This window comes from Ruegeria sp. E5 (assembly GCF_056534105.1).
This window is the reverse complement of sequence record NZ_JBQFPA010000001.1, coordinates 785,040-897,895: the sequence shown is the minus strand read 5'-3', so window position 1 is coordinate 897,895 and position 112,856 is coordinate 785,040. Positions and strand designations below refer to the sequence as shown.

General features: G+C 57.9%; 110 protein-coding genes (1 of these 110 only partly in view). 66 read left to right on the top strand and 44 right to left on the bottom strand.

Features of this window, described 5'->3' with window-relative positions; translation table 11 throughout:
- Positions 1-278 precede the first annotated feature (278 nt).
- Both ACR0BI_RS04545 and ACR0BI_RS04540 read left to right on the top strand, forming a co-directional pair.
- On the top strand, positions 279-1,166 hold the full coding sequence (locus ACR0BI_RS04545; protein WP_480561348.1) for a DMT family transporter: 888 nt from the start codon (positions 279-281) through the stop codon (positions 1,164-1,166).
- 433 nt (positions 1,167-1,599) lie between these two features.
- The gene (locus tag ACR0BI_RS04540) at positions 1,600-2,970 is read left to right on the top strand and encodes a DNA-packaging protein (RefSeq protein ID WP_480561831.1); all 1,371 of its coding nucleotides are present in this window, start codon (positions 1,600-1,602) and stop codon (positions 2,968-2,970) included.
- A 73-nt stretch (positions 2,971-3,043) separates the two neighbouring features.
- Here ACR0BI_RS04540 and ACR0BI_RS04535 read toward each other — a convergent pair whose 3' ends face one another.
- Positions 3,044-3,298: a hypothetical protein gene (locus tag ACR0BI_RS04535; RefSeq protein ID WP_170422230.1), complete on the bottom strand. Its 255-nt coding sequence runs from the start codon at positions 3,296-3,298 to the stop codon at positions 3,044-3,046.
- Positions 3,299-3,606: 308 nt separating this feature from the next.
- The gene (locus ACR0BI_RS04530) at positions 3,607-3,939 is read right to left on the bottom strand and encodes a hypothetical protein (RefSeq protein WP_480561349.1); all 333 of its coding nucleotides are present in this window, start codon (positions 3,937-3,939) and stop codon (positions 3,607-3,609) included.
- A gap of 247 nt (positions 3,940-4,186) precedes the next feature.
- On the opposite strand from ACR0BI_RS04530, the gene ACR0BI_RS04525 reads away from it, so the two are divergent.
- From ACR0BI_RS04525 to ACR0BI_RS04450, 16 genes are all read left to right on the top strand, one after another.
- The gene (locus tag ACR0BI_RS04525) at positions 4,187-5,347 is read left to right on the top strand and encodes a phage portal protein (RefSeq protein ID WP_480561350.1); all 1,161 of its coding nucleotides are present in this window, start codon (positions 4,187-4,189) and stop codon (positions 5,345-5,347) included.
- Entirely contained in the window at positions 5,340-5,558 is a 219-nt protein-coding gene (locus ACR0BI_RS04520) for a GTA head formation protein, RCAP_rcc01685 family (protein WP_010442100.1), read from the top strand. Before ACR0BI_RS04525 ends, ACR0BI_RS04520 begins: the two co-directional genes overlap by 8 nt.
- Positions 5,559-5,584: 26 nt before the next feature.
- Positions 5,585-6,130, top strand: coding sequence for an HK97 family phage prohead protease (locus tag ACR0BI_RS04515; protein ID WP_480561351.1), 546 nt, complete (start codon positions 5,585-5,587; stop codon positions 6,128-6,130).
- 30 nt (positions 6,131-6,160) lie between these two features.
- Positions 6,161-7,339, top strand: a complete 1,179-nt coding sequence (locus ACR0BI_RS04510) for a phage major capsid protein (RefSeq protein WP_170396482.1) — start codon at positions 6,161-6,163, stop codon at positions 7,337-7,339.
- A 172-nt stretch (positions 7,340-7,511) separates the two neighbouring features.
- On the top strand, positions 7,512-8,111 hold the full coding sequence (locus ACR0BI_RS04505) for a head-tail connector protein (protein WP_480561352.1): 600 nt from the start codon (positions 7,512-7,514) through the stop codon (positions 8,109-8,111).
- A complete protein-coding gene (locus tag ACR0BI_RS04500) occupies positions 8,108-8,446 on the top strand; it encodes a phage head closure protein (RefSeq protein WP_170565931.1) in 339 nt (112 codons plus the stop codon). The genes ACR0BI_RS04505 and ACR0BI_RS04500 overlap by 4 nt, the downstream gene beginning before the upstream one ends.
- Complete coding sequence (locus ACR0BI_RS04495) at positions 8,443-8,856, top strand: DUF3168 domain-containing protein (RefSeq protein WP_170635226.1); 414 nt, start codon at positions 8,443-8,445, stop codon at positions 8,854-8,856. The genes ACR0BI_RS04500 and ACR0BI_RS04495 overlap by 4 nt, the downstream gene beginning before the upstream one ends.
- 20 nt (positions 8,857-8,876) lie before the next feature.
- Positions 8,877-9,290 (top strand): phage major tail protein, TP901-1 family, encoded by a 414-nt coding sequence (locus ACR0BI_RS04490; protein ID WP_039536206.1) that lies wholly within the window; start codon positions 8,877-8,879, stop codon positions 9,288-9,290.
- Positions 9,290-9,604 carry a gene transfer agent family protein gene (locus ACR0BI_RS04485; protein WP_170422217.1) on the top strand — a complete coding sequence of 105 codons (315 nt, stop codon included), beginning with the start codon at positions 9,290-9,292 and terminating at the stop codon, positions 9,602-9,604. Before ACR0BI_RS04490 ends, ACR0BI_RS04485 begins: the two co-directional genes overlap by 1 nt.
- The gene (locus ACR0BI_RS04480) at positions 9,601-9,810 is read left to right on the top strand and encodes a rcc01693 family protein (RefSeq protein WP_480561353.1); all 210 of its coding nucleotides are present in this window, start codon (positions 9,601-9,603) and stop codon (positions 9,808-9,810) included. Before ACR0BI_RS04485 ends, ACR0BI_RS04480 begins: the two co-directional genes overlap by 4 nt.
- Positions 9,797-10,459 (top strand): phage tail tape measure protein, encoded by a 663-nt coding sequence (locus tag ACR0BI_RS04475; protein WP_480561354.1) that lies wholly within the window; start codon positions 9,797-9,799, stop codon positions 10,457-10,459. Before ACR0BI_RS04480 ends, ACR0BI_RS04475 begins: the two co-directional genes overlap by 14 nt.
- Before the next feature lie 12 nt (positions 10,460-10,471).
- Positions 10,472-11,104 carry a DUF2460 domain-containing protein gene (locus ACR0BI_RS04470; protein WP_170565943.1) on the top strand — a complete coding sequence of 211 codons (633 nt, stop codon included), beginning with the start codon at positions 10,472-10,474 and terminating at the stop codon, positions 11,102-11,104.
- The gene (locus ACR0BI_RS04465; protein ID WP_480561355.1) at positions 11,104-11,988 is read left to right on the top strand and encodes a DUF2163 domain-containing protein; all 885 of its coding nucleotides are present in this window, start codon (positions 11,104-11,106) and stop codon (positions 11,986-11,988) included. Before ACR0BI_RS04470 ends, ACR0BI_RS04465 begins: the two co-directional genes overlap by 1 nt.
- Positions 11,988-12,428 carry an NlpC/P60 family protein gene (locus tag ACR0BI_RS04460; protein WP_170422474.1) on the top strand — a complete coding sequence of 147 codons (441 nt, stop codon included), beginning with the start codon at positions 11,988-11,990 and terminating at the stop codon, positions 12,426-12,428. The genes ACR0BI_RS04465 and ACR0BI_RS04460 overlap by 1 nt, the downstream gene beginning before the upstream one ends.
- The gene (locus ACR0BI_RS04455) at positions 12,428-16,408 is read left to right on the top strand and encodes a baseplate multidomain protein megatron (RefSeq protein ID WP_480561356.1); all 3,981 of its coding nucleotides are present in this window, start codon (positions 12,428-12,430) and stop codon (positions 16,406-16,408) included. Before ACR0BI_RS04460 ends, ACR0BI_RS04455 begins: the two co-directional genes overlap by 1 nt.
- Before the next feature lie 2 nt (positions 16,409-16,410).
- Positions 16,411-16,707 (top strand): DUF7742 family protein, encoded by a 297-nt coding sequence (locus ACR0BI_RS04450; RefSeq protein WP_480561357.1) that lies wholly within the window; start codon positions 16,411-16,413, stop codon positions 16,705-16,707.
- Here the strand turns inward: ACR0BI_RS04450 and ACR0BI_RS04445 are convergent.
- On the bottom strand, positions 16,688-17,026 hold the full coding sequence (locus tag ACR0BI_RS04445; RefSeq protein WP_170396506.1) for a TraR/DksA C4-type zinc finger protein: 339 nt from the start codon (positions 17,024-17,026) through the stop codon (positions 16,688-16,690). The two genes, ACR0BI_RS04450 and ACR0BI_RS04445, sit on opposite strands and share 20 nt — an antisense overlap.
- Before the next feature lie 86 nt (positions 17,027-17,112).
- Here ACR0BI_RS04445 and cysE point away from each other — a divergent pair, with 86 nt between their 5' ends.
- Positions 17,113-17,922: a serine O-acetyltransferase gene (gene cysE / locus ACR0BI_RS04440; RefSeq protein WP_170396508.1), complete on the top strand. Its 810-nt coding sequence runs from the start codon at positions 17,113-17,115 to the stop codon at positions 17,920-17,922.
- 73 nt (positions 17,923-17,995) lie between these two features.
- Here the strand turns inward: cysE and ACR0BI_RS04435 are convergent, their stop codons facing one another.
- From ACR0BI_RS04435 to ACR0BI_RS04410, 6 genes are all read right to left on the bottom strand, one after another.
- On the bottom strand, positions 17,996-19,297 hold the full coding sequence (locus ACR0BI_RS04435) for a pyruvate dehydrogenase complex dihydrolipoamide acetyltransferase (RefSeq protein ID WP_480561358.1): 1,302 nt from the start codon (positions 19,295-19,297) through the stop codon (positions 17,996-17,998).
- Between the two features lies 1 nt (position 19,298).
- Entirely contained in the window at positions 19,299-19,559 is a 261-nt protein-coding gene (locus ACR0BI_RS04430; RefSeq protein WP_170396512.1) for a hypothetical protein, read from the bottom strand.
- On the bottom strand, positions 19,559-20,932 hold the full coding sequence (locus tag ACR0BI_RS04425) for a pyruvate dehydrogenase complex E1 component subunit beta (RefSeq protein ID WP_170396514.1): 1,374 nt from the start codon (positions 20,930-20,932) through the stop codon (positions 19,559-19,561). Before ACR0BI_RS04425 ends, ACR0BI_RS04430 begins: the two co-directional genes overlap by 1 nt.
- A 15-nt stretch (positions 20,933-20,947) precedes the next feature.
- A complete protein-coding gene (pdhA, locus tag ACR0BI_RS04420; protein WP_170396516.1) occupies positions 20,948-21,937 on the bottom strand; it encodes a pyruvate dehydrogenase (acetyl-transferring) E1 component subunit alpha in 990 nt (329 codons plus the stop codon).
- Between the two features lie 172 nt (positions 21,938-22,109).
- Positions 22,110-22,409, bottom strand: a complete 300-nt coding sequence (locus ACR0BI_RS04415; protein WP_170396518.1) for a septum formation initiator family protein — start codon at positions 22,407-22,409, stop codon at positions 22,110-22,112.
- 130 nt (positions 22,410-22,539) lie between these two features.
- The gene (locus ACR0BI_RS04410; RefSeq protein WP_480561359.1) at positions 22,540-23,730 is read right to left on the bottom strand and encodes a phosphoglycerate kinase; all 1,191 of its coding nucleotides are present in this window, start codon (positions 23,728-23,730) and stop codon (positions 22,540-22,542) included.
- Between the two features lie 135 nt (positions 23,731-23,865).
- Between ACR0BI_RS04410 and ACR0BI_RS04405 the strand changes: the two genes are divergently transcribed.
- Both ACR0BI_RS04405 and ACR0BI_RS04400 read left to right on the top strand, forming a co-directional pair.
- Positions 23,866-24,372 (top strand): peptidylprolyl isomerase, encoded by a 507-nt coding sequence (locus ACR0BI_RS04405; RefSeq protein ID WP_170396522.1) that lies wholly within the window; start codon positions 23,866-23,868, stop codon positions 24,370-24,372.
- Positions 24,365-24,913 (top strand): peptidylprolyl isomerase, encoded by a 549-nt coding sequence (locus tag ACR0BI_RS04400; protein WP_480561360.1) that lies wholly within the window; start codon positions 24,365-24,367, stop codon positions 24,911-24,913. The genes ACR0BI_RS04405 and ACR0BI_RS04400 overlap by 8 nt, the downstream gene beginning before the upstream one ends.
- A 51-nt stretch (positions 24,914-24,964) precedes the next feature.
- On the opposite strand, the gene aqpZ is transcribed toward ACR0BI_RS04400, so the two are convergent.
- Complete coding sequence (gene aqpZ / locus ACR0BI_RS04395) at positions 24,965-25,654, bottom strand: aquaporin Z (RefSeq protein ID WP_480561361.1); 690 nt, start codon at positions 25,652-25,654, stop codon at positions 24,965-24,967.
- Positions 25,655-25,893: 239 nt separating this feature from the next.
- Here aqpZ and ACR0BI_RS04390 point away from each other — a divergent pair, with 239 nt between their 5' ends.
- Positions 25,894-26,259, top strand: a complete 366-nt coding sequence (locus ACR0BI_RS04390; RefSeq protein ID WP_170403066.1) for a cupin domain-containing protein — start codon at positions 25,894-25,896, stop codon at positions 26,257-26,259.
- Positions 26,260-26,436: 177 nt separating this feature from the next.
- Here the strand turns inward: ACR0BI_RS04390 and ACR0BI_RS04385 are convergent, their stop codons facing one another.
- The 4 genes from ACR0BI_RS04385 to ACR0BI_RS04370 form a co-directional block, all read right to left on the bottom strand.
- Positions 26,437-26,937 carry a bactofilin family protein gene (locus ACR0BI_RS04385; protein WP_170396528.1) on the bottom strand — a complete coding sequence of 167 codons (501 nt, stop codon included), beginning with the start codon at positions 26,935-26,937 and terminating at the stop codon, positions 26,437-26,439.
- The gene (locus tag ACR0BI_RS04380) at positions 26,927-28,252 is read right to left on the bottom strand and encodes a DUF5930 domain-containing protein (protein ID WP_170403063.1); all 1,326 of its coding nucleotides are present in this window, start codon (positions 28,250-28,252) and stop codon (positions 26,927-26,929) included. The genes ACR0BI_RS04385 and ACR0BI_RS04380 overlap by 11 nt, the downstream gene beginning before the upstream one ends.
- 178 nt (positions 28,253-28,430) lie before the next feature.
- On the bottom strand, positions 28,431-29,249 hold the full coding sequence (locus ACR0BI_RS04375) for a ferritin-like domain-containing protein (protein ID WP_170422471.1): 819 nt from the start codon (positions 29,247-29,249) through the stop codon (positions 28,431-28,433).
- 85 nt (positions 29,250-29,334) lie between these two features.
- Positions 29,335-29,796: a peroxiredoxin family protein gene (locus ACR0BI_RS04370; protein ID WP_170396533.1), complete on the bottom strand. Its 462-nt coding sequence runs from the start codon at positions 29,794-29,796 to the stop codon at positions 29,335-29,337.
- A gap of 68 nt (positions 29,797-29,864) precedes the next feature.
- Here ACR0BI_RS04370 and ACR0BI_RS04365 point away from each other — a divergent pair, with 68 nt between their 5' ends.
- From ACR0BI_RS04365 to ACR0BI_RS04350, 4 genes are all read left to right on the top strand, one after another.
- On the top strand, positions 29,865-33,248 hold the full coding sequence (locus ACR0BI_RS04365) for a YhdP family protein (RefSeq protein ID WP_480561362.1): 3,384 nt from the start codon (positions 29,865-29,867) through the stop codon (positions 33,246-33,248).
- 44 nt (positions 33,249-33,292) lie between these two features.
- Complete coding sequence (gene queA / locus ACR0BI_RS04360; RefSeq protein WP_480561833.1) at positions 33,293-34,339, top strand: tRNA preQ1(34) S-adenosylmethionine ribosyltransferase-isomerase QueA; 1,047 nt, start codon at positions 33,293-33,295, stop codon at positions 34,337-34,339.
- 106 nt (positions 34,340-34,445) lie between these two features.
- Complete coding sequence (locus tag ACR0BI_RS04355) at positions 34,446-35,717, top strand: MFS transporter (RefSeq protein ID WP_170512959.1); 1,272 nt, start codon at positions 34,446-34,448, stop codon at positions 35,715-35,717.
- A 107-nt stretch (positions 35,718-35,824) separates the two neighbouring features.
- Complete coding sequence (locus ACR0BI_RS04350; protein ID WP_170396541.1) at positions 35,825-36,403, top strand: DUF924 family protein; 579 nt, start codon at positions 35,825-35,827, stop codon at positions 36,401-36,403.
- Here ACR0BI_RS04350 and ACR0BI_RS04345 read toward each other — a convergent pair.
- Entirely contained in the window at positions 36,400-36,834 is a 435-nt protein-coding gene (locus ACR0BI_RS04345; protein WP_170565982.1) for a hypothetical protein, read from the bottom strand. The genes ACR0BI_RS04350 and ACR0BI_RS04345 overlap by 4 nt on opposite strands.
- 212 nt (positions 36,835-37,046) lie before the next feature.
- On the opposite strand from ACR0BI_RS04345, the gene lpdA reads away from it, so the two are divergent.
- Positions 37,047-38,441, top strand: coding sequence for a dihydrolipoyl dehydrogenase (lpdA, locus tag ACR0BI_RS04340; RefSeq protein WP_170396544.1), 1,395 nt, complete (start codon positions 37,047-37,049; stop codon positions 38,439-38,441).
- Positions 38,442-38,575: 134 nt separating this feature from the next.
- Here lpdA and ACR0BI_RS04335 read toward each other — a convergent pair whose 3' ends face one another.
- Positions 38,576-39,961, bottom strand: coding sequence for a dipeptidase (locus tag ACR0BI_RS04335; RefSeq protein ID WP_480561363.1), 1,386 nt, complete (start codon positions 39,959-39,961; stop codon positions 38,576-38,578).
- A gap of 302 nt (positions 39,962-40,263) precedes the next feature.
- Between ACR0BI_RS04335 and hemA the strand changes: the two genes are divergently transcribed.
- The 3 genes from hemA (at position 40,264) to ispG (ending at position 44,024) form a co-directional block, all read left to right on the top strand.
- The gene (hemA, locus tag ACR0BI_RS04330) at positions 40,264-41,487 is read left to right on the top strand and encodes a 5-aminolevulinate synthase (protein WP_170646341.1); all 1,224 of its coding nucleotides are present in this window, start codon (positions 40,264-40,266) and stop codon (positions 41,485-41,487) included.
- A gap of 130 nt (positions 41,488-41,617) precedes the next feature.
- On the top strand, positions 41,618-42,832 hold the full coding sequence (locus ACR0BI_RS04325; RefSeq protein ID WP_480561364.1) for a helix-turn-helix domain-containing protein: 1,215 nt from the start codon (positions 41,618-41,620) through the stop codon (positions 42,830-42,832).
- A gap of 70 nt (positions 42,833-42,902) precedes the next feature.
- Entirely contained in the window at positions 42,903-44,024 is a 1,122-nt protein-coding gene (gene ispG / locus ACR0BI_RS04320; protein ID WP_170396552.1) for a flavodoxin-dependent (E)-4-hydroxy-3-methylbut-2-enyl-diphosphate synthase, read from the top strand.
- 6 nt (positions 44,025-44,030) lie between these two features.
- Here ispG and ACR0BI_RS04315 read toward each other — a convergent pair whose 3' ends face one another.
- From ACR0BI_RS04315 to ACR0BI_RS04305, 3 genes are all read right to left on the bottom strand, one after another.
- Positions 44,031-45,056: an agmatine deiminase family protein gene (locus ACR0BI_RS04315; RefSeq protein WP_480888625.1), complete on the bottom strand. Its 1,026-nt coding sequence runs from the start codon at positions 45,054-45,056 to the stop codon at positions 44,031-44,033.
- 67 nt (positions 45,057-45,123) lie between these two features.
- Complete coding sequence (locus ACR0BI_RS04310) at positions 45,124-45,882, bottom strand: DsbA family protein (protein ID WP_480561366.1); 759 nt, start codon at positions 45,880-45,882, stop codon at positions 45,124-45,126.
- Positions 45,879-47,264, bottom strand: a complete 1,386-nt coding sequence (locus ACR0BI_RS04305; RefSeq protein ID WP_480561367.1) for a M48 family metalloprotease — start codon at positions 47,262-47,264, stop codon at positions 45,879-45,881. Before ACR0BI_RS04305 ends, ACR0BI_RS04310 begins: the two co-directional genes overlap by 4 nt.
- Here ACR0BI_RS04305 and ACR0BI_RS04300 point away from each other — a divergent pair.
- The 7 genes from ACR0BI_RS04300 to ACR0BI_RS04270 all read left to right on the top strand — a co-directional run bounded on the left by ACR0BI_RS04300 (position 47,263) and on the right by ACR0BI_RS04270 (position 56,562).
- A complete protein-coding gene (locus ACR0BI_RS04300; RefSeq protein WP_480561368.1) occupies positions 47,263-48,426 on the top strand; it encodes a pyridoxal phosphate-dependent aminotransferase in 1,164 nt (387 codons plus the stop codon). The genes ACR0BI_RS04305 and ACR0BI_RS04300 overlap by 2 nt on opposite strands.
- Positions 48,427-48,492: 66 nt before the next feature.
- Positions 48,493-49,713 carry an N-acetylmuramoyl-L-alanine amidase gene (locus tag ACR0BI_RS04295; RefSeq protein WP_480561369.1) on the top strand — a complete coding sequence of 407 codons (1,221 nt, stop codon included), beginning with the start codon at positions 48,493-48,495 and terminating at the stop codon, positions 49,711-49,713.
- A 95-nt stretch (positions 49,714-49,808) separates the two neighbouring features.
- Entirely contained in the window at positions 49,809-52,295 is a 2,487-nt protein-coding gene (locus ACR0BI_RS04290; RefSeq protein WP_480561370.1) for a penicillin-binding protein 1A, read from the top strand.
- 89 nt (positions 52,296-52,384) lie between these two features.
- Positions 52,385-53,512 (top strand): peptide chain release factor 2, encoded by a 1,128-nt coding sequence (gene prfB, locus ACR0BI_RS04285; RefSeq protein WP_170566005.1) that lies wholly within the window; start codon positions 52,385-52,387, stop codon positions 53,510-53,512.
- Positions 53,513-54,220, top strand: a complete 708-nt coding sequence (locus ACR0BI_RS04280) for a M50 family metallopeptidase (protein WP_223117911.1) — start codon at positions 53,513-53,515, stop codon at positions 54,218-54,220.
- A 118-nt stretch (positions 54,221-54,338) separates the two neighbouring features.
- A complete protein-coding gene (locus ACR0BI_RS04275; RefSeq protein WP_480561371.1) occupies positions 54,339-55,736 on the top strand; it encodes an amidase in 1,398 nt (465 codons plus the stop codon).
- A 28-nt stretch (positions 55,737-55,764) separates the two neighbouring features.
- Positions 55,765-56,562 carry a DUF2189 domain-containing protein gene (locus ACR0BI_RS04270; RefSeq protein ID WP_170396570.1) on the top strand — a complete coding sequence of 266 codons (798 nt, stop codon included), beginning with the start codon at positions 55,765-55,767 and terminating at the stop codon, positions 56,560-56,562.
- On the opposite strand, the gene ACR0BI_RS04265 is transcribed toward ACR0BI_RS04270, so the two are convergent.
- The 4 genes from ACR0BI_RS04265 to ACR0BI_RS04250 form a co-directional block, all read right to left on the bottom strand.
- Positions 56,559-57,254 (bottom strand): helix-turn-helix domain-containing protein, encoded by a 696-nt coding sequence (locus ACR0BI_RS04265; RefSeq protein ID WP_223118269.1) that lies wholly within the window; start codon positions 57,252-57,254, stop codon positions 56,559-56,561. The two genes, ACR0BI_RS04270 and ACR0BI_RS04265, sit on opposite strands and share 4 nt — an antisense overlap.
- Before the next feature lie 340 nt (positions 57,255-57,594).
- Positions 57,595-58,155: an acetolactate synthase small subunit gene (ilvN, locus tag ACR0BI_RS04260; RefSeq protein WP_170396580.1), complete on the bottom strand. Its 561-nt coding sequence runs from the start codon at positions 58,153-58,155 to the stop codon at positions 57,595-57,597.
- Entirely contained in the window at positions 58,152-59,423 is a 1,272-nt protein-coding gene (locus ACR0BI_RS04255) for a glycosyltransferase family 87 protein (protein WP_480561372.1), read from the bottom strand. The genes ilvN and ACR0BI_RS04255 overlap by 4 nt, the downstream gene beginning before the upstream one ends.
- 73 nt (positions 59,424-59,496) lie before the next feature.
- A complete protein-coding gene (locus ACR0BI_RS04250) occupies positions 59,497-61,248 on the bottom strand; it encodes an acetolactate synthase 3 large subunit (protein ID WP_480561373.1) in 1,752 nt (583 codons plus the stop codon).
- 425 nt (positions 61,249-61,673) lie between these two features.
- Between ACR0BI_RS04250 and ACR0BI_RS04245 the strand changes: the two genes are divergently transcribed.
- Positions 61,674-62,519: a HalD/BesD family halogenase gene (locus tag ACR0BI_RS04245; protein WP_170396586.1), complete on the top strand. Its 846-nt coding sequence runs from the start codon at positions 61,674-61,676 to the stop codon at positions 62,517-62,519.
- A gap of 43 nt (positions 62,520-62,562) precedes the next feature.
- The gene (locus tag ACR0BI_RS04240) at positions 62,563-62,949 is read left to right on the top strand and encodes a bleomycin resistance protein (RefSeq protein WP_480561374.1); all 387 of its coding nucleotides are present in this window, start codon (positions 62,563-62,565) and stop codon (positions 62,947-62,949) included.
- A 74-nt stretch (positions 62,950-63,023) separates the two neighbouring features.
- Here the strand turns inward: ACR0BI_RS04240 and ACR0BI_RS04235 are convergent, their stop codons facing one another.
- Complete coding sequence (locus tag ACR0BI_RS04235; protein WP_170396590.1) at positions 63,024-63,671, bottom strand: response regulator transcription factor; 648 nt, start codon at positions 63,669-63,671, stop codon at positions 63,024-63,026.
- Positions 63,671-65,104: a cache domain-containing protein gene (locus ACR0BI_RS04230; RefSeq protein ID WP_170396592.1), complete on the bottom strand. Its 1,434-nt coding sequence runs from the start codon at positions 65,102-65,104 to the stop codon at positions 63,671-63,673. The genes ACR0BI_RS04235 and ACR0BI_RS04230 overlap by 1 nt, the downstream gene beginning before the upstream one ends.
- 246 nt (positions 65,105-65,350) lie before the next feature.
- Here ACR0BI_RS04230 and ACR0BI_RS04225 point away from each other — a divergent pair, with 246 nt between their 5' ends.
- The 3 genes from ACR0BI_RS04225 (at position 65,351) to ACR0BI_RS04215 (ending at position 69,849) form a co-directional block, all read left to right on the top strand.
- Positions 65,351-66,433 (top strand): TRAP transporter substrate-binding protein, encoded by a 1,083-nt coding sequence (locus ACR0BI_RS04225; protein ID WP_170396967.1) that lies wholly within the window; start codon positions 65,351-65,353, stop codon positions 66,431-66,433.
- Positions 66,434-66,550: 117 nt separating this feature from the next.
- Positions 66,551-67,477, top strand: coding sequence for a TRAP transporter small permease subunit (locus ACR0BI_RS04220; RefSeq protein WP_170396594.1), 927 nt, complete (start codon positions 66,551-66,553; stop codon positions 67,475-67,477).
- A gap of 17 nt (positions 67,478-67,494) precedes the next feature.
- Positions 67,495-69,849, top strand: coding sequence for a TRAP transporter large permease subunit (locus tag ACR0BI_RS04215; protein WP_170396596.1), 2,355 nt, complete (start codon positions 67,495-67,497; stop codon positions 69,847-69,849).
- 53 nt (positions 69,850-69,902) lie between these two features.
- On the opposite strand, the gene ACR0BI_RS04210 is transcribed toward ACR0BI_RS04215, so the two are convergent.
- From ACR0BI_RS04210 to ACR0BI_RS04190, 5 genes are all read right to left on the bottom strand, one after another.
- Positions 69,903-71,261: a dicarboxylate/amino acid:cation symporter gene (locus tag ACR0BI_RS04210; RefSeq protein ID WP_170512093.1), complete on the bottom strand. Its 1,359-nt coding sequence runs from the start codon at positions 71,259-71,261 to the stop codon at positions 69,903-69,905.
- A gap of 244 nt (positions 71,262-71,505) precedes the next feature.
- On the bottom strand, positions 71,506-71,913 hold the full coding sequence (locus ACR0BI_RS04205; RefSeq protein ID WP_480561375.1) for a VOC family protein: 408 nt from the start codon (positions 71,911-71,913) through the stop codon (positions 71,506-71,508).
- 6 nt (positions 71,914-71,919) lie between these two features.
- The gene (locus ACR0BI_RS04200) at positions 71,920-72,744 is read right to left on the bottom strand and encodes an arginyltransferase (RefSeq protein WP_170396602.1); all 825 of its coding nucleotides are present in this window, start codon (positions 72,742-72,744) and stop codon (positions 71,920-71,922) included.
- 74 nt (positions 72,745-72,818) lie between these two features.
- Positions 72,819-73,250, bottom strand: a complete 432-nt coding sequence (locus ACR0BI_RS04195; RefSeq protein ID WP_170402989.1) for an RDD family protein — start codon at positions 73,248-73,250, stop codon at positions 72,819-72,821.
- 65 nt (positions 73,251-73,315) lie between these two features.
- Positions 73,316-73,738: a DUF2852 domain-containing protein gene (locus tag ACR0BI_RS04190; protein ID WP_480561376.1), complete on the bottom strand. Its 423-nt coding sequence runs from the start codon at positions 73,736-73,738 to the stop codon at positions 73,316-73,318.
- 263 nt (positions 73,739-74,001) lie between these two features.
- Here ACR0BI_RS04190 and ACR0BI_RS04185 point away from each other — a divergent pair, with 263 nt between their 5' ends.
- Positions 74,002-74,679 carry an aspartate/glutamate racemase family protein gene (locus ACR0BI_RS04185; RefSeq protein WP_480561377.1) on the top strand — a complete coding sequence of 226 codons (678 nt, stop codon included), beginning with the start codon at positions 74,002-74,004 and terminating at the stop codon, positions 74,677-74,679.
- 785 nt (positions 74,680-75,464) lie between these two features.
- Here ACR0BI_RS04185 and ACR0BI_RS04180 read toward each other — a convergent pair.
- On the bottom strand, positions 75,465-76,100 hold the full coding sequence (locus ACR0BI_RS04180) for a LuxR C-terminal-related transcriptional regulator (RefSeq protein ID WP_480561378.1): 636 nt from the start codon (positions 76,098-76,100) through the stop codon (positions 75,465-75,467).
- Positions 76,101-76,315: 215 nt separating this feature from the next.
- On the opposite strand from ACR0BI_RS04180, the gene ACR0BI_RS04175 reads away from it, so the two are divergent.
- From ACR0BI_RS04175 to ACR0BI_RS04145, 7 genes are all read left to right on the top strand, one after another.
- A complete protein-coding gene (locus ACR0BI_RS04175; protein WP_480561379.1) occupies positions 76,316-77,557 on the top strand; it encodes a pyridoxal-phosphate-dependent aminotransferase family protein in 1,242 nt (413 codons plus the stop codon).
- Positions 77,558-77,572: 15 nt separating this feature from the next.
- Positions 77,573-78,769, top strand: a complete 1,197-nt coding sequence (locus tag ACR0BI_RS04170) for a malate--CoA ligase subunit beta (protein ID WP_170396612.1) — start codon at positions 77,573-77,575, stop codon at positions 78,767-78,769.
- Positions 78,769-79,659: a succinate--CoA ligase subunit alpha gene (gene sucD, locus ACR0BI_RS04165; protein WP_170613799.1), complete on the top strand. Its 891-nt coding sequence runs from the start codon at positions 78,769-78,771 to the stop codon at positions 79,657-79,659. The genes ACR0BI_RS04170 and sucD overlap by 1 nt, the downstream gene beginning before the upstream one ends.
- Positions 79,659-80,630: a 2-hydroxyacid dehydrogenase gene (locus tag ACR0BI_RS04160; protein ID WP_170637475.1), complete on the top strand. Its 972-nt coding sequence runs from the start codon at positions 79,659-79,661 to the stop codon at positions 80,628-80,630. Before sucD ends, ACR0BI_RS04160 begins: the two co-directional genes overlap by 1 nt.
- Positions 80,631-80,658: 28 nt before the next feature.
- Positions 80,659-81,636, top strand: coding sequence for an HpcH/HpaI aldolase/citrate lyase family protein (locus ACR0BI_RS04155; RefSeq protein ID WP_480561380.1), 978 nt, complete (start codon positions 80,659-80,661; stop codon positions 81,634-81,636).
- Between the two features lie 914 nt (positions 81,637-82,550).
- Positions 82,551-82,838, top strand: coding sequence for a Gfo/Idh/MocA family protein (locus ACR0BI_RS04150; RefSeq protein ID WP_480459296.1), 288 nt, complete (start codon positions 82,551-82,553; stop codon positions 82,836-82,838).
- Complete coding sequence (locus ACR0BI_RS04145; protein WP_480459297.1) at positions 82,814-83,248, top strand: Gfo/Idh/MocA family oxidoreductase; 435 nt, start codon at positions 82,814-82,816, stop codon at positions 83,246-83,248. The genes ACR0BI_RS04150 and ACR0BI_RS04145 overlap by 25 nt, the downstream gene beginning before the upstream one ends.
- Positions 83,249-83,590: 342 nt before the next feature.
- Here ACR0BI_RS04145 and ACR0BI_RS04140 read toward each other — a convergent pair whose 3' ends face one another.
- The 3 genes from ACR0BI_RS04140 to ACR0BI_RS04130 all read right to left on the bottom strand — a co-directional run bounded on the left by ACR0BI_RS04140 (position 83,591) and on the right by ACR0BI_RS04130 (position 87,310).
- Positions 83,591-85,270 carry a BCCT family transporter gene (locus ACR0BI_RS04140; RefSeq protein WP_170598141.1) on the bottom strand — a complete coding sequence of 560 codons (1,680 nt, stop codon included), beginning with the start codon at positions 85,268-85,270 and terminating at the stop codon, positions 83,591-83,593.
- 27 nt (positions 85,271-85,297) lie between these two features.
- Complete coding sequence (locus ACR0BI_RS04135) at positions 85,298-86,356, bottom strand: hybrid-cluster NAD(P)-dependent oxidoreductase (RefSeq protein WP_170626693.1); 1,059 nt, start codon at positions 86,354-86,356, stop codon at positions 85,298-85,300.
- Between the two features lie 78 nt (positions 86,357-86,434).
- On the bottom strand, positions 86,435-87,310 hold the full coding sequence (locus ACR0BI_RS04130) for a LysR family transcriptional regulator (RefSeq protein WP_170396625.1): 876 nt from the start codon (positions 87,308-87,310) through the stop codon (positions 86,435-86,437).
- 125 nt (positions 87,311-87,435) lie between these two features.
- On the opposite strand from ACR0BI_RS04130, the gene ACR0BI_RS04125 reads away from it, so the two are divergent.
- The 8 genes from ACR0BI_RS04125 (at position 87,436) to ACR0BI_RS04090 (ending at position 95,838) form a co-directional block, all read left to right on the top strand.
- Positions 87,436-88,518: an amidohydrolase family protein gene (locus ACR0BI_RS04125; RefSeq protein WP_223117916.1), complete on the top strand. Its 1,083-nt coding sequence runs from the start codon at positions 87,436-87,438 to the stop codon at positions 88,516-88,518.
- A gap of 17 nt (positions 88,519-88,535) precedes the next feature.
- Positions 88,536-88,889 carry a Rieske (2Fe-2S) protein gene (locus ACR0BI_RS04120; RefSeq protein ID WP_170396629.1) on the top strand — a complete coding sequence of 118 codons (354 nt, stop codon included), beginning with the start codon at positions 88,536-88,538 and terminating at the stop codon, positions 88,887-88,889.
- Positions 88,890-89,512: 623 nt separating this feature from the next.
- Positions 89,513-90,505 carry a hypothetical protein gene (locus ACR0BI_RS04115; protein WP_480561381.1) on the top strand — a complete coding sequence of 331 codons (993 nt, stop codon included), beginning with the start codon at positions 89,513-89,515 and terminating at the stop codon, positions 90,503-90,505.
- A gap of 112 nt (positions 90,506-90,617) precedes the next feature.
- Positions 90,618-91,007: a nuclear transport factor 2 family protein gene (locus tag ACR0BI_RS04110; protein WP_170663655.1), complete on the top strand. Its 390-nt coding sequence runs from the start codon at positions 90,618-90,620 to the stop codon at positions 91,005-91,007.
- Positions 91,004-93,796, top strand: a complete 2,793-nt coding sequence (locus tag ACR0BI_RS04105) for a [protein-PII] uridylyltransferase family protein (RefSeq protein WP_480561382.1) — start codon at positions 91,004-91,006, stop codon at positions 93,794-93,796. The genes ACR0BI_RS04110 and ACR0BI_RS04105 overlap by 4 nt, the downstream gene beginning before the upstream one ends.
- Entirely contained in the window at positions 93,783-94,055 is a 273-nt protein-coding gene (locus tag ACR0BI_RS04100; RefSeq protein WP_170396636.1) for a hypothetical protein, read from the top strand. Before ACR0BI_RS04105 ends, ACR0BI_RS04100 begins: the two co-directional genes overlap by 14 nt.
- Positions 94,056-94,096: 41 nt before the next feature.
- Complete coding sequence (locus tag ACR0BI_RS04095) at positions 94,097-95,299, top strand: RSP_2647 family RNA methyltransferase (RefSeq protein ID WP_480561383.1); 1,203 nt, start codon at positions 94,097-94,099, stop codon at positions 95,297-95,299.
- Positions 95,296-95,838 (top strand): RSP_2648 family PIN domain-containing protein, encoded by a 543-nt coding sequence (locus ACR0BI_RS04090; RefSeq protein ID WP_170566052.1) that lies wholly within the window; start codon positions 95,296-95,298, stop codon positions 95,836-95,838. The genes ACR0BI_RS04095 and ACR0BI_RS04090 overlap by 4 nt, the downstream gene beginning before the upstream one ends.
- Positions 95,839-95,906: 68 nt before the next feature.
- Here ACR0BI_RS04090 and ACR0BI_RS04085 read toward each other — a convergent pair whose 3' ends face one another.
- The 7 genes from ACR0BI_RS04085 to ACR0BI_RS04055 form a co-directional block, all read right to left on the bottom strand.
- The gene (locus ACR0BI_RS04085) at positions 95,907-96,596 is read right to left on the bottom strand and encodes a M48 family metallopeptidase (RefSeq protein ID WP_170396642.1); all 690 of its coding nucleotides are present in this window, start codon (positions 96,594-96,596) and stop codon (positions 95,907-95,909) included.
- Between the two features lie 84 nt (positions 96,597-96,680).
- Positions 96,681-98,483, bottom strand: a complete 1,803-nt coding sequence (locus ACR0BI_RS04080; protein ID WP_480561384.1) for a hypothetical protein — start codon at positions 98,481-98,483, stop codon at positions 96,681-96,683.
- Positions 98,484-98,644: 161 nt separating this feature from the next.
- Entirely contained in the window at positions 98,645-99,829 is a 1,185-nt protein-coding gene (locus tag ACR0BI_RS04075; protein WP_480561385.1) for a vWA domain-containing protein, read from the bottom strand.
- A gap of 4 nt (positions 99,830-99,833) precedes the next feature.
- Positions 99,834-100,001: a hypothetical protein gene (locus ACR0BI_RS04070; protein WP_480561386.1), complete on the bottom strand. Its 168-nt coding sequence runs from the start codon at positions 99,999-100,001 to the stop codon at positions 99,834-99,836.
- 6 nt (positions 100,002-100,007) lie between these two features.
- Positions 100,008-101,372 carry a DUF2927 domain-containing protein gene (locus ACR0BI_RS04065; RefSeq protein WP_480561387.1) on the bottom strand — a complete coding sequence of 455 codons (1,365 nt, stop codon included), beginning with the start codon at positions 101,370-101,372 and terminating at the stop codon, positions 100,008-100,010.
- A complete protein-coding gene (locus tag ACR0BI_RS04060) occupies positions 101,369-101,818 on the bottom strand; it encodes a GNAT family N-acetyltransferase (RefSeq protein ID WP_170662787.1) in 450 nt (149 codons plus the stop codon). The genes ACR0BI_RS04065 and ACR0BI_RS04060 overlap by 4 nt, the downstream gene beginning before the upstream one ends.
- Before the next feature lie 90 nt (positions 101,819-101,908).
- Positions 101,909-102,754: an AAA family ATPase gene (locus ACR0BI_RS04055; protein ID WP_170406386.1), complete on the bottom strand. Its 846-nt coding sequence runs from the start codon at positions 102,752-102,754 to the stop codon at positions 101,909-101,911.
- A 385-nt stretch (positions 102,755-103,139) separates the two neighbouring features.
- Between ACR0BI_RS04055 and dksA the strand changes: the two genes are divergently transcribed.
- Together dksA and ACR0BI_RS04045 are read left to right on the top strand one after the other, a co-directional pair.
- Positions 103,140-103,562 carry an RNA polymerase-binding protein DksA gene (dksA, locus tag ACR0BI_RS04050; RefSeq protein ID WP_074736317.1) on the top strand — a complete coding sequence of 141 codons (423 nt, stop codon included), beginning with the start codon at positions 103,140-103,142 and terminating at the stop codon, positions 103,560-103,562.
- Positions 103,563-103,634: 72 nt separating this feature from the next.
- Positions 103,635-104,786 (top strand): FAD-dependent monooxygenase, encoded by a 1,152-nt coding sequence (locus tag ACR0BI_RS04045; protein ID WP_480561388.1) that lies wholly within the window; start codon positions 103,635-103,637, stop codon positions 104,784-104,786.
- A 4-nt stretch (positions 104,787-104,790) separates the two neighbouring features.
- On the opposite strand, the gene xth is transcribed toward ACR0BI_RS04045, so the two are convergent.
- Positions 104,791-105,570: an exodeoxyribonuclease III gene (xth, locus tag ACR0BI_RS04040; RefSeq protein WP_170396657.1), complete on the bottom strand. Its 780-nt coding sequence runs from the start codon at positions 105,568-105,570 to the stop codon at positions 104,791-104,793.
- Positions 105,571-105,850: 280 nt separating this feature from the next.
- Positions 105,851-106,174, bottom strand: a complete 324-nt coding sequence (locus ACR0BI_RS04035) for a HesB/IscA family protein (protein WP_170396659.1) — start codon at positions 106,172-106,174, stop codon at positions 105,851-105,853.
- Positions 106,175-106,250: 76 nt separating this feature from the next.
- Here ACR0BI_RS04035 and ACR0BI_RS04030 point away from each other — a divergent pair, with 76 nt between their 5' ends.
- Entirely contained in the window at positions 106,251-107,408 is a 1,158-nt protein-coding gene (locus ACR0BI_RS04030; RefSeq protein WP_480561389.1) for a deoxyguanosinetriphosphate triphosphohydrolase, read from the top strand.
- Here the strand turns inward: ACR0BI_RS04030 and ACR0BI_RS04025 are convergent.
- A complete protein-coding gene (locus ACR0BI_RS04025) occupies positions 107,390-107,941 on the bottom strand; it encodes a putative pterin-binding protein (protein ID WP_480561390.1) in 552 nt (183 codons plus the stop codon). The genes ACR0BI_RS04030 and ACR0BI_RS04025 overlap by 19 nt on opposite strands.
- Before the next feature lie 130 nt (positions 107,942-108,071).
- Here ACR0BI_RS04025 and argS point away from each other — a divergent pair, with 130 nt between their 5' ends.
- The 5 genes in view from argS to scpB are tightly spaced (at most 39 nt apart) and all read left to right on the top strand, a layout consistent with a single transcriptional unit that may run on beyond the window.
- Positions 108,072-109,817, top strand: coding sequence for an arginine--tRNA ligase (gene argS / locus ACR0BI_RS04020; protein WP_480561391.1), 1,746 nt, complete (start codon positions 108,072-108,074; stop codon positions 109,815-109,817).
- Between the two features lie 39 nt (positions 109,818-109,856).
- Positions 109,857-110,948 carry an SPOR domain-containing protein gene (locus ACR0BI_RS04015; RefSeq protein ID WP_480561392.1) on the top strand — a complete coding sequence of 364 codons (1,092 nt, stop codon included), beginning with the start codon at positions 109,857-109,859 and terminating at the stop codon, positions 110,946-110,948.
- Entirely contained in the window at positions 110,945-111,952 is a 1,008-nt protein-coding gene (gene nagZ, locus ACR0BI_RS04010; RefSeq protein WP_480561393.1) for a beta-N-acetylhexosaminidase, read from the top strand. Before ACR0BI_RS04015 ends, nagZ begins: the two co-directional genes overlap by 4 nt.
- Positions 111,942-112,736 carry a segregation and condensation protein A gene (locus tag ACR0BI_RS04005; protein WP_170509855.1) on the top strand — a complete coding sequence of 265 codons (795 nt, stop codon included), beginning with the start codon at positions 111,942-111,944 and terminating at the stop codon, positions 112,734-112,736. Before nagZ ends, ACR0BI_RS04005 begins: the two co-directional genes overlap by 11 nt.
- Positions 112,729-112,856, top strand: partial view of an SMC-Scp complex subunit ScpB gene (gene scpB, locus ACR0BI_RS04000; protein WP_170636219.1) — the beginning only. It continues 523 nt past the right edge of the window; only the first 128 of its 651 coding nucleotides appear in the window; the start codon lies at positions 112,729-112,731; its stop codon lies beyond the right edge, outside the window. The genes ACR0BI_RS04005 and scpB overlap by 8 nt, the downstream gene beginning before the upstream one ends.

Below are 112,856 nucleotides of genomic sequence, written 5' to 3'. Positions count from 1 at the left end.
ATGGGCCGCTTCCGCGACCGGCAGGGGTTGTGCGAAACCTCAGGACGTGCAGGCGTTCCCTGCAGCATCTGATTGTCGCGTCAAGAACCCTGCGTGATGGGGAACTATGGGTGAATCGGGCGCTGTTGGGGGCGGTGTCGCCCACGTGCTCACGCGGTAGCGCTGTTTGAGGGGCACATGCGCCTTGCGGTCGCGATTGTCAAGCGCCGTGTCGGCCATAAGCTTGCGCGGGTTGCGCGTTTGCCAGATACGGTTCGGAAGGTTTTATGAGTCGGGTCATGACATTCAGAGCTTTACACGGAGCGGATTTGAGGACCGCCAGCGTCGCCCTTGTCATCGGCGGGATGATGTGGGGGCTGTACTGGATTCCGGTTCGCTACTTTGTCGAGCAAGGACTGGATGGCCCATGGCCGGGTATTGTGATGTACACCTCGGCGTTGATCGTACTGACGCCTTTCCTGATGCGCGAACGGCAAGCGCTTTTGAAAGACTGGCGCGGGCTGATCTTCAGCGGGATGTTCACCGGTGCTGCGTTCAGCTTGTTTACCATCAGTCTGGTTTACACAGATGTCGTCCGGTCAATCCTGCTGTTCTATCTGACACCGGTCTGGGGAACGATCCTTGGAATGGTGTTTCTGGGTGAGCGTCTTGGCCCGGCGCGCGTGCTGGGCTTACTCTGCGGTCTGGGTGGCATGTTCATCGTGCTTGGTGGAGAACAGGGGTTTCCCTGGCCGCGCAATACTGGAGACTGGCTGGCCCTGATCTCGGGGATCACTTGGGCGATGGGATCGCTGGGGCTTTATCGGACGTCCGGTATCTCTGTTCCGGGGCAGGTTTTTGCCTTTGTTTCAGGCGCTTTGGTGTTGTCTCTGCTGAGCCTTCCATTCGGCGGCGGTTTGGCGTCATCAGAGGCAGTCGGCGAGATGGTTATACGTATCGGCCCGGTCGCGTTGCTGTCGGTCCTGTACACCTTGCCGATGTTTTTTCTGACGATTTGGCCCGCAACCAAGCTGACCCCGGCACGCGTTGGTCTACTGCTGATGAGCGAAGTTGTGGTGGGCCTGATCTCGGCGGCGGTCTTCTCGGGCGAGCCGTTTGGGATGAGAGAAGCATTGGGTGCGGCTTTGATCGTAAGCGCTGCGTTTCTTGAGGTCATGCGGGGCTGATCGTTAACCGATCGGACGCCGGATGTTGCATCTGCGTTGCGTAACGCATTGACTTTGCGCACTTTTCTTGGTACGAATTATGTCATGCTAGAAGAGGTGGGCAACGGCCCCGGGGCGACCCGGCGGTCGTTTTTCGTTTCTCTCGTGCGGAAAAACTCACGCATGAGGTCACAGGCAAACATGACTTTGATTACCCCGGAAGAGCGGATTTCTCAGACGGCTGATTTGTTGCAGTCGCTCGAAAGATCCATTCGCGATCTGCGCCAAGCAGCGGAAGAACTGCGAAAACAGATCGGTGCCGGGGAGGATGCAGACCTTGCCGGAACAGGCAAGCAACTGGGTCAGCTAGAGGGGCTGATCCGCAGTTGCCAGAAAGTGGAGACAAGCTTTGTCGAACAACATCACAGACAAGCCGGAATTGCCCAAGGGGGCTATGCGCTCGACCTTGATCGAGCACGATCTGAGATCGGGTGCAGGTTGGCTCGCCTCCGCGCCTGCTGCGGTGCAGGACAGATTTCTGAGTGAGATCGGGGAGGGGGGGCTGTGTGCCCTCCCTTTCCTGTTCGAGTTCTGGGCGCTGCCGCATCAGTTGCCGCCCGAGGGCGACTGGCGGTCGTGGGTGATCATGGGCGGGCGCGGGGCCGGTAAGACGCGGGCGGGGGCCGAGTGGGTGCGGTCGGTGGTCGAGGGGTCATTGCCTCTGGATCGGGGGCAGGCGTGTCGTGTGGCTCTGGTCGGTGAGACATTTGATCAGGTGCGCGATGTGATGATCTTTGGGGATAGCGGGATATTGCAGTGTTCACCGCCGGATCGGCGGCCTGTTTGGAAGGCGTCTGAACGCAAGCTGGTTTGGCCTAACGGGTCCGAGGCGCAGGCGTTTTCGGCGCATGATCCCGAGGGGCTGCGGGGGCCGCAGTTTGATGCGGCCTGGGTGGATGAGCTGGCCAAGTGGAAGAAGGCGGGCGAGACCTGGGATATGTTGCAATTTGCGCTGCGGCTGGGGGAACGGCCGCGGGTCTGTGTGACCACGACGCCGCGCAATGTGAAGGTTTTGAAGGAGTTGCTGGCGTCTCCGTCCACGATGCAGACCCATGCGCCGACCGAGGCGAACCGGGCAAATCTGGCGGGCTCGTTTCTGGCCGAAGTGCGCGCTCGCTACGCGGGAACGCGGCTGGGGCGGCAGGAGTTGGATGGGGTGCTGCTGTCGGATGCCGAAGGCGCTTTGTGGACCGGCTCGATGCTGGAGGCGGCGCGTTGTGCGCAGGTACCCGAGCTGGACAGGGTTGTCGTGGCACTGGACCCAGCGGTGACGGCGGGGTCGGATGCGGATGCCTGCGGGATCGTGGTCGTTGGTGCTCAGCTACAGGGGCCACCCGAGGACTGGCGGGCCTATGTACTGGCTGACCGGACGGTGCAGGGCGTTGGCCCGGCTGGCTGGGCGCAGGCGGCGATTGACGCGATGGATGAGTTCGGGGCCGAACGGCTGGTGGCCGAGGTCAATCAGGGCGGGCAACTGGTGGAAGAGGTCGTGCGGCAGGTGGACCCTCTGGTGCCTTATCGCGCGGTGCGGGCGTCACGCGGCAAGGTCGCGCGGGCCGAGCCTGTGGCGGCCTTGTACGAACAGGGGCGGGTGCGCCATGTGGCCGGGCTCGACGCGCTGGAGGAGCAGATGTGCCAGATGACCGCGCGCGGGTTCGAAGGGCAGGGCTCACCCGACCGGGTCGACGCGCTGGTCTGGGCGCTGCATGAGCTGGTTGTGGGACCTGCGAGGACGTATCGGCGGCCTAGGGTGCGGAGTTTGTGAGCATTTTGAGGGGTGCTCTACAAACATTCATACATCGCCTAGAGAATTGGTCCTTCACGGGATGCATCTAGGTTCAGGACGTTGGGTACTCTTGATTCCAACTGTCCTCGTATTCGCCGAGCAACCTCGACAACGTCAGCAGCGAAGAAAACAGCCTTGCGTGGACATCCGGCGACATCATGGTTTTGTAGTCATCAAGCAGCTGCACAAGAACGACTACGTTGGAGGCAAACACCTCGTAGACGTGTTTGTCGGCAGCAGTAGGTTCCTTGGTCCAGTTATTGTTCGTATCGGAGTGTCCGGACGGTGCAGGTTCGTTTTCAGTCATCGGGTGGCCTCTTCAATTTGAAGCACACGTGGGGGCATGTGAAACGCAGACAATTGCCGTGGCACGAAATCACAAGAACTTGGCGGTGATTGCAAAGGATTTAGGCTATCGGTTGAACAAACTTCTGAATCTTGCAATCAGCCAAGCTAGAGTCTGGGTCAGGGCTCGCCCGACCCGGTCGACCCGTTAGTCTCTGCGTTGCATGAGTTGGTTGTGGAGCCTGCGGGGGTCTATCGGCGGCCTTGGGTGCGGGCGCTATAGCAGTTTCACTGCCCAGTTTAAGTGCTGTTAAGTAGCAAAATGTGGCACTAGCGAGCAGGTACAGACAGTATTGTCCAGTGTCGCGCGTGAGCTATCACTTGCGCGCCTTCGCTTTGCCTGTCGCTGATTGCGCCGCGTTCGTGCTTTGGGCAAGCAATCAAAAAAGATCCATCGTTGACGGGTTCGCGGATCTCTCGATTTTCACTGATGATTTGGCAAACGTCTTCGGGTGTCGGGTAGGGTCTGACTGGATTTAAGCCTGAGGTTCCGGCTTCGGTATACTTGAAGGTCGTTGGTTCTGCGCCGTAATCCAAATTTGGTCCGAAACATCCCGACACTGCTAAAAGCAAGACCGGTACGATTGCTTTGGTTAAATTCATGAAACCTCACTACATTCTTGAAAACCATAAAGTTATATTTCAGGAGTATTCGAACAGAATCTTCGCGTCTAGATTGAATGCGTGCGAGCAGTGGTTTTACGGTGAACTCTCTGAATTCGCTCTAGTTCGATTTCACGTCATGTATCCGTTGCCCAACTCCCGTACGCCCTATTCCCAAGCCTTAAACTTCTTTCCGTCATAACTCCTTTCAACAAGCCGGGCAGAGCGGCGGCAGAAAGGAGCACAGATGGTATTCGATTTCTTGCGTCGTGGATCGGCTGAGGCAACGCCCGAGGCGAAGGCGAGCGCGGCGGGGCCTGTGGTGGCGTGGCAGACGGGCGGGCGCGTGGCGTGGAGCCCCAGGGATGCAGTGTCGCTGACGCGGACAGGGTTTTCGGGAAACCCGGTGGGGTTCCGCTCGGTCAAGCTGATTGCCGAGGCGGCGGCGGCCTTGCCACTGGTGCTGCAGGATCAGGCGCAGCGGTTTGATGTGCATCCGATCCTGAGCCTCATGCGCCGTCCGAATGCGGCGCAGGGGCGGGCGGAGTTGATGGAGGCCTTGTTCGGGCAATTGCTGCTGTCGGGCAATGCCTACGTCGAAGCCGTACGGGCCGAGGAAGGCCTGCCGGTTGAGCTGCACGTGTTGCGTTCGGACCGGATGAGCGTGGTGCCGGGCGCAGATGGGTGGCCCAAGGCGTATGATTACGCTGTGGGCGGCAAGAAGCACCGGTTTGCGGCGAAAAATATCTGTCATATCAAATCGTTCCACCCTCAGGATGACCATTATGGGTTCTCGCCGATGCAGGCGGCGGCGATGGCGATTGATGTGCATAACAGCGCGTCTCGGTGGTCGAAATCGTTGTTGGACAATGCAGCGCGGCCTTCGGGGGCGCTGGTGTGGAAAGGCGATGGCCATGGGGTGATGGCCGAGGATCAGTTCCGGCGGTTGTCGGACGAGATCGAGCAGAACTATCGCGGGGCGCGCAATGCGGGTCGGCCGATGGTTCTGGAAGGGGGGCTGGATTGGAAGCCGATGGGGTTCTCTCCGTCCGATATGGAGTTTCAAAAGACCAAGGAAGCCGCCGCCCGCGAGATCGCGCTGGCCTTTGGGGTCCCGCCGATGCTGCTGGGGATCCAGGGCGACACGACCTACTCGAACTATCAGGAGGCCAACCGGGCGTTTTATCGCCTGACCGTGCTGCCTCTGGTGACGCGGGTGGCGGCAGCGGTGTCGGAGTGGCTGGCAGGGTTCTCGGGTGAGGATTTGGTGCTGAAGCCTGATCTGGATCAGGTGCCTGCGCTGTCGGCGGAGCGGGATGCGCAATGGGCGCGGGTCAACGGTGCCGATTTTCTGACGGATGCGGAAAAGCGCGCGTTGCTGGGGCTGCCGGAGCGTGGCGATGGGTGACGGGTATCCTCCGTTCGACTGCGCGCCGGGCCTGCGTCTGGCCGCGCATGAGCGGGTCGCCGAGATCCAGCATGCGCATCTGTGTCGGCGGCTGGATCAGATCGAAGAGATGATGGAGCGGCTGGAGAAGCGGTTGTGGCTGACGGTTTACGGCGTGGCGGCGGTGATTTTGGCGCAGGCGTTTCAGTCATTCCTTGTGGTAACGCCATAATGTCAGTGGGTTACATGGAGAAGTTCATGGATTTGGAACATAAATTCGCACAGTTCGGAGACAGCTTGTCGGTGACCGACGATGCGGTGATCGAGGGCTATGCCAGCCTGTTTGGGCAGGTCGATCAGGGCAGCGATGTGGTGCAGCGCGGGGCGTATAGGGGCTCGCTTGACGGGCTGTCCAAGGCGGGCCAGCGGGTCAAGATGCTGTGGCAGCACGATCCGGCGCAGCCAATCGGCATCTGGGATGAGGTGCGCGAGGACGACAAGGGCCTGTGGGTCAAAGGGCGTCTGCTGGAGGCCACGCAAAAGGGCCGTGAGGCGGCCGAGTTGATCCGGGCGGGCGCTATGGATGGCCTGTCGATTGGCTATCGCACCAAACGGGCCGTGAAGAATGACAAGGGCCAGCGGGTCCTGACCGAACTGGAGCTATGGGAGGTGTCGCTGGTGACTTTCCCGATGCTGCCCAGTGCGCGGGTGGCGGCGAAGGGCGTTGAGCCTGACGTTGAAAGCACCTGGCGCAGTATTGCTGAGGTGTTCAACGACGCCCGGCAGGAGCTGGCGCGGATCTAGCGCCTCTAACCCCCCAATAAGGAAGTGCTGATGAGCAAGACCGAGACCCCGGCCTTGACCGGAGAGGGTGCGTCCCTGGTTCAGGAGGTGAAGCAGGCGATGGCTGGCTTCGTGAATGAATTCAACGGCCTCAAGGCCGAAGTTAAAACCCAACTGCAACAGACAGAAGAGCGACTGACCATGCTGGATCGTAAATCAACCATCGCGGCGCGTCCGCACCTTGCGGCATCGATCGAAGAAGGCGCCCCGCATCAGAAGGCTTTTGACGCCTATGTGCGTTCGGGCGAGGATGACGGGCTGCGCGGGCTGGAGATTGAGGCCAAGTCGCTTTCGACGGCGGTGAACAGCGACGGTGGCTATCTGGTCGATCCGCAGACGGCTGAGATGATCAAGTCGGTGTTGAATTCAACCGCTTCGATCCGTTCGATTGCGTCAGTTGTGAATGTCGAGGCGAACTCGTTCGACGTGCTGATCGACCACACCGATGTGGGCGCGGGTTGGGCGGATGAAAACTCGGCCACGGCTGAGACCTCGACCCCATCGATTGATCGGATTTCGATCCCGCTGCACGAGCTGAGCGCGCTGCCCAAGGCGTCGCAGCGTCTGTTGGATGACAGTGCGTTTGATGTCGAAGGTTGGCTGGCCGGTCGTATCGCCGACAAGTTTGCCCGGGCCGAGGCAGCGGCGTTTATCAATGGCGACGGTGTGGACAAGCCCAAGGGTATCCTGACCCACCGCACGATGGAAAACGGCAGCTGGGGCTGGGATAGTCTGGGTTATGTCGCGTCGGGCATTGATGGTGGCGTCGATGCGGATGCGATTGTGGACGTGGTCTATGCGCTGGGCGCGCAGTACCGGGTGAACGGCACTTTCGTGATGAACTCGAAAACCGCGGGTCTGATCCGCAAGCTGAAGGACAGCGATGGCCGCTTCCTTTGGTCGGATGGCCTAGCCGCTGGTGAGCCTGCGCGTCTGATGGGCTATCCGGTGCTGATTGCCGAGGACATGCCGGATGCCGCGACCGACAGCTATTCGATTGCCTTCGGTGACTTCCAGTCGGGCTACACCATAGCCGAACGTCCCGATCTGCGCGTGCTGCGCGATCCGTTCAGCGCCAAGCCGCATGTCCTGTTCTACGCGACCAAGCGCGTGGGCGGTGATGTGAGCGATTTTGCTGCAATCAAACTGCTGAAATTCGGCATCGCCTAAGCGGTGGCGGATCCGGGGGGCTGCAAGGCCCCTCGGGCGGCGGGCGCGGGCCGGGGTGAGATCCCCCGCGTTGTCTAGCTGCTCCCCTCCGTCCGAGCAACGTGGGGCGGCGCGTGCCCGTCATTTTCCAAGGATACGGCCCCGGAGGGGTCCGAGATTGCGGAGTGAATGGATGATGTTGATCGAAGAAACCGCCATCGCGGATGCGGCGCTGCCGGTGGATCAGTTCAAGGCGCATCTGCGGTTGGGCACGGGGTTTGCCGAGGGCAATGTGCAGGACGAGGTGTTGAATGGCTTTCTGCGTGCGGCCATTGCGGCGATTGAGGCGCGCACCGGTAAGGTGCTGATCGAACGGGATTTCTCGTGGAGCCTGAACGGTTGGCGCGATCCAGCAGGTGAAGTGCTGCCGGTGGCCCCGGTGGTCTCGGTTGCTGCGATCACGCTGACGGATGCGGCGGGGACCGACATGGTTGTGGATGCCGAAGCTTACCGTTTGGAGCGCGACATGCAGCGCCCTCGGTTGCGTCCGGTTGGCACTTGCTTGCCAAGGGTGCAGACCGGCGGCTCGGTGAAGATTGCCTTCACTGTCGGGATGGCCACGGATTGGGGCGGGCTGCCTGCTGACCTTGGGCAGGCGGTGCTGCTGCTGGCGGCGCATTACTACGAATACCGCGATGAGACGGCGCTGGGCGCGGGGTGCATGCCCTTTGGCGTGACAAGTTTGATCCAGCGCTATCGCACGGTGCGCTTCAGTGCAGGGGTGACTCAATGAGCGCGCCGCGATTGAACCGCAAGCTGGTGCTGGAGGCTCCGGTGCGCAGCGCGGACGGCGCGGGGGGGTATACCGAGACCTGGACTGCGCTGGGTTCGCTTTGGGCCGAGGTGACGGCACGTAGCGGGGCGGAACGCGCGGTCGGTGGCGCCTCGGTGTCGCGGGTTGGGTATCGGATCGTGGTGCGCGGCGCGCCCGAGGGGTCCTCGATGCGGCCTGCGCCGGATCAGCGGTTTGCAGAAGGGGCGCGCCGGTTTGTCATCCGCGCGGTGGCCGAGCGTGATGGACGCGGCCAGTACCTGACCTGTTTCGCAGATGAAGAGGTGGCGGCATGAGCTATGGCGTTGCAGCCGCGTTGCAGGCGGCCGTGTTTCAACAGCTTTTGGGGGATGCGCAGGTAAGCACCCTGTCAGGCGGTGCGATCTATGACGCGGTGCCATCGGGAGTGCTGCCTCAGACCTATGTGACGCTCGGGCCGGAGGAGGTGCGGGACGCCTCGGACCGATCCGGGGCGGGCGCATTACACCGGTTCACGGTTTCGGTGGTGTCCGAGGCGGCGGGCTTCAGTGCGGCCAAGACATTGGCGGGCGCGGTGTGTGACGCGCTGGAAGGTGCGGCGCTGAGCTTGGACCGGGGCCATCTGGTGGGGCTGTGGTTCGAACGCGCTAGCGCCCGGCGCACGGGAACTGGCGGCGCGATCCGCCAAATCGATCTGAGATTCCGCGCCCGCGTGGAAGACGACTAAGCAATCAACGGAGAGAGCATATGGCTGCCCAGAACGGAAAAGACCTTTTGGTCAAAGTGGATATGAACGGCACCGGCCTGTTCGAGACCATCGCGGGCCTGCGCGCCACGCGGATCAGTTTCAACGCGGAAAGTGTGGATGTGACCAGCCTGGAAAGTCAGGGCGGGTGGCGCGAGTTGCTGTCGGGGGCCGGGGTCAAATCGGCCGCGATTTCGGGCTCGGGCGTGTTCAAGGATGAAGGCACGGATGAACGCGCGCGTCAGCTGTTCTTTGACGGCGAGACGCCTGGTTTTCAGGTGATCATCCCCGATTTCGGCATCGTTGAAGGCCCGTTTCAGGTCAGCAGCATCGAATATGCGGGCTCGCATAACGGTGAGGCGACCTATGAGATGAGCATGGCAAGCGCCGGTGCGCTGAGCTTTACGGCGCTCTGATGGCCAATCCGTGGACGGGCGAGGTGGCGTTGACCATCGATGGGGAGCAGCGGGTGCTCAAGCTGACATTGGGTGCTTTGGCGGAATTGGAACAAGAGCTGCAGGCCGGGTCTCTGGTCGAACTGGTGCAGCGGTTTGAAGGCGGGGCTTACTCCAGCGGTGATGTGCTGGCGCTGCTGGTTGCCGGGTTGCGGGGCGGCGGAGCGCAGGTCACGCGCGATGATCTGCTGCATGCCGAGATTGCGGGTGGGCCGATGGCGGGGGCCAAGGCGGCAGCCGAGTTGCTGGCGCGGGCCTTCATGGTGCCCGAGTGAGCGGGTTCGACTGGCCCGTACTGATGCGGGCCGGGTTCCTCGGCCTTCGCCTGACGCCGGATCAGTTCTGGCGTCTGACCCCGGCCGAGCTGCGGCTGATGCTGGAGCAGGGCGCGGGGATGCCGGCGATGAACCGGGCAGGGCTGGATGCGCTGCTCGCGGCCTATCCGGACAAGACACAAGGAGAGCGTGATGACGGATCGTGAGGGTTTTGACGACCTGCAGGAGCGGGGAGAGGCGCTGGGCGATGCGCTGGGGGACGCCGCCACCATGGCTTCGGCGTTTGATGGCCAGATGCGGCGGATCAAGGCCGCGTTTGAAGAGACCGGCAAGGATGTGGCCACGCTGGAGCGCGGCATGTCCGGCGGGTTGCGCAAGGCGTTTGATGGCGCGGTGCTGGATGGGATGAACCTGTCGGGGGCGCTGGATGTGCTGAAGAACTCGATGATCCGCACGGCGTATTCGGCGGCGATCAAACCGGTGACGGATCATTTCGGCGGGATGCTTGCCAATGGGGTGGGTGGCTTGGTGCAGGGGATACTGCCCTTTGCCGATGGCGGCAGTTTTTCTCAGGGCCGTGTGATGCCGTTTGCCAATGGTGGGGTCGTTAGCAGCCCGACCATGTTCCCGATGCGAGGCGGCACCGGGTTGATGGGTGAGGCGGGTCCCGAGGCGATCATGCCGCTAGCGCGCGGGGCCGATGGCAAGCTGGGTGTGCGGACGCAGGGCGGCGGGCGAGCGGTCAACGTGGTGATGAATATCTCAACACCGGATGTGCAGGGGTTCCGCCGCTCTCAAGGCCAGATCGCGGCGCAGATGAGCCGCGCATTGGGCCGCGGCAATCGCAACAGATAAGGGGAGCAGGCGATGAATTTCCACGAGGTGAGATTTCCCGCCAGCCTGAGCTTTGGCTCGGTCGGTGGGCCGGAACGGCGCACGGATATCGTGACGCTGGCCAACGGGTTCGAAGAACGCAACACGCCCTGGGCGCATTCGCGCAGGCGCTATGATGCCGGGCTGGGGATGCGGTCGCTAGACGATATCGAGACATTGATTTCCTTCTTCGAGGCGCGGCAAGGCCAGATGTTTGGATTCCGCTGGAAGGACTGGTCGGATTTCAAATCGGGCGCGGCGACGGCTGAGGTCGACAAGGGCGATCAGGTGATTGCGCGCGGAGATGGCGAGACGGTTTCGTTTCAACTGGTCAAGACCTACAGCTCGGGCGGGTTCAGCTATGTGCGGCCAATCCTGAAGCCGGTACTGGGGACCGTGACGCTGGGGCTGGATCAGGACGCGCAACGCGAAGGCGTGGACTTTGAGGTCGATTTGGCGACCGGACGCGTGATGTTCTCGGCCCCGCCGCCTGAGCAGGTCGAGATTACAGCCGGGTTTGAGTTCGACGTTCCGGTACGGTTCGACACCGACAAGATCCAGACCAGCGTGGCCAGCTTTCAGGCCGGTGACGTCCCGAACGTACCGGTGGTCGAGGTGCGGGTCTGATGAGCGGGGACAAACAGGCGCTGCAGGCGCATTTGCAAAGCGGGCTGACCACCACCTGTCGTTGCTGGGCAATCACGCGCAGCGACGGGCAGGTCTATGGTTTCACGGATCACGATATGGAGTTGCGCTTTGACGGGCTGGTGTTCAAAGCCAGCACCGGTCTGACCGCTGCGGCGATCGAGCAGGCAACCGGCCTGTCGATCGATAATACCGAGGCGATGGGCGCGCTGTCTGATGCCTCGGTCCGGGAAGAGGATATCGAGGCGGGGCGCTTTGATGGGGCCGAGATGCAGGCCTGGCTGGTCAATTGGGCCGATCCTGAGCAGCGGATGCTGCAGTTTCGTGGTTCGATTGGTGAGTTGCGTCGCGCTGGCGGGGCGTTTCATGCGGAATTGCGCGGGTTGACCGATCTGCTGAACCGGCCTTTAGGGCGGATTTATCAGAAGCCCTGTACGGCAGTGTTGGGGGATAAGGCGTGCCGCATTGCCCTGGAGACGCCGGGTTATCGCGCTGAGGCTGAAATTGTCGCGCTGGACGGCGCGGCTTTGCGTTTGCAGGGCGCGGAGAGTTCTGATGCGGGTTGGTTTGAACGCGGCAGGCTGGATGTGCTGGACGGGGCTGCGCAGGGCCTGTGGGCCTCGATCAAGCTGGATGAACAGGTCAGAGATGGCCGCGATGTCACGCTGTGGTCGGCGATTGGCGGCGGACTGGCGGTTGGGGACCGGGTCCAGCTGATCGCCGGGTGTGACAAGCGTATGACCACTTGCCGACTGAAGTTCAACAACATGCTGAATTTTCAGGGCTTCCCTGACCTGCCGCACGAGGATTGGGTCATGGCCGTACCCAAGCGCAGTAGTCAACACAAAGGGGGAAGCAGGCGATGATGCGGACAAAACAAGATATCTTGGACGAAGCGCGCGGATGGCTGGGCACACCTTATGTTCATCAGGCCTCTGTTCGGGGTGCAGGCGCTGATTGTCTGGGCTTGCTGCGGGGCGTTTGGCGCGCGGTGATGGGGCATGAGCCTGAGGCGGTGCCGGTCTACAGCATGGATTGGTCCGAGCCGCAGGGTGAGGAACGCATGTGGGCCGCAGCCCGTCGCCATCTAGTCGAGAAATCGCCCGATGATTTGGCCCCGGGGGATGTATTGCTGTTTCGGATGCGGGATGCGGCAGTGGCAAAGCATCTGGGCATCGTCAGCGCCCAAGACCCGATGCGATTCATCCACGCCTATACCGGGCATGGTGTTGTTGAAAACACACTGAGCGAGCCTTGGCGTCGCCGCGTGGTCGCTTGTTTCGAATTCCCGCTGGAGGATTTCTGATGGCCACAATAGTTCTGTCTGCTGCAGGTGCGGCAATAGGTGGTTCGATCGGGGGCTCGGTTGCGGGCCTGTCAACGGCGGTGATTGGCCGCGCGGTTGGGGCGACGCTTGGGCGGGTGATCGACAACCGGCTGATGGCCAGCCAATCCGTAATGGGTGGCGGTAGCGAGGTGGTCGAGACCGGGCGTCTGGATCGTTTCCGTCTCACCGAAACCGGTGAGGGTGCGACCGTCGCGACGGTCTACGGCCGGATGCGAGTTGGAGGACAGGTCATCTGGGCCTCGGACTTTCTGGAAACCCGATCGACCTCGACGATGACGCAAACATCAGGCGGTGGCGGTGGAGGCAAGGGGAAACCCAAGCCCGTTGAAGTGACGACAACAACAACCACGCATAGCTACAGCTATTCGGTGTCTCTGGCGATTGCGGTGGGCGCGGGACAGGTTGCGGATATCACGCGTGTTTGGGCCGATGGTGAAGAGGTCGAGCGCCGAACGCTGAACATGCGGATATATCGCGGCGATCACGAGCAATTGCCCGACCCGCTCATTGAAGCGGTCGAAGGGGCAGGCACGGTGCCCGCCTATCGCGGCACGGCTTATGTCGTGATCGAAGATCTGGCGCTGGGCCCCTTTGGCAACCGGGTGCCGCAGTTTTCGTTCGAGGTGGTGCGGCAGGAACAGGACGGAATGCCGGATGCCGAAGACGCACTGTCTCGGGCCATCAAGGGTGTGGCCTTGATGCCGGGAACGGGCGAGTACGCGCTGGCGGCGTCACAGGTCAACTACACCAAGGGACGGGGGCGCAGTTGGGCTGCGAATGTCAATTCGCCGTCGGGCAAGTCCGATCTTGTGACCTCGACCCGCGCACTGAGCCGCGAATTGCCGGGATGCGAGGCGGCCTCGCTGATTGTGTCGTGGTTTGGCGATGATTTGCGCTGCGGAGAATGCCAGATCCGCCCCAAGGTTGAACGCAAGAATATCGAGGGCGCAAACATGCCCTGGAGTGTTTCAGGTCTGTCCCGAACTGCGGCGGGGCAGGTGAAATGGCAGGATGGGCGTCCGGTTTATGGCGGTACACCGGCTGATGCGGCCGTAGTGCAGGCGATCCGGCACCTGAAGAGCTCGGGCATACGGGTTATGTTTTATCCGTTTATTTTGATGGAGCAATCAGAGGGCAACGGCCTGCCTGATCCGTGGTCCGATGCGCCGGATCAGCCGCATTTGCCATGGCGTGGGCGGATCACTTTGGATGTTGCTCCGGGACGGCCAGGCTCGCCGGATCAAACTGCCGATGCGGATGCGCAGGTGGCGGCGTTCTTTGGTACGGCGCGCGCGTCACATTTCTCGACCAGCGGCAGCAAAGTGACCTATCGCGGCCCTAGCGAATGGGGATTACGGCGGTTCATTCTGCACTATGCGGCCCTGTGCAAGGCGGCGGGCGGCGTGGAGTCCTTCTGCATCGGGTCCGAGATGCGCGGGCTAACGCAAATCCGCGGCGCGTCTGGCTTCGCTGCAGTTGCGGAGCTGCGGTCTCTGGCCGCGGAAGTGCGCGCGATATTGGGGCCGGAAACTAAGGTCGGCTATGCCGCAGACTGGACCGAGTATTTCGGGTATCAGCCGCAAGACGGCACCGGAGACCGGTATTTCCACCTCGACCCGCTTTGGGCCGATGAGAACATAGATTTTGTCGGCATCGACAACTATATGCCGCTGTCCGACTGGCGGGATAGGGCCTCGCATCTGGACGCTGAGGTGTCGAATGGGTCGATCTACGATCTGGACTATCTGCGCGGCAATATCGAAGGTGGCGAGGGGTATGATTGGTACTATGCCTCACCGGAGGAAGCTGAAGCGCAGATCCGAAGCCCGATCGCTGATGACGATCATGGCGAGCCGTGGGTCTGGCGGTACAAGGACCTGCGCAACTGGTGGGCAAACCGACATCATGAGCGGATCGGGGGTGTGCGGCAGGAAACGCCAACGGGTTGGGTTCCGGGGTCCAAGCCAATCTGGTTCACCGAACTGGGCTGCGCGGCCATCGACAAGGGTACGAACCAGCCGAACAAATTCTTGGACCCAAAGTCGTCTGAATCGAATTTGCCGCGCTATTCCAACGGAGTACGGGATGATTTTATCATGGTTCAGTACCTTCGGGCCGTCCTTGGCTATTGGGGTGATACTGAGATCAACCCGGTTTCAGATATCTATGACGGCCCGATGGTGGACCTGTCGAACGCATTTGTCTGGGCTTGGGATGCGCGTCCGTTCCCGACTTTCCCGAACCTGCGGACGCAGTGGTCGGACGGCGATAACTATGCACGTGGGCATTGGCTGAACGGGCGGTCCGGGTCGCGGACTCTGGCCTCGGTCGTGACAGAAATCTGCCATGAGGCAGGGGTGACGGCGATTGATGTGTCCGAGCTCTACGGCGTGGTACGCGGTTACGCGGTTGAGGACGTAATGAACGCTCGGCAGGCCTTGCAGCCGCTGATGCTGCGCTATGGGTTCGACGCGATCGAGCGGGACGGGGTGCTGAAGTTTAAAACCCGCGACGGGCGTCGGGCCGTTGACATCGACCCCGATCAGATCGCCATCAGCGCGGATATCGACGGGCCAGTGGAACATCGCCGCGAGGCTGAGGCCGAGATGACCGGGCGTGTGCGTCTGCGGTTCGTCCAGTCGGATGCGGACCATGATGTTGTCGCGGAAGAGGCCGTCTTGCCTGATGACAGAACCCATTCGGTCGCCGTCAACGAAATGCCTCTGTCGATGACCCGCGCCGAAGGGCGTCAGACGGTCGAGCGCTGGCTGAGCGAATCCCGCATTTCGCGCGAGACGGCGCGCTTTGCTCTGCCGCCCTCGCTGCTGCATGTCGGGGCCGGCGATGTGGTGCGTTTGCCGGATGCCGGGGACGGAACGCTATATCGGATTGACCGGCTGGAACAGGCTGAGATGCAATTGGCGGATGCAGTACGGATTGAACCCGGCGTCTATACGCCGTCCGACGTGCTGGACGATGTGGCGGCAGCTAAGCCGTTCATTGCTCCGGTGCCAGTTCTGCCGGTGTTCATGGATCTGCCGCTGATCACTGGATCCGAAGCGCCCCATGCGCCGTATCTGGCGATATCGGCCGAGCCCTGGCCCGGTAACGTGGCTGTCTATTCGGCTGCACAGGATGAGGACTATACCTTGCATCAAGTGATCGCGGGGCAGGCGGTGATTGGCTTCACCGAAACACCCCTGCGACGCGCAGGCGCTGGGATCTGGGACGAAGGGGCCGCGTTGCGTGTCAACCTGATCGATGGCGTTTTGGAGTCGCGTCCACGCTCGGCGTTGCTGAGTGGTGCCAATCTGGCTGCCATCGGTGACGGAACACCGGGCAATTGGGAAGTGTTCCAGTTCTCGGATGCGGTCTTGCAGGAGACTGGCGTTTACAATTTGTCAGGCCGCTTGCGTGGTCAGCTGGGTACGGATGCCCTGATGCCGGATGTCTGGCCTGAAGCGTCTACCTTTGTCCTACTGGATGAACGTGTTTATCAGACCGGGTTGCTACGCACCGAACGCCGCGTGGCCAAGCATTACCGTATCGGCCCTGCAACGCGCGGCTACGAGGACCCGGCATATGTGCATCTGGTTGAAGCGTTCGATGGCAATGGGCTGAGACCTTATGCGCCAGTGCATTTGCAGGCTTCTGCGTCGGCTACCGGGGACAAGATCTCGTGGGTGCGCCGCACCCGGATTGATGGCGATGACTGGAGCGCATTGGATGTGCCTCTGGGCGAAGAAAGCGAATCCTATCTGATCCGCGTCTTCACTGAGGGTGCTTTGTTGCGCGAAACTGTCACCAGTGATCCGGTTTGGCAGTATTCTGACGCGATGAAAGCCGATGACGGGCTGGCCGGACCCTACGATATCGCAGTCGCGCAGGTTTCGGCTACCTACGGACCCGGGGCGTTTGCGCGCCTTTCGGTCGGCTAGCCGTGCGGCCAGTCCTGCACGGAGATCTCAGCGCGGCGGCGCGGGCTTTGCTGGCCGCGCCGCGAACCGACCGCGATAGGATAAGCACCCTCCTGATTGCTGAGGCCGAACTGGCGGATCGACATGTCGCCAGAACAGGGCGGTTGCATCCTGTTTATGGAAATGGCTCGTTGATGGCAGCCGCGCGCTGCCGGCCCTTGGCAGACGAGCCAAATTTCGACGATCTGCAATATTGCCAATGTTTCGAGATGGTTCTGCGAAAACTGATCGGGTTCCAAATCAGCCAGATGCGCAGCTGACACATTTTGAGGCGGCAAGGTCCAGCTCTAGCCTTCCGTGCGCTATTTCCTCGCCGCAATCTTCGCAATAGCCGAATTCGTCTTCGTCCATCCGGTTCAGCGCGGCCCGAAGCCGATGCGTTTCGGTGTCGCGCCGGGCCTGTTGCGCCTTGGCCATTGCTTGATTTTGCAACGCATCCATCCGGCTGAGCCGACCCACTGCCTGTTGATCCAGCTCCACAACTGATTGCGCATCCTGACCGGCGGCGGATTGCGCGGCGAGATCGCGAAGGCGCTGGTGAATAAGCTTCCGAAAATGGTCCAGATCGGCTGAGTTCATTTTTTGTTGTAGTGCATATCAAGGGTTTGCGTTTGGTAATTTTACGACTAGATGGCTATTCTAAGCGCAGCAAAGGATGAAAAGCCATGTTCGAAACGCGCAGCCAAGTGACACCTGTGGACCCGGTTTGGGACCGCATCACCTCGGAAGCCCATGCAGCCGTCGAGAAAGAGCCGCTGATGGGCGGGTTGGTACACGCCTGTATCTTGCATCACCGCAGTCTTGAGAGGGCATTGTCCTATCGCATCTCGGCCAAGCTATGCTCGAACGAGATGTCGATGATGGTACTGCGTGAGATCGTGGATGAGGCCTATGCTGACGACAAAGCGTTGATTGAAGCCGCGCGCGCGGACCTGATGGCCGTTTATGAACGCGATCCGGCCTGCCACCGCCTGCTGCAACCGATCCTTTATTTCAAGGGGTATCAGGCGATGCAGGCTTATCGCGTAGCCCACTGGCTTTGGAACAAGGGGCGCCATGATCTGGCGTATTTCTTCCAGATGCGATCTTCCGAGATATTCGGCATTGATATCCATCCAGCTGCCCGCATCGGTAAAGGCATCATGATCGACCATGCCCATTCTATCGTGATCGGTGAAACCGCTGTGGTTGGGGACAATGTTTCGATGCTGCATTCGGTGACGCTGGGCGGAACCGGTAAGGAAGAAGAACAGCGCCATCCAACCATTGGTGACGGCGTTCTGATCGGCGCTGGTGCTAAAGTTCTGGGCAATATCGAGGTTGGCCATTGCAGCCGTATCGCCGCCGGATCAGTGGTGCTGCAGGAAGTGCCACCGTGCACGACGGTCGCTGGCATTCCCGCCAAGATCGTGGGCGAGGCCGGGTGCGATCAGCCGTCAATCTCGATGGATCATATGCTGGGGAAAGACCAGTAATTCGGAGTGAATAGACGAAAAAGGCCGCCTCGGGGTTCGAGGCGGCCTTTTTTTTGTGCATGATCTTCTGGGCTTAGGCCAACATGACCATCGGATTTTCCAGATTGTCGACGATGGCTTGCAGTAGCTGAGCGCCAAGCGCGCCGTCGATGACCCGGTGATCGACCGACATGGTGACGGACATGACGGTTGCGACCGTCAGTTCTCCGTCATCGCCCACGATGGGTTTCTTGAGGCCGGTACCAACTGCGAGGATACCTGCATGCGGCGGGTTCACGATGGCATCGAAATTGTCGATGCCGAACATGCCAAGGTTCGAGACTGCGAAAGTACCGCCTTGGTACTCGTGCGGGGCCAGCTTGCGCTCGCGGGCGCGTCCGGCGAGGTCTTTCATCTCAGTCGACAGCGCCGACAGCGATTTGGTGTCGGCATCTTGCAGGACCGGAGTGAACAGACCGCCCTCGATGGCGACGGCAACAGCCACATCCGAAGGTTTCAGTTGTAGAACCCGGTCACCCGCCCAGACGGCATTGCACTCGGGCACCTGCTGCAGCGCGTTGGCGACGGCCTTGATGATAAAGTCGTTGACGCTGAGTTTCACACCCCGGCCTTCGAGTTGCTGGTTCAGCTGGCTGCGGAATTTCAGCAGCGCATCCAGCTTGATATCCCGGCGCAGGTAGAAATGCGGGATGGTCTGTTTGGCCTCAGACAGACGCGCGGCGATGGTCTTGCGCATGCCATCGAGTTTGATCTCTTCGTATTCGCGGCCTTCGTACATCTTGGCCACGGCGTCAGCCGATGGACCTGCGGGAGCGGCGGCGGTTGGGGCGGCTGCAGCAGCAGGCGCAGGTGCTGCTGCAGGTGCGGCTGTGGCGCTTTCCACATCGGCTTTGACGATACGGCCATGAGGGCCAGAACCTGAGATTTGAGCCAGATCTAGACCCTTTTGTGCGGCAATCCGACGAGCAAGGGGGGATGCGAAGATACGACCGCCATCCGCTTTGGCCGGTGCCGCTGGGGCAGGGGCGGGCGCCTCGGGTGCCGCTGGTGCGGCAGCCTCGTTGCCCGCTGCGGCAGCTGGCGCAGCCGCGGGAGCAGCGGTTGGCGTTGCACCGATATCATCAGCGCTTTCTCCATCTTCCAGCAGGACTGCGATGGCGGTGTTGACTTTAACGCCTTCGGTTCCCTCAGGAATAAGGATCTTGCCGACGGTGCCTTCGTCAACGGCCTCGAACTCCATTGTTGCCTTGTCGGTTTCAATTTCGGCCAGCAGATCGCCCGAGGAGACGGTGTCGCCTTCCTTGACGAGCCATTTTGCAAGTGTGCCTTCCTCCATCGTCGGGGACAGGGCAGGCATCAGGATTTCGGTGGGCATTTCAGCGCTCCTCAATCAGAGTAATTTGGTCAAAGGGCGCCTTGGGGCGCCCGGTGCCGCGTGCGAGTGTCGCAATCGCAGCCTCGATTTTGTCTTTGTTCTCCGCCATCCAGACATAGGCGGTCTGGTGTGAGGGGCGCGCGCCGATCAAACGCATATCCGCCGCCAGTCGCTCGGGTATAAGCGCCCGCACGATGCGGTTGTCGATGTCAATCTCGACACGGTAGCATTCGGTTGCTGGATCGCGGCCCCTGATCTCCATTACCGGTAGGTCACCTGTTTCACCGCAGCGATCACCTCATCAGTGGTGATCAGCGCCAGCTTTTCGAGGTTCGCCGCATATGGCATCGGAACATCTTTGCCGGTGAGGGTGATGACCGGGGCGTCGAGATAATCGAACGCTTCCTGCATGACCACCGAGCTGATGTAGCTACCGACGGAACCTTGCGGCCAGCCTTCTTCGACAGTCACAAGACGGTTGGTTTTCATCACCGAGTTGATGATCGCACCGGTGTCCATCGGGCGGATAGTGCGCAGGTCGATCACTTCGGCGCTGATGCCGTCTTCGGCCAGTTTGTCTGCGGCTTCCAGCGCATATTGCATGCCGATGCCGAAGCTGACGATGGTCACGTCAGAGCCTTCGCGCCAGATGCGGGCCTTGCCCAGCGGGATGGTCAGGTCATCCACTTGCGGCACGTCGAAGGAGCGGCCGTAGAGGATTTCGTTTTCAAGGAACACAACCGGGTTCGGGTCGCGGATGGCCGATTTCAGCAAACCTTTGGCATCGGCTGCGGAATAGGGCATCACCACTTTGAGACCTGGCACCTGCATGTACCATGCGGCGTAGTCCTGCGAGTGTTGCGCGGCCACGCGGGCAGCGGCACCGTTAGGGCCACGGAATACGATCGGACAGCCCATCTGACCGCCAGACATATAAAGCGTTTTGGCGGCAGAGTTGATGATCTGGTCAATCGCCTGCATGGCGAAGTTGAAGGTCATGAACTCGACAATCGGTTTCAGCCCGCCAAAGGCCGAGCCGACGGCAATGCCGGTGAAGCCGTGTTCAGTGATCGGGGTGTCGATGACACGTTTGGCACCGAATTCATCGAGCAGGCCTTGAGAGATTTTATAGGCGCCCTGATATTCAGCGACTTCTTCGCCCATCAGATAGACATCTTCGTCGCCGCGCATTTCTTCGGCCATCGCGTCGCGCAAGGCTTCGCGGACGGTTTGCTGCGCCATCTCGGCGTCGGCAGGCCAATCGGGCGACAGATCCACAACCGGAGCAGCGGGGGCTGCTGCGGCAGGAGCGGGGGCCTCAACCGCCGCAGGGGCGGCTTCGGCCTCCGCTGCGGCTGCGGGCGCAGCCACGGGCAGGGCGGAGGCGTCTTCACCATCTTCGACCAGGATCGCGATAGGGGTGTTTACTTTGACCCCTTCGGTGCCCTCGCTGATCAGAATCTTACCGACGATGCCTTCATCGACGGCTTCGAACTCCATCGTCGCCTTGTCGGTTTCGATCTCGGCCATGATGTCGCCCGAGGATACGGTGTCGCCTTCCTTGACCAGCCACTTGGCCAATGTGCCCTCTTCCATCGTGGGCGAAAGGGCGGGCATGAGAATTTCGGTTGCCATGTCTTATTCGTCCTCTCAGGCGTAGATATCAGTCCAGAGCTCGTCCAGCGACGGCTCGGGGCTTTCTTTCGAGAATTCGGCGGCCTGATTGACGACCTCTTTGATCTCTTTGTCGATCGCCTTCAGGTCATCCTCGGTCGCGTGTTTGCCGGTCAGCAGCAGCTCGCGCACGTGCTCGATCGGGTCGCTTTGTTCGCGGACCTTCTGAACCTCTTCGCGTGTACGGTACTTGGCCGGGTCAGACATCGAGTGGCCGCGATAGCGGTAGGTTTTCACCTCGAGGATGTAGGGACCTTTGCCCGCACGGCAGTGGGCGACCGCTTTTTCACCTGCGGCTTTGACGGCCAGCACATCCATGCCGTTCACCATTTCACCCGGTATTCCGAAGGCTTGACCGCGGTGGTAGATGTCGGCCGAAGAGGTCGAGCGTGCTTGCGCGGTGCCCATGGCATACTGGTTGTTCTCGATCACGAATACCACCGGCAGTTCCCAAAGAGCAGCCATATTGAAGGTCTCATAAACCTGACCCTGGTTGGCCGCGCCATCACCGAAATAGGTGAAGGTGACGCCGCCGTTCTCTTTGTACTTGTCAGCAAAGGCCAGCCCCGCACCCAGCGGAACCTGTGCGCCAACGATGCCATGGCCGCCATAGAAATTCTTCTCTTTCGAGAACATGTGCATCGAGCCGCCTTTGCCTTTGGACAGCCCACCTTCGCGACCGGTCAATTCGGCCATTACGCCGCCCGGGTCCATTCCACAGGCCAGCATGTGGCCGTGATCGCGATAGGACGTGATGCGCTTGTCGCCTTCTTTGGCCGCGGCCTCAAGGCCGACAACAACCGCTTCCTGACCGATGTAGAGGTGGCAGAAACCCCCGATCAGACCCATGCCGTAGAGTTGACCTGCCTTTTCCTCGAATCGGCGGATCAGCAGCATCTCGCGGTAATATGTGGTCAGTTCTTCCGCAGAAACATTTGGTTTCTTTGTGGTTTTTCGCGCAGCCATAGTGGCGATCTCCCCCTTTCGGCAAGATAGTTTAGCGTTAAACTATCTCATAGAGCATTTCACACGTTCTGGCGAGTACTAATGTTACGCGAGGGCAGGATACGCGAGTTGCGGCCTGCCACAGCTTATCTTCCGGGCGTTAAGGTACAGAGATTCTTAGTCAAAAATTTCGTCAGCGGATGACGATCTCATCCGCGCGGATCATGCCGAGCACTGAGCGGGCCTGTTGATCCAGCAGATCGAGATCCAGATAGGTGTCTGACAGTCGGCGGGTCAGGTTCTCCATCTGCTCGATCTCGGCGTTCAGCTGCGCCAGATCGCGAGACAAAACATCGCGCTCGGCGGCAATCTCGACCCGGCGAAACAGACCGTAATCCCCTTGAACGGCGGCAAAGGTGAAATACACCCCCAGCATGAAGGCGATTGAGAAGAAAATGAAAGCCCCTAAACCGGGCCGATTGGAACGGGACACTGTGTTAACCGCCGTGTGAAATACTGCCTCAGAAACGCACCCTTTTTGGATGTCTCGACGCACTATGTCACAGGTGATTCGGGTTGTGAATCCCCTGTGTAGAAAAAGCTGAGACCTGAGGTTTGAGCGCTTACGGGTCCAGCGCGGCCACACCCGGCAAGGTCTTGCCTTCCATCCATTCAAGGAAGGCACCACCAGCAGTAGAGATATATGAGAAATCCGTTGCCGCGCCCGAGGCGTTCAGTGCGGCGACCGTGTCACCCCCACCCGCGACCGAGGTCAGCTTGCCATCGCGGGTTAGTGCAGCCGCCTTCAGCGCCGCCGCATTGGTTGCGGCATCGAACGGGGTCAGCTCAAACGCCCCCAGTGGGCCGTTCCAAATCAGGGTCTGGCTTTTTTCCAGCACTTCGGACACGGCTGCGACGCTTTCGGGACCGGCGTCCAGGATCATCGCGTCCGAAGGGCACTGATCAGCGGGCAGAACCTGATGCGGCGCGTTGGCCTCGAACACTTCGGCCACGACGATGTCGCGCGGCAGGACGATCGTACAGCCTGCGGATTCGGCCTTGCCGAGGATTTCGGCGGCGGTATCGGTCATGGCGTGCTCGGCCAGTGATTTGCCGACATCGATCCCCTGGGCCAGTAGGAATGTATTCGCCATGCCGCCACCGATGACCAGATAGTCAACCTTCTCGATCAGGTTGCCCAGCAGGTCCAGCTTGGTCGACACTTTGGCGCCCCCGACAACCGCTGTGACAGGCCGCTTGGGCGCGCCCAGGGCGGCCTCAAGTGCGCTCAGTTCCTGCTGCATCAGGCGTCCGGCACAGGCGGGCAGCAGACGGGCCAGCGCCTCGGTCGAGCTGTGGGCGCGGTGCGCGGCCGAGAAGGCATCGTTGCAATAGATGTCGCCCAGCTTTGCCATGCCTTGGGCAAGTGGGACGCTGTTTTTGGTCTCCTCGGCATGGAAGCGGGTGTTTTCCAGCAGCAGAACCTCACCTTCCGTCAGGGCGGAGGCTGCGGTTTCAGCCTCATAGCCTACGCAATCATCTGCAAAGCGCACGGGAGCCCCAAAAGCGGATTCAAGTGCTGGCACAAGCTGCTTCAATGACAGCTTGGGTACATGCTGACCACCGGGGCGTCCGAAATGGGCCAGCAGGATGGGTTTACCACCTGCGGCGAGGATATCGCGTACGGTTGGCACGATCCGTTGAATGCGGGTGTCGTCGGTCACCACGCCATCCGCGACCGGTACGTTGATATCCACGCGCACCAGAACCCGCTTACCGCCAAGATCCATATCGTCCAGAGATTTCCAGCCCATCGCGCTCATCCTTGCCCATTGCATCCAGTTTCAGCGGTTCTTTTCCTGCATTTTGCGTTCAGGTCAATGCGTCACTTGGCATTCGCGCGCCCGCGTCATAGGTATTTGCGCAAGTTTCAAAGACAGGAGAGCCAGATGGCCGAGATCAAAGACCCCGAAAACACGATCATCATTGAGCTGAAAGACGGGAATGTCGTTATCGAACTGCTGCCCGACGTGGCCCCTCAGCACTCGGCCCGCATGAAAGAGCTGGCGCGTGGTGGTGAATATGACAACGTCGCCTTCCACCGTGTGATCGACGGGTTCATGGCGCAAACCGGCGATGTGCAGCATGGCGACATGGAAGACGGGTTCAACATTCGTATGGCGGGCACCGGTGGATCGTCGCTGCCGAACGTACCTGCCGAGTTCTCGAAACTGCCCCATGATCGCGGCACGTTGGGTGCGGCACGCTCGGCCAACCCGGATTCGGCCAACTCGCAGTTCTTCATCAACTTCAAGGACAACCATTTCCTGAACGGTCAATATACCGTGTATGGCCGCGTCATCGACGGGATGGAGCATGTAGACGCGATTGTGCGTGGTGAGCCGCCAGCGAGCCCCGACCGCATGATCAGCGTTAAGGTGGCTGCTGATGCATAAGCTGGCTGCAGTTTTTGCCTTGCTGGCCAGCCCTGCGCTGGCAACCGGGCTTGAGATTGAGATCGAGGGCGAGGGGGCCAATGGCACCGTCACCGTCGACCTGTTCGAAGATATTGCGCCCAAGCATGTGGAGCAGATCACCGCTCTGGCCTCTGCTGGTCAGTACGATGGGGTTGTGTTCCATCGTGTGATCGATGGGTTCATGGCGCAGACCGGCGATGTTGAGTTTGGCCGTGTCGGTGGCGACATGCGTCGTGCGGGTACGGGTGGATCGGATCGCCCTGATCTGCCTGCTGAATTCTCGGATTTCAATTATGACCGGGGCGTCGTGGGTATGGCGCGGGCGCAGGACCCAGACAGCGCGAACTCGCAATTCTTCATTATGTTCGAGCCCGGCCCGTTCCTGAATGGTCAGTACACGGTTGTCGGTCAGGTGACAGAAGGGATGGACGTGGTCGATGCGATCAAGCGGGGCGATGGCCCTAATGGCGCAGTGATCGGACAACCGGATGCGATGAAAAAGGTCACTGTGACCGAATAAAAGAAAACCCCGGCGCGCTTCTGCGGGCCGGGGGTTCTTGATGCGGCCGGGTCAATCGTCCTCCGACATCGCCCGCCAGATCAGTGCGCCAATCGCACCGCCGATCAAAGGTGCCACCCAGAAGAGCCACAGCTGCGCCAGTGCCGGACCATCAGCAAACAACGCCACGCCGGTTGACCGGGCAGGATTTACGGAGGTGTTGGTCACCGGAATCGAGATCAGGTGGATCAGCGTTAACCCCAAACCAATCGCAATCGGGGCGAACCCGGCAGGCGCGCCGCTGGAGGTCGCACCGAGAATGATCACGATGAAGAACGCCGTCATGACGATTTCGATCACCAAGGCCGACATCATCGAATAGCCTTCGGGTGACGCCTCGCCATACCCGTTCGACGCGAACCCTCCAACGCCCTCAAAACCCGGCGCTCCGCTGACGATCAGATAGAGCACGGCTGCTGCGGCGATCGCTCCGATCACCTGCGCGATCCAGTAGGGGATCAGATCTTTGGCATCGAACCGCCCTCCGATCATCAGCCCAAGACTGACCGCCGGGTTAAAGTGCCCGCCCGAGATATGACCGACCGCATAAGCCATGGTCAGCACCGTCAGGCCGAAAGCAAAAGAAACGCCCAGCCAGCCGATGCCGACATCAGCAACACCTGCAGCCAGCACCGCGCTGCCACAGCCACCCAGTACCAGCCAGAATGTACCGAAGAATTCGGCCATGAGTTTTGATGACATGAAAAGCCCTCCAGAAATCAATGACTTTAAGGTTAATTCAAAAAACGCTTTTTGTGAAACTGTGAGAATGCGGGGAATTTTCCTTCAAGACACGTCAGATAGGGGGGCTGTCAGGGAATATGCTTATTCCGGTGTGCTGGCGATTGAGAACGACACACTCGGCCCAACTTGCGTTTTTCTCCTTTGCGCTCCAAAGTCCGGTACCGGTTGCGGGCTTGCGATGTGGCGGGGGTATCAAAGTGAAGTTCAAAAAACTGTATTCGGATGCTCAAGGCGAAAGCCATTGGAAAGACATCGAAGTCGAACTTGAAGAGCAAAGCTTTGCACCACCTGCGAAAGCAATCGAGATTTCAAAGCCAGAAGCTGTCAAGCAAACCATGTTCTTGCGACTCAAGAAGGGTTGGGATGAGCCAATTCATCCCACACCTGTCGCTCAAAAGCTCATTTGTCTTTCTGGCTCAGTGCGCGTGACCGCGAGCGACGGGGAATTCAGAGATATTGGTCCGGGTGACGTCTGGCATATGGAAGACAAACACGGCAAAGGCCACCACACAGTAGTAACAAGCGATGATGATTTTCTTTCGGTGATCGTGCAGTACGAGTAGCGGGGGAAGCGCAGACCAAGCCCTCCTGATCAACCAAGCGCATTGCGGCACTTGCGCGGTGTAAGGCCGCTTCGTCCCGCATTGAGGTCATTGTCAGATTTATACGAACACTCCAAAATAAAAAAAAACGCCGCAGGGTATCCTGCGGCGTTGCTGATTGGTCTTGCCGATAAGTGTTTACTGCTTCACTTCCGCCGCCGGGTTGGCACCCGATTTGCCGCTGCGGCCCGGGTTCAGCGGGTCGTCCTGACGCTGCACCGAACCTTCGAAATGCGCGCCGCTTTCAATGGCGATGGTCTTGTGAATGATGTCGCCTTCGACGCGGGCGGTCGAGGTCAGGCGGACCTTCAGGCCACGGACGCGGCCCACGATACGGCCGTTGACCACTACGTCATCTGCAGTGACTTCGCCCTTGATGGTGGCAGTCTCGCCGATGGTCAGCAGATGGGCGCGGATGTCTCCTTCGACGGTGCCCTCGACCTGGATATCGCCCGAGGTCTTGATGTTACCGGTGATGTGCAAATCCGAGGACAGCACCGATGCGGGTGGCTTGGGCTTGGGAGGGGTGCTGGCCTTTGTTTCAGCCGGTGCAGGTGTTGCCGGAGTGGCCGGAGCGGCTGGTTTTGCTGCCTCAGTCTCTTTCGATCCGGGTTCGTTGATTTTGCTCTTAGAAAACATTTCTCGCAGCCTTGATGTAAGTCATTGGGTTAACAGGTTTTCCGTTCACACGGACCTCGTAGTGCAGGTGTGTGCCGGTCGACCGTCCGGTGCTACCCATATCAGCAATATGATCCCCGCGCGAGACCCTTTGACCAACCTTTACGCGTACCTTGGTGTTATGAGCGTAAAGTGTCTCAATCCCAAAGGCGTGCTTGATCTTTACCAGCCGTCCGAAACCCGATTGCCAGCCTGCATGAGTGACAACACCATCAGCAGTCGCGAAGATATCGGTGCCCGAGGGGCCGGCGAAATCAGCGCCATTATGCATGCGGCGACCGCCGGTCTTTGGGTCGCGCCGCGTACCGTAGCCGCTGGTGAAACGAACCGCTGCACGCACCGGGCTGGCGAAGGGGGCCTTTTCCGCAGCGATGCGATAGAGGTTCAGCTGGTCCATCTGTTCCAGCAGGATATTGGCGCGGATCTGGTCGGGGCTCAGTTCCTCACCGCGGGTGCTGAAGGATAAAGGGGTCAGCGGACCGCCCATACCGCTATATCCGCGCCGAACTTCGTCGAGGATACGATCTGTTGGCATGCCCGCGCTGCGGAACATCTTGTCGAGAGGTTCGACCGAGATCAGCATCGCCTCTTCCAACTGGCGGAAAATCTCGTCGCTGCGCTCCTGCATCAGGCGGATTTCAAGCTCGAGCTCGTCACGCTGGTCCAACGCGCCTTGCGCATCGGCAGCGATCTGGTCGCGCTGCGCCGCGGTCCGGGCCAGGGCATCGGTCATAAATGCCATCTGTTCCGGGTTTGCCGATGCCATCGCATAAGCCGCGTCCGCATCATTGCTGGGTTGCAGTTCGGCCAGTTTTGTCCGCGCGTCTTCGCGTTGCTTCATAGTGGCACGCAGCGTGGTTTGGATCACCTCGATGCCGGTTTCCAACTCGCGCCGGCGGTTCTCGGATTCCAGCAATTCGGACTGCATGACCGAAATCTGTTCCAGAGCTGCGTTGAACCTGTCATGTGCAGCCAGCGCTTCGGCCGCACGCGCATCGCGCTCTTCCGACAGAATGTTCAGACGTTCTTGATACGTAGCCTGATCGCGCTTGGCCTGTTCCCGGAAATTGCCCGATCCGATGCTGTCCATCAACAGAACTGACGTGGCAATCGCGGTCCAGGCGACCATCACCGACACACCGGCGACTGCAGCGATCTGAGTTTCAGAACTCAGTCGGATGAACCGCGTGTCGTTGTCAGATTTCAGAAAAACACGGCGCTCTGGAAAGTGCCGCTCGAGCAGTGAGTGTAGTTTAATTGCCAGACGTGTCCGCACGCGTCCTACCTCAATTGTCCCCATATCTCGGAGCCGGTCGTGAGTGAGTAGCCGCTCCTTGACGCGATTGCATAAAGCGGTCGAGGCATTCGGGCAAGTTTGTTAACCAATCAAGAGCTATGAACGGAGATTTACCGCACGTGATCGGCGAGAACTTGCCGATAGCGAGCATTTGCTGTCAGTCCGACACAACTCCGGGTGGTGGCAGGTCTTCGGTCAGGGGCCAATAGAAATCTGGCGGCAGTCCGGCCTCGGCCCGTTTCTCTTCGTTAAATGGTGGTTTCAGCGCGCCGTGGAAATAGCGGCGGACGAGGGCGTGGAATACATCCTTGGGGTCGGCATTCTCGCGCCCGCACAAGAAGTGGAACCATTTCGAGCCATAGGCGACGTGACCAACTTCCTCGGCATAAATCACTTCCAGTGCAGCGACTGCGTCGTCAGCCTTGGCCTTGCGGAAAATGTCGATCATTCCGGGGGTCACGTCCAGCCCACGTGCCTCAAGCACCATTGGGACGACGGCAAGACGACCCATAAGATCCTGTGCGGTGTCCTCGGCGGCGCGCCACATGCCTGCATGGGCGGGCAGGGCGCCATAGTGGCTCCCCATCTGTTCGAGGCAGTCGCAGACCATCTCAAAATGGCGCGATTCTTCTTCGGCGCATTTCACCCAATCGTCATAGAAGCCGATGGGCATGGGCACATGGCCAAACCGGGCAATGATATCCCAATGCAGATCCACGGCGTTCAACTCTATATGAGCGACAGCGTGCAACAGTGCGATGCGGCCGGCCTCGGACCCCGCCCTTCGGCGCGGTACATCACGAGGCGACAACAGTTCGGGCTTTTCAGGTCGCGCAGGGTATAGCGGTGGCTTTGCGGTGCCCACTTCGATCTTGGGCGCGTCGCCTTGCCGGGCTGCGAACCAGGCAGCGGCGTATCGTTTGGACAGGGCGGTTTTCTCGCGACCGACTGATGTGGTCAAAACCTCGGTCGCCATTTCGGTCAGTGTTTTTGACACGCTTGCCCCCTTACGCTTCACTCCGCGCGGGTCATACCCTTGATGCCCGCGCGGGTCGAGAGGGCTAGAGCGCGCGTGCGGCCTCCAACACTTCGTCCACATGACCCGGCACTTTCACCTTGCGCCAGACGCGGGCGATTTTTCCATCCGCATCAATCAGAAAGGTCGAGCGTTCGATCCCCATGGATTTGCGTCCGTACATGTTCTTTTCGACCCAGACGCCATAATCTTCGCACACGCTCTGACCCTCATCGGACAAAAGCGGCGTCGTAAGGCCGTGCTTGGCGACAAATTTGTCATGCTTGGCCACGGTATCGCGCGAGATGCCGAAAACGTTAGCACCCGCATCCGCAAAGGCTTGTAGTTGTTCCGAGAAACCGATGGATTCCTTGGTGCAGCCCGGCGTATCATCGCGGGGATAGAAAAACAGAACGACCGCGCGGCCACGTTGTTCCGACAGGGTCACCTCGCCGCCGCCGTCGCGAGGCAGTGTAAAGTCGGGTGCGATGTCTGAGACTTCGGGCATATTCAAACTCCGGCTGAGAAATTAACGGTTGCCGCATATCATAGGGCTCCGTTGACAGGTTGAAAGGCGTGAGACGCAAATTGGTCCAGCAAGAACAGCAGGATGACACGAAGGCGGATAAGAAACCCCGCCGTCGGTCGCGGCGTCGGACCGCAGGGCTGTGGACATTGCGCGGTGTCTTCATCCTTGGATTTCTGGCACTGGTCACCGGCTTTATGGTTGTCGGCCAGCGCATGCACGCGCCGGATTGGTTGCGCGACCGGGTCGAGGCGCGCCTTGATCAGACATTGGGTGGCGTCAAAGTTCGGTTCGGCGATGTCAGTTTCATCATTCATGAAGGCTGGCGTCCGCGATTGCGACTGACCGATGTTCGTATCAGCGATGCGGACGGACGGCAGATTGCCGAAGTGTCCGACCTGCGGGCCAGCCTGTCGATGCGCCCGCTGTTGCGCGGGCATGTGCGCCCGAAGCGGATCATATTGCAAGGCGCGCAGATTGCACTGACACGGGGTGTCGATGGAGCGCTGTCGCTGACCGTCGGTGCCGGAAGTGCGCCGGTCGGTCAGGCCCGGAACCTGGCGCAGCTGATTGAATCATCGGACGAGGTGTTCCAGGCGCCTATTTTGTCAGCCCTGACCTCGGTCGAACTGGATGCAATTACGCTGGACTATCAGGACCTGCGGTTGGGCCGGTCCTGGGTGCTGGACGGCGGGCGTATTCAGGCCAACCGCAGCGCGGGTGAGGTTCGTCTGGCCACCAATTTCTCGGTGCTGGCCGGTCGCGATTATGTCAGCACGATCGAGGCCAACTATACCAGTTTGCTGGGCAGTCCCGCTGCGCAGTTCGGCATCTCGATCACCGATCTTCCCGCCGAGGATATCGCAGGCCACAGCCCGGCGCTGGCATGGATGCAGGTACTTCGCACACCGATCTCAGGTGCTTTGAGGGGTGGCATTGATACTGAGGGCGCGCTGGGGCCGGTCTTTGCCACGTTGAATCTGGGTGCAGGCGCCGTGCAGCCCACGCCTGAAACAACACCGATCAAATTCGACGCGGCGCGGACGTATTTTACCTACGACCCGAAACAACAGGCGCTGGATTTCAACGAAGTCTCGATCCAGTCTGCCTGGGGTACGGTGCAGGCAGATGGCAAGGCCTTTCTACATGGGGTCAAAGCTGGCGGGTTAGACAGTATGTCGGGGCAGTTCCGCCTCAGCGGGATTGAGATCAACCCGGCCAATCTGTTCCCCGAAGCACTGAATCTGACGCGGGCCGATGTTGATTTCCAGATGAAACTTGCGCCGTTCCGTATTCAGCTGGGGCAAATGACGGTTGAAGACGGTGCACATCGCGCACGGCTCAGCGGGTCTCTGGCTGGTTTGACCGACGGCTGGGTCGCAGCCATTGATGCACAGATTGATCGGATGAGCTCTGATCAGCTGTTGAACTACTGGCCCGAACGACTTGCGCCGAAACCGCGCCTTTGGGTCACCGATAACCTCTATCACGGAGAAATGTCCGATCTGGATTTCGCCCTGCGTCTACGGCCCGGCGAAAAGCCGGACATCTATGCGGATTTCGAATTCGACAAGACCGAGATTCGGTTCGCCAAGACGTTGCCAACTATCCAAGACGCGCAGGGGCAGGCCAGCCTGCTCAACCGGCGCTTTACCGTCTCGGCGCAAAAGGGGATTGTGATCGCGGATGAAGGAGGTACCGTTGATGCCTCGGGCACCTCGTTCATCATCCCCGATACCGGCATCAAAAAAACCACCCCGGCCATTGCGCGGATTAAGGCCAGCGGCAGTGTAACCGCAGCCATGTCATTGCTGGACCGCCCGCCGCTGCAACTGTTGACCAAGGCCAATCTGCCGGTGGATCTGGCCGACGGTCAGGTCAGTCTGAGTGGAACGCTTTCCTTGCCGCTGATCAAGGGCCTGAAGCTGGAAGATACCAGGTTCCATTTCATTGGCGAGTTGTCGAATTTGGACAGCAGCAAGCTGGTACCCGGATTTGAAGTCAGCGCAGACCGATTGGACCTGAACGGGGATCAGACGCAGGTGGCCATCCAGGGCGAGGGGCTGTTTGGCGTCGTACCGGTTGAAGCGCTTTGGCGACAGCCGATCGGAGGCGAAACCCCGCAGCAAAGCGAACTGACAGGTCAAATCGAACTCTCCCCGCGTTTGATGGAACAAATCAATGCCGGACTGCCGCGTGGCATGTTGACCGGAGAGGGGATCGCCGATTTCAGCCTGAGTCTTGGTGCGGGTGAGCCCCCGCGCTTGTCCGCACAATCCGATCTGGTTGGTGTCGCGCTGGCGATCCCTGAGCTTGGATGGCGCAAATCAGCCAGCACTGGCGGCTCTCTGACTGCCGAGGCCATGCTGGGCGCTCAGCTAAGTGTCGATTCCCTTCGGATCAACGCTGCTGGTCTGCGGACAACTGCAGCGATCTCGTTCCGGGATGGCGGGTTCGAAAGGGTACGGTTCAGCACGTTCGAACTGGGCGACTGGCTTGCAGTTCCGGCGGAATTGATTGGGCGTGGTGCCGCGCTGCCAGATATCCGTGTGTTGGGCGGCGTGCTTGATCTGGGAAAATCCACTATCGGCGAGGGAGGCAGCAGCAGTGGTGCTGCCGGGCCCGGGCCAAAGCTGGATGTGAAGCTGGACCGACTACAAGTCACTGAATCCGTTGCGTTGACCGGGTTGACTGGCTCGTTTCAAACCACTGGCGGACTGACCGGCAGCTTTGCGTCGCAAGTCAATGGCGGTGCAGCGATCCGCGGACAGGTCACCCCGCGCGCGTCCCGATCTGCGGTTGGTCTAACCTCGGACGATGCGGGGGCAGTTCTGCGATCAGCGGGGGTTCTGACGCAGGCACGCGGTGGAACAATGCAATTGCAGCTGGATCCGATCGCGGAGCCTGGAAACTATGACGTCGACCTGAAAATCAAAAATACGCGGATCACGGACGCCCCGGCCATGGCAGCGATATTGAACGCGATCAGTCTGGTGGGGTTGCTGGATGAAATGGCGGGGCAAGGTATTTTCTTCGCAGCCATCGACAGCAAAATGCGTATCACTCCGACCGAGGTGAAGGTGCTGAGCGGTAGTGCCGTGGGGCCATCAATGGGGCTGTCCTTTGATGGTACGGTCGACACTGTAGCCGGGATGCTGAACCTGCGCGGCGCGATTTCACCGATCTATCTGGTCAATGCTATTGGCAGCGTTCTGACCAAAAAGGGGGAAGGTATCTTTGCCTTCAACTACACTTTGTCCGGACCGCTGTCCGACCCGCAAGTTTCGGTCAATCCTCTGTCTGGTCTCGCACCTCTGTTTCTGCGCAACCTGTTGCGCGAGCCTGCGCCAACGGTCTCGGATGGCCCGAATGCCACACCGGATCGATCTGGCGAACCCAATCCCGCCTTCCAGACACGTGGTGAGGATCGCTGATCTGAGCTGTGGCCGAATCTGTCGGGCCGATGTATGGCGCGGCCATGAAACTCAGCGACTTTGACTTCCACCTGCCCGAACACCTGATTGCCACGCGTCCCGTCAGCCCGCGCTCGTCAGCGCGACTGCTGCTTGCGCAGGGTGATGCTGTTCAGGACCGGCACGTGTTCGATCTGCCGGACATATTGCAGCCCGGGGACCGTCTGGTGCTGAACGACACCCGCGTCATTCCCGCTCGCCTCAGCGGTCGCCGCCACCGTGACAGCGCGCAAGGGCCGGTATCTGCCGCGATTGAGGCAACGTTGCTGGACCCGCAATCTGATGGTTGTTGGGCCGCGCTGATCAAGCCGCTTAAGAAGATCAAACCGGGCGAAGAGATCGTATTCTCAGACGATCTGAGCGCAACCCTGGACCGAGTTGCCGATGGCCAAGCCTATCTGCGCTTCAACCTGACCGGAGAGGATTTCGATCAAGCGTTGGAGCAGGCCGGCGCGATGCCGTTGCCTCCCTACATCGCAGCGAAACGTGCAGCGGATGAACAGGACAAGACCGACTACCAAACTGTGTGGGCGCGAAACTCCGGAGCCGTAGCGGCCCCAACCGCGTCCTTGCATTTTGATGATGCGCTTTTGCAGGCGCTATCGGAGCGCGGTGTCGAGTTCACGCATGTCACGCTGCATGTGGGGGCAGGCACATTTCTGCCGGTCAAAGTGGAAGACGTGACCACCCACAAGATGCACGCCGAATGGGGACGGGTCAGCGCGCAGGCCGCTGCCGAGATTGCCGCGACCAAAGAAGCGGGCGGGCGCGTTATCCCGTTGGGCACAACGGCTCTTCGACTGATCGAAAGCGCAGCACGCAGCGGCCGGATCGCGCCGTGGGAAGGCGAGACCGATATCTTCATATACCCAGGTTTTGAATTTCACGTCACTGATGCGCTGATGACCAATTTCCACCTGCCGAAATCCACATTGCTGATGCTGGTTTCGGCGTTGATTGGGCAGGATCGGGTCAAGTCGGTCTATGACCACGCTATCGCAGAAGAATATCGCTTTTTCTCATACGGCGACGCGTCTCTGCTGATACCATAGTCGTATCTTGGCCTTCTGCGCCCTTACAATGTCGTAGACAAGCGCGACGTGCTTCGTCATTGACGGCAAAGCGGACAAAACACACCGGCAATTTTGGATAGGCAGAATGCTTCAGGTTCTTTCCAGCGCTTGGGCGCTTCTTCTGGGAATGGGGTTGCTGATGGTCGGCAACGGCCTGCAGGGCACGTTGCTGGGGGTGCGTGGAGAAATCGAGGGATTCTCGACCCTAGAGATGTCCTTTGTGATGTCGGCCTATTTCCTTGGGTTCCTTGGCGGCTCACGTCTGGCGCCTGAAATGATCCGTCGTGTCGGGCATGTGCGCGTGTTTGCTGCGCTGGCCTCGTTTATCTCGGCGGTCATGATCATGTATCCGATGCTGACTGATCCAATTGCATGGTCGATTGGCCGCGTGATTATCGGGTTCTGTTTCTCGGGCGTGTATGTGACCGCGGAAAGCTGGCTGAACAATGCCGCAAACAACGAGAACCGAGGGCAGGCGCTGTCGCTTTATATGATGGTGCAGATGACAGGTGTCGTGAGTGCCCAGGCCTTATTGCTGGTCGGCGACCCGGCAGGATATGAGACCTTTGTCATCGCTTCTATACTGGTTTCGATCTCATTTGCGCCTATTCTGCTGTCCATTTCTCCAACCCCGGCGTTCGATACCACCAAACCGATGACATTGCGCCAGCTGATGGAAACATCGCCGCTGGGCTGCGTCGGCATGTTCCTGCTTGGCGGGATATTTTCAGCGCAATTCGGGATGAGCGCTGTTTATGGCGCTCAGGTTGGATTGAGTCTGGTCGAGATTTCGACCTTCGTAGCGGTGTTTTATATCGGCGCCGTAGTCCTGCAATATCCGTTGGGCTGGATGTCCGACAGAATGGACCGCCGTCTGCTGATTATGCTGGTGGCTGCTGTTGGTGGGATAGGTGCCGTGATAGGCATGATACTGGGCGTCACTTTCACCATGCTTCTCGTAGCTGCCTTTATCATCGGCGGCATGACAAGCCCGCTCTATTCATTGTTGATCGCGTATACAAATGACTACCTGGAGTATGACGATATGTCGGCAGCTTCGGGCGGGCTGGTCTTTATTAACGGCTTGGGCGCAATCGCAGGTCCAATTATCACCGGTTGGCTAATGGGGGCTGGCGTGATTGGACCACAAGGTTTTTTCCTGTTTATAGCAACACTGATGTTCATCATGGCCGCATATGCTGCCTACCGGATGACCCAGCGCGTCTACAAACCTGTGGATGAGACCGGGACAATTGCGGCGATCTATCCGACATCGTCGCCCGTTGCGTTGGAGGTTGCGCAAGAGGTCGCCATTGAGGCAGCCCAGGACGAGCAGGATACGCAAGAACCCGCCTGAGAGTCGGAAATGTGACTTTTGTGTTGCAATATGTTACTGTCACAAATCTGTAAAAGTGATTTTAATGACGTTACGTCCTGGGGAGGGCAATTACGGAGTCTAGGGCAATGGTAGGTCCTGAAGAAGTATTGAGTTTTTGGTTAGATGAGGTTGGCCCCGAGGGGTGGTACCTGCAGGATGAAGCGCTGGATGCGCGGATCCGGGATAAATTTCTTTCAACATGGGAAGCCGCGTGTGAGGGTAAATTCTCGCTTTGGCTGACCTATCCCAGCGGTTCGCTGGCCTATATTATTCTTATGGATCAGTTGCCTCGCAACATGTTCCGAGGAAGCAAACAGGCCTTTGCATCGGATCGCGCGGCACTGGCTGCAGCGAAATGCGCGGTCGACAAAGGCTGGGATCTTAAGATCGACGAACCGGCGCGGCAGTTCTTTTATTTGCCGATGATGCATTCGGAAAATCTGTGCGATCAGGAGCGCTGTGTGCGCCTTATGATCGAACGGATGCCGGAAGGCGGCGAGAGCAATCTGCTTCATGCGCGCGCTCATCGTGAGGTGATCCGCAAGTTCGGTCGTTTCCCGTATCGAAACGATGCGCTGGAACGCGCGACTACTGAACACGAAGCCGCATATGTCAGTAATGGCGGATATGGTTCGACTGTGCGCGAGTTGCAGGCCGCGACCTAGGTCGCGGGCTCACAGCCTTTTAGGATCAGAAGGCGGTCGGTGACAGTGTCGGCGGATGTCGTGATGGCATAGTCGATCAAGTCTTCTGGTTTTTCGACCAGGCCCGCCAATCGGGCCTGAGTGTCTTCCAGCTTCCCCTCCAGATCACCCAAACGTCGCAATGCCGCATTCAACTGTTGGCGTGTGACCGCATCGAGTTGCGTGCCCTGACTGCCAAGGGTCGCAAGATCGCTGCGCAACGCGGCCAGTTCCCCACGAATTCCCTGCGCCTGATCTCGTAGCGGCGCCACGACCTGCAGGTTCTCAGCAAACCCGACCCGGATCTGATCGACAGACTGCGCAAGTTTCCACCCCAAAAACAGGCATAAAGCCAACAATATCAATGTCGCGTTCAAAAGAGCGAGCAGTAAATCTTTGAGCGTTTTAGCCATGATACGCCTTTCGAAAATCGGGAAGGTCAAAAACTGGTAGTGCATATTCGTCAGTTCTAGCCTTTGCGGTAACGTGGGTATAGGCTGAATTCAGCTCCAAATACCTGATTTGACCCCGCGTCACATATGTCGCGGGCTCTGATGTTGATGCGTTGTAAAAAATAGTTTAACGGTAAACTAGTTTTTGAACTGACCTGTGCCGAGAGGGAAACATGGCTGCACAATCTTATGATCTGATCGTAATCGGGGCTGGCCCCGGTGGCTATGTAGCCGCTATTCGCGCGGCGCAACTGGGCCTGAAGACCGCTGTTGTCGAGCGCGAGCATCTGGGTGGTATCTGCCTGAACTGGGGTTGTATCCCGACAAAGGCACTACTGCGGTCATCGGAAGTGTTTCACCTGATGGAGCGTGCCAAGGATTTTGGCTTGAAAGCAGACAAGGTCGGCTACGATCTGGATGCGGTTGTGAAGCGCTCGCGCGGTGTTGCCGCGCAGTTGTCCGGCGGTATAGGTCATCTGCTGAAAAAGAACAAAGTCGCTGTTGTCATGGGCGAGGCATCGATCCCCGCCAAGGGCAAGGTCAGCGTCAAAACAGACAAAGGCACGGAAGACCTAACCGCGAAGAATATCGTTCTGGCCACCGGTGCACGGGCGCGCGAACTGCCGGGCCTTGAAGCGGATGGCGATCTGGTCTGGACGTACAAACACGCGCTGCAACCGCCGCGGATGCCCAAGAAACTGCTGGTCATCGGCTCGGGTGCGATCGGGATCGAATTCGCCAGCTTCTATAACACGTTGGGCGCGGACACGACCGTGGTCGAGGTGATGGATCGAGTGCTGCCTGTCGAAGATGCCGAGATCAGTGCATTTGCCAAGAAAGCTTTCACCAAGCAGGGCATGACCATCATGGAAAAGGCGATGGTTAAACAATTGGACCGCGCCAAGGGCAAGGTGACTGCGCATATCGAGGTGAAAGGCAAGGTTGAGAAACACGATTTTGACACGGTGATCTCGGCCGTGGGCATCGTCGGCAATGTGGAAAACCTCGGGCTTGAAGCCTTGGGTGTGAAGATCGACCGCACGCACGTGGTCACCGATGAATACTGCCGCACTGGGGTAGACGGGCTTTACGCAATAGGTGATATCGCCGGGGCGCCCTGGCTGGCACACAAAGCCAGCCACGAAGGCGTGATGGTAGCTGAGCTGATCGCGGGCAAACACGCACATCCGGTCAAGCCTGAAAGTATCGCGGGCTGCACCTATTGCCAGCCTCAGGTCGCTTCGGTTGGATATAGCGAAGCCAAGGCCAAAGAGCTGGGTTATGACATCAAGGTCGGACGCTTCCCGTTCATCGGCAACGGCAAGGCCATCGCGCTTGGTGAGCCCGAGGGACTGATCAAGACCGTCTTCGATGCCAAGACCGGGGAATTGCTCGGTGCACACATGATCGGTGCCGAAGTCACAGAGCTTATTCAGGGCTATGTGGTCGGTCGCCAGTTGGAAACCACTGAAGAAGACCTGATGAACACCGTCTTCCCGCATCCGACGCTGTCTGAAATGATGCATGAAAGCGTGCTGGATGCCTATGGGCGCGTGATCCACATGTAAGGCCAGGGGGCTCTGCCCCCGCCGCGGCAAGCAGCGACTCCCCCGAGATATTTATAGCCAGATGAAGCAGGGGATCCGTACTTCATCTGGCCGAAAATACCTCGGAGCGCGAGGCAGAGCCTCGCAAAGGATCCTCATTTATTTATTGCTTCCAATATACGGGCCCACGAGCGGATGCCTTTGTGGAAGCTTTTGACGTCGTATTTCTCGTTCGGCGAGTGGATGGCATCATCGTCATTGGCATACCCAACCAGCATCGAATCCAGCCCCAACACTGTATTGAAATATCCAACCACCGGGATTGATCCGCCCATCCCGGTGAAAACGGCCTCGCGATTCCACTCGTCCGAAAGTGCTCCGCGGGCCGCTTCGAATTCTGGGCGGCTAAGGTTCATCACGGAAGCAGGCGAGCCTTCGAGATCACTGTCCCAGACCACTTTAGCATCCGTAGACAGGCGCTCTTCGACATGTTTGCGGATCCTTTTGCGGAGCGCGTCCGGGTCCATGTCGCCGACCAGGCGGCAGGTGATCTTGCAATGTGCCTCGGACGGGATAACGGTTTTGGAGCCCGCGCCGTTGTAACCTCCCCAAAGGCCATTCACTTCGAGCGTGGGTCGCGCCCATTGTTGTTCCAGCGTGGAATAGCCTGTTTCACCGTGCGGCTCGGTATAGCCAACCGAATTCAGGTATTCCGTTTCATCGAACCCGCAATTCTCCCATTGGCGCAACTGCTCGGCCGGGACTTCGTGTACGCCTTCGTAAAAACCTTCGACTGCGACGCGGCCGGTTTCTTCATCATAGAAGGATGCGACGATGCGCGACAGTTCCCGCAGCGGGTTCAGACCCGGCCCGCCATAGTGGCCCGAATGCAGGTCGATGCGGGGACCGATGATTGTGAATTCATCCTTGAGCATGCCGCGCAATTGCGACGCTATCGAAGGCACCCCCCGCGACACCATCGAAGTATCACAGACCAACGCGAGATCCGCCTGAAGCTCGGATTTGTTTGCTTTGAGAAATGGCACGAGCGAGGGCGACCCGGATTCTTCCTCACCTTCGAAGAAAAACGTGATGCGGCAGGGCAGGGTGCCATGCACTGCTTTCCAGGCGCGGCAGGCCTCGACGAAGGTCATCAGTTGGCCTTTGTCGTCAGAAGCGCCGCGCCCGCGTATCACCTGTCCGTGTGGAGTGTCTTCCAAAGCCGGATCGAAAGGATCGCGTGTCCACAGCTCCAGCGGATCGACAGGTTGCACATCATAGTGCCCATAGAACAGAACATGCGGCCCACCGCTGTCCTCACCGACATGGCCAACGACCATGGGATGTCCCGGAGTTTCGCGCTTTTCGGCTGCAATACCGATACTTTTCAGATCCGCCACCAGCCAATCGGCAGCCTGGTCGACTTGGTCCTTGAAGGCCGGGTCAGTCGAGATGGAGGGAATGCGCAGAAACTCCATCAGGCGGTCGATGGAGGTGGTCAGATCGGTATCGATCCGGCTCAGTACAGCGTCAAGCGACATAGGGGTCTCCTGGGAAGGTCTTGAAATTGGACAGAGCCTATCAGCATGGGCGGTACCGTCCAGCAGGTTTCTGTGCTGGATCTGGGGGAAAGGCCTGCGGCGTTTCCTCGCGTCTTGTGGTCGTAACTTTGCTTGTCGGTTTAGGCGTTTGGCGTTATTTGATGCAAATCAAAGTTGGGTTCGGCTGTTCGGCTGTAGGCCAGTTGGACAGATGAACGCGACGCCATACTTCCAGCCCGGCTTGTGAAGTGGCGAAAAAAGTCGCCCGGGGCTATAATAACCGGGCATCCAAGGAGGGTCCGTTGGACTATACTGCTCAGCTCGATACAGCGATTGCCAGGCTGCATGACGAAGGACGTTATCGGACCTTTATCGATATTGAACGTCGGAACGGTCATTTTCCGCATGCGGTACGGACTTGTCCCGATGGTTCGCAGCAGAACATCACCGTGTGGTGTGGCAATGATTATTTGGGCATGGGTCAGAATCCTGTTGTTTTGGAGGCCATGCACGAGGCGGTGGAGGCCGCAGGCGCAGGCTCGGGCGGGACGCGCAACATTTCAGGCACGACAGTCTATCACAAACGGCTGGAAGCTGAATTGGCGGACTTGCACGGCAAAGAAGCCGCACTGCTATTCACCAGTGCCTATATCGCCAATGACGCGACACTCAGCACTCTGCCAAAATTGTTCCCCGGCCTGATTATATATTCCGATGCACTGAACCATGCGTCGATGATCGAAGGCGTGCGCCGCAACGGGGGTGCCAAACGCATCTTCCGCCACAATGACGTGGCACATCTGCGTGAGTTGCTTGAGACTGATGACCCTGCAGCCCCCAAGCTGATCGCGTTTGAGTCGGTCTATTCGATGGATGGCGATTTCGGACCCATTGAAGAGATTTGCGATCTGGCCGATGAATTCGGTGCTTTGACCTATATTGATGAGGTTCACGCGGTTGGCATGTACGGCCCCCGCGGCGGGGGCGTAACCGAGCGTGATCGGTTGGCGCATCGCATTGACATCATCAACGGAACGCTGGCCAAAGCCTACGGTGTCATGGGTGGTTATATCGCCGCCAGCGCTAAGATGTGCGATGCCATCCGGTCCTATGCGCCGGGCTTCATCTTCACTACCTCGCTGCCACCTGCGGTTGCGGCAGGGGCGGCAGCCTCGGTGGCCTATCTCAAGCGCGCGCCTGAACTGCGCGAGCAGCACCAGACCCAGGCCAGCATTCTTAAGCTGAGGCTGAAAGGGCTTGGCATGCCTCTGATTGATCACGGCAGCCACATTGTGCCGGTGATCGTTGGCAACCCAGTCCACACCAAGAAGTTGAGCGATATGCTGCTGGATGACTATGGTATCTATGTGCAGCCAATCAATTTCCCGACCGTTCCGCGCGGCACCGAACGTCTGCGGTTTACGCCATCTCCGGTGCATGGACCCGACGAAATGAACCGTCTGGTGCAGGCGATGGACGAACTTTGGTCACATTGTGCGCTAAATCGCGCCGAACTTGCTGGATAACCTCACGCTAAAGTGTGCAACGAGTTTGCTGCGTGTTAAGCTTACGCTAACAAAAGAAGCGGACGAATCGTTATAGGGGCGATTCGACGTTTGCGCGTAACACGCGACAGGCAAAGATGGGGCAGCAGGAATGATTGGGCGCAGATCACAGCGCGATTCCGAAGAAGACATGGACGTCAGACCCAAGGGTTTTGATGACTATGAGGTACGGCTTGGCGATGTCATGCGCGGCGAACGTGCAACGATGGGCAAGTCGCTTCTGGATGTGCAGCGTGAACTGCGAATCAAAGCCAACTACATCGCCGCCATCGAAAATGCAGATCCCGATGCCTTTGACACACCCGGCTTCATCGCCGGGTATGTGCGTTCATATGCCCGCTATCTGGGCATGAACCCCGATGAGACTTTTGCGACCTTCTGTCAGGAAAGCGGTTTCGAGGTTGCGCATGGCATGTCGGCTGAGGCGTCGGTGGTCAAAAAGGCGCAAGGTGGAGTGCCCTCACGCGGGCCGATGGGACGTGATCCGTTTGTCTCGCCCAGTACGCCTTATATACCGGGCCGCGAATCCGTAGTCAGCCAGATTGAACCGCGTGCTATTGGATCGACGCTGGTGCTGTTGGCCGTCATTGGCGGCATCGGTTATGGGGGCTGGTCGGTTTTGAACCGCATTCAGCAGGTGCAGGTCAGCCCGGTTGAGCAGGCCCCCGTCGTGCTTACAGACCTTGACCCGCTGGATGCCGCACAGGCCCGGCCCGAGGGAACCGAACTGGCCAGCGCCGAGGTGCCAAGCTCTGAAGCGCTGGATCGTCTGTATCGTCCGCAGGCGCTTGATGTGCCGGTGCTGGTGGCGCGGGATGCGCCGATTTCCACCCTTGATCCGCGCAATGTCGGAACGTTCCGCGCGCCTGAACCTCCGCAAATCAAAGTGACCGAAGTTCATACGGTTGAACGCCCGGCCTTGCCTCAAGTGGTTGAAAAGCTGGAAACGACGCTGAAGATCGTGGCCGTGAACCCTGCTTGGATGCGTGTCACGGCAGCCGATGGCAGCGTGATTTTCGAAGGAACTCTGGGCACCGTTGAGCAGGGCAGCACGTTTGAAGTGCCGCTCACCGAGGAACCCCCGCAACTGCGAGCAGGAGCTGCGGGGTCGGTCTATTTCTCGATGAATGGCGAACATTTTGGTCCTGTGGGCGCGCCGGGTACGGTGGCCAAAGGTGTTGTTCTGTCAAAAGATGCCGTTGCAGAAACCTTCGCAGTTGCCGATCTTGAGGCCGATCAGAACAGCGCACTCAAGCAACTGGTGGCCGAGTTGCAGACCGAGGCGGCAGAAGCGCCCGCCGAGTGATCTTGGCATTGCTCCCCAAGGGATGGCGAACTATCTAAGGGTCAATTCAGGCTGATCCGGATCGATCCTCATGTCGCTCAATCACGTGCGCCCCTGGCGCAATATCTATCGCCGCAAATCCCGCCAGATCATGGTTGGCAATGTGCCCGTCGGAGGTGACGCACCGATTGCCGTGCAGACCATGACCAACACGCTGACCACCGACGTGGCTGCGACCGTGGCACAGGTGCAGGCGGCGGCAGAGGCGGGGGCGGATATCGTGCGGGTCTCGGTCCCGGATGAGGCCTCGTCAAAAGCGCTGAAAGAGATCGTGCGCGAAAGCCCTGTTCCTATCGTGGCTGATATTCATTTCCACTACCGTCGCGGAATCGAATCCGCCGAGGCCGGTGCGGCCTGTCTACGGATCAATCCGGGCAATATCGGCGATGAAAAACGGGTGAAAGAGGTCATCAAAGCCGCGCGAGACCACAATTGCTCGATCCGGATCGGGGTGAACGCAGGGAGCCTGGAAAAGCACCTGCTTGAGAAATACGGCGAGCCGTGCCCCGAAGCGATGGTCGAGAGCGGGTTGGAGCATATCCGTATTCTCGAAGACAACGACTTTCACAATTTCAAGATCAGTGTGAAGGCCAGCGACGTATTCCTGTCAGCGGCGGCTTATCAGGGCATTGCCGAGGCGACGGATGCGCCCATCCATCTGGGCATCACCGAGGCCGGAGGGCTGGTCAGCGGCACCATCAAATCGGCCATCGGTCTGGGCAATCTGCTGTGGATGGGCATTGGCGACACGATCCGCGTCAGCCTGTCTGCTGATCCGGTGGAAGAGGTCAAGGTCGGCTATGAGATCCTGAAATCTCTGGGCCTGCGCCATCGCGGCGTGAACATCATCTCATGCCCCTCCTGCGCGCGACAGGGTTTTGACGTAATCAAAACGGTTGAGGCGTTGGAGCATCGCTTGGAACACATCAAGACACCCATGAGCCTGTCGATCATCGGCTGTGTCGTGAACGGTCCGGGTGAGGCGCTGATGACCGATGTCGGTTTCACCGGTGGCGGGGCAGGCTCGGGCATGGTCTATCTGGCAGGCAAAGCCAGCCACAAGATGTCAAACGACCAGATGATTGATCACATCGTTGAAGAGGTCGAAAAGAAGGCAGCAGAGCTGGATGCGGCAGCTGAAGCTGCTGAGTAACAAGGCCTATGCAACAGGCATTTGCTGTGTTGCGCAGTGAATGCCGCCGCCCAGCTCGCCCAATACGTCGACATTCAATGCAATGATCTCGCGCCCGGGGTAGTGACGAGCTAGGGCCATCTGTGCAATCTCATCGGTTTCGCGGTCTCCGAACTGGGCCATCACGATGCCGCCATTACAAACATAGTAATTCGCATAAGACGCCACGAATTCGGGATCGTTAACTCGGCGCCTATTGGGTTCAGAGATCACCACAACCTGCAATCCTTCGGCGACGAGACGGTCATGAGTATCAAGGGCCGCGACATGAAACGGATCATCCATATCCGGCTCGTCTGGCAGGTTGATCAAAACGCGCCCAGGGCCGGTGAAGCGCGCCAGACTGTCGATGTGGTAATCGGTGATATCCTCGCCCCAGACCCCATCAGACCAGACCATGCGGTCAGCCCCATAGGCTGCCAGTAATCGGGATTCAATTTCGTTGCGTGACAGGTCTGGATTGCGGTTCTCATTCACCCACGAGCTTTCATGGGCCATGATCAACCCATGCCCGTCTTGTTCTACACCACCGGCCTCGCCCCTCAAGCCGGACGGAAGCAGGAGTAGGCCGAGGTGATCGGCAACCTTACTGGCGATTTGCGCATCGTGTTTGTGCACCTGTTTCCGGCCCCAGCCGTTGAACTGGATATGACTGACCGCAATCCCGCCTCGATTGTCGATCACGAAGATTGGACCTGCGTCGCGGCACCACAAATCTTCGGTTGGAACATCCCAGAGCTCGACTGATGAGGAAAGTTTTTGACGCGCATCCGCATGGTGCTTTGCCGCCGCAAGCATTGTCACGGGTTCAAAGGCGGAAATGGCGTTCGCGATTTCCGCGATGGTTTGTTGCACCATATCCAGAAAGATCTGGTCACGGTAAACTTTGCGGCTGACCGGCCATTGCATGAATGTGCGTTCGTGGGGCGCTTCTTCCGCTGGTACAAAGAAGTTTGAAGTGCGCTGAGCGAGGGTTTGCTTAGACAGGCCCATAAAACTCAGCGCGCCTCCAGTGAGTAAGAGGTTCCGTCGATCCATGCTGGAAACCTACAGTGATGACTTAACCCTGTTCTGCCCGAACTCCATTTGCGATCTGGAGCATTTGGTCTGCGGGCAGGTACCCGCGCATCATTTCGGTGCCCAGAACAAAGGATGGTGTGCCTGAAATCCGCAGCTTTTGCGCCAGATCGCGGGTTTTTGCGATTTCTTCGGTGACCTCATCGCTGTTCATTGCCGCGATGATCGCGTCGCTGTCCAGACCCAGCCCATCTGAAATCCGGCGCAGGGTCACCTCGGAGGGCTCGCCGCTGAATTCCAGCAGAGCGTCATGCACCTGCTTATAGGCATCGTCTCCCGCCACCTGTTTTGTTGCGATGGCAAAGCGGGATGACGCTACAGAGGCATCGCCCAGGATCGGCAATTCCTTAATCACAAGACGGATATTGCCGTCCTCGGCCAGCAGGGTGGCCACTTCGGGCACGGCGCGCCGGCAGTAACCGCAACGGTAGTCCATGAACTCGACCAGAGTAACATCGCCGTCCGGATTGCCACCGACCCAGCTGTAACCGTCATTAAAAAGCTCGTCAGCGTTGGCCGCGACGAGCTCCTTGTCAGCCTGAGCCTCGGCAACGGCATTGCGTTCCTCAAGGATGTTGATCGCCTCGAGGATCACTTCGGGGTTTTCCAGAAGGTACTCGCGCACTTGTGCGCCAAACTCGGCCTTCTCGGCGTCGCTCATCGCGTTCAATTCCAGCGCCTGCGCAGGACCAGTGATCAGGGAAAGACCCAATAGGGCCGGTGCAGCATGTCTCAGGATCATTTCCGTTTCCTCTTTTTCTTCTTCTTTGCGCGCTCCGAGGCAATCAACACATCCTGTGCCCTTTGCCAACCCGGAGAGCCTTCGGGGAGCTGTGCAACAGCCCGTTTAGCATGTATGCCCGCATCATCAAGTCGGCCCTGCAGCGCATAGCGTTCTGCAGTCACCGCAGACGCCATTCCGTTGTTGCCCACCTGCGAATAGGCAGAACCCAGATCCTGCATCAGCCGGGCATTGCGATAGTCGCGTGCGCGCGCCTTTTCAAGCACTTGCAGGGCTTTCTTCGTCTTGCCATCCGCCAGCAAAGCACGTCCGTAACCGGCGAGGATCAGGGCATTGTTGGGCGCCATATCAACGGCTGCACCGTAGGCATCCACAGCTTCGGGCACGCGCCGGTTCTCCAATAGAATCTGGCCCTTCAATTCATAAAAAAACGGATCGTCAGGGCGAATCTCCAGCGCACCATCGATTGCGGCGCGGGCACGGGCGAGATCGCGATTTTGATGATGGGCCGATGCCTCGCGCATCAGGCGTATGTCACGATCTTTTTCTTCGCCCGCGCGACGCATGGTCCAGGTCGGGGATCGAAGAAAGGCTGACAACTTACCTTTGATCCGCGCGAACCAGTAATCGGCATTTGCGTTTTGCTCTGCCTTGTCGCCGAATTCGTTCAAAAAAGCTTCGGCCGCGCGCAAACGTTCGCGGCTGGTAGGGTGTGAGCGCATGTAGGGGTCTTGATTGACGGGGTTCAACAGCTCTTGCCCCGCGAACTTACGGTGCAGGTTGACCAACCCGCGCGGAGATACTCCCGCCCAACGCAAATAGCTGGCAGCACTTCGATCCGCCGAGGCTTCTTCGGCCCGCGTATGGCCTAGAAAGCTGCGCAGCGCCGAGGCTTGTGTGCCCGCTGCAATTCCTGCTGCAGCTTCTCCGCCACCTGCGGCCGCGGCTGCAAGCGCTAAAAGCGTCCCAAGCTGCGCATTACGTTGCGCCGCGCGCAGGTTCTCTGAGCGTCTGGCCAGGTGGCCGTTGGCGATGTGCGCGGCCTCGTGTGCGATCACCGCTTGCAGCATCTCGGGCGTATCGACGCTTAGGATCAAGCCATAGTTGATATAGATCGTGTTATAATCGATCACGAAGGCATTGAACGTACCATCATTGACGATCAGTACGCGCACCCGGTTGGTGTTCAGGCCAGCGGCCCGCAGGATCGGAAAGGCGAGCTCTTGCAGCCCGTGTTCAATGTCGGGATCGCGGATAAGGCTTTGCGCGCTGGCCTGCATGGCGCTGATCGACCATGTCACTGCCAGCAGCAACACGGCCGGGATTGACGCCAGCCGGGATAAGCGTTCAAAAGCCATGGCTGCAACATGGGAGATGGCCATGAGAAACTCAACCCGTTCCGGGGTCGATCCCTTCATCGTGATGGACGTGATGGAGGCCGCGCGCAAGGCGGAAGAAGCCGGGCGGCATGTCGTTCACATGGAAGTAGGTCAACCGGGGACCGGCGCACCCAAAGGGGCAACCGAAGCATTGGCGAAGGCCATGGAACAAGGGCCGCTTGGGTATACGGTGGCTTTGGGTTTGCCCGCTCTTCGTCAGCGGATCGCGCAGATGTATGGTGAATGGTATGGCGTTGATCTCAATCCAGAACGGGTGGTCATCACACCGGGATCATCGGGCGGGTTTTTGCTCGCCTTTACCGCTCTGTTCGACAGCGGTGATCGGGTGGGGATTGGTGCCCCGGGATATCCCTCATATAGGCAAATCCTGAAAGCATTGGGTTTGGTGCCGGTAGACTTGCCGACAGCACCGGAAAACCGGCTGCAGCCGGTGCCCGCCGATTTCACGGGGCTTGATTTGCAGGGATTGATGGTTGCCTCGCCTGCCAACCCGACTGGGACAATGCTGGATCATGCGGCGATGCAGGCGCTGATCGATGCGGCGCACGGGCAGGGTGCATCGTTCATCAGTGACGAGATTTATCACGGGCTGGAATACGAGGCCAAGGCCGTCACTGCGCTCGAGCTGACGGATGAGTGCTATGTGATCAACTCATTCTCCAAGTATTTCTCGATGACCGGTTGGCGCGTTGGCTGGATGGTTGTGCCCGAAGATCAGGTACGGGTGGTTGAGCGGATTGCCCAGAACATGTTCATCTGCGCGCCTCACGCCAGTCAGGTGGCCGCATTGGCAGCTATGGATTGTGACGACGAATTGCAGGCCAATCTGGATGTATACCGCCGCAATCGTTTGTTGATGCTGGACGGGTTGCCCAAGGCCGGATTTACCAATATCGCACCCCCGGATGGGGCGTTTTATGTTTACGCGGATGTCTCAGACTTGACCGACGACAGCCGGGCATTTGCAGCCGAGATTCTCGACAAAGCCGGGGTTGCCGTGACGCCGGGGCTGGATTTCGACCCGGTGCGCGGGCACACGACGCTGCGATTTTCCTATGCGCGATCGACCGAAGACATTCAGGAGGGGCTGGATCGGCTGCAACGTTTTATGGCCAAGCGAGGTGCGATCCCGCAATCGGCCTAAAGCGTTCACAAAGGCGGCGTCATGCGATAGGCTCTGCCTCAAACGATCTCGGGATAACTTGAGGCCATGAGCAGGATTTTCTACGCAATCGCCCTGATCTGGGCGTTGAACGGTGTCGCTGTCGCGCAGGACTTCAGCGCGCTCGCACGCGTCCTTCCGGACCAGAGCGGCATCGTCGATGATGGCAATACCGGCGTAAGGGTCGAACTTGGGCTGACTCAAGGCGTGCCATACCGCGTGTTCACGCTGCGCGATCCATACCGCGTGGTGCTGGATTTCCAAGAGGTCGACTGGTCTGGCCTGAACCGCGAGACCTTTCTGCAAACCAGCCGGATCAGCGGTGTTCAATTCGGCGCATACGTGCCCGGTTGGTCGCGTCTGGTGTTGGAGCTGGGCGCTCCGCTGGCGGTGGAAACAGCTGATCTGCGGGTTGATCAGGCGACGGGCACTGCTCAACTATCGCTGCACCTGAAAGGCACTGATTTTGACAGTTTTGCAGCCAGCGCAGGTGCCCCCCGTCAGCCTGGCTGGGATTTGCCGGAACCCGCAGTGACACCGGCAATGCCGCGGCGCGACGGCGTGCGGGCGGTACGGGTCATGCTGGATCCCGGGCATGGCGGCATTGATCCCGGGGCAGAATTCGCTGATACCAATGAGAAAACACTGATGCTGACCTTCGCGCGAGAGCTGCGAGAGGCGCTGCTGCGTACCGGCGGTTTCGAAGTGGTGATGACGCGTGTTGACGATCAATTCGTCTCGCTCGAACGCCGTATCTCGCTGGCACATCAGGCCGGGGCCGACGTGTTTATCTCACTGCATGCGGATTCGCTTTCCGAAGGGCTGGCGCATGGGTCGGTCGTGTACACTCTTTCAGAGGAAGCTTCAGACGTTGCCAGTCAAAAGCTGGCCGAACGGCATGACCGGAGTGATTTGATCGCAGGTATTGATCTCAGCGGTGCAGACGATCAGGTCGCTGATGTGTTGCTGGATCTGGCTCGGCAAGAGACCGTACCACGCAGTAGCGCACTGGCGCGCTCGCTGGTGGATGGAATGACGCAGCAGGGAGGCCCGATGAATCGTCGTCCGCTACGTTCTTCGTCGTTTTCGGTGTTGAAGGCAGCAGATATCCCGTCGGTTCTGGTTGAGCTGGGTTTTTTGTCCAGCCCGCGCGATTTCAAGAACATCTCTGATCCAAACTGGCGCGCATCCATGGCGCATGGGCTTGTGCAGGGGCTTGAGAACTGGCGTCGGGACGATCTGGTGAAGCGATCTCTGATCGGACAATGACGCAGCGGCGCAAAACAGCCATTGTAGCCTTTCGTGTTTTGACCCTGCGCAGGGGCGACACTATATAGGCGTCATCGCGAGTAAAAGGCAGTAACGTGATCCGGTTCATTCTTTCGTTCTTCGGGGCAATTTTCAGTCTCGTGACCTTAGGTATTTTTATGGCCGCGCTGGTCGTTGGCGCGGTGTTCTGGATGTATGGCCGAGACCTGCCCAGCCACGAGTCATTGGCACAATACAAACCACCGACGATCAGCCGGATTTACTCGGGTGAGGGCCAGCTGATCGACGAATTTGCGCAGGAGCGCCGCCTGTTTACGCCGTCCGAGGAAATTCCCGATCTGGTAAAACAGGCCTTTATCTCGGCGGAAGATAAAAACTTCTATACTCATCAGGGTTATGACCCGCGTGGGATCATTGCTGCCGGGGTCGAGGCAGTGCGCACTAAAGGCGAAACCGTTCGTGGTGCGTCAACCATCACGCAGCAGGTGATGAAGAACTTCCTTTTGTCCGGTGATCGCCGGGCCGAGCGCAAGATCAAGGAAATTATCCTCGCCACCCGGCTTGAGGATACCTTGGACAAGGAACAGATCCTCGAGCTGTATATGAACGAGATCTTTTTGGGCCAGAACTCTTATGGTGTGACCGCTGCTGCGCAGACCTATTTCAACAAAACTCTGCAGGAACTGGCCCCGCATGAAGCCGCGATGCTGGCGGCGATGCCCAAGGCACCATCGGACTACCATCCTGTGCGGCAGAAAGAACGTTTGCTGAACCGCCGCAACTATGTGCTGCGCGAGATGCAGCAGAACGGCTATGTCGATCAGGCCACCTATGAGACCGAAGTCGAGATGCCTTTGCGTTCGGTTCAGAACGGGGATTTTGAAAGCTTCCGCACTGCACTGCCGCCGCGTGACTATTTCACCGACGAAATCCGTCGCCAGTTGAGCGAGGATTTTGGCGAGGGTGAGTTCTTCACTGGCGGTTTCACCGTACGCGCCTCGGTGGATGAGGAAATGCAGGTCGAAGCGGCGAAAGCCCTGCGCACGGCGCTGCAGAAATACGACCGCTCTCGTGGGCGGTGGCGCGGCACAGGCGAGGTCATCGCCGAGGAGAAGCTGGCGGATGAAGCACAGTGGCGCGAGGCGCTGGCGATCATGGAAATCCCCCGCGACGTGGTGCTGCCGACGCAGTGGTATCCTGCCGTTGTTCTGAACGTGGCCGACCAATCCCTGACCGTCGGGATCGAAGATGGCCCAGCAGATGGCACCGTCCCGCGCGAAGACATCAAATGGATGCAGGGCAACTTCCAGGACAATTTCAAACGCGGCGATGTCATTCTGGTAATGGCTGGCGAAGAGGGGCAGTGGTCTGCCCGTCAGGTGCCAGAAGTGCAGGGCGGCTTTGTCGCGATGGACGTAAATTCGGGCCGTGTTCTGGCGATGCAGGGTGGGTTCTCGTATCAGGACACCGTGTTCAACCGCGCCACTCAGGCGCAGCGCCAGCCCGGGTCCAGCTTCAAGCCATTCGTTTATGCCGCTGCTCTGGATAGCGGATACAGCCCCGCGACGATCGTTGTGGATGCGCCGATCGAGGTGAATACACCGCAGGGCCTGTGGCGTCCCAAAAACTCGACGAACAAGTTTTACGGTCCAACGCCCTTGCGTACCGGGATCGAACAGTCGCGGAACCTGATGACCATCCGTCTGGCGCAAGAAGTCACAATGCCCGTGGTCGCAGGTTATGCCGAGCGGTTTGGCGTTTATGACCGGATGGGTGCGTTCCTTGCGAACTCGCTAGGGTCTGAAGAGACTACGCTGTACAAAATGGTCGCTGCCTATGCGATGTTCGCCAATGGTGGCGAGCGGGTTGAACCCACACTGGTTGACCGTATTCAGGACCGGTTCGGCAAGACCATCTATCGCCATGACGATCGCCAGTGCGTCGATTGTAACTCTAGCTGGCTTGAGCCTGATGAGTCGCCCACGATCCTCACCGATCGCAGCCAGGTCATGGATGCCATCACCGCCTACCAGTTGACGTCGATGATGAAGGGCGTGGTTGATCGCGGCACTGCATCACGTGTTGTGAACCTGCCCGTGCCCACAGCGGGCAAGACCGGCACCACGAACGAATCCAAGGATGCGTGGTTCATCGGTTTCACCTCAAATATCGTGGCCGGTTGCTACATCGGTTATGACCGCCCGCGCCCTATGGGCCGAGGAGCCTACGGCGGCACCTTGTGCGGTCCTGTGTTCCAAAGCTTTATGGAAAAAGCAGTCGAGAAATACGGCGGTGGCCCGTTCGAGGTGCCTCCGGGTGGCCATTTCATCAAGATTGACCGTTTCAGCGGCGCGCGCCTGCCAGAAGACGCGAGTGGAGAATATGTGGTCGCCGAGTATTTCCGTGATGGCGTGGATGGTTTTATCGATCGCGTCTATGACGGTGGCTTCGCGATGGGATCTGACCTGCCGTTGTTTGAAGAGGCAAGTTCGGGCCGTCAGGTGACCACCTCAACCGGGGATACGATCACCGTTGGCCCCAATGCCAGCCAGGGCGATCTGCAGGGCGGCGGGCTTTACTGATCCGCCCAAGTTTCCCGGCTCAGTCGTCTTGTGGTACCTCGCACCACTTGCTATCACGCACACCTGATTGAGCAAGTTGGGACCTGACCATGCGCGCCGAAACCCAGAATATTGTGGCGGAAATCGAAAAGTCGCTGGAGCTGCTGGCGCAGCGCATGGACTATGAAACAGCGCCGCACCGGTTGGAGGAATTCAACGCGCGTGTTGAAGATCCGAACCTGTGGGACAATCCCGAGAACGCGCAGAAATTGATGCGCGAACGGCAGTTGCTGGTCGATGCCATCGAGACCTACGAATCCATCAAGACCGATCTCAGCGACAATATCGAGCTGATCGAACTGGGCGAGATGGAAGAGGACGAAGAGGTCGTAACCGACGCCGAAGAAGCGATCAAAAAGCTGCAGACCAAGGCCGCAAAGAAAGAGCTTGAGGCGCTGCTTGATGGCGAAGCGGACGGCAATGATACCTTCCTTGAGATCAACTCGGGCGCAGGCGGTACGGAAAGCTGCGACTGGGCCTCGATGCTGGCGCGGATGTATGTCCGCTGGGCCGAGAAAAAAGGCTATACGGTCGAACTGCAATCCGAGACAGCGGGGGAAGAGGCGGGGATCAAGTCCGCCGCCTACAAGATCACTGGCCACAACGCCTATGGCTGGCTTAAATCGGAAAGTGGCGTGCACCGTTTGGTGCGTATCTCTCCGTTCGACTCGGCGGCCAAGCGGCATACCTCGTTCAGTTCGGTCTGGGTTTATCCTGTGGTGGACGACAATATCGAGATCGAGGTGAACCCATCGGATATTCGCGTTGATACCTACCGGTCCTCGGGCGCGGGTGGTCAGCACGTGAACACGACGGACTCGGCGGTTCGGATTACGCATATTCCAACCGGAATTGTGGTGACCAGTTCCGAGAAATCGCAGCACCAGAACCGAGATATTGCCATGAAGGCGCTGAAATCACGGCTGTACCAGCAAGAGCTGGATCGCAGAAACGCCGAGATTAACGCCGCCCACGAAGCCAAGGGTGATGCGGGCTGGGGCAACCAGATCCGGTCTTACGTGCTGCAGCCCTATCAGATGGTCAAAGACTTGCGGACCAATCACGAGACATCGGACACCAAGGGTGTGCTGGATGGTGATCTGGATGGTTTCATGGCGGCGACACTGGCCCTGAATGTCTCGGGCAAAAGCCGGTCCGAGGCACAGGGCGACGGCTAATTGCGGCAGTCCCTGACCTCGGCTGTGAACCTGATCAAGGGCCACTGGCAATTGATCGCAATTGTCGCGTTGGTGTTTGTGTTCTGGAACACGATGCTGGTGCTTCCGTTGAAAATCCTGGTTGTGTTCCTGCATGAGCTTTCGCATGCCGGTGCCATTATCCTGACCGGTGGTTCGGTTGAAAGTTTCTCGGTCTCTCCACAACAAGGTGGCCTGGTTATTGGCCGAGGAGGCAATCGGTTTGTCAGTCTGTCAGCGGGATATCTTGGGTCCTTGATGCTTGGGATGGGCCTGCTGATGATCGCCCTGCGCACCAATGCCGATCGGGCTGCGCTTGGTCTCTTTGGGGGAGTCATGCTGATTGTTGCGCTCCTGTATATCCGGGAACCGTTTGCCATGGCGTTCAGCGCGGGCTGTGGAGCGGTGATGCTGGCCACCGCGTGGTTCCTGAACCGCAACCTGTGTGATCTGATTCTACGGGTCATCGGGCTGACCAGCATGATCTACGTTCCGTTTGACATTTTCGATGACACGATCCGACGCGCGGGATTGCGATCAGATGCATATATGCTGGCTGAAGAATTCGGCGGAACCACCATGATGTGGGGCGGGTTGTGGCTGGTGCTTAGTCTGGTGATGATCGTCTTTGGTCTGAAGAATGTGCTGGGCCGCAATAGCAATGTGCGGATCGACCTCAGGATCAGATGATGCGCGCTCTTGCGCCGCTCTTCTTCGCGAAATTCTAAAAAGATACATTTAAACAGTGGCTTTAAATGGTCCGAGCACGTCGCTAGGCTGATGACGAGCAGCCAAAGGACCAACCCGCATGGATTTGACCAGAGCATCCGCGACGGACATTCTTGACGCCTTGTCCCGCCGACAGCTTTCAGCTGCAGAACTGATGCGCGCGACGCTGGATCGGATCGCCCAGGTGAACGGTGAGGTAAACGCGATTGTCGCGCTGCGGGATGAAGACGCTTTGATGGCCGAGGCGCGGGCGGCGGATGCCGCGTCACCTCGCGGCGCGCTGCACGGGTTGCCGATAGCGGTGAAAGATCTGGTAAATGTGGCAGGGATCACTTCGACGCAGGGTTCGCCATTGTTCAAGGATCATGTGCCGCAAACTGACGATCTGCTGGCCGCCCGGCTAAGGGCTGCTGGGGCAATTCTGATCGGTAAGACCAACACGCCGGAATTTGGACTGGGTTCGCACACGTTCAATCCTGTCTATGGTGCAACACGCAACCCTTATGATCCCACGAAAACCTGTGGAGGTTCGTCGGGCGGTGCAGCAGTGGCGTTGGCGACGGGAATGCTGGCGCTGGCGGACGGCTCGGACATGATGGGCAGCCTGCGCAACCCGGCCGCATGGAACAACGTATACGGGTTCAGGCCAAATTGGGGGCGCGTTCCGTCTGAGCCAGTGGGGGACGGTTATCTGCATCAGCTTTCAACTCTGGGGCCTATGGCGCGCAGCCCTGAAGACATCGGGCTATTGCTTGACGTCATATCCGGCCCCGATCCAAGGATGCCATTAAGCACAGAGGTCGAGCGCGTGTCGCCCGTTCAAGCGGCTGATCTGACAGGGATGCGCATAGGCTGGTTGGGCGACTGGGGCGGGGCGTTTCCGTGCGAAGAGGGTATCCTCGCGCTATGCCGCGATGCGTTGCACGTTTTCGAAGAACGCGGTGCGCGCGTTGAGGCGCTTGCACCACCGTTTGACGCGGACCTGATCTGGGACAGTTGGATTACTCTGCGCTCCTGGTCAGTGGCCGCAGGGTTGGAGCCTTTGGCCAAGAAGAAATCATCACTCAAAGATACCGCGCAATGGGAGTTGGAGCGCGGCCTGGCGCTCAGCGCGATGGATGTGCACCGGGCCAGTGTGAACCGGTCTGACTGGCACAAGCGGGCGGTGGAGCTTTTCGAAGACTATGACGCCTTGGTGTTGCCCGCAGCGCAGGTCTGGCCGTTCGAACTTGAAACGCCGTACCCAACCGAAATCAAGGGGCAGGGGATGGATACCTACCATCGCTGGATGCAGGTCGTGACACCCGTCAGCCTTTTGGGGTTGCCCTGTCTGGGTGCGCCTGTCGGTTTTGGAGCACAAGGGCTGCCGATGGGAATGCAGCTGTTCGGTCCGCGTGGTGCAGATGCGCGGATCTTGTCGATTGGGGCGGCATATCATTCTGCAACGCTTTGGCCTCAGAAACGACCCGCCATGTAGAACAACCGCCCGGGAGGAGAAAACAAGAATGGACAAACCCTTTGGTGTGCCGACGCTGAAACCCGTTGATACCGCGATGCTGAAAGAAGCGTTACGCCGAGCTTGGCAGGATTATCGCCGCGCGCCGCTTTTCGGACTTCTGTTCGCAGGCTTCTACGTGCTGGCCGGGTGGCTGATGGCGTGGGTCACGCTGCAGACGGGAACGTCGTTCTGGCTGGTTTTGGCCGCGATCGGCTTTCCCCTGATCGGGCCGTTTGCTGCCGTGGGATTATATGAGGTCTCGCACCGGCTGGAACAGGGTGAGCCGTTGAATCCCGGTGCGATCTTCGGCGTGGTCATACAGCAAAGCCGAAGGCAACTGCCGTCGATCTGCGCCATTATCGTGGTGATCTTTCTGTTCTGGTTCTTTCTGGGCCACATGATCTTTGCCCTGTTCATGGGGCTGTCGACGATGACCAATATTTCAACATCATTTGAGGTGTTCCTGACCCCGAATGGGCTGAGCATGTTGGTACTGGGCACACTGGTCGGGGCCGTATTTGCAATCATTCTGTACATGATCACCGTGCTGTCGATTCCTATGCTGCTGGATCGTGAGCTGGATTTTGTGACCGCGATGATCACCAGCTTTGCCTATGTCAAAGCGAACATGGGTGTGATGCTGGCGTGGGGGGCCTTCATCGCGATCATCACTTTTTTGGCGATGATCCCTTGGTTCCTGGGCCTGTTTATCGTCCTGCCTTTGCTGGGGCATGCCAGCTGGCATCTTTATCGCTTGATCTTGGACAACGATCCGTCCGGGGCTGCTCAGCCGACACCCTCTTAAATCTGTCCGTTTAAGTCAGGCCCTGATGAATTGTGCGCCTTTCGGGCCGATTGCAGTGCTGCGGACAAATCATGCCCAAGGTGATGCAGCGTAAGCCGTCTTACATCGGATCCACTGCCACCGGCCAACCGATACACATAACCCGACCATTCCTGAGGTGCCCATTCAGGCGGAAGGTTCAGAACCATCATTCTGCAATCCTGTGCGCCGGGCCGGGACATCAATGCGCAGACTTGTCCGCCGATGTGAGAAACGATGCCCTGAACCTCACGCATGGGCGCGGAGCATTTCGGCATATGGGACAAGGGCTCATAGCTGCGCAGCAAGGTGCAATGCCTAATGCGGCGGATAAACAGCAGCCGGTGCAGTGTTGGTTCGCGTCGGTTTGGCGGGGCCTCAGCGGCGTGATAAAATCCGGTCGCCATGGTTTTTTCTGACCCGGTGACGAGAAATCGATCGATGATTTCTGATGCGGGATGAGCGGCGACCGGTTCTATTTCATCCAAAGGTTTCAGCAGGATACGCGCGTCGATATCGAAGAATCGACACATCCGGTCCAGCACATCCGGCCTGGGAAAACTTTCACCTGACAGATAGCGATTAAACTGCGTTCGATTGATGCCCAATTGGCGGCAAAGCTCTGAAACCGACCGATAACTGTTTGCGAGCTGCCTGAGGTTGGCTCCGAACATGCTGCGCAATTCTGCGGGGCTGCGATTGATGTCGGTCACTTCTGTCCCAGATTTCCGTTTGTATCTTCAGCAAAAACAGGTTTACGGCGGCACAGCGACCGCGCAGTACTCAGAAATCGTAAAGTTGACCCCAACGGGTGCTGCAAAGCGCCTCGCTACGCGTCACAGGCTAGTCTGATGATAAGCAAAATCAATTGGCTTTTAGCCTATTTGCATGATCTTTTTCATGCTGTTGCTCATATATGATGAACGCATTAAGCCTTTTTGACGTTAGCAGGGCACCATGGCCAAGCAGGCCGCCGCCCCAAAATTGAATTCAGTCCCAGGGCGGAAATGGAGCTTAGTCACCGCGCAACAGGGCTGCAACTCCGGTACGGGCGATTTCAATCAAGCCAAGAGGGCGCATCAGATCGGCAAAGGCATCGATCTTGTCCGGTGCACCGGTGATCTCGAAGATGAACGAATTCAGCGTACTATCGACGACATTGGCCCGGAAAATGTCGGCCAGTCGCAGGGCTTCGACCCGTTTGTCGCCTTCACCGACAACCTTTATGATCGCCAGCTCGCGCTCGACCGAAGCACCTTCGACGGTCAGATCATGCACGTCACGGACCGACACGATGCGTCCAAGCTGCGCCTTGATCTGCTCAATCACTTGCGGGGTGCCGGTGGTGACGATGGTAATTCGGCTGAGATGCCCGGTATGGTCAACCTCGGCAACCGTTAGACTTTCAATATTATAGCCACGACCCGAGAACAGACCAATTACGCGGGCCAGAACCCCCGGTTCGTTTTCAACCAGCACCGCGATCGTGTGTTGTTCCTGCACGTCCGAGAATGTTGGGCGTAGGTTATATGCAGAATGGCGGGTGGAGCCTTTGACGATGTTTAGCGGAGTCATTGATAGACCTCATCTTGGACATAAGTTTCTTCGGGCTTTCGTAGCGCAGAGATCAGCGCTTGGAGGCAAACTACGCAAGCCAGTATTAGGATCGGGGCAAACACGAGGCGCAAAGACAATATCTCGGTCATCTTGAAAAGCACCATATGTGTTGCTGGTCCGATACCGATCCACATTGCGGCGGCCAGTACCAGACGCCATGGAGAAGTTGTCAGGACGCCAGCTCGAAGCAGGAACAATGCAACGATTGCAAGCAGCCCAGATTCATAGAACCAGAAGTACGGTGTAGACATGGAAATACCCAGAAAGAGCACCGCTACCCGCAAGTCAAAACCTACCCTTGGGCTGCGCCATGCAACGAAGACTGCAATTCCAGACAACACTGTCAAAGTCCATTGCATCGCAAGCGCGAGCGTTTCTGGCACACCGATGCTGGCCAGCAAGGAATAAGGGCTAAGCATGACCGTATTCAGGTGGATTGAGCTTCGTATCTCTTCAAAGTGAACGCCCATCATGTTGCGCATTTCGGTCCAATAATCGACGCCAACGACCAGAGTGGCCAGAACGGACAAGACCACCGTCGTGACCGTTGCTGATATGATCGTCTTCCACGCACCGCTTGCCAAAAGCGCAAGCGGTATGAGCAGGCCGAGTTGGGGTTTAAGCGTCAGCAATCCAATAAAGAACCCTGCTAGTACGAAGCGGTCGTTCTTTAGCGCCGCTAGTGCGGCCAGAAGGCCTGCTGCCCAAAGGGTTGTGGTCTGCCCCATATACAAGTTTGGCAACATGGCGGGGGAGAGTGCAAAAGCAAACCAAACCGGTACGATTCCGCAGGAAAATGGCCGCACAGCAAGAAACATCGCGACAATTGAAATCGCTGTGAAAATCGCCCAAGCCGGAGAAAACGACAATGCCCCGAGTGGTTGGAGTGCGACAAGGAATGAGGGAGGATAAGACCAAGGCATCCAATCGTCTTCCTTGGACGCTTCGTGTATTTCCGACAATCTGTCGATATCAAATGCCGCAAGCGGTTCGCCTAAATGCGCGAGGTGACCTGCAGCCCAGAACACCTTGAAATCAACGGATAACGCCATTTTTCCTTGATCAACAACGGCATACCAGCCTGTGCCGACCCAGAACAATATCAACGCTAGAACGAAGAGTGGAACCATGAGCCCCACTTGCCAACCGCGACGGCCGGTGAATATCGACAAATTCTCTTCCGGGCTCGAAGCTCTGGCTGAGAACTGACTGCGGAGATCACGCATGATCTAACCCTTTTTCATGTCACGTGCGGCGACCTTAGCTCCGGCATTTGACCTAGATGTGGCAAAGCGGTGCTCAAACGAGCACAGCTCCACCAGCTTGAATAACACCTTGCGTTTCGGCTTCGCCCAGCAGCATCTCATTGTGGGCCTTGCCCGATGGGATCATCGGGAAGCAATTCTCGTGCTTTTCGACCACGCAGTCGAAGATGACCGGACCGTCGTAATTGATCATCTCCATGATCGCGTCGTCCAGATCGGTCGGGTCGGAACACAGGATACCCTTGGCACCAAAGGCTTCAGCGAGCTTGACGAAATCAGGCAGGGCCTCGGACCACGAATGCGAATAGCGTTCGCCGTGCAGCAGTTCTTGCCATTGTCGTACCATTCCAAGCCGCTCGTTATTCAGAATGAACTGTTTCACGGGCAGGCGGTATTGCGCGGCCGTGCCCATTTCCTGCATGTTCATCAGCCACGAGGCCTCACCAGCCACGTTGATGACCAGCGCATCGGGATGTGCCATTTGCACACCGATCGAGGCGGGGAAACCATAGCCCATAGTGCCCAGCCCGCCCGAAGTCATCCAGCGGTTGGGGTCTTCAAATCCCAGGTATTGCGCCGCCCACATCTGGTGCTGTCCAACCTCGGTCGTGACATAGCGGTCATATTTCTTCGTCAGCTCTTCAAGCCGTTGCAGCGCGTATTGCGGCTTGATGGTCTTCTCGCTGTTTGTGAAGGCAAGGCAGTTGACGTTGCGCCATTCGTTAATCTGGTCTTGCCACTGCTTGATATTGGCAGCGTCTGTTTTGCGACCGCGTGCTTTCCAGACTTTCAGAATATCCTCAAGCACGTGGGCAACATCGCCAACTATTGGGATGTCGACACGGATAACTTTGTTGATCGACGAAGGGTCGATATCTACATGGGCTTTGATTGAGTTCGGCGAGAACGCATCGATCCGGCCGGTGATACGGTCATCAAATCGCGCGCCGATGTTAATCATCAGATCGCAATCATGCATCGCCATGTTGGCCTCGTAGAGCCCATGCATCCCAAGCATACCGATCCAGTTTTCGCCCGAGGCCGGATAGGCCCCAAGCCCCATCAGAGTCGAAGTGATCGGAAAGCCGGTTGCATCCACCAGTTCGCGCAGCAGCTGGCTGGCAGCTGGACCAGAATTGATAACGCCACCACCGGTATAGAAGACTGGCTTCTTTGCGGTCTCGATTGCTGCAACAAGCTCCGTGATTTCTTCCAGATCGCCCTTCAATACCGGCTGATAGTGAGAGGTCGACGGTTTTGGCGTCGTGTATTCACCCGAGGCGAACTGAACGTCTTTCGGAATGTCAACGAGCACGGGGCCGGGGCGACCGGAAGTGGCCACATGGAAGGCTTCGTGCATAGTTGCCGCCAGCGAGTCCGTATCCTTCACCAACCAGTTGTGCTTGGTGCAGGGGCGCGTGATGCCCACAGTGTCTGCTTCCTGAAAGGCGTCAGAGCCAATCATGAAGGTCGGAACCTGACCGGTCAGAACAACGATCGGAATTGAATCCAACAACGCATCGGTCAAGCCGGTCACGGCATTGGTCGCGCCAGGACCGGATGTGACCAAAGCAACGCCCGGCTTGCCGGTCGAGCGGGCATAGCCTTCGGCAGCGTGTACCGCACCTTGCTCATGCCGTACCAGAATGTGACGGATGTCATTTTGCAGAAAGATCTCGTCATAGATCGGTAGGACGGCGCCACCGGGGTATCCGAATACCGTGTCCACGCCCTGATCCTTGAGGGCCTGAACCACCATCTTTGCGCCGGTCATCTCACGTGTCATCTGCTTTGCTCCGTTCGCGACATGTGTCTTGCGTGTTGCCAAAAAAAAGCCCCCGAGATTTTCGGAGGCGCATGGGTTCGATTATGGTTTACCGTTACAGGCCCATGCGCGTGTTTCCTACGATTACGACTAGCGCTTTCATCGCCAGAGGCTCCTTCTTTGCGTGCAGGGACATTATGGTTGAGGGGAAGGGGCGTCAACAGGCAAATACAAAAATATTGTAAGTCTGGGCTTGTGGGATTTGTTATTTTGTTGCGCAAAATGACGCAGGTCGAGAAATATCCGCGAAAATTCGCCGTACATTGGTGGGCGATCGGGTGATCAACAGTGGTCTGATTGCGTCAGGCCCATGTCTGAAACAGACCAGAGCAGCGCCCGATGCTGAGGCAGGCTGGTGAAAACAGCGCTAAATCGGGAGGTCAGACATGCTGCACGATCTTGTGGATCTGGGGCGCTATCCGATCGATCGGCCTGATTCATACGGGTACAGGCAGCTGATCGCGGACCTGAGGCGGGATCTGGAAGTTGATGGATGTGCGGTCCTCCCCGGCTTTGTGCATGAAGATGGCCTAGGGAAACTGATCGCTGAAGCCGATCACGTCGCTCCCAAAGCGCATCGCTCGTTCAATCGCACGAATGCCTATTTTACGCAGGATGATCCCAGTTACGGGATCGGTCATCCAATCCGACGTTTTTATGACCGATCAAACGCCTTTGTTCCGGCTGACAACTTCCCTGTCACAAGCCCGCTGCGGCGTATTTATCAGTATGAAGGTTTCATGCCTTTCATCCGCATGGCTTTGAACGAGCCGGAGGATCGGTTCTTCCGATATGATGACCCGTTGGCGGATGTGATCATCAATGTGGTCGAGAAGGGAGGCGGCTTTCCGTGGCATTTTGACACCAATAATTACACCGTGACGCTGGCAATCCAGAATGGCGAGGAGGGCGGTGCATTCGAATACGCACCCAATCTGCGGACCAGTGAAGACGAGAATTTCAAAGGCGTCGCTGCGATTTTGGATGGCAGCAGGAGGGGCGTACACCAACTGGAACTGCAACCGGGCGACCTGCAGATATTCAAGGGGCGCTATGCCTTGCACCGGGTAGCGCCGGTTGAAGGACAACGGAAACGCTATGTTGGTATCTTTTCGTTTGTCGAAACCGAAGGCATGTGTGGTGGGGTGGAGCGGACCCGTCAACTCTATGGCCGTGTGCTGCCGCATCATTATGAGCGTGAAGGGTTGCGGGGTGATCAACTGCTTGACTGATTTGTGCTAGTCTCGGGCCCGAGGTTGGAAGAGGGCTGTTTTGATGCAGATATTACAACTTACACCATTTGTCCTTTGTTCTTCTTTGGACGCGCAGATTGAGTTCTACACTCAGCAGCTTGGGTTTTCCTGCACATTCAGGCAGGACAATTATGCCTTTTTGCGCCGTGATCCTGTGGCGATCCGATTATTGGAATGTCCACCGCGTCAGGATGGGCGCGCATTGGGGGATGAGCAGTCGTTCTATGTTGACGTCAAAGGAATCGACAGCCTGTTCGAAAGCCTGCGCCCCGGGTTGGAGGAACTGCCTGAAGGGCGGGTGTGCCCGCCATTCGATCAGCCCTATCAGCAGCGCGAATTTCATGTCCTCGATGAAGACGGGACTTTGGTGTTCTTTGGTGAAGATATCAGTGAACGCGGCAGCGGGTAGTGCTCCCGCCCGACTTCAATGTGCCGTTGGCACATCTCCTTCGGTTGGACCGGGCAGCGCGTTTCGCGCTGCGGTCATAGCCCGGGGCTGGTGCCCTGCAGGACGCCATGCTCCAGGGCATAGCGGGTCAAGCCGGCGGTCGAGGAGATGCCAAGTTTGCGCTTGATGTTCTTGCGATGCGTCTCAACCGTGCGCACCGAAATGTCCAGCGCCAGTGCCACCTCTTTGTTGGATTTACCTTGCGCCAATTCCAGCAGGATTGTCTGTTCCCGGCCGGTCAGCGCCTCGCGCGTGTTGCCGTCCTTGGGCTCCAGCGAGCCGCTGGCCCCGGTACAAAGATACCGCTCGCCCCGCATCACGGCATCGATGGCTTGCTTGATCTCTTCGGTGGGAACGTCCTTGAGGATATAGCCTTTGGCGCCGTGGCTGAGCGCGGTTGAGATGTATTCGGGACTGTCATGCATCGACAGGATCAGAACGCGGGTTTTGGGCAGGCGCTCCAAAATGATCTCGGTGGCGTTCAACCCGCTCAGGCCGGGCATGTTGAGATCCATCAGGATCACGTCCGGCTGCAGGTGGGTTGCTCGATCGACAGCTTCTTGTCCGTTGGAAAGTGTGCCGACAACTTCGATCTCATCATAGCTTTCCAGCAGAGACTGAATGCCTTCGGCGACCATGGGGTGATCGTCGACAATAAGGACCCGGATGATTGAGTCGGACATCAGATACCGGCCTTTCGTTTTGGCGTTGGGTCTTCCTGTGGTGGCAGCATATGACTGAGCGGCAAGCTGACCTCAATCACGGTGCCGCTGCGCCCGCCGCGCGATGAGAGGATGCGTAAAGTGCCGTCAAGCTGTTCGATCCGTTCCTGCATGTTGCGTAGCCCGATCCCGGTGCTGACATGGCCTGGTTCGTTCCGCAACCCGCGACCATTGTCTGTAATCCGCATCGTGGCGCCTTTCTTATGACCCCGCAGGTCAATGGTAACACGGGTTGCTCCCGAGTGGCGCTCGATATTGGTCAGGGCTTCCTGCGCAATACGGTAGAGGGCGATCTTGCTGTCTTGATCCAATCGGTTTCGGAACACCACGGTTGAGAAATCGGTTTCAATACCCGTGCGTTCACTGAAATCGTCGGTCAAAGCCTTGAGCGCTGGCCCAAGCCCCAGATCATCCAGAACACCCGGACGCAGGTCGCGGCTGATGCGGCGAACCTCGGTGATGGCGGTTGCCAGATTGTCGATACCTGTTTGCAATGGTTCCTGCGCCGACTCGTCATCCCCGCGGATCAGACGTCGTCGGGCGTTGTCCAGTGCATAGCGTACGCCAACAAGAATCTGGCTGATGCCGTCATGCAATTCGCGGGCGACGCGCCCGCGCTCTTCTTCCTGAGCGTCCAATACCCGCTGTGTCAGTTCCTTAAGCTTGGCATCAGCCAGCCGGCGTTCGCGGAAGTTCAGCAACATGCCCGAGGCAAAGACGATCAGAACAGCGGCCAGAACAATGCCTCCGATATAAAGGAAGGTGCGCTGCACGCGCGCCTCAACCTCAGCACGGGCATTGGCGACGGTGGCGACGATGTCATCGATGAACACACCCGTGCCCACCACCCAGCGCCAGTCCTGCAGGCCAACAACATAGGCGATCATCTGAGCCTCTTCACCGGTCGATGGTTTTTGCCACATAAAGCTGTGCCAGCCCGCGCCCTGTCGGGCGAGCGTGATGAACTCATCCACAATCGGGGTGCCATCGCTGTCGGTCAGATCGGCCCAGTTGCGATTGATGAATTCAGTCTGGCGCGGGCTGACGAGGTTGTTGCCGTCATAGTCATAGACAAAGAAGAACCCGTCCTTGCCGTAAATCATCGCCGACAGAATCTGGGTCACGAGGTTTTTTGCGATTTCGTCATCCGGGGAGGCGCGACCGTAAATATAGGCAAACCCGTTCCGCGCCTGGGTCACGTAATTACGCAGCTCTTCTTTTTTGGCTTCGATCAGGCGGCGCTCGAGGGCCTGTATCTCACTCTCGGCGGTCGCGCGCGATTCATAAGCGACCACCATTGCAATGGCCGCAACCGCTGCGATCAGCGGGATTGCGGCAACCAGCGACAGTTTTTGCGCATAGGTTAGCGAGATTAGGTTCCGGATTCCTCCCATGTTCGAATCGATACGCAAGCTGCCGGCAAATTGCAAAAAATTTGGAAGAACACAGTGCTCGGCCACAGTGATTTGGGCGCGAGCGGGTAAAATCAACCGGATTTGTGCTTTTGAATGTGGAAAAACCCGACTGGCTACGTAGTAGTAGGTATTCACATTCATGTGTGTGGAACTAGGCTAACGCGCACTAGAAACGATCGACCCGGCATCACCCGGGGAATGAATATGAAGGGGAGGATCACTCATATGGATCGTCGTAAGTTTCTGAAAACATCAGCACTGGGCGGCTCGGCCGCTGCAGCCACCACGCTGGCAGCGCCCGCCTATGCGCAAGGCAAGCGCACGCTGACTATGGTCACCTCGTGGGGCCGTGGCCTCGCAGGTGTGTTCGACAGCGCGCAGCGTTGCGCCGACAGCATTACCACAATGTCGGATGGCGACCTGAACGTTGAAATCAAAGCCGCCGGTGAACTGGTTGGTGCCTTTGAGGTGTTTGACGCGGTATCGTCCGGTCAGGCCGATATGTACCACGCGGCAGACTACTACTTTGTGGGTCAGCACCCGGGCTATGCATTCTTCACCGCTGTTCCGTTCGGCATGACCGCACAGGAACTGGTGAACTGGTACTACCATGCCGGCGGCATGGAGCTGCATGATGAACTGGGCGAAATCTTCGGCCTGAAATCCTTCCTGGCCGGTAACACTGGCGCGCAGGCAGGTGGCTGGTACTCGAAAGAGATCAACAGCCCCGAAGACTTTAACGGCCTGAAATTCCGCATGCCGGGTCTGGGTGGCAAGGCGCTGGGCAAACTGGGCGCATCCGTTCAGAACATTCCGGGTTCGGAAGTGTATCAGGCGCTGTCGTCCGGTGCTATTGACGGAACCGAGTGGATCGGTCCCTGGGCTGACGAAAAAGCGGGTTTCCAGGAAATCACCAAAACCTACTACACCGCGGGCTTCCATGAGCCGGGTGCGGGTCTGTCGCTGGCCACCAACCGCGAGGTTTATGACAGCCTGTCCGCCGCGCAGCAGAAGATCATCGAGATCGCAGCTGCCGAGTGCCACCAGTGGAACCTGGCACAATTCCTGGCCAACAACGGTGCAGCGCTGCAGCGTCTGCAGGCCGGTGGTGTCAAGGTCATGGAATTCCCGGACAGCGTTTGGGACGCGTTTGGCGCAGCCAGCCAAGAAGTTCTGGACGAAAACATGGGTGATGAGTTGTTCAAGCGCATTCACGACAGCGCTATGGAGTCGATGGCAGCATCGTCGGCATGGAACAACCTGTCGTCGGGTGTCTACACCTCGCAGCGTGACCGCGTACGCGGCTAAGCAATCCGCTCAATGCAATCGGTTCCCCCGTCATCGGGGGAGCCTTTCCTGTTGCACATAAGCGGCCCGGACATGCCGTCATAACCAAACGTGCAACCGATGCGACCTGGGGACAACATGCAGGACGAAAACGGTATCTCGTTCTTCGGCGCCCTGTGGAATGGACTGGTCTGGTTCATTCAGAACATTGCCGAAGCCTTCTATAATTTCGGATACGCCATCACGCATCCGCAGCTCTGGCTGGACTGGTCGAACAAAGAAGCAATCATGCGCTTTGTTTATTATGGCGGGTCGGTCGAGTTCTTCTTCGTGATCTTCGCGCTGTTTCTGGTGCTGACGGCCATTGGTCTTTACTATCGGAACTTCATGTGGGGAATGGTGCGCGGGCTCGAGGGCTTCGCCAATACCACTGGACGCTTCTTTGCGTGGGCGGGATTGCTGATGGTAATTCAGCAGATCGTTATCGTATTCATGCAGCGGGTGTTCACACGGCCGGATATGTCCTTTGGGCTGGGTATCCCTTTTCAAATGGATATCAGTTGGTTCGCCGAAGAACTTAAACTCTACAACGCCATGGTTGTGTGCCTTTGCTGCACCTACACATTCGTGCAGGGCGGCCATGTGCGCGTTGACTTGATTTATGCGGGCATCAGTCACAAGGCCAAACGCGTCGTTGATATGTGCGGGGCGGTTCTGTTCATGATGCCCATGGCCGTTCTGACCTGGATGTATGGATGGTACTTCATGTGGCGGCACCTGATCGTGCCGAAACCCTCGGCCAGTGACACGCTGGATAGGCTTGTGGCCAAGTCCCGAGCGCTGCGTTGGAACGTGGAAACCATCGGGTTTAGTCCCAACGGGTTCAACGCCTACTTCCTGTTCAAAATCCTGCTGGTGGCCTTTGCCGCCATGGTATTCCTGCACGCGATTGCGTTCCTGTATCGCTCGTATCTGGAATACGTGGAAGGGCCGGAAAGTGAAGGAAAATACCTCGACAAGGACAGCCTTGGCGAGGGTGAAGAAGCCTACGAAGGCGCGCATTAGGGACGGAGAACCAGACAATGCTATTCGGACTTGATGGCGTCGAGATAGGCCTCATTATCGTATTTTTCTGCCTCTTCGGAGGCATTCTTTCGGGTTTCCCCGTGGCCTTTGCCATCGGTGGGGCCGGGGTGATTTCGTTCGGGATTATCGCTGCATTGGATAGTGCCGGACTGTTGATCCACCAGGCGATCGACACCGGCTCGCAAGCCTACCGCGACGTGGTGAATTCTGGCGTCAAACCTGATGTGATATCCGTGTTCCGATACCCGGATTTGCCAAGGATCGCCGAGCCGGTCTTTGTACAAGGCTGGGAAACCGCGCTGGACCGGAATGTTTCCTTCATCGTGAACCGCATGAACGAACGTGTTCTGGCCGGGCAGTCGATCGAGACGCTGCTGGCGGTGCTGATGTTCGTTCTGATGGGCATCACGCTGGAGCGTTCAAAAATTGCAAACGACCTGCTGACCACGATGGCGCGCGTCTTTGGCCCGCTGCCCGGTGGCCTTGCGGTCTCGATTGTGGTCGTGGGCGCGTTCCTTGCTGCCTCGACCGGAATCGTCGGCGCGACCGTTGTTACCATGGGACTGTTGGCCCTGCCGACCATGCTGCGGAACAACTATTCGCCGGAATTGGCGACAGGTGTGATCGCGGCCTCGGGTACGTTGGGGCAGATCATTCCACCCTCCATCGTGATCGTTCTGCTAGGTACACTGGCTGGCGACCTCTATTCGACCGCGCAGGAAACGCGCGCGGTTGAGGCCGGGTGCACCGACGCGCTGACCTATCTGGGCGAGCCTGCAGTTGTTTCGGTGGGTACATTGTTCCAGGCGGCGTTGCTGCCTGGGATCATGTTGGCGCTGCTCTACGCGCTTTATGCCTTTGGCTATGCGCTGTTGAACCCGGAAAAGGCCCCGGCAGTTGAATTGTCGGGAGGCTCGGGTGAAACCATCACGCGCTCGGAAGGGCTGACCTGGCTGCTGGGCGCTCCGGTTGCTCTGATTGTTGGCGCGGTGCTTTTGGGAAGCGCGGGAGTGATTGGCAGCCAGAACATCTCGGTCTCGGCATTTACGGATATCGGGCAGGGCGCCTCGCTGCGCACGAACGTGTCCGAAGAGTGTAAGGCTTCGATGATCGAACTGCATGGGCAATCAGCCTGGGATCAGGCCGTGGCCGAGCAGGAAGCGATTGACGAAGCAGGTGGTTCGTCCGAAGCGCAGCGTCTGAGCGAAGAGGAACTGGCTGCTGCGCAAGAGGCCAAGATCGCCGCTGCAGCGCCAATTGGCAACGGTGTCGCCGTGATTGTGGTACTGCTGGGTCTGACACTGGTGCTGGGTCGCGGAATCGCACCGTCGCAAGCGCCGCAGCCTCTGATCGTCGGAGCGATTGGCCTGTTGCTGATGCTGTTGGTCGACGTGTTGCTGATAGCGCCAACGACTTCGTCCGGGGCTACGTTCCTGATACTCGCCATACCTTTTGCGCTCGCAATGCATGGGTGCAAAGAAGCTGCCGCCCGTTGCGCGACCAATGATCTGATCCGTGTGGTCTTCCCACCGCTGGTGCTGATCATCGCGGTGTTGGGTTCGATTCTTGGCGGTGTCACCAACCCTACGCCGGCTGCGGCACTGGGGGCGGGTGGAGCGATCATGCTAGCGGCCTATCGGAAACTTCAGGATCAGAACCGGTCGGGCAAAGTGATCATCTGGTCAACCTTCGCAGTGATCATCGCACTGGTGATGGGGGTGAACTTCGATCTGCGCATCAATCAGGGCAATGTTTCGGTTGAAAGCTGGATCGCGTTCATCATCGCCTATTCGGCCTACCTCTATGCGCTGTTCGGCTTGATCTACGGCTGCTGGGTGCTGTTCTCAAGCGGGGTTCTGACACCGGTGGTGCGTGAGACAGCGAAGGTGACGTCGATGGTCTTCACCATCCTGATCGGATCGCAACTGCTGAACCTGGTGGTGATTTCCTTTGGTGGAGAGCACTATATCCAGCAGTTCCTGCGCAGCTTTGATAATGAATTCACGGTCTTCCTGATAGTGATGCTGGTGCTGTTCATTCTTGGCTTTGTGCTGGATTTCCTTGAGATCATCTACATTGTGATCCCGATCGTGGGCCCCGTGATCTATGGCGGATCGTTTGATCCGAAATGGGTGACCATCATGGTGGCGGTGAACCTGCAGACCTCGTTCCTGACGCCTCCGTTCGGATTTGCGCTGTTCTATCTCAGGGGTGTTGCGCCGAAAGAGGTCACCACTGGCCACATCTATCGCGGCATCATACCGTTCGTGATCATTCAGGTTGTGGGCATCGCAATCCTGTGGTTCTTCCCGTCGATTGTAACCATCGTTCCTGACCTGATCCCGAACTGATCTGTCGCTTAGACTGACGAATACGGAGGCCCATTAGGGCCTCCGTTTGTTTTTCAGGAATTCGGCTGTGGGTGTGTCAGCCTTTCAAACTCCGCTTCAGTGGCATGATCGATTGCAAGGTCTGTGGTCTCGACAAGTCCGGCATTGGGATTGTCGAACGTGGCCTTGTCCAGCTTGCCGACCTTTTGCCCGACAATGGTGGTCACCACCGCATCGCCAGTGACATTCACAACCGTCCGCATCATATCGAGGATCCGGTCGACGGCCAGAATGATGCCGATGCCTTCCAGCGGCATACCCAACTGGTTCAGAACCATCGCCAGCATCACTATCCCCACACCGGGCACACCTGCCGTGCCGATTGAGGCCAGAACCGAGATCGAAATCACAGTCAGATAACCGCTCAACCCCAGATCGATGCCATAGGCGTTGGCCAGAAATACCGTCGCCACACCATGCATGATTGCGGTGCCGTCCATGTTGATCGTCGCCCCTAGGGGAATACCGAACGAGGCCACGGAACGGTCAACGCCGACGCGCTGCGTCACGCATTGTAAGCTGGCCGGAATTGTTGCGTTCGAGCTTGAGGTCGAGAACGCAAACACCTGCGCCGAGCGCATCTTGCGCAGGAATACCCGAGGGCTCAGCCCGGTCGTAAAATACAGCAGCGCCATCAACGTGACACACAGATGGAATACCAGCGTCAGGCTGATCGTGGTCAGATAGCCGATCACCGGTCCGAATAGGCCAAAGCCCTCCATCGCAAAGGTTTTGGCAATCAGGCTGAAGACGCCGATGGGGGCGAAGGCCATGACGATATTGACGATCTTCATCGCCAGTTCATTCATGAACTCGCAGCCTTCCACAAAGGCCTTGGCGCGGCTGCCCATCATTAGCACTGCAATACCAACGACCATCACGTAGAAGATGATCTGCAGCATCTCACCATTGGCCAACGCGTTGATCGGGTTCTTGGGAATGATGTTTGCCAGTATTTCCCAAGTGGTCTGCGGGTTGGCGACGCTTACGCTATCACCGGCCAGATGCAGGCTCGTGAATCCGGTGCCCGGCCCAATGAGGCCCGCAAAAATCAAGGCAGTTGTCACGGCCAAGGCGGTGGTGGCCAGATAGGTAACGAAGGTCAGCCCTCCGACACGGCCCAGCAATTTGACATCGCCAATGCCGACAACGCCGCACAGCAGTGAGAACACAACCAGCGGCACAACAAGCATCTGAAGTGCATTAAGGAACATTTGCCCAAACATGGACAGCACACCCTGCACAAGTGTTGCGTTGAGCGCAGCGATATCGAGATAGTTCAAGACCAGACCAAAGATCGAGCCCAAGGCGAGCGCGACCAGAATCTGGGTCGTCAGCGTGGCCGAAACCAGTCGGCGTGCGGCATATGTCATTTTCCCCCTCCTTCAGAACCTCTGCGACAGGGTGGGAGGCCTGCCGTAGCGACAATAAAGCCAGCCCGGTCAGCGTCTGATTGAGCTGCGGGTTTCAGGTTTGGGCTGGACGTTTAGAAGTGCGGCTAATTTGGTGACCTTGCGTCAACTTTCAATCGCACGGGCTGGGGAAGGTCGATTAAGATTGTTTAACAATTGGGCGCAGCATGGCGGAAGGTAGTTTAACGTGATGAAAAAAATGTATTTATTTTGTCGATACAGGTGCTGAAAATTCGATCAAATCCCAACGATTTCCGAAAGGATCCCGCCAGACTGCGACAATTCCATAGGGTTCATGGCGCGGGCGCTCTTCAAATCCTACGCCTGCTTCCAGCATCGCCGCGTGATCGCGGTAGAAATCATCTGTTTCGAGGAAAAAGCCAACGCGCCCACCGGTTTGATTGCCAACCGATGCGATCTGTTCCGCGCCCACAGCCTGGGCCAGCAACAACGAAGCACCATCCGAGCCCGGAGGCGTGATCCGCAACCAGCGTTTACCATCGCCCAGATCAATATCCTGCGTCAGAGTAAAGCACAGCACTTTGGTGTAGAACGCGATCGCTGCGTCATAATCCGGGACGACCAGCGTCACCGCATGAAGGCTCTGACGCATGATAGATTAACCTTTGGTGGGGTGGCGGTCAGGCAGTTGGATGTTGGCCACCTGCTCGGCAATCGGGGCCGACGAAAGGGGGTGGTGGGCCGTATGGTCACACTGCTCGGGATTTTTAATTCGCTGCCATTCACCCTGCATATAGACCTGCAAGCCCGCGAATTTGGCCTTGTATCCCATCTTGGGGCTGCCGGGCACCCAATAGCCCAGATAAATATAGGGCAACCCAGCCTCGCGCGCGATCTCGATATGGTCGAGAATCATGTAAGTGCCCAGCGAGCTTTGCTGGAACTCTGGATCGTAGAATGAGTAAACCATGCTCAGCCCGTCATCCAGTACATCGGTCAAACTGACGGCGATCAGCTCGCCGGTTTCGGGATCGGCATATTCTACGACTCGGCTGCGGATCGGGGTTTCCTCGATCATCGCGGCGAATTCGAAGACATCCATATCGGCCATGCCGCCATCCGCATGGCGCGCGTCCAGATACCGACGGAACAGGTCGAACTGTTCATCCGTTGCCCAGGGCGATGTTGCACGTCGGATCAAGTAGGAATTGCGCTTGTGGGCCCGTTTTTGGCTTTTGCTTGGCTGAAAGGCTGACACATCGATACGGGCAGACAGACAGGCGGCGCAGTCGGTGCAGGACGGGCGATACAGAACGTTCTGCGAGCGGCGAAATCCTTGTTGCGAAAGGCAATTGTTCAATTGATCCGCACCTTCCCCCTGTAGGGCGGTGAACAGTTTGCGCTCCATCCTGCCCTCAAGGTAAGGGCAGGGCTGGGGTGCCGTCACATAGAATTGTGGCGCAATTGGCAGCGTGTGTCGCATGAAGGTCCCGCATTTCCTCGGAACCGATGATAGCAACGGTTTTTGGCGCAGCCAAGTGTTTCACTCAGGTGTTTTTAGGCGCGCTGGTTGATCATCACGGTGCCGAGGAAGGCATCGGTCAGGCCCTGACAGCGGGCGCTGGTCATCATCATGATGACCGAAATGATCTGTAGTACCGGGATCGCCATGCTGACAAAGTAACCTGCCGTATGTGCAATGGCTTTCCCCGTATCCATTCGGGCGCCAAAGGCGTCACGCAATTCTATCCCCATGAAGCGCATCCCCAGCGTGGCCGAGCCGTTGGCGATGGTAACAACGCGATAGACAAAGCTGATGACTGCGTAGATCAGCGCCAATATGAAGAAGCCCATGCCAAAGGTCAGCAGAATCGCAACTGTACAGAGCAATGAGATAAAGGCGATGTCGAACAGCCACGCGAAAAAGCGCTTGGTCGCTACGGATTGGTAGAATTCGGGTTGGCTGTCGGGGTCAGGCAGATGAGGCATAGACTGTAATCCGGGTATTGTGCAGAAACACCCTGTCCCGATGGGCGGGACAGGGCAAGCCACGATTAGGCAGGTTGTTCGCCGTTTTCGTCATCACGATTATCGCGGGCGCGTTCATCCATGAACTCGTCGAACTCGGCCTTGTCCTTGGCTTCACGCAGGCGGTGCAGGAACGCCTCAAAGTCTTTCTGTTCGCGCTCCAAACGCGCCAGGGTGTCGGCCTTGTAGGCGTCAAACGCGATGTTGCCCGAAGGTTTCATGGCGCTCATGTGGCTGTTCCACGACGAACGGCGGCTGCAGGATTTGCTGAACATGCGTTTGCTCCAGATCATATAGGCAAGAAAGGCCAGGCCGATGGGCCAGAAGAAGATAAAGCCAAGGACCATTGCGGCGATCCAGGCGCCTTTTCCCTTGCTATCAAGCCAGGCTTCGCTTCGGTGCAGCCATCCCGGATTTTGGGGAACGGCGTGGTCGGACAATGCGGTCATGTGCTCTCTCCAGTTAGGATGTAAATGCTTTTCACATTACCAAGATGGGAGGGGGGATAGGTGGTTGCAAGGGGGTATGTGAAAAAGATTTACATTTTTCGGAATCCAGCGTCTGACCGGGCGGGTCAATCAGCGGGGTGAAGCGCGCCATGGTTTTATTCAAATTTCGACATGGATAATTGCAGCAAGTCGTTTTCTGGTTTCTTCGCTCACTGGTCCCCGGATCAAAGCCGCCTATCTGGGCGGAGAAGTGTGAGGACGCTGTGAAACTGCTTGTTGTAAATCTCAACACCACCGCCTCCATGACGCGAAAGATCGATGAAGCTGCACGGGCCGCTGCGCATTCCGAAACCACGATCATTGCCGCCAATTCGCAAGAAGGCCCCGCCAGCATTCAGGGCTATCTGGATGTCTCTACCTGTGTACCCGGTCTTCTGGAGGTCGTGAAGGCGCATGCTGATGCGGACGCAATTGTTGTTGCTTGTTTCGATGATACCGGAGTCGACGCCGTGCGCTGCGTCACTTCGGCGCCAGTCATCGGCGTTGGGGAGGCGGCCTACCACGCGGCGTCCATGATCAGTCCAAAATTTAGCGTCATCACCACTTTGTCCCGATCTCTAGCAGGGCTAGAGGCAAACTTGTTGCGATACGGCTTAGATCGCAGATGTGTCAGGGTTCGGGCTTCGGATGTGCCGGTTTTGAAGCTGGAGGAAAACGACCCCAAGACCATCGATATAATACGGGCAGAGATACGCGCCGCAATCGAAGAAGACCGAGCGGAAGCGATTGTTCTGGGCTGCGCTGGCATGACAGATCTGATGTCACAACTGTCCGAAGAGTTCGGCCTGCCGGTGGTAGATGGCGTTGCATGTGCCGTCACTTTTGCCGAAGCCCTTGTCAAATCCAGATTGACGACGTCAAAGCTTTGTTCTTATTCCTAGCCGGTTTTTTTAACTAATTGCGTCAGAGGTCGAGTGGTAGCAATGGCATGTTGCTTATCAAAATTGTTAATTGATGCGTTCAATCGTTGAAACTAGTTAATGCACAAGATCATTTGCCGCGGCGGATGGCAGGCAATGCGCAGGGCGCATGATTGAAATATTCAGCGCAACCTCGGGAAAGAATGCTCGAAAGACAACCGAAGGCGATTATTACTGCCCGTTGATGTATCCGCTCACGGTGGTCGGGTCGCAAAGACTATGGAAAAGCTCTTTTTCGACCAGTTAAGTCAGGGTGAAAGGCTCTGAGTTCGAAGCCGTGTTCGAACCGAGCTTACTACAGAACGAAGGCAACGAGGGTTGCGATCAGGTTCGGGTCCCCCAACTGAATCGCTGCCCTTGGGCGGCCTAATAGCGATTTGGTGTCCCGTGTATATCCTAGAATTACGGGCACAAAATCTGGGCTGGAGCATCAGCGTATATCTGCGTCCAGAAATTCAGTGCACGGCGACAACGCCTCATAGTAGGCATAGCCCGCTGGTTTGCCCTTGATCTACGCCAGCCGGTCCGACGCGATGTCCATGGCCCAGATGTCATTCATACGCTCAACCTCAGATCGGCTGGATCAGCGCGCTCAAATCAGCGGGGGTAACGCTCGACGAAAGGTAAGTGACGCATATGATCCGCAAAGGTCAAATCATACCCAGAACCTGTCCGTTTCATCAATTCGCTGAACCAGCCGCTTAACAATCTAAACCTTAGCAACGGACGCCACGAGGTTTCGCAGTTCACGAGTTTCCGTTGTCCAGTTTTGAAGCGTAATAGAAGGCAATCGCCTGCGCGCGGTTCTTGATCGACAGCTTGTCGTAAATGTTCGACAGATGGAACTTTACCGTGTTGGTCGAAATCTGCAGCTCTTTTGACAATTCCTTGTTAGACATGCCCTGCACCAGCGCCTCAAGGATAGCGAGTTCTTTGCGCGACAAAGTCTGCAACGGGTTTTGATGCATTTTGCGCACGTCGATATAGGGAAATACCATTTTGCCCTTAGCGACATCGACACAGGTTTCCAGCAAGCCTTCGACCTCGCCCGAACGCGGCGCGAACCCTGCGGCCCCGGCCTGCATAGCCTGACGCGGTACGTCCCCAGCCTCGTCCCCATAGACCACAAAGCGTGGCGCGTTGGTCTGCTCGCGCAGAACCTCAATCAGTTTTGCCGCGCCCAAAGCAGGAAGTTCCCAGGACACGATCCCCACCTGAACCGGCACCCGCATGACTGTGCCCAGAAATCCCTCGGCGGTCGCTGAAGTGGCCACCAGAGAGAATCGCGGGTCGCGCTCGAAGATCTCGGACATGGCCGACAGCACCAAAGGGTTGTTGTTGGCCAGCATGACATCAATGGGGCGTTGAGATGTGTCGGACATTGTTTTCCCGTCTGATTTTATCTAAACCTACCCATTTTGGTGGGAATGCTTTCAGTATACATTGGCATATTTACCAAAATGGGTAGGATAATACCCACCTAACAAGATATGCTAAAGCTGTAGTAAGTTACGTTGTGCCCCGGCGCAAGTTTCAGTTTTCCTCTGGGTCAAGGCGATCGGCGGTATCGAACAAACCCGACGCACAGGAGGAGCACATGACGTTTCAGATTTATCCAACGCTCGACATCCCCGAGACGCTGGCCGCTGGCCCAGGACCGGGAAACACCGACGCACGTGTTTTGCAGGCGTTTGCCAGCGCCGGCGTTGCCGACCACATGCAGAGCGACGTGCTGCGTGGCATGATCGAATGCAAGCACATGCTGCGTCTGATCTGGGGCACCGCCAACACCCATACCTTCGCGGTTGCTGGCACCGGATGGAGTGGGCTGGACACCATGTTCTCGGCGGTGATGCCGGGTGACAAGGTTGTGACCTTCACCAATGGCACCTTCTCGGGCATCGATGCGATGACTCTGCGGATCAAGGCTGCAACACCGGAAGAGCACGCGACCAACCCTCTGGACCCACAAGCTGCGAGTGTCGCCGTTATTGAGGTTCCTCATGGCCAGCCCGTCACAGGCGAGATGGTCGAAGAGGTGTTGGCCACGCACAAACCGAAGTGGGCCTTCATGGCGCATTGGGAAACCGGGTCGGGTCGGGTCAACGACCTGCGTGGCTTCTCGGACGCCTGTGAACGCCACGATGTGATGGGTTTGATCGATGCCGTATCGTCGTTGGGTATCGCGGATTTCAGCATCGATGACTATCCGGGTGTCGCGGGATGGGCCTCGTGCCCGCAAAAAGGGCTGTGCTGCCTACCGCTGACCTATGCGCCGGTCAGCTTCACCGACGCCTATATCGACGCGCTGAAGACCTCCGGCGCCTATACATACGTCCACAACCCGATTTTCGAAGCACGCCACTGGGGCATCGTTGACGGGCAAGACGTGGAAAAGGGCACCTATCACCGTACCCATTCGGGCTATGCGGTCGCCGCCTTCCATGAATCGCTGCGCCTGACTCTGCAGGAAGGGTTGGCCAAACGTGCGCATTCCTATCGCACGCATGAGGCCGTCCTGCGCGACGCCGTCACCGCGATGGGTTGCCAGGTCACATCGGACATGCCCAGCCTTGTGGTGCTGAACCTGCCCGCAGAGCTGGCGGGTCGTGAGATGGAGTTGGTACAGAACTGCCGCGCCCGTGGCTTTGGCATCTGGCCCACGCTCAGCGCCCCGGTTCAAGTCCGTATCGGCATCCTGAACCAGCTAACCCACCAATCGGTCAGTCGCATCGTCAGGCTGTTCGCCCAGGCCATCCGCGAGATGGGCGGCTCGGTTGATTTCGAAGCCATCGAAGCACTTTTGGAAAGTCGCTACGGCACATCTATCGCTGCATAACGGGAGGGAATGCAGATGGATATCCATGAATATCAGGCGAAAGAACTTCTTTCGAATTTCGGCGTCGAGGTCCCTTCGGGGGCTTTGGCCTACAGCCCCGAGCAAGCGGCATATCGCGCGCGTGAGTTGGGTGGTGACAAGTGGGTTATTAAGGCGCAAGTCCATGCTGGCGGGCGTGGAAAGGCCGGTGGTGTAAAGCTGTGCAACTCGGAAAGCGAAATATACGAGGCTTGTGACGAGATGTTTGGCCGCAAGCTGGTGACGCACCAGACCGGCCCCGAGGGCAAAGGCATCTACCGCGTCTATGTGGAGGCCGCCGTACCGATTGATCGCGAGATTTATCTGGGCTTTGTACTGGATCGGTCCAGTCAGCGGGTGATGATAGTGGCCTCTTCGGAAGGTGGGATGGAGATCGAAGAAATCTCATCTGAGCGCCCCGACAGTATCGTCCGCTCAATCGTTGAACCTGCCGTTGGACTGCAGGAGTTTCAGGCCCGCGAAATAGCGTTTAATCTGGGGCTGGAACCTCGCCTAATTCAACACATGGTCCGTACCCTGCAGGGTTGCTATGCTGCGTTCAGCGAGCTGGACGCGACTATGGTCGAGATCAACCCGTTGGTCATCACTGGTGACGACCGTGTGCTGGCGTTGGACGCGAAGATGAGCTTTGACGACAATGCCCTGTTTCGCCATCCGCAGGTTGCTGAATTGCGCGACAAAAGTCAGGAAGACCCGCGCGAAAGCCGCGCGGCGGATCGCGGACTGTCTTATGTCGGACTGGACGGCAATATCGGCTGTATCGTGAACGGTGCCGGTTTAGCCATGGCCACGATGGACACCATCAAGCTGGCTGGGGGTGAACCTGCGAACTTTCTGGACATCGGTGGCGGTGCCTCGCCCGAGCGGGTGGCCAAGGCGTTCCGACTGGTACTGTCCGATGACAACGTTCAGGCGGTGCTGGTCAATATCTTCGCAGGCATCAACCGCTGTGACTGGGTGGCCGAGGGCGTAGTACAGGCGCTGCGCGAGTTGGAAATCGACCTGCCGGTCATCGTGCGTCTGGCGGGTACCAATGTCGAGGAAGGTCAGAAAATCCTGGCCAAATCGGGCCTGCCAATCATCCGCGCGACAACCCTTATGGAAGCCGCTGAACGCGCTGTGGGTGCATGGCGCAACGATCTGTCCCAAAACACCAAGATGAGGGCTGTGTAATGAGCATTCTTCTGGACCGCGACACCCGCGTTATCGTTCAGGGCATCACCGGACGCATGGCGCGCCTGCATACCAAGGATATGGTGCAATATGGCACCAACGTCGTTGGCGGCGTTGTTCCCGGCAAAGGCGGAGAGACCGTCGAAGGCGTACCCGTATTCGACACCGTCAAACAGGCGGTTGAGGCCACTGGCGCCGAGGCTAGCCTTGTCTTCGTGCCTCCGCCGTTTGCGGCGGATTCGATCATGGAGGCCGCAGATGCCGGTATTCGCTATTGCGTCTGCATCACCGACGGCATCCCCGCGCAGGACATGATCCGCGTAAAACGCTACATGTACCGCTATCCTAAGGACAAGCGCATGGTGCTGACCGGTCCGAACTGTGCCGGTACCATCAGCCCCGGTAAGGCGTTGCTGGGCATCATGCCGGGACATATCTACCTGCCAGGCAATGTGGGCATCATCGGACGTTCGGGCACGCTGGGTTACGAGGCCGCAGCGCAGTTGAAAGAGCGCGGCATCGGTGTCTCGACCAGCGTCGGCATCGGCGGTGATCCGATCAACGGCTCGTCCTTCCGCGATATCCTTGAGCGGTTCGAACAGGACGAAGACACCGAGGTCATAGCCATGATCGGCGAGATCGGCGGCCCTCAGGAAGCCGAGGCTGCAGAATACATCCGTGACCACGTCACCAAGCCTGTTGTGGCCTATGTCGCGGGTCTGACCGCGCCCAAGGGCCGGACCATGGGCCATGCTGGCGCGATCATCTCGGCCTTTGGCGAAAGTGCCAGCGAGAAGGTGGAAATCCTGTCGGCGGCTGGTGTGACGGTTGCTGAAAACCCCGCGGTGATCGGCGAGACTATCGCCCGTGTCATGGGAAAGGCTGCGTGATGGTCAAACCTTCGGTCCTTGTCACCCGTCGCTGGCCTGCCGCCGTCGAGGCGCAACTGGCCGAAAACTACAACGCCGTGCTGAATACCGGGGACAATCCGATGTCTCCGGCTGAACTCCGCGACGCGTTGAAGACATACGACGCGGTTCTGCCGACAGTGACAGATACACTGAGCGCCGAGGCGCTGGACGTACCAACCGCACAAACCAAGATTTTGGCGAACTACGGCGTGGGTTACAGCCACATCTGTGAACCGGCGGCCCGAGATCTGGGTATGACGGTCACGAACACGCCGGATGTCCTGTCCGAATGCACCGCTGATTTGGCCATGACGCTGCTGCTGATGGCCGCTCGGCGCGCGGGCGAGGGTGAACGCGAGCTGCGTGCTGGCGGCTGGACCGGCTGGCGTCCGACCCATTTGGTCGGCACCAAGGTCAGCGGCAAGACGCTGGGCATCATCGGCTTTGGCCGCATCGGTCAGGAAATGGCCCGCCGCGCTCATCACGGTTTCGGCATGAAAATTCTCGTACAGAACCGCAGCACCGTGTCGCCAGACGTACTGAAGCAATTCAACGCCACGCAAGTCGAGACAGTGGACGATCTGTTACCGCAGTGCGATTTCGTCTCGCTGCATTGCCCCGGCGGGGCCGCGAACCGGCACCTGATCAACGGGCGCAGGCTGGACTTGATGAAACCCGACGCCTTCCTGATCAACACCGCGCGCGGTGAGGTGGTGGACGAGCGCGCTTTGGTACAGTCGCTGATGTTCGACACGATCGGCGGGGCCGCGCTGGATGTGTTCGACGGCGAGCCACGCATCAGCCCCGACCTGCTGCAATGCGACAACCTCGTGATGCTGCCGCATCTGGGCAGCGCAACAAAAGAATCGCGCGAAGCCATGGGCTTTCGCGTGCTGGACAATCTGGGCGACTTCTTCGCTGGTCGCCCACCCCGTGACCGCGTGATCTGACGCACCCTTCTTCAAAGGAGCAAAACCCATGAGCTTTTATGCCATCGAACAGGCCCCCGCGCGCCTGAACCGCAGCGAACTCGCCGTGCCGGGCAGCCAGCCCGGCATGTTCGAAAAAGCCGCGAAATCGGATGTGGACGTGATCTTCCTAGATCTCGAAGACGCGGTAGCCCCGGATGAAAAAGAGCAGGCCCGCAAGAACATCATTCAAGCCCTGAACGATATCGACTGGGGCAGCAAGACAATGTCGGTGCGCATCAACGGGCTGGATACGCATTACATGTATCGCGACGTTGTGGATGTAGTCGAACAAGCCGGTGCGCGGCTGGACCTGATCATGATCCCCAAGGTCGGCACAGCGGCAGATGTCTATGCCGTCGATATGATGGTCACGCAGATCGAAGACGCGATGGGTTACAAGAAACGCATCGGGTTCGAGCATATCATCGAGACCGCTCTGGGCATGCAGAATGTCAGCGAAATCGCGGCGGCCTCGAACCGCAATGAGAGCCTGCACTTCGGTGTGGCGGACTATGCAGCCTCGACCCGCGCGCGGACCACGATCATCGGTGGTGTGAACCCCGACTATTCGGTTCTGACCGACCCGGATGGCGATGCTGCGCGCGCGACCCATTGGGGCGATATGTGGCACTACGCGCTCGCCCGTATGGTTGTCGCCGCCCGTGCCAACGGTCTGCGTCCGATTGATGGTCCGTTCGGTGATTTCCAGGATCCTGAAGGCTACAAGGCAGCTGCCAAAAGGGCGGCGGTGTTGGGCTGCGAAGGTAAATGGGCCATCCATCCCAGCCAGATCGCTCTGGCGAACGAGGTCATGTCACCCAGCGATGCCGAAGTCACCAAGGCGCAGCGTATCCTTGTTGCTATGGCCGAGGCCGAGACCGCAGGCAAAGGTGCGGTGTCGCTGGATGGTCGTCTGATCGACTATGCCTCGATCCGCCAGGCGGAGGTCATGGTCGAAAAGGCTCGCCAGATTGCGGCAGCGTGATTTTAGCCCGCATTGGGCACTGAAGTAGGGGTGCGCGCGCTTGCCTCGGCAGGTCCGGGGCAGGCAACATCTGCAGACTTCGGTGGTCATTCATTCGATATGGCTGAAGTCTGCAACACACTACCCTGAACACTCACAGCCTTGCCTGAAAACGATGTTTTTCGGACCAAACCAGATAGGTTCTGTCGCAATCTACGATCCCAATTGTCGCTTGCAAGGTAGTTCTTTTGGCGGCGTTCGCAAAACAGACAGGAGCGGTACGTACTGATCTTACTCAAGGGTGCACATTTTCCTGATGAAGTGATCTTCCACGCGGTTTTCCGCTACCTGCGCTAGCGTGTTTCTTGCCGGGACCCAGAAGAAACCATGTCGGAGCGGAGCGTAGTCTTGGACCACGCTGCACTGAACCGCCTTTTGAAGGAGACCAATAGCAGACCGTCAACTGGATAATACCTTTCGCCAAACAGGCGCCAGATCCACCAAGGTCAATGGTCAAAAGATTGCAACGGGTCCCGTTACGACAGAACCGGCTTCTATAAAGTGGCAACGGCGCAAACGCGGTTTTGAACCATGTCAATTTTGACGACGACAGCAGGGGGCCAAGACGTTCAATCAGTGTCGCATGATAGGTATTAAGCCAGATGACCTAAGCCTCGGTCAAAAACTGAATCTGCAGCATGGTGGTTTGAACAGGGCACCATGTCAGGTTCGAAAGCTGCATGAACCCGTCATCGACTCGTAAGATCTCGAACAGGTTTACGATCCGGATACCGAACTATTCGGGCACATAAGAGCCTGGTTCGCAATGAAGGGCGATCTTGTGACCGAACGTGATGCCGAGTAAGCGCATTCTGCGCTTCCGACAAGCGTCATCAGCTCATTTTATACTGACTCACAACTACACGGGTTATCCAATGGTTCGTCAGGCACGTGGCATGGTGCGTGCGGGCGAGCTGGGCAAGCTGCGGTTGGTGCAAGTGGAATATGCGCAAGACTGGCTGGCCGTACCCACCGCATCGGACAACAAGCAGTCCGACCGGCGCACCGACCCAATTCGGTCCGGTGCTGGTGTAATTGGTGATATCGGTACTCACGCGTTCAATCTGGCACATTTTGTAACTGCGAAGTGCCATCGCACCTTGCCGCTGACCTTTCAAGCTTGGTTCCGGGCCGCCAGGTGGACGACAACGCCCACGTCTTGATGCGCTATGCTAGTGGCGCGCGTGGAATGCTATGGGCCAGTCACGTGGCCGTGGGAAACGAAAACGGCCTGCGTTTGCGGGTTTATGGCGAACGTGGTGGTCTGGAGTGGTCACAGGAACACCCTAACCACCTACAATTCACCCGCGTTGGCCAGCCTATGCAGCTCCTGACACGTGGATCAGGATCGGTGCTGCCGCAAGCCGCCCAACGAGCAACTCGTATCCCTCCGGGCCACCCTGAAGGATATTTGGAAGGCTTTGCAACCCTCTACGCCGAGGCCGCCGAACTGATCCGATGTGAGGATAAGGCGGACCACTTACTGCCCGGTCTTTTTGACGGTTTGTTGGGTATGGCGTTTATCTCAAGCGTACTGGCATCGGCCAAGACGAAGGCCGATGGTGCCGCATGAGTGCATAAGGGTTCTGCAGCGAAGCCTCCTGAAGTTTTAAGAAATGCATCTGACCTGCGGTATAAAGTGGTCAGTTCTTTGAGTTTTTGAAAGGAACAGACTCCAAGCGTTAGCTGACCTTTACGGATCATGTGCGCGACCTCGATTGTCGGCAAAAAAGTGCGGGGCGATACTTGTAGTAAAGCGTCCACATTGGCTGACATTGTCGCAAACAACTTCAAACTGGAATACAGATTTGAATCAGTTTCAGTTTGCTCACACCTTTGATGGGTTGGCATTGAGGGCCAGACAGAAAATGGCCTCCGAAATACCGGAGGCCAATCAAAGATATTAGCTCAACCTCTACTCGGCCGGCATAGTCGTTGCGTCAGCTGAGATTGTTGTCGCGATGCCCGCTGCTTCGCGCCGCCCATCATTCCAGATTGCTTTGATCAGTGCGATGCACATCAACGCCATTACAATAGAGAAGGGCAATGCACCTATCACCATTGCAGTCTGAATTGCTCCGGTACCACCTGAGACAAGCAAGCCCCCGACAACAAGTGCCAGAGCTGCGCCCCAGAACATGATGTGAGGCCTTGCCTTGGGACCTTCGTCGCCAGCTGCGTTGATCGTATTCACGATCAGCACGGCCGAGTCTGCAGACGTGACAAGGAAGGTCATCAGCAGGACAACGATCACCGCGGCCATTGCCCACGCCAATGCTTCTGCAATCGGAGCAAGCATGTGTTCTGTCATCGCGAAGATTTTGTCGCCGTTCGCCGCATCCAGGATGACGCCGTTTGCGTCTCCGTTCAGTTCCAGGTCGATTGCCGTGCCTCCGGCCCAGGCGAACCAGACAAAGCACATTAGTGCGGGAACAATCATCGCGCCCAACACGAACTCACGGATTGTCCGGCCTCTGGAAATCCGCGCCAGGAACAAACCGACGAAAGGCGCGAACGCGATCCACCACGCCCAATAGAAGACCGGCCACCAGCCTTGCCACTGCGCTAGAAGGAACGCTTCCGACCCTTCAACACCATCAGATGTGTATACGTTTAAGCTCAGCCATGGCAGCGCGACCACATAGTCCCATATGCCTACAAAAAACGCTTTGGCGCCAAAGAAGGTCGCTCCGAACAGGATGAAGAACCCCAGAAGGAAGATCGACAGGCCCATATTGATGTTCGAAAGCCATTTGATGCCCTTGCCAACACCGGACAGAGCCGACAAGGTCGACGCGCCCATGATGACAAGCAGAGCGACGACGATACCCAAGTTTGTCGCAGAACCATCGGGCTGTGCGAGCCCACCGATGCCGATGCGTGTGAGACCTGCAACGAACTGTTCAACACCGAAGCCGAGCGTCTGGGCTACCCCAAGAATAGTGGCGACAACGGCGACGATGTCGATCAGATGACCGAGGTTGCCCGACAGTGATTTACCAAACAGTGGGGTCAATGAGGAGCGGATCGTTAGCGGCAGTCCGCGACGATAGCTGAAGAAAGCAAGCGCCAAGCCGGCTATCGCATAGCATGCCCACGCCCCGAAACCCCAATGCAGGTATGACCAAACATACGCCGTTCGGACATTGTCTGCATCCAGTGCAGTCGTCACCCCCTGAATAACGGACGGATTGTTCTCGAAATGCGCTACAGGTTCGGCGACCGCCCAAGTTAACATTCCGACACCGATGCCCGCGCCAAACATCATCGAGAACCAGGAAAAGTTAGAGAACTCGGGTTTCTCGCCCTCTACGCCAAGTTTCATACGTCCAGCAGTTGGCCAGATGGCCAGCCCAATACAGACGATGACAAACCCGGTAACAACCCAGATATACCAGGCAGCAAACTGCGAAAGAATGGCGGCATTCCAATCGCCAAGAATTCTACCAGCCTGTGTTGGCCAGACTATGCACCAAACAACCAGCAGGCTGATGACGATCTTGCTGATCACCGTCACGTTGACGCTGAACCCCCGGTAAAAACCGTTGTCAGCGGTTTTTATCGGAAGTTCCGATAGCGGTGGTTTCATTGACATTTGTATTCCTCCCTTTGAATCTCCACTTCACGCGTCGAGCGCGACCGGGCCTTTCGGCCAACTGCAACAGGCCAGCACATACCCTTGCTCGGTATCACCGGGTTGCAGGCCGCCCATGTCCTGCATCTCAACATCGCCCTGAGTGAGGCGCACTTTGCAGTTGCCGCAAACGCCCTGCTGGCAGGCCGAGTCGATCCAGACGCCTGCGTTCAGCGCAGCCTCTAGCAAGGTCTCGCCCTCGGCGGCATGACCGTGCAGACCGCTGAGTGAGAAATAGACCTCACCCCCCGTGCCGCTGCTTTCTTCGATAGTGATCTTTTCGCCAAAGCTTTCTTCGTGGACAGCGGCAAACGGAATGACAGAAGCCACATCACGGGCTGCTTTCATGAACCCTTCGGGACCGCACATGAAAATGCTGCGCTCGGCGTGATCAGGCACAAGTCGCTGCAGCAAATCTGCCGATATCTGACCGATTTCACCCTCAAACCCATCATTCGCTTCATCCACAATGGTATGGATGGTCACGTTGGCGAAGCGTCGGTTCAAAAACTCAAGCTGGTCGCGGAAAATGATGTCCCTAGGCGAGCGAGCGAAATGCACGAAAACGATGTCTTTCGGCAAGGTCACGTCGGTGACGTATTGCAGCATCGACATGACCGGGGTGACACCCGAGCCACCGGACAGGAACAATGGCTTATCGCTGGGGATATCCACCCAGTTGAAGCCACCGGTGATATCTGCAATCTCGATCTCTGTTCCGGGGACCATCTGATCGTTCAGATAGTTGGACACAACCCCACCGGGCACGCGCTTGACGGTGACCTGAATGTTGTGGGGCCGGGTCGGCGTGGACGAGATCGAATAGGCGCGTACATGCTGCTTGCCCTCGATCTCGAAACAGAAGGTCACGTATTGGCCTGGTTTGAAGTCGAAGCTGCGGCTTTGCGTGTCTTCAAAGACGAAGGTCTTGCTGTCATGCGTTTCATCGATCACCGCTTTGCAGGTCAAAGTGGCAGGCCCACCTGCGTAGCAGGGTTGGTTGTTGGCTGAACTCAGGGAAAACGGACTGTCCGTCGCAACGAGCATCTTGCGGAAACCTCCAGAATAGGGTTCGCGCGAGGATAATGGTGCGAGGGGGCTGAAAAACGGTGCAGAATTGCGGTATCAATCGGTTAAAGCGATTGATCTGTGTTGGATTAGTTCTTTGAACAGGGTGACAGCTTGCGCCACCAGCGGATCATGGCGTTTTCGAACGTGCACGATGGAATAGATGGGCTGTGGGATCACCGGTGCGTCAGTAACCTGTTGCAATGTTGGATACTCGGCACACAGACCCGGTGCGGCAAATCCGGGGAAATATGCCGTTCCGCCGCTGGCTTTTAGGAAATCCAAAGCCAGATCATTGCTGCCCACCAGGGTCGAGCTTTGCGGCTGATCCAAAAACGCCTCGTCATGCTGGCGGTCAAAATATGATGTGTAGGCTACCTGAATGTAGCGCGTCCATGGAACGTCCTCGATACGGTCACAATCGGTGGACAGCATTACATAGCTTTCGCTGCCCAATTCGCTGACAAACATGTCAGGCGCCCGCTGCGGGACAAAAACAATACCGATATCGGTCTCGCCGGTCAGAACATCCCGCTGTATCTGTTGTGAGAAATTCGCCTCGAGATACAGGTCAAGATACGGGTTTCTTTCCCTGACTGCCTTAGTCCAGTCTATCAGCACGGATCGGGCCAAACTGAACTGAACTGATATACGCAAGCGTTGCCTGTTGCCGCTGCCACCCGCCTCAACATCGCGTCGTGCCAGACTCCAAGCAGCCAGAAGTGACCGGCAATGGGTCTCAAAGCGGCGCCCGGCGGCCGTGGGTTCAGCCCCGCCGCGCCCCCGTTCGAACAGACGCGTGTCCAGCTCCTGCTCCAACTGACGGATGCGAGCGCTGACCGTGGATTGGGTCACATTCAGACGTTCGGCGGTGCGGTTGAAGTTCCGCGTTTCCAGAACATCCATGTAGGTCACTAAAAGCTGGCGATTCATTTAATCGGTAATCCCGATCGATAGGTACGTTTCAATTGTATTTATTTGCCAAAGTTTCGCAGATATCAAGCATCGTTGAACAAGATGTAAGCCCGCCCTTTTGGCGCTAGCAACAGGAGAAGTTCATGTTCATCGTCGATTGCGACTGCCACAACTATTGGTGCAGCGCCACGGTTCTGGAACCCTACATGGAAGGTCTTTTCAAGGACATGTTCGTCCGGGGTGAACGCACCGGCCCACGTGGTGCATTCCCACATGGCCATCGTCCCTGGTTCCATCCCGAAGGCTTTGCACGTCATGATGTGAACCCGGTTGAGGAAGACGACAACTACTTGATAATGAAGGAAAAGCACCTCGATAAATACAGTATCGACGTTGCGATCCTGACCGGCGACGAACCGATCGAAGCCTCAACGCTGGCCAACCCTTATTACGCCAATGCGCTGTGCAAAGCCTATAACGACTACATGATCGACTACTGGCTGCCCAAGGACGAGCGGTTCTGGGGCTCGATCGTGGTGGCACCGCAGGACCCGCATCTGGCCGCCGCTGAAATCCGCCGGGTTGGCGGCCACCCCCGTGTCGTTCAAGTTTTGGTGAGCCACGGTGCCGCACGCCCTTATGGCGACCCGTTCTATCACCCGATCTATGAGGCTTGCGCCGAAATGGGCTTGCCATTCGCTATGCATCTCGGCGGACAGGGCGGCATCAACTCGACCCCCATCGGGGCCGGGCCTTCGACCTTCTTCTGGGAAACCCACGCGATACTGCCGCAGACGGCCATGACCCACATGGCCAGCCTGATCGCCCACGGCGTGTTTGAGAAATGGCCGGGCTTGAAAGTGGTAATAATCGAATGTGGCGTCGCCTGGGTGCCCTCGGTTCTTTGGCGTTTAGATGCGAACTACAAGGCGCTGCGAAAGGAAACGCCGTGGCTCAAGCGTCTGCCGTCCGAGTACTTCAAGTCGAACATCCGCATGTCGACCCAGCCGTTGGAGCAGCCCGCGAATATCCAGCACCTGTGGGCCACGCTTGAGGCGATGGATGGAGAGAACACCCTGATGTTCGCGTCGGACTATCCGCATTGGGACTACGACGACGTCAACAAGCTGCATGTCCCGCCCGCATGGCGCGAGAAGATCTTCGGACTCAATGCGTTGGACGTATATACCCGTCTGCCACGCCCGATGGCGCATGCCGCCGAATAAAGAAGGAGACATCGACCATGGCAAACAAGTATTTCGCCTGCAAAACTGATGAAGTCCCCAGCGACGCGGCAAAGATCGTCACAGTTTCGAACATGCCCATCGGCGTTTTCAAACTCGACGACGGTTATCACGCTTTGCTCAACATCTGTCCTCACAAAGGTGCGGCCCTCTGCGAAGGCCCGGTCTGCGGTACGACCCGCCAAACGGACTCAACCGAATTTGTCTATGATCGCGCCGGTGAAATCGTCCGTTGCGCCTGGCACGGTTGGGAATTCGACATTCGCAGCGGTGAGTTTCTTGTGGATTCGTCCATTAAAACGAGACGCTTCGATGTATCAGTAGAGGGCAGTGATCTCTTCGTGCATCTGTAAGAAGCGGGTTTCACGACGAAGGTCAGAAATATTAGGCAGTTCAATCTTTCCTCCCAGCTGCCTGCGCTGGCATTGTCTAGGCATAGGCAATGCCAGTTTTATTTTTGAAACCGGAGATCTATCGCTGTGCTTTTCGTATTGGCTTGGAGGATGGCTATATGCACGTTCTGATTGGCCTACAGGAGGGCGCTCACCCTGGCCAGATATTCAATGAAAACAATTCATGGCTTGGCTAAGCCATTCTTACCAGCGCCCAAAACTATTTGTTTGATTGGCTTCATGAGGCATTGGGCATTTGCCACTTTTATGTCCCAGAAAATAGCAGACCGCGTAAATAGCTGTTCAAGGCCTTCTTGAAAACCATTGGGCTCATGAGATTTTCAAACTAAGGAAATGCATTTGAGCCCATATTTTACACGCCAATTCAGGTCCATTCGCAATTATCCCGCTTCCTCTGATCTACTGCAGTATAGAGTATTCAACTACAGCGGATTTACGTCTCAGTAATTCAGGCCGAGCGACGCAGCCCATCGGTTAAACGTTTTATTAAGAACGCTTAATAATCAAACCCTTCCATAGGGTTTGCGCAATGGCTGAATACATAGTTTTCCGAGGAGCAATCAATGGAGGTCGCTGAAATGAATGTTGTGAACACAACTCATTGGCCGTTCGGGTCAGAGGAGAGTTTCATCTTGTCGACCGAACCAGGCCTAGCTTCGCAAGGCGGCGTATCTAGTTCGATTGATCAAGTCGATTTGCCTTTTTTGAACCTCGATCCCCATGATCTCGAAGGGAAAGAAGATCTGCCGGATATCGAACTGCGCGGGTTTTGGGACGGGGTGATCGACAGCACGGTCAGCGCGTATCAGGGCGCTGGGTCTCACGAGGTTGAGTTCAGTCTTTCGATGGTGAACTACGAGATCGCGACACGCGGAAGCGCCACGCTCATTTCCGAGCTGTACCATACACAGCAAGTCGCGCTTGAAACCATAAGCATGCATGGAACGGACATACCTGTTTCTTATGAGGCCCGGTCCGCCTTTGGATTTGAGGGCGTTCACATTAGTCAGGCAGCACAGTTTCAGCATCTGTCTATAGCCAGCGAACTGGGGGAGATGTTCGATGTGCATGGGTTCGATGTAAATGGCGATCTGGTTCTGGCGTCATACGGCTATTACGAGGTCGTCGAGATCGCAGGCAAGCTTCATCAAAACGGAATTTCTGATTTTGCGCTGAGTTTTGAGGTGTCGTTCGAGCTCGAAATGAATGAGACCGGTCTTTATGAAGTATTTGCTGCGGTCTCGTTCGATGGCCAAATTGACTTTAACGACGGAATGTCGCGCTTTTTTGAGTTTGAAGAGGATATGTATTTCCCAGCTCGCGATCTGGGGAGTGTGGAATTTGGCCCTTTGCCAGATGGCTTGTTCCAACAACTGGCGATGTTCCAGGCTCATATGGGTGACGCCTGGGACGAGTTGGTGAGTTTGAACGATCAGCTTGAGGCGGCGTTTCTGCAGCTTCGTGAAGACGAGCACTATGATGAGTGGGATTTAGCCGGGCAGGGGATTGAAAATCCGTTCACTTTCGATTTGCCGCCAGTGGATCAGTGGCTATAACGATTTGGACATTCGGCCCTTTCTGCTGTTCAATCGGACAGGGCTAAGCCAACTCTGTCCGATCATGTGCGCTGGCCGCATCTGATTTTCGGCCGTCACAAGTCATAGGCAAATGGAAGATATTGAAAACACCAGCCCACCGTCACTCGATCAGATCCTCTCGCTGGAAAAACAGGTATGGACTGCGCTGGTTGAAGGCAATGCACAGGCCGACCGGGCGCTGCTGAGCCCCGATTTTCTGGGCGTGTATCCAACGGGTTTTGCCAATCGCGACGATCATGTTGGCCAGTTCGCCGATTCGCCTACGATGGCGCAATATGAACTCAGCGATACCAGGTTGCGCGTCTTATCGGCGGATGTGGTTTTGCTCTCATACAGGGCAGATTATCTACGCCCCGAAGCACAGGAATGGGAGGCGATGCTGATCTCATCCCTATGGGAGCGGCGTCACGATGTCTGGATCAACAGTTTCAGCCAGGACACGCCACTGGAACGGTCATGAGCCAGCCTCTTGTTATCAACCGCTTGCCGCGCGCTTTTCATACCGATCTGGGTGACGAAACACGCGCGGCGCTGCCCGATTTGACTGCCGAGCAGGGGGAGTTGATCGCGGGAACTGCGGGCTCTAGCCCCTACCTGAAAGGGTTGATTGACCAAGAAAGGAACTGGTTGCCACACGCGTTGCAGCAACCGGACCAGGCATTGTCGGAAGTGATGGACGCGGCGCGCGCGCTGCCGTCGGATCAGTTGAAACCCGGTTTGCGGCAAGCGAAGAGGCGCATGGCCTTGCTGACGGCGCTGGCCGATCTGGCGGGTGCGTGGCCGTTGGAAAAGGTAACTGCCGCGCTGACTGACTTTGGCGCATTGGCCGTAGATGTGGCAGCGAAGGCCGAAATTGCTGCGTTGATCCGGCGCGGCAAGCTGCCGGGTATGACCGAGAATGATGTCGAAACCGCAGCTGGTATGGTCATTCTGGCGATGGGCAAAATGGGCGCATATGAGCTGAATTATAGCTCGGATATCGATCTGATCGTGCTGTTCGACGAAACCCGTTTCGATCCCGATGATTTCTATGAAGCCCGTCAGGGAATGGTGCGCGCCACGCGGAATTTCTGTGCCACGCTCAGCGACAAGACGGCGGATGGGTATGTATTCCGCACCGATCTGCGACTGCGCCCGGACCCGGCAGTCACACCCGTGTGTCTGGCGATGGAAGCGGCTGAGCGCTACTATGAAAGCCTTGGGCGCACGTGGGAACGTGCGGCCTATATCAAGGCACGCCCCTGCGCCGGGGACATCGCGGCAGGTCAGAGATTCCTTGATGCATTGCGCCCGTTCGTCTGGCGGCGGCATCTGGATTTTGCCGCCATTCAAGACGCTCATGACATGCGACTGCGTATACGCGAGAACAAGGGAACGGGCGGAAGCCTCTCGATTCCCGGCCACGATATGAAGCTGGGGCAGGGCGGTATTCGAGAGATCGAGTTCTTCACCCAGACCCGCCAATTAATCGCGGGCGGACGTGATCCAGACCTTCGCGTCCGGGGCACCGTTCCCGGTCTGGCGGCGCTGGCCTCAAAAGGCTGGGTGCCCGAAGATGTCGCCGAGAAGCTGACCGATCATTACCGTGCCCACCGCGAGGTCGAGCATCGAATCCAGATGGTGCATGACGCGCAGACCCATAAGGTGCCAAATTCAGAGGACGGTTTCGAACGGGTCGCGTGCCTGATGGGGATCAGCAGCGCCGAATTGACCGCCGAACTGACCCGCCGCCTGACCGAAGTGCACGAACTGACCGAAGGGTTCTTCGCCCCTGGACCAGGCGCGGCACCCGTGCCGCTTCAGGAGGTTGAGTTTGACAAGGGTGTGCTGGCCCGCTGGCCGACTTACCCGGCGCTTCGATCGCAGCGTGGTGCACGGATATTCGAGCGGCTCAGACCGGAACTTTTAGCGCGATTGGCTAAAACTGCGAAACCCGACGAAGCATTGCTGGCGCTGGATGGGTTTTTGGCAGGATTACCCGCTGGAGTGCAGCTGTTTTCCCTGTTCGAAGCGAACCCGCATCTGATTGATCTGCTGGTCGATATCGTTGGGACGTCACATGCGCTCGCCACCCATCTGTCGCGCAACGCCTCGGTTTTTGATGCGGTGATTGGTGGCAGTTTCTTCAGCGATTGGCCCGGGCAGGCGACCTTGCAGTCGGACTTGACGCAGGCCTTGGCAGAGGACAGCGACTATGAAACACAGCTCGATTTCGCACGTCGCTGGTGCAAGGAGTGGCACTTTCGCATCGGTGTGCATCATCTGCGCGGACTGATCGATGGGGCGCAGGCCGGGCAGCAATATGCCGAACTGGCGCAGGCCGTGATTGCGGCGGTTCTGCCCTGCGTTGTCGACCAGTTCTCCAAAAAGCATGGACCGGCGCCCGGGCGCGGCGCCGCGGTTTTGGGCATGGGGTCACTTGGGGCAGGGCGCATCAACTCGCAATCCGATCTGGACATGATTGTCATCTACGATCCTCAGGATCAGGACATGTCCGATGGCCCTCGCCCGCTGGCAACGCGGACATACTACGCTCGTTTCACCCAGGCTTTGATCACGGCGCTCAGCGCGCCAATGTCACAGGGACGGCTTTATGAGGTCGACATGCGTCTTCGCCCGTCGGGCAATCAGGGGCCGGTGGCTACAAGCTGGGCCAGCTTCACCAACTATCAGCAGAATGAGGCCTGGGTGTGGGAACACCTTGCTTTGACCCGCGCCCATGTGGTCGCAGGCGACGCCGGTCTGGCCGAGGATATCGAAAGCTTCCGCGCTGAATTCCTATCGCAAACGCGCGACCACCAGAAGGTGCTGAAAGAAGTCGCCGAGATGCGCGAAAGACTGGCCGCAGCCAAAGCACCAGCGGGCGTTTGGGACGCAAAGAATGGGCCGGGTCGCATGATGGATATCGAACTGATGGCAGAGACGGGCGCATTGCTGGCCGGATTGCCCCAGCGCGATGTACACTCGGGTCTGGACGGGGCGGTCGCTGTCGGGCTGCTGGATGTCGCGCAGGCGCAAACCCTGAAGGGTTGTTACGATTTATGCTGGTCGGTGCAATGTGCGGCGCGCCTGCTGTCGGGAAAGGTGATCGAGGCCGATAAGATCGGTGAAGGCGGTACGGCCTTTCTGTGCCGGGCGACCGGGTTCGATCAGGTCGAACAGCTGCAATCCGCGTTGCAAGACAATTACAGCACTGCGGCCTCGTTGATTGGCGCAGTTGTCGGAAGGGTTGAAGATGGCACGCAGTGATGATCCGAATGACCACAAAGGCCTGATCCGCGAGGCGTATCGCATTGAAGGCATCACCTTGCCCGAGTGTCGCAGCATCTTTCTGGATTGGGCGCTGAGCCTGCCCGGAGAGCTTGATCAAAATCAGGCCTTGACCAACCTACACGCAGTCTATTCGGAACAGGCTGCTGATCATCCGATGACGCAGGTCCTGACCGAGGGTTTGCAGGCGGCCCAAGCCCCCAAGCGTCGTGGCGGCTGGCGCAAGCGCAATCGTTAACGGGGCTTTCACCCCCGTGCATTCACGATTATGAGGGCGCCATGACACCCGTAGCTGACCGCCCCCGTATCCGTTTGAAACCCAAGGCCAATGCGCGTGGCCTGCGCCATGGGTTTCCCTGGGTCTATGCCAATGACATCGTCACCGACCGCCGGACTCGCAAGATCGGGCCGGGGTCCTTGGCTGTGCTGGAAGACGAGAAGCGCGCGCCAATCGCTCTGGTCGCAGTGAATCCGGTCTCGAAGATCATGTGCCGGGTATTGGATCGCGATATCGGCGCGCAGTTGGATGCGGACTGGTTTGAAACCCGTCTGCGCCGCGCGCTTGAGATGCGCGAGCGACTGTTCGATGCGCCTTACTATCGCCTGATCCATGCCGAGGCGGATGGGTTTCCCGGGGTGATCATCGACCGGTTCGGAGACGCCTGCGTGATCCAACCCAATGCAGCCTGGGCTGAGGCACATCTTGAATCTCTGACCGACGCGCTGGTCAAGGTGACCGGGGTCGACACAGTGCTGAAGAACGCCTCGGGGCGCGCGCGTGTGCTCGAGGGGTTGGACGACACCAATCTGACCTTGCGCGGCATCGCGCCCGATAAGCCTCTGCCGGTGCCAATGAATGGCGCAACCTACATGGCTGACCTGACTGGTGGACAGAAAACCGGCCTGTTCTATGACCAACGCCCCAGTCACGCGTTTGCCGCCAAGTTGGTTCACCCCGAGGCGCAGGTGCTGGATGTATTCAGCCACGTCGGAGGCTTTGGTCTGGCCATGCTGGCGGGCGGCGCAGCGCAGGCGTTGTCCGTTGACGGCTCGGCAGCGGCGCTCGAACTGGCGGCGAAGGGCGCTGAAGCCTCAGGATTTTCTGCCCGTTTCCAGACCCGACAAGGCGACGCCTTTGATATACTGACCAAACTCGGCGAAGAGGGCGCGTTGTTCGACGTCGTCATCTGTGATCCTCCGGCTTTTGCACCTTCGAAACAGGCGTTGGATGCAGGTTTGCGCGCCTATGAGCGTACCGCACGTCTGGCGGCTCCGCTGGTCAAACCGGGCGGGTATCTTGGCCTCTGCTCCTGTTCTCATGCCGCTGATCTGGGCCGCTTCCGCGATGCCTCATCCCGTGGGATCGGACGGGCAGGACGACAGGCCCAACTGATCCGAACTGGCTTTGCCGGGCCGGACCATCCACAATTGCCGCAGCTGGCAGAAAGCGGCTACCTCAAAGCCGTGTTTTACCGTCTGTGAAGGCGGTTCTTGATACCTGCGTCATCTATCCAACGGTGATGCGAGAGATGCTGTTGGGCGTTGCGAGGCTTGGTTATTTCACGCCCGTCTGGTCTGCACGTATCCTCGAAGAATGGGCCCGTGCCGCCCGCAAACTCGGCCCCGAGGGAGAGGCGCAGGCGCGCGCCGAAATCGCGCTGGTTCAGGCCCAATGGCCAAATGCCGAGCAACCCGCCAACCTCGGTGTTGAACAGCGCCTATGGTTGCCGGATGCCGCCGACATCCACGTTCTCGCAACGGCGGTCACAAGCTCAGCAGATGTCATTGTCACCGTCAATGCCAAGGACTTTCCCAAGAATATGTTGGCCGACGAAGGGCTTGAGCGGCGCGATCCGGACGGGCTGCTGCATGAACTCTGGCTGTCCGACCCCGAAGGCATGACGCAGGTTTCCAAAGCGGTCCTTGCTGAAGCCAACCGGCTATCCGGTGCTCAATGGACCTTGCGCAGCTTAATGAAAAAAGCCCGCCTGCCGCGCCTTGGCAAAGCCCTGAGTACTTAATTCGGGATCCCATTCATCTGGCCAAAAATATCTCGGGGAGCGCGAGGGGCTGGCCCCTCGCTCCTATCCTAAACTCCCACGCCCCACTTTTGTTCAAGTACTTCCAGAGCTGCGATCCGCTCATCCGTCTTTGGATGACTCATCAACCAAGCGGGCACAACGCCCGCGCGCTGCTGTGTCAGATCCTCAAGCTTGTGGAACAAAGACTTCTGTGGACCAATCCCGATCCCGGCTTTTGTCAAAAGCGCAGCCGCATATTCATCCGCCTCATATTCATCACTCCGCGACAGGCGGGAGGCCAGCAAATGAGTCAGCATATTTGCAATCCAGGCTCCAATGAACGGGATGAAGCGGTTCAATAGCATCATCAGCGCAGCACGCAGGGCGTTTTGACCCGAGAAATCAATCATCCGCCGCCGGGCGTGGCCAAGGGCGACATGGCCCAATTCATGCGCGATTACGCTTGCCATTTCTTCCGCTGATACTTCGCCGTTGCCAAATTTGCGATAAAAACCGCGAGTGATGAAAATACGCCCATCCGGCGCTGCCAGCCCGTTCACCGGATCGATCTCGTAGATGTAGACTGGGACCCGATCAATCTCCAAGGCTGCAGCCAGCCGGTCCGTCATGCGTTTTAGCGCAGGATCGGCCAGTTCGGTGGACTTCGCATCCAACTCACGATGCGTGCGCCAGACGGATATCCGGTACATCACAACGGCATAGGCTATGGCCAGCAGGATGGGTGTTAAGCGAAGCATGAGTTAGATATGGGCGGCCCGCCCCGAGGAGGCAAGCGGTAACTCGCCCTTCACGTCCGATCAGTTATGCGGCTAAATCCAGCCTTACCTGCCTGGCGAGGGCAGGTGCAGGTTCGAATGAAACTCGGCAAGGGACTGCTTGGTTAAGACCTCGCCCTTCGAAGCCTCAAAAAATGCGCGTTCAGCTTCCTTTTCTGCGACCAGAGCATCAACTCTCAGGTCCCTCACATCCGCGCGCAGAGCGTCGCGCGCCTCCTCGTAGGTTTCAGCATCGCGCAGCTCATCCTCAAGCGCACTCAGCTTGTCATCATAGTCCGGGTCCGCAGGATCAAGTGCGGCGATATCATCGGCGATGTCTTCGCTGCTGCGGCCATCGTAGTCGTCGTTCAGATCACGCAGTTCACGGCGCGCCTCATAGAGGTCACCGCGTAAGTCGAAATAGGTTTCCGCCGCCGCCTGGTAGGTCGCGATTTTGCCGACATTGCTGTTGGGTGAAGCGTTGCGGAACGCTGGGGCCGCTGCCTTAGACGCATTCAGGTTACGCAGCTTGTCCGAGCCATAGGGATCGGTGATCGCTGCAACAAGCGGGTCGCGATAATAGCGGTAGCGGTTCTTATTGCGATCGGAATATGGCTTGTCGTAGCGCAGTCGATAGTCGGTTTCATCATAGAACTTCTTATCATCCGAATAGCGGTAGCCGTCAGGATCGTAAGGCACCGGCTGGACCGTTGCCCAGTCCTTGTGCCGGTGGTTTGGCTGTGGCAGATCGAGATTGCCGTGGAACTCGCCCAGCGTCGCCTTGGTCAATGTACGCCCTTTCGAAGCGTCATAAAAGGCAGCCTCCGCATCTTGCAACGCGTCGCGGGTTTCGTATTTCAGATCCCTCAGATCAGCGCGCAGATCGTCGCGCGCCTCCTCATAGGTTTCAGCATCGCGCAGTTCATCCTCAAGCGCACTCAGCTTGTCATCGTAGTCCGGGTCCGCAGGATCAAGTGCGGCGATATCATCGGCGATGTCTTCGCTGCTGCGGCCATCGTAGTCTTCGTTCAGATCACGCAGTTCGCGACGGGTCTCATAGAGGTCACCGCGCAGGTCGTAATAGGTTTCCGCCGCCGCCTGATAGGTCGCGATTCTGCCGACATTGCTGTTGGGTGAAGCATTGCGGAACGCCGGGGCTGCTGCCTTAGACGCATTCAGGTTGCGCAGCTTGTCCGAGCCATCGGGATCGGTGATCGCTGCAACAAGCGGGTCGCGATAGCGACGCTTGCTGGGCTTCTTATTGTCATAGTGCTTGGATTTATAATCTGTGCGAGCAACAGGTCGCGGGGAATACTCAACCGGAGCCACCGACGCCTTGCGGTACGATTTCTTTACCCGGTTCGCGCTTGACTTGGTTTTTACCGGCGAACGCTTGCCAAATAGTTGCTCGACATCGCGTTTAAACTCTCTTCCAAAGCCCGCCAGTGTGGTCTTTTGTACCTTGCCGTTCCGTCCCTTAGCTTTAGCAGAGGTTTTGGCTGACCGGTGGTGTTTTGCCTTTTGCTTCTTGTTAAACCCGAAAGCCTTTTCCACGCGGTGCGTTTTGGAGTTGGCCTTGCCGGCATCTTTACCCGCGCTTTTGGAACCCTTAGCTCTGCCGGATTTTCCCTTTTCGCCACTTTTGTTGCCGTCGTTGCCTTTTCCGGACTTACCCTTGCCTTTGTTGCCATCGTTGCTTTTTCCAGAATTACCTTTGCCGCCGCCGCGGCCCTTTCCATTGCCATTATCATTCTTGGCATAAGCGGCGTCAGGGGAAAGTACCAATGTCGCGGTCGCACCCGATGCAATTGCGAACGCTGTAATGGTCAAAACAGATGTCAGGATATTTCGTAGTTTTGAAATGGTCATCTCAGCCCCCCAGCTTCAATCCCTTTGTCGTATATCACGAATTCGAGAGAGGCAGGGAATTTTGCCGAGATTGTTTCTTTGGTGGTTCTTTTGACGCGAATATCTCTGAAAAATGGGCCTATTGTTTCCGGTTTCTGAAAAAACAAGGACTCCGACGGTGACTATCGCGTCAGTTCCCGCATACCTTGTTCCAAACCCGCCAGCGTCATGGGTACCATGCGATCTTCGAATATCTCACGGATCATGCCGATCGAATGGGTATATTCCCAATACTTCTCTGGCACTGGATTGATCCACAGGTTCGATGTCCACTGTTCGCGTGCACGGCCCAGCCAGACTTGGCCAGATTCCTGATTCCAATGCTCATTTGCACCGCCGGGATAAGCGATCTCGTAGGGACTCATCGAGGCATCGCCGACAAAGATGCATTTGTAGTCCGGCCCGTATGTGCGCAAGACCTCGTGCGTCGGAGTTTGCTGATCCCAGCGGCGGCGATTGTCGCGCCAGACGCCTTCATAGAGGCAATTGTGGAAGTAGTAGTATTCCAGATGTTTGAATTCGGTTCGGGCCGCTGAGAACAGTTCTTCGACGACCTTGATATGCGGGTCCATCGATCCGCCCACGTCCAGAAACAAAAGCACTTTGACGGCGTTGTGTCGTTCGGGTCGGGTTTTGACATCCAGATAGCCGTGTTCAGCTGTTGCCTTGATCGTTCCGTCCAGATCAAGCTCTTCGGCAGCGCCTTCGCGGGCCCAGCGGCGAAGGCGCTTCAGAGCGACCTTGATGTTCCGGGTGCCCAGTTCAACAGTGTCATCTAAATTCTTGAATTCGCGCTTGTCCCAGACCTTTACGGCACGCTGATGGCGGCTTTCTTTCTGGCCGATGCGCACGCCTTCGGGGTTGTAGCCATAGGCGCCGAAAGGTGAGGTGCCCGCGGTGCCGATCCACTTGTTACCGCCCTGATGGCGACCCTGTTGGTCCTTGAGGCGCTCGCGTAGCGTCTCCATCAGCTTCTCAAAGCCACCAAGCGCCTCGATCTCGGCTTTTTCTTCATCCGACAGGTGCTTTTCGGCCATCTTTGCAAGCCACTCGGCAGGAATATCGACCGCCTCGAGTACTTGATCGAAACTGATTTCACCCAACCCTCCGAAACTGGCGGCAAAGGCACGGTCGAACTTGTCGATGTTGCGCTCGTCTTTCACCATCGAAACGCGGGCGAGATAGTAAAACGCCTCGACATCGTATGTCGCCAAGCCCTTTTTCATCCCTTCCAGAAACGTCAGGTATTCGCGCAGAGATACGGGAATGCCAGCGTTTCGGAGGTTTTCGAAGAAGGGCAGGAACATCGTTCTATACCAGGCGGACAATGACCAGTGAAATCACCAGCCCGACCAACGCTAAGGCAATGCCGTAACCTGCAGCGTATTGAGCCATATCAGCACCGCTTCCGTTACGTTTGCGTGCTGTCAACGCGCCCAGAATCGCGCCCAGAATAGCCATGCCCAGAACCACTATCATGTGACGTTATCCACCCGTGCTTGTGGCGGCTGACTGCGCGATGTCTTGTGTGACCGAGCGCACCACCAAATCCGAGCCGAAGCCGTAACGTGCCCATCCGATACTGTCCAGCCGAACGCGACGTGCCTGATCTAGTTGACCGGACTGCCGCAGTGCCTCGGATTTGAGCAGCAGCAGGGTGGCCAGAAGGGCGGCGTTCTCGGCCTTGGTCATGACATTGATTGCTTTGTTCAATTCGGGCAGGGCCTCGGTGCCCTGACCCTGTGCCAAAGCAAAGGCTGCGGTTTGTGCCGTGATATGAGCGCGCTGAATTTCCGTTCCCGGGGTGGCATTCAGGTATTTCAGGGCAATTTCATATTGCTGCTGCGCCGCCTCGGGGTCGTCGAATTGCCCCATGCGCCCCAGCAGATAATGCGGATAGGCGCGGCGGTGGTCGGTCCAGCCTTGCTGTTGTCCAATTCGCGCTGCCTCGTTCGCAGCGTTGACGCGTTTGGCCGTACCAGCGCCAGCCCCCAAGGCGCGTTGAACTGCGTTAATCCAGGCCCGAGGTGTCTCAGTAACCTGTTGTGGCGCAACCCGATCCCCTCTGGGGTTCAGCCGGCTGAGTACGCCGGGCAGAACCGCCGCCACCTGTTCACGTGTCATGCCATTTTGCAGCTCAGGCGCATAGGCTGCGCGCAGGATCAACATGTCGAATCCGGTCAGAACCGTGTGGAAATTGTCGTCGTTGAATACTGAATCGGTTAGGCGATAGAGGTCGTTCAGAGGTCCAAGTGCCTGAGCCAATTCTTCATGTAGGCAGTCCCGAATTTCCTGTGGGCTGGCATCGTAGGGGATGAATATCCCGATCCGTTCACGTTTTCGCAGTTCGGTCCAGTTGCTTTTACTTTTGCGCCTGTCACGGCGGTATTCTTCCAGACTTGAAGAGTTGGGCACGACGAAACAGGCGGCCTGCGGCAGGATGCGGCGGATCTGTTTCTGGCTTACAGCCTCGATCGTGATGTTCGCCTGACCCTCTGGAATCTGCCGGATGTCGATCTTCGCCTCACGTTGCAACCGGGTCAGTAGCCGGCTCAGGTCGGTCTGCATCGTTGGTGGCGGTGTCCCAGTCAGACGCACCGTGATGGGTCCATCAAACCGGGTGAAAACGGGCAACTCTGCGCCGCTCTCAAGTGCGAAATGCAGCGATAGGAAATCTGCGGCGATGTTCTTGTTTGAACGGGCAGGCGGGCTTGGACGAGCAGCGCCGAAGGATTTAGACGGCGGCAGCGAAGCTTCAGTCACCTGGGTACGAGTCGGCGTCTCGATCCGGTCGACCGTGGTGCAGGCAGACAGCGCCGCCAGAAGGAGAGTTGCGCCCAAAAGCCTCATGGTCGCTGATACTTCAGAAACGGCGACAACTTGCCGATGCGGTCATAGAGTTTGCGTGCGGTATGGTTGTTTTCCTGCGTCAGCCAATAGACTGAGGGGGCTTTCTGCCTGTCCGCTTCTTCATAGACGGCCTCAATCAGGGCGCGCCCAACTCCGGTGCCTCTCGCTTCTGGGCGGGCATAGAGATCCTGCAGATAGCAGACACTTTCTTCCTTCCAGGCGTGGCGATGAAACAGGTAGTGGGTCAGTCCAAGCAGTTGCCCATCCAAATCCGCGACAATACAGGAAAAGTCATTCGGATCATCACCTAAGAGCCGCGCAAAGGTGCTTTGGAAAGTCGAATCCGGCACTTTGGTTTCATAAAATGCCAGGTAGTCACGCCACATTTCGGCCCATTGATCCCGGTCTTCTGGTCGCAAGGGACGAATTGTGAGGGCGTTAGTCATTTTATTATTTCCTGCTCTGGAGGCCCGATTGGCGCGGGGTCTTTCGTTGATGTAATGCTGACACCCGACCGTACCGATGACAAGCTGTGATCACCGCTTGCTACGTGCCATAAAGGCCAGCCGTTCAAACAGGTGTACGTCCTGCTCATTTTTTAGAAGCGCACCATGTAGCTTGGGCAGTGCATTCACACCGTCGCGTTTAAGGTCCTCAGCGCTCAAGTCCTCAGCCAAGAGCAGTTTCAGCCAGTCCAGCACTTCCGAGGTCGAGGGCTTTTTCTTCAAACCCTGCGTTTCGCGGATTTCGTAGAACTGGGTCAGCGCGGTGGTTAGCAGCGCATCTTTGATGCCGGGGTGATGGACTTCGACGATACGGCGCATCGTGGCTTCGTCTGGAAAGCGGATGTAGTGAAAGAAGCAGCGGCGCAGGAATGCGTCAGGTAGCTCCTTTTCGTTGTTCGACGTGATTATGACGATAGGGCGGTTCTTGGCACGGATCGTCTCGCCGGTCTCGTAGACGTGGAACTCCATCTTATCGAGTTCTTGCAATAGATCGTTGGGGAATTCGATATCAGCCTTGTCGATCTCGTCGATCAGTAGCACGACCTTTTCATCCGCATCGAATGCCTGCCATAGCTTCCCCTTGCGAATGTAGTTCGAAACATCATGCACGCGCTCATCACCTAGCTGACTGTCACGTAGACGGCTGACCGCATCGTATTCATACAACCCCTGCTGCGCGCGCGTTGTGGATTTCACATTCCACTCAATCATCGTCAACCCCAGCGCGCCTGCGACCTGTTTCGCCAGCTCGGTTTTGCCGGTTCCGGGTTCGCCCTTGACAAGCAGCGGGCGTTCCAGCGTGACGGCCGCGTTCACGGCAATGTTCAGATCGTCGGTGGCAACATATTCTGCGGTGCCTTGAAAACGTGCGGTCATGGGACCCCTCATGTGGTTTCCGCGGAATGCGGGCTGGGTTTGCTCTGCTCGGGTTACAGAGAGGCAAGGTTATTTACAAGCCGGGCCGCAGCGTCGCGAAAGGATGGAATGGGCTGTAAGTCCAATCTGTATTGGGCGATTCGTTCGGGGCGGGGTATCGCAGGGGTTGAAGCTGCCTGAAAAACGCCTTGCGAGAACCACAGAAAAACAAGGTTTTGTTGTTACAAGTCTCAATATTAGAGCAGTCGGAGTGACGCGGCGGCGAGGCATACGTTTGTGTAGTGACAATCTCTGCCCCGTCGGATAAACGCTCCGCAGAAGGGGGTGCCGAATGTCAGGTAATACAATCGCAACCGACGTTTCAGGCCATACCGAGGGAGCAAATATGAAGCAGGAAGTTTTTCTGCCGGAAGATTACCGTCCGGCTGAAGATGAACCTTTCATGAATGATCGCCAGCTTGAGTATTTTCGCCGCAAGCTGATGGATTGGAAGACAGAACTACTCGCAGGCAGCCGTGATACGATCGAAGGTCTGCAGGACAACACCCGAAACATTCCCGATGTCGCTGACCGCGCAAGCGAAGAGACCGACCGTGCGCTGGAACTGCGCACCCGAGATCGTCAGCGTAAGCTGGTGGCAAAAATCGACTCGGCCCTGCGCCGGATCGAAGAAGGGGAGTATGGATATTGCGAGAAGACCGGTGATCCGATCTCGCTCAAGCGCCTAGATGCGCGTCCTATCGCGACTATGACGCTTGAGGCGCAAGAGCGTCACGAGCGCCGCGAAAAGGTCCACCGCGACGATTGATCGCTGGGAAATTGCAACAAAACAACTGCGCCGGGGCCTGTCGCCTCGGCGTTTTTGCGTTATGGCAGGTCCATGAATATCAATGGTCTGAATTTCTGCGTCATTGGCGGCGGCATTGGGGGCATGGCCGCGGCACTCGCACTGCGAAGTCAGGGTGCTCAGGTGACGGTTCTGGAGCAGGCCCCAGAACTGACCGAAGTTGGTGCTGGATTGCAAATCAGTGCGAACGGGATGGCGGTACTGCGTGCGCTAGGCGTAGCTGGTAAGGTGCCTGAGGCCGGACAAAACTCGGGTGGGACCGTTTTGCGCGATTACCGTAATGGGCGCGTGATCAGTCGGGTCCCGGTCCCTGCCGCTGGGTCGACTTACTATTATCACCGGGCAGATCTGCTGGACCTGTTGCACAAAGCCGCCTTGCGCTCTGGGGTGGATATTCGGCTGGATGCACCTGTCGCCACGGTTCATAAACACTCAAGCGAAGCCGAGATCGTTCTGGAAAGCGGCGAAAGGCTGCGTGCGGAATGCGCGATCGCTGCAGACGGTGGGCGCAGCACTATCCGCCCGATCTTGAATGGCCCCGAGGTCCCGGTTTTCACCCATCAGGTTGCCTGGCGAGCAACGATCCCCTGGACCCAGCGAGAAGAACTGCCATGCGCGTCCTTGACGATGGGGCCAGGCCGGCACGTGGTAACCTACCCGCTGCGCGATCAACGCCTCGTGAACATCGTGGCCATAGAAGAGCGTTCCGACTGGAAAGAGGAAGGCTGGCGACGTCAGGGTGATCCCGACGACCTGCGAACCCGGTTCGCCGATTTTGGCGGACCGGTTGGTGACATATTGTCAAAGATTGACGAGGTTCACCTTTGGGCGCTGTTTCTGCGCCCCGTGGCCCAAATCTGGCAGAATGGGCGATTGGCCTTGCTTGGGGATGCTGCGCACCCGACGTTGCCTTTTATGGCCCAAGGAGCTTGCCTAGCACTGGAAGATGCCTGGGTCCTGACACGCGCGTTCCAGGACAACTCAGGCGTCGCCCGCGCATTGGCTACCTATGAAGCCACTCGACGACCGCGTGCCAGGCAAGTGGTTGGCGCCGCAGGCGCAAATGCGCGTAATTTCCATCTTCGTGGGCCAATGAGGCTGGCCGCACAGGCCGCCTTAATGGCGGTTGGTCCACGCTTGGCACGGCGCTACGAGTGGATCTATAGCTACGACGCGACCGCGTAAGCGTTCACAGGTCGAGATCAACCCAGACCGGCACATGGTCCGAAGGTTTTTCGTGCCCCCTCACTTCGGCATCGATCCTGCAATCACGCATCAAATCTGCAGCTTGCGGCGTCAGAAGAAAGTGATCGATGCGAATCCCGTCGTTTCTGTTCCACGCGCCGGCTTGATAATCCCAGAATGAGTAATGACCAGGGCCTTGCGTTCGCGCGCGAAAGGCTTCAGTGAAGCCCAGATTCAATACCTTGCGGAATGCAGCGCGACTTTCGGGTCGAAAAAGCGCATCCTCGCGCCAGGCGTCGGGGCGCTTGGCATCTTCGGCCTGCGGAATAATATTGTAATCCCCGGCCATCAACGCGGGTTCCTCTGATGCCATCAAATCGCGGGCACGATCATAGAGGCGCTCCATCCACTCAAGCTTGTAGTCATATTTCGGCCCCGGCACCGGATTGCCATTTGGCAGATACAATCCGCAGAGGCGCAGTGCTCTCTTTCCTATGACAGTAGCTTCGATCCAGCGCGCCTGCTCATCACTTTCATCACCGGGCAACCCACGGGAGACATCCTCAAGCGGCAATTTCGAAAGGATTGCAACGCCGTTGAAGCTCTTTTGCCCGTGGGTTTCAACGTTATATCCGCGCTCCTCGAAAATCTCGCGGGGGAAATTCTCATCAATAGATTTGATTTCCTGCAGCAACACAACATCGGGCTGCGCCTCATCCAACCAGCGAGGTAACGCCTCGGCCCGTGCCTTGATACCGTTGATGTTGAATGTGGCGATTTTCATGCGTGATCCTCCGGTGCCATTGGCAACCTATCGCGCAGAATACACGCAACGGCAAGTTGCCGAACAAGTAAGCGAGGCTCTGCCTCGCGCTCCGAGGTATTTTGGGCCAGATGAAGAAACGGATTCTTAACCATATTCGTCAAAACTGAGTATGCGGTACAGGCGGAGGCGCCGATGACCGCGCCAGGTGAAGTTCTCTGACTTTGACTGTCAGAGAGCGGATCCCTCTTCATCTGGCTAAAAATACCTTGGGGGTGTGGGGGCAAAGCCCCCACCGGAGCTACATCGAGAACGATGTGCCGCAGCCGCAGGAAGACGTGGCGTTGGGGTTCTCAATCACGAAGCGCGCGCCGATGAGTTCCTGTGTGAAATCAATTACCGCGTTCTCCAGAAACGGCAGAGAGATCGAGTCGACGATGACCTTTTGGCCTTTGCCCTCTAGCACCAAATCGTCCTCTTTCGGCACATCCAGGGCGATCTCATATTGAAATCCGGAACATCCGCCACCCTCCACAGCGACACGCAGGGCCTGGCCCTGATCTGCGGCACCGATTTCGGCCAGGCGTTCAAAGGCGCGTTCTGTGACTGTTGGGGGCAGATTCATGCCGGTCTCCAAAGGTTTATTTCCTTAGCATCGTACAATATATGGAACCTGACGACAGGCGACAAGGACAAGACCTTTGGACAGAGCGGGTTTTGCCTCGGACCCAGGCCGCGCAAGGGGGCGGCTTGTACCTGAGGAGGAAAGCAGTTTTCGGTCATGCTTTCAGCGCGACCGTGACAGGATAATTCATGCCAGCGCGTTTAGGCGCCTCAAACACAAAACCCAAGTGTTTGTTGAGCATGAGGGTGACAGTTATCGAACCCGCCTGACGCATTCCATAGAAGTGGCTCAGGTGGCCCGAACGATTGCCGGGGCCTTAGGCCTGAACGGCGAATTGACCGAAGCGGTCGCGTTGGCGCATGACCTCGGGCATACACCGTTTGGTCACACGGGCGAGGACGCTCTGCATGCGTTGATGGAGTCATATGGTGGCTTCGATCACAACGCGCAGGCCATTCGGATCGTAACCAAACTTGAGCGTCACTACGCCGAGTTCGATGGGTGCAACCTGACCTGGGAATGTCTGGAAGGGATAGCCAAGCACAACGGGCCGGTCACTGGTGCATTGCCTTGGGCATTGGCCGAGTGTAATCGGGGCTTTGACCTCGAACTTCACACCCATGCGAGCGCCGAGGCGCAGGTCGCGGCGTTGTCAGACGACATTGCCTACAACAACCACGATCTGTTTGACGGATTGCGGGCGGGATTGTTCAGAGATGAAGACATTCAGCAGCTTCCCATAATTGATGCCTGTTTCGCCGAAGTGGATGCCAAATTTCCGGGTCTTGACCCTTATCGCCGTCGGCACGAGGCGCTCAGACGGGTATTTGGCGTCATGGTTTCGGATGTTATCGACACCTCACGCGCGTTGATAGCGGTCTCGGGGGCGCAGTCGGTCGAGGATATCCGCCATCTGGGTTATCCGGTCATTCAATTCTCGGATGATCTTTGGGCGAATCTCAAACAGATCCGCGCCTTCCTGTTTTCGCGCATGTATCGCGCACCGAGCGTGATGGAAGTGCGCGCCAGTGTCAGCAAGGTGGTTGAGGAACTGTTTCCGATTTACCTGTCCGACCCGAAACAGATGCCCGGGCACTGGCATGTCGATATCGAGACGGCAAAGGATGAGACCGCGCTGGCCCGCATCGTCTCGGATTATATCGCGGGCATGACCGACAGGTTTGCGCTGCAAGACCATGCCCGGCTTACCGGAGATCACTCGATCGCAATATAGGCGATGGCCCAGACCTGTTGGCTGGCTTGTGTTTGAGCCAGTTCAGCATCATTCGTGGGCGGGAAAACGATCATCGTGGGGCCGTAACTACCAATGCCCATCGGCACGCCATCCGCGTGGGTGGCCACGATGGGTTGATGTGTCTCGATGCTTTCCCATGGGATTTCAGCCTGATAGCCATCCATAGCCATGGGCAGGGCGGATTTGCGCCTGGCACCTGCCATCGTCATTACGTCAGACAACAGCGGGCCAGCGAAGGTATAGTCGCGCTGGTTCTCTGGCGGGCCGTAGGGGATGGTGATTTCGATCTGTTCCAACCCGTCCAGCATAGCCGCGTCAAAGCCTGCTGCACCGGTATGGGTGACTTCGAGAAAACCCAACAATCCGCCGTCATTCTCGCCGCGCGCGGGCAGGTTGGTTTCGGTGACGGCGCCACCGAGCGTCAGCAGCACGTGGCCTTGAGGTGAGGGCATCTCGGCCCATGTGGGCAAGGCGGTGGTCAGCAACAAGGCGATCGGCAGGGTAAGGCGCATTCAGGGGCTCCGGTCACGGTTTTCCCCGACCTTAGCCCTGATAGCGGTTAATCCAAGCGCAAAATTTAGGCGTCCATTGACCTTGGCGCTTTGCGTGGTAAACCCCGCGGCAAGCAAAAGGACATCCGAAATGAACCTGTTTTCCGAGATCCGCGGCCTGGTACTGGACGCGCTGGCGCAGATGCAGTCCGAAGGCGCGCTGCCTGAGGGGCTGAGCTTTGACAACGTGGCAGTTGAGCCTCCGCGCGATGCGGCGCATGGCGATATGGCGACCAATGCGGCGATGGTACTGGCGAAACCGGCGAAGATGAAGCCGCGGGACATTGCGGATGTGCTTGCGGGCAAGCTGTCTGCAGACAACCGGATCACCAGCGCCGAGGTGGCGGGCCCGGGTTTTCTAAACCTGCGGCTTGCGTCTTCGGTTTGGCAGGGAGTGTTGGCTGCGGTGCTGGAAAAGGGCACCGATTATGGCCGTTCGACCATGGGACATGGTCAGAAGGTGAACGTGGAGTATGTCTCGGCCAACCCGACCGGCCCGCTGCATGTGGGCCACACGCGGGGGGCTGTGTTCGGTGATGCGCTGGCAAGCTTGCTGGCCTATTCGGGCCATGAGGTGACCCGCGAATACTACATCAACGATGGCGGCGCGCAGGTGGATGTGCTGGCGCGGTCGGCATATGAACGGTATCGCGAGGCTAACGGGCTGAGCCCTGAGATCGCAGAAGGTCTCTATCCCGGCGATTACCTGATCCCGATCGGTCAGGCGCTGAAAGAGAAATACGGCGACAGCCTGATCGACAAGCCAGAAAGCGTATGGCTGGAAGAGCTGCGCGAATTCTCAACCGACGCTATGATGGACCTGATCCGCGCCGACCTGAAGGCGCTGGGTGTTGAGATGGATGTGTTCTTCTCAGAGAAGTCGCTCTACGGCACAGGGCGGATCGAGGCTGCGCTTCAGTCGCTAACCGACAAGGGCCTGATCTACGAAGGCGTTCTTGAGCCGCCCAAGGGTAAGAAACCCGAGGATTGGGAACCGCGCGAGCAGACCTTGTTCAAGTCGATCGAACACGGGGATGACGTCGACCGCCCGGTCAAGAAATCGGACGGCAGCTGGACCTATTTCGCCCCGGATATCGCTTATCATTATGACAAGGTGAGCCGTGGGTTTGACGCGCTAATCGATGTGTTCGGTGCGGACCATGGCGGCTATGTCAAACGGATGAAGGCGGCCGTTTCGGCCCTTTCCGATGGTAAGGTGCCGCTGGATATCAAGCTTACCCAATTGGTGAAGCTGTGGAAGAATGGCGAGCCATTCAAGATGTCCAAGCGGGCAGGGAACTTTGTCACGTTGCGCGATGTAGTCGATCAGGTCGGGCCTGATGTAACCCGTTTCGTGATGCTGACCCGCAAGAACGACGCACCGCTGGATTTCGATTTCGACAAGGTGTTGGAACAAAGCCGCGAAAACCCGGTGTTCTACGTCCAATACGCCCATGCCCGCGTCATGAGTGTGCTGCGCCGCGCCGCTGAGGCCGGGATTTCTGCCGATGATGCTACGCTATCAGGGGCAGATCTGGGCAAGATCGACCACGCCTCTGAGCTGACCGTTGCCAAGAAGCTGGCAGAATGGCCACGTCTGGTTGAAATCGCCGCTCGCACAAATGAACCGCACCGGGTTGCCTTCTATCTCTATGAATTGGCAGGAGATTTCCACGCGCTGTGGAACAAGGGCAATGACGAAACCCAGTTGCGTTTCATTCAGGATGGCGATGTTGCCACAAGCCAATCGAAAATCGCACTGGCCCGGGCTGTTTCTGTTGTGATTTCAGCGGGCTTGGGTATTCTTGGCGTTACCCCGGCGCAGGAGATGCGATAACAAATATCGCCCGAACCGCCGGTCTGAGGCAGACAAGAAATGACCCGCGCGCCACTATTTGCGGCGCAATCGGGCGGTGAGGCGGAAATGGCACGTTACGATTACTCGGGGCAGCATAGCCCCGAGCAGATGCATTACTCGAATCAATCGCATCCTGAAGATGCGTATGATTATCCTGATGAAAGCTATAGCTATGATGACGCCCCGCGCGCAGGCGCTGGGCTGGGCCGTATTGTCAACGTGCTTGGTGCGGTTGCGTCTTTGGCGCTGGTCGCCGGAGTCGGCGTTTGGGGCTACCAACTGATCATGCGCGACGTCAGCGGGGTACCGGTCGTGCGCGCCGCCGAAGGACCCATGCGCGTGCAGCCCGAAAATCCCGGCGGGACGCCTGCTGATCATCAGGGCCTAGCGGTGAATGCAGTTGCCGCTGTCGGGACTGCTGCACCGCCGGCAGATCGTCTGATCCTCGCACCGCGCCCCGTGTCTCTGACTGATGAAGACACGCCCATGACCGCGCTTGAGGCCACAAATGCAGTGCAAGTGATTGAGGAACCCGCCACTGATCAGGCGATCGTGAACGCTCTGGCCGAAGGGCTCGCCGCCGAACCTCTGCCTGAACAGACGCCTGAGCAGGGCGTGCAATTGGCTTCCCTGGTCACGCCCAAAGAAGAGCCCGCGATTGATCCGGCTGATTACGCAGCGCAACAGCCCGACCCTAAGATTGCTGCACTGCCTGGTGTGCGCCGGTCGCTGCGTCCGCATGTGCGTCCAGCCCGCGCTACGCCAAGTTCTATTTCGTCCAACAGCGCTACGGAAGCTGCGATCAATGCTGCAGTAAAGGCTGCTGTTGGTCTGGATGTTGATCCTGATACATTGACCAAAGGCACGCGACTTGCTCAGCTTGGGGCATACGAAAGCGCCGATGTGGCGCAGGCCGAATGGGCACGTTTGAATGGCCGATTTGGAGAATATATGGATGGAAAACAGCGTGTTATCCAGAAGACCTCAAGCGGAGGACGAACCTTCTATCGCCTGCGTGTCATGGGGTTTGATGATCTGAGCGACTCGCGCCAGTTTTGCGCGGCCCTAGTCGCGCAGGGTGCAGACTGTATCCCGGTCGCCGTCCGGTGAGATTTGGCGCGGTTATCACCGATGCCGAAGGGCTGCGCCTGACGCCGGATGAAAAAGCTTTGTTCAAAGAGATGAACCCGTTCGGGTTCATTCTGTTTGCCCGCAACATCGAATCCGCTGACCAGACCCGCGCCTTGTGCGAGGACTTCCGCGAGGCGGTTGGCCGAAATTGCCTAATCACAGTCGATCAGGAAGGTGGCCGCGTACAACGTCTGCGCGCACCTTTAGCCCGTGAATGGTTGCCCCCTTTGGATCATGTCGCGCATGCCGGAGATCAGGCCGAGCGCGCGATGTATCTGCGCTATCGTCTGATCGCGCATGAACTGCTGGAATTGGGCATCGACAGCAATTGTGCACCGATGGTCGATCTGGCCCGCGAGGGTACTCATGCGTTCCTGAAGAACCGCTGCTATGGGTCCGATCCCGAAAAAGTGTCCGCGATTGGTCGAGCCGTTGCCAACGGACACTTTGATGGCGGAGTGTTGCCGGTAGTAAAGCACATGCCCGGCCACGGTCTGTCGACGCTCGACAGTCATCACGAGTTGCCGCATGTGGATCTTTCTCTAAGTGCACTGGAAGCAGCAGATTTTGCACCATTCCGCGCGCTGAACGACTTGCCGATGGGGATGACGGCGCATTTGGTTTATGACCAGATCGATCCAAGGCCCGCGACGATTTCTGCTGGAATGATGACGTTGATTAGGGGGCGCATCGGTTTCGACGGTCTGATTATGACCGACGATATCACGATGAAAGCCCTGAACGGCGCGCCCGCCGACTTGGCCCGAAAGGCACTGGACGCTGGATGCGATGTTGCTTTGCACTGCAACGGGGCCTTTGAAGAACGCGCGCAGGTGCTCGAAGCCGCTGGTGAGATGTCGGATGCGGCACAAGCCCGCGCAGATCGGGCGCTGGCCCGGAGACAACCGCCACAGGAACTTGACATCCAAGCCGCCGAGGCGGAACTATCTGCCCTAATGGGCGGGCAGGTATATGCAGGATAACCTTTTCAGCGAAGACCCGGTCTCGGTTGCCGATCGGCTGGCCGCCGAGGCTTTGATTGTGGACGTCGACGGGTTTGAGGGTCCGCTCGATGTGCTTTTGACACTTTCGCGTACGCAAAAAGTTGACTTGCGCAAAATCTCGGTTCTGGCGTTGGCGCAACAGTATCTGACCTTTGTCGAAAAAGCGCGTCAGTTGAGGATCGAACTGGCCGCCGACTATCTGGTGATGGCCGCTTGGCTAGCTTTCCTCAAATCCCGCTTGCTGCTGCCCCCGGACCCGGATGATGAAGGCCCCTCGGGCGAGGAACTCGCCGCGCACCTCGCATTCCAATTGGAGCGTCTGCAGGCCATGCGCGATGCCGCTGCGCGCCTGATGGCGCGTGATCAATTGGGCCGCGATTTTTTCAAACGCGGGCAGGGTGAGGATGTTACGCGTATCCGCACCGTGACCTATTCCGCCACACTGCTGGACCTGATGCAGGGCTATGCGCGTATCCGCACGCGCGACGAGTTCCGCCCCTTTGTCATGGACCGCGACGCCGTTTTCACCATGGAACAAGCGCTTGAGCGGATGCGACCCCTAATTGGCTTTGCCGGTGCGTGGACGGATATGGAGACCTACCTGCCCGAAGGCTGGGATGCTGATCCGGTTCGGCGACGCTCTGCCACGGCTGCAACCTTCGCAGCCTCGCTTGAGCTGGTGAAAGAAGGACATATGGAGATCAAGCAAAGCGAGACCTTTGCGCCGATCCATCTGCGTAAGAGGACTGAGACACGTGACTGACGCCAACGAAGAGACAGGCACACTGTTCGAAGCGCCGCCCTTGGCGGAACAGGAACGTATGGTCGAGGCCGTGCTGTTTGCCAGCGCCGAGCCAGTGACGATTGGTGATCTTGAAGCGCG

Coding starts and splice junctions, on each gene's coding strand:
- ACR0BI_RS04545 (WP_480561348.1), top strand. CDS start 279: ATGACATTCAGAGCTTTACACGGAGCGGATTTGAGGACCGCCAGCGTC.
- ACR0BI_RS04540 (WP_480561831.1), top strand. CDS start 1,600: ATGCGCTCGACCTTGATCGAGCACGATCTGAGATCGGGTGCAGGTTGG.
- ACR0BI_RS04535 (WP_170422230.1), bottom strand. CDS start 3,298: ATGACTGAAAACGAACCTGCACCGTCCGGACACTCCGATACGAACAAT.
- ACR0BI_RS04530 (WP_480561349.1), bottom strand. CDS start 3,939: ATGAATTTAACCAAAGCAATCGTACCGGTCTTGCTTTTAGCAGTGTCG.
- ACR0BI_RS04525 (WP_480561350.1), top strand. CDS start 4,187: ATGGTATTCGATTTCTTGCGTCGTGGATCGGCTGAGGCAACGCCCGAG.
- ACR0BI_RS04520 (WP_010442100.1), top strand. CDS start 5,340: ATGGGTGACGGGTATCCTCCGTTCGACTGCGCGCCGGGCCTGCGTCTG.
- ACR0BI_RS04515 (WP_480561351.1), top strand. CDS start 5,585: ATGGATTTGGAACATAAATTCGCACAGTTCGGAGACAGCTTGTCGGTG.
- ACR0BI_RS04510 (WP_170396482.1), top strand. CDS start 6,161: ATGAGCAAGACCGAGACCCCGGCCTTGACCGGAGAGGGTGCGTCCCTG.
- ACR0BI_RS04505 (WP_480561352.1), top strand. CDS start 7,512: ATGATGTTGATCGAAGAAACCGCCATCGCGGATGCGGCGCTGCCGGTG.
- ACR0BI_RS04500 (WP_170565931.1), top strand. CDS start 8,108: ATGAGCGCGCCGCGATTGAACCGCAAGCTGGTGCTGGAGGCTCCGGTG.
- ACR0BI_RS04495 (WP_170635226.1), top strand. CDS start 8,443: ATGAGCTATGGCGTTGCAGCCGCGTTGCAGGCGGCCGTGTTTCAACAG.
- ACR0BI_RS04490 (WP_039536206.1), top strand. CDS start 8,877: ATGGCTGCCCAGAACGGAAAAGACCTTTTGGTCAAAGTGGATATGAAC.
- ACR0BI_RS04485 (WP_170422217.1), top strand. CDS start 9,290: ATGGCCAATCCGTGGACGGGCGAGGTGGCGTTGACCATCGATGGGGAG.
- ACR0BI_RS04475 (WP_480561354.1), top strand. CDS start 9,797: ATGACGGATCGTGAGGGTTTTGACGACCTGCAGGAGCGGGGAGAGGCG.
- ACR0BI_RS04470 (WP_170565943.1), top strand. CDS start 10,472: ATGAATTTCCACGAGGTGAGATTTCCCGCCAGCCTGAGCTTTGGCTCG.
- ACR0BI_RS04465 (WP_480561355.1), top strand. CDS start 11,104: ATGAGCGGGGACAAACAGGCGCTGCAGGCGCATTTGCAAAGCGGGCTG.
- ACR0BI_RS04460 (WP_170422474.1), top strand. CDS start 11,988: ATGCGGACAAAACAAGATATCTTGGACGAAGCGCGCGGATGGCTGGGC.
- ACR0BI_RS04455 (WP_480561356.1), top strand. CDS start 12,428: ATGGCCACAATAGTTCTGTCTGCTGCAGGTGCGGCAATAGGTGGTTCG.
- ACR0BI_RS04445 (WP_170396506.1), bottom strand. CDS start 17,026: ATGAACTCAGCCGATCTGGACCATTTTCGGAAGCTTATTCACCAGCGC.
- cysE (WP_170396508.1), top strand. CDS start 17,113: ATGTTCGAAACGCGCAGCCAAGTGACACCTGTGGACCCGGTTTGGGAC.
- ACR0BI_RS04435 (WP_480561358.1), bottom strand. CDS start 19,297: ATGCCCACCGAAATCCTGATGCCTGCCCTGTCCCCGACGATGGAGGAA.
- ACR0BI_RS04430 (WP_170396512.1), bottom strand. CDS start 19,559: ATGGAGATCAGGGGCCGCGATCCAGCAACCGAATGCTACCGTGTCGAG.
- ACR0BI_RS04425 (WP_170396514.1), bottom strand. CDS start 20,932: ATGGCAACCGAAATTCTCATGCCCGCCCTTTCGCCCACGATGGAAGAG.
- pdhA (WP_170396516.1), bottom strand. CDS start 21,937: ATGGCTGCGCGAAAAACCACAAAGAAACCAAATGTTTCTGCGGAAGAA.
- ACR0BI_RS04410 (WP_480561359.1), bottom strand. CDS start 23,730: ATGGGCTGGAAATCTCTGGACGATATGGATCTTGGCGGTAAGCGGGTT.
- ACR0BI_RS04405 (WP_170396522.1), top strand. CDS start 23,866: ATGGCCGAGATCAAAGACCCCGAAAACACGATCATCATTGAGCTGAAA.
- ACR0BI_RS04400 (WP_480561360.1), top strand. CDS start 24,365: ATGCATAAGCTGGCTGCAGTTTTTGCCTTGCTGGCCAGCCCTGCGCTG.
- aqpZ (WP_480561361.1), bottom strand. CDS start 25,654: ATGTCATCAAAACTCATGGCCGAATTCTTCGGTACATTCTGGCTGGTA.
- ACR0BI_RS04385 (WP_170396528.1), bottom strand. CDS start 26,937: ATGTTTTCTAAGAGCAAAATCAACGAACCCGGATCGAAAGAGACTGAG.
- ACR0BI_RS04375 (WP_170422471.1), bottom strand. CDS start 29,249: ATGGCGACCGAGGTTTTGACCACATCAGTCGGTCGCGAGAAAACCGCC.
- ACR0BI_RS04370 (WP_170396533.1), bottom strand. CDS start 29,796: ATGCCCGAAGTCTCAGACATCGCACCCGACTTTACACTGCCTCGCGAC.
- queA (WP_480561833.1), top strand. CDS start 33,293: ATGAAACTCAGCGACTTTGACTTCCACCTGCCCGAACACCTGATTGCC.
- ACR0BI_RS04355 (WP_170512959.1), top strand. CDS start 34,446: ATGCTTCAGGTTCTTTCCAGCGCTTGGGCGCTTCTTCTGGGAATGGGG.
- ACR0BI_RS04350 (WP_170396541.1), top strand. CDS start 35,825: ATGGTAGGTCCTGAAGAAGTATTGAGTTTTTGGTTAGATGAGGTTGGC.
- ACR0BI_RS04345 (WP_170565982.1), bottom strand. CDS start 36,834: ATGGCTAAAACGCTCAAAGATTTACTGCTCGCTCTTTTGAACGCGACA.
- lpdA (WP_170396544.1), top strand. CDS start 37,047: ATGGCTGCACAATCTTATGATCTGATCGTAATCGGGGCTGGCCCCGGT.
- ACR0BI_RS04335 (WP_480561363.1), bottom strand. CDS start 39,961: ATGTCGCTTGACGCTGTACTGAGCCGGATCGATACCGATCTGACCACC.
- ACR0BI_RS04325 (WP_480561364.1), top strand. CDS start 41,618: ATGATTGGGCGCAGATCACAGCGCGATTCCGAAGAAGACATGGACGTC.
- ispG (WP_170396552.1), top strand. CDS start 42,903: ATGTCGCTCAATCACGTGCGCCCCTGGCGCAATATCTATCGCCGCAAA.
- ACR0BI_RS04315 (WP_480888625.1), bottom strand. CDS start 45,056: ATGGGCCTGTCTAAGCAAACCCTCGCTCAGCGCACTTCAAACTTCTTT.
- ACR0BI_RS04310 (WP_480561366.1), bottom strand. CDS start 45,882: ATGATCCTGAGACATGCTGCACCGGCCCTATTGGGTCTTTCCCTGATC.
- ACR0BI_RS04300 (WP_480561368.1), top strand. CDS start 47,263: ATGAGAAACTCAACCCGTTCCGGGGTCGATCCCTTCATCGTGATGGAC.
- ACR0BI_RS04305 (WP_480561367.1), bottom strand. CDS start 47,264: ATGGCCATCTCCCATGTTGCAGCCATGGCTTTTGAACGCTTATCCCGG.
- ACR0BI_RS04295 (WP_480561369.1), top strand. CDS start 48,493: ATGAGCAGGATTTTCTACGCAATCGCCCTGATCTGGGCGTTGAACGGT.
- prfB (WP_170566005.1), top strand. CDS start 52,385: ATGCGCGCCGAAACCCAGAATATTGTGGCGGAAATCGAAAAGTCGCTG.
- ACR0BI_RS04275 (WP_480561371.1), top strand. CDS start 54,339: ATGGATTTGACCAGAGCATCCGCGACGGACATTCTTGACGCCTTGTCC.
- ACR0BI_RS04270 (WP_170396570.1), top strand. CDS start 55,765: ATGGACAAACCCTTTGGTGTGCCGACGCTGAAACCCGTTGATACCGCG.
- ACR0BI_RS04265 (WP_223118269.1), bottom strand. CDS start 57,254: ATGTTCGGAGCCAACCTCAGGCAGCTCGCAAACAGTTATCGGTCGGTT.
- ilvN (WP_170396580.1), bottom strand. CDS start 58,155: ATGACTCCGCTAAACATCGTCAAAGGCTCCACCCGCCATTCTGCATAT.
- ACR0BI_RS04255 (WP_480561372.1), bottom strand. CDS start 59,423: ATGCGTGATCTCCGCAGTCAGTTCTCAGCCAGAGCTTCGAGCCCGGAA.
- ACR0BI_RS04250 (WP_480561373.1), bottom strand. CDS start 61,248: ATGACACGTGAGATGACCGGCGCAAAGATGGTGGTTCAGGCCCTCAAG.
- ACR0BI_RS04245 (WP_170396586.1), top strand. CDS start 61,674: ATGCTGCACGATCTTGTGGATCTGGGGCGCTATCCGATCGATCGGCCT.
- ACR0BI_RS04240 (WP_480561374.1), top strand. CDS start 62,563: ATGCAGATATTACAACTTACACCATTTGTCCTTTGTTCTTCTTTGGAC.
- ACR0BI_RS04235 (WP_170396590.1), bottom strand. CDS start 63,671: ATGTCCGACTCAATCATCCGGGTCCTTATTGTCGACGATCACCCCATG.
- ACR0BI_RS04230 (WP_170396592.1), bottom strand. CDS start 65,104: ATGGGAGGAATCCGGAACCTAATCTCGCTAACCTATGCGCAAAAACTG.
- ACR0BI_RS04225 (WP_170396967.1), top strand. CDS start 65,351: ATGGATCGTCGTAAGTTTCTGAAAACATCAGCACTGGGCGGCTCGGCC.
- ACR0BI_RS04220 (WP_170396594.1), top strand. CDS start 66,551: ATGCAGGACGAAAACGGTATCTCGTTCTTCGGCGCCCTGTGGAATGGA.
- ACR0BI_RS04215 (WP_170396596.1), top strand. CDS start 67,495: ATGCTATTCGGACTTGATGGCGTCGAGATAGGCCTCATTATCGTATTT.
- ACR0BI_RS04210 (WP_170512093.1), bottom strand. CDS start 71,261: ATGACATATGCCGCACGCCGACTGGTTTCGGCCACGCTGACGACCCAG.
- ACR0BI_RS04205 (WP_480561375.1), bottom strand. CDS start 71,913: ATGCGTCAGAGCCTTCATGCGGTGACGCTGGTCGTCCCGGATTATGAC.
- ACR0BI_RS04200 (WP_170396602.1), bottom strand. CDS start 72,744: ATGCGACACACGCTGCCAATTGCGCCACAATTCTATGTGACGGCACCC.
- ACR0BI_RS04195 (WP_170402989.1), bottom strand. CDS start 73,250: ATGCCTCATCTGCCTGACCCCGACAGCCAACCCGAATTCTACCAATCC.
- ACR0BI_RS04190 (WP_480561376.1), bottom strand. CDS start 73,738: ATGACCGCATTGTCCGACCACGCCGTTCCCCAAAATCCGGGATGGCTG.
- ACR0BI_RS04180 (WP_480561378.1), bottom strand. CDS start 76,100: ATGTCCGACACATCTCAACGCCCCATTGATGTCATGCTGGCCAACAAC.
- ACR0BI_RS04175 (WP_480561379.1), top strand. CDS start 76,316: ATGACGTTTCAGATTTATCCAACGCTCGACATCCCCGAGACGCTGGCC.
- ACR0BI_RS04170 (WP_170396612.1), top strand. CDS start 77,573: ATGGATATCCATGAATATCAGGCGAAAGAACTTCTTTCGAATTTCGGC.
- sucD (WP_170613799.1), top strand. CDS start 78,769: ATGAGCATTCTTCTGGACCGCGACACCCGCGTTATCGTTCAGGGCATC.
- ACR0BI_RS04160 (WP_170637475.1), top strand. CDS start 79,659: ATGGTCAAACCTTCGGTCCTTGTCACCCGTCGCTGGCCTGCCGCCGTC.
- ACR0BI_RS04155 (WP_480561380.1), top strand. CDS start 80,659: ATGAGCTTTTATGCCATCGAACAGGCCCCCGCGCGCCTGAACCGCAGC.
- ACR0BI_RS04150 (WP_480459296.1), top strand. CDS start 82,551: ATGGTTCGTCAGGCACGTGGCATGGTGCGTGCGGGCGAGCTGGGCAAG.
- ACR0BI_RS04140 (WP_170598141.1), bottom strand. CDS start 85,270: ATGTCAATGAAACCACCGCTATCGGAACTTCCGATAAAAACCGCTGAC.
- ACR0BI_RS04135 (WP_170626693.1), bottom strand. CDS start 86,356: ATGCTCGTTGCGACGGACAGTCCGTTTTCCCTGAGTTCAGCCAACAAC.
- ACR0BI_RS04130 (WP_170396625.1), bottom strand. CDS start 87,310: ATGAATCGCCAGCTTTTAGTGACCTACATGGATGTTCTGGAAACGCGG.
- ACR0BI_RS04125 (WP_223117916.1), top strand. CDS start 87,436: ATGTTCATCGTCGATTGCGACTGCCACAACTATTGGTGCAGCGCCACG.
- ACR0BI_RS04120 (WP_170396629.1), top strand. CDS start 88,536: ATGGCAAACAAGTATTTCGCCTGCAAAACTGATGAAGTCCCCAGCGAC.
- ACR0BI_RS04115 (WP_480561381.1), top strand. CDS start 89,513: ATGGAGGTCGCTGAAATGAATGTTGTGAACACAACTCATTGGCCGTTC.
- ACR0BI_RS04110 (WP_170663655.1), top strand. CDS start 90,618: ATGGAAGATATTGAAAACACCAGCCCACCGTCACTCGATCAGATCCTC.
- ACR0BI_RS04105 (WP_480561382.1), top strand. CDS start 91,004: ATGAGCCAGCCTCTTGTTATCAACCGCTTGCCGCGCGCTTTTCATACC.
- ACR0BI_RS04100 (WP_170396636.1), top strand. CDS start 93,783: ATGGCACGCAGTGATGATCCGAATGACCACAAAGGCCTGATCCGCGAG.
- ACR0BI_RS04095 (WP_480561383.1), top strand. CDS start 94,097: ATGACACCCGTAGCTGACCGCCCCCGTATCCGTTTGAAACCCAAGGCC.
- ACR0BI_RS04085 (WP_170396642.1), bottom strand. CDS start 96,596: ATGCTTCGCTTAACACCCATCCTGCTGGCCATAGCCTATGCCGTTGTG.
- ACR0BI_RS04080 (WP_480561384.1), bottom strand. CDS start 98,483: ATGACCATTTCAAAACTACGAAATATCCTGACATCTGTTTTGACCATT.
- ACR0BI_RS04075 (WP_480561385.1), bottom strand. CDS start 99,829: ATGTTCCTGCCCTTCTTCGAAAACCTCCGAAACGCTGGCATTCCCGTA.
- ACR0BI_RS04070 (WP_480561386.1), bottom strand. CDS start 100,001: ATGATAGTGGTTCTGGGCATGGCTATTCTGGGCGCGATTCTGGGCGCG.
- ACR0BI_RS04065 (WP_480561387.1), bottom strand. CDS start 101,372: ATGAGGCTTTTGGGCGCAACTCTCCTTCTGGCGGCGCTGTCTGCCTGC.
- ACR0BI_RS04060 (WP_170662787.1), bottom strand. CDS start 101,818: ATGACTAACGCCCTCACAATTCGTCCCTTGCGACCAGAAGACCGGGAT.
- ACR0BI_RS04055 (WP_170406386.1), bottom strand. CDS start 102,754: ATGACCGCACGTTTTCAAGGCACCGCAGAATATGTTGCCACCGACGAT.
- dksA (WP_074736317.1), top strand. CDS start 103,140: ATGAAGCAGGAAGTTTTTCTGCCGGAAGATTACCGTCCGGCTGAAGAT.
- ACR0BI_RS04045 (WP_480561388.1), top strand. CDS start 103,635: ATGAATATCAATGGTCTGAATTTCTGCGTCATTGGCGGCGGCATTGGG.
- xth (WP_170396657.1), bottom strand. CDS start 105,570: ATGAAAATCGCCACATTCAACATCAACGGTATCAAGGCACGGGCCGAG.
- ACR0BI_RS04035 (WP_170396659.1), bottom strand. CDS start 106,174: ATGAATCTGCCCCCAACAGTCACAGAACGCGCCTTTGAACGCCTGGCC.
- ACR0BI_RS04025 (WP_480561390.1), bottom strand. CDS start 107,941: ATGCGCCTTACCCTGCCGATCGCCTTGTTGCTGACCACCGCCTTGCCC.
- argS (WP_480561391.1), top strand. CDS start 108,072: ATGAACCTGTTTTCCGAGATCCGCGGCCTGGTACTGGACGCGCTGGCG.
- ACR0BI_RS04015 (WP_480561392.1), top strand. CDS start 109,857: ATGACCCGCGCGCCACTATTTGCGGCGCAATCGGGCGGTGAGGCGGAA.
- ACR0BI_RS04005 (WP_170509855.1), top strand. CDS start 111,942: ATGCAGGATAACCTTTTCAGCGAAGACCCGGTCTCGGTTGCCGATCGG.